The sequence below is a fragment of the Ruegeria sp. C12 genome (assembly GCF_056537745.1).
Window position 1 is genome coordinate 223454 of record NZ_JBQFSA010000007.1, and the last position, 85357, is coordinate 308810.

General features: G+C 58.8%; 84 protein-coding genes and 1 tRNA gene (1 of these 85 only partly in view). 38 read left to right on the forward strand and 47 right to left on the reverse strand.

Features of this window, described 5'->3' with window-relative positions:
• Window positions 1-478, forward strand: the 3' portion of a protein-coding gene (locus ACR0C9_RS15095; protein ID WP_170453209.1) for a glutathione S-transferase N-terminal domain-containing protein. It extends 221 nt beyond the left edge of the window; only the last 478 of its 699 coding nucleotides appear in the window; its start codon lies off the left edge, out of view; it ends in the stop codon at window positions 476-478.
• A gap of 51 nt (window positions 479-529) precedes the next feature.
• On the opposite strand, the gene ACR0C9_RS15100 is transcribed toward ACR0C9_RS15095, so the two are convergent.
• The 11 genes from ACR0C9_RS15100 to ACR0C9_RS15150 form a co-directional block, all read right to left on the reverse strand.
• Window positions 530-979, reverse strand: coding sequence for a YtoQ family protein (locus tag ACR0C9_RS15100; RefSeq protein WP_170453210.1), 450 nt, complete (start codon window positions 977-979; stop codon window positions 530-532).
• Window positions 980-1043: 64 nt separating this feature from the next.
• A complete protein-coding gene (locus ACR0C9_RS15105) occupies window positions 1044-2003 on the reverse strand; it encodes a hypothetical protein (RefSeq protein ID WP_480781375.1) in 960 nt (319 codons plus the stop codon).
• Between the two features lie 250 nt (window positions 2004-2253).
• A complete protein-coding gene (gene pheT / locus ACR0C9_RS15110) occupies window positions 2254-4650 on the reverse strand; it encodes a phenylalanine--tRNA ligase subunit beta (protein WP_480781376.1) in 2397 nt (798 codons plus the stop codon).
• Between the two features lie 78 nt (window positions 4651-4728).
• On the reverse strand, window positions 4729-5523 hold the full coding sequence (locus ACR0C9_RS15115; RefSeq protein WP_480781377.1) for a CE1 family esterase: 795 nt from the start codon (window positions 5521-5523) through the stop codon (window positions 4729-4731).
• A gap of 320 nt (window positions 5524-5843) precedes the next feature.
• Complete coding sequence (locus ACR0C9_RS15120) at window positions 5844-6239, reverse strand: hypothetical protein (RefSeq protein WP_480781378.1); 396 nt, start codon at window positions 6237-6239, stop codon at window positions 5844-5846.
• Window positions 6236-7309 (reverse strand): phenylalanine--tRNA ligase subunit alpha, encoded by a 1074-nt coding sequence (gene pheS, locus ACR0C9_RS15125; protein WP_170453215.1) that lies wholly within the window; start codon window positions 7307-7309, stop codon window positions 6236-6238. Before pheS ends, ACR0C9_RS15120 begins: the two co-directional genes overlap by 4 nt.
• Window positions 7310-7390: 81 nt before the next feature.
• A complete protein-coding gene (locus ACR0C9_RS15130) occupies window positions 7391-8467 on the reverse strand; it encodes a Hint domain-containing protein (protein ID WP_480781379.1) in 1077 nt (358 codons plus the stop codon).
• Between the two features lie 174 nt (window positions 8468-8641).
• On the reverse strand, window positions 8642-10012 hold the full coding sequence (locus ACR0C9_RS15135) for a glutamate--cysteine ligase (protein WP_480781380.1): 1371 nt from the start codon (window positions 10010-10012) through the stop codon (window positions 8642-8644).
• Window positions 10013-10077: 65 nt separating this feature from the next.
• The gene (locus ACR0C9_RS15140) at window positions 10078-10605 is read right to left on the reverse strand and encodes a hypothetical protein (protein WP_170633410.1); all 528 of its coding nucleotides are present in this window, start codon (window positions 10603-10605) and stop codon (window positions 10078-10080) included.
• A complete protein-coding gene (locus tag ACR0C9_RS15145; protein ID WP_170633412.1) occupies window positions 10602-11285 on the reverse strand; it encodes a hypothetical protein in 684 nt (227 codons plus the stop codon). The genes ACR0C9_RS15140 and ACR0C9_RS15145 overlap by 4 nt, the downstream gene beginning before the upstream one ends.
• A 122-nt stretch (window positions 11286-11407) precedes the next feature.
• Window positions 11408-12133: a 16S rRNA (uracil(1498)-N(3))-methyltransferase gene (locus ACR0C9_RS15150; protein WP_170522097.1), complete on the reverse strand. Its 726-nt coding sequence runs from the start codon at window positions 12131-12133 to the stop codon at window positions 11408-11410.
• 12 nt (window positions 12134-12145) lie between these two features.
• Between ACR0C9_RS15150 and ubiA the strand changes: the two genes are divergently transcribed.
• The 4 genes from ubiA (at window position 12146) to ACR0C9_RS15170 (ending at window position 16361) form a co-directional block, all read left to right on the forward strand.
• Window positions 12146-13108 (forward strand): 4-hydroxybenzoate octaprenyltransferase, encoded by a 963-nt coding sequence (gene ubiA, locus ACR0C9_RS15155; protein ID WP_170522095.1) that lies wholly within the window; start codon window positions 12146-12148, stop codon window positions 13106-13108.
• Window positions 13109-13172: 64 nt separating this feature from the next.
• Complete coding sequence (locus ACR0C9_RS15160; protein ID WP_480781381.1) at window positions 13173-15086, forward strand: OmpA family protein; 1914 nt, start codon at window positions 13173-13175, stop codon at window positions 15084-15086.
• Window position 15087: 1 nt separating this feature from the next.
• Window positions 15088-15408, forward strand: coding sequence for a prefoldin domain-containing protein (locus tag ACR0C9_RS15165; protein WP_170453223.1), 321 nt, complete (start codon window positions 15088-15090; stop codon window positions 15406-15408).
• Between the two features lie 479 nt (window positions 15409-15887).
• Complete coding sequence (locus ACR0C9_RS15170; protein WP_170453224.1) at window positions 15888-16361, forward strand: hypothetical protein; 474 nt, start codon at window positions 15888-15890, stop codon at window positions 16359-16361.
• 333 nt (window positions 16362-16694) lie between these two features.
• Here the strand turns inward: ACR0C9_RS15170 and ACR0C9_RS15175 are convergent, their stop codons facing one another.
• The 3 genes from ACR0C9_RS15175 to pgsA are packed head-to-tail and all read right to left on the reverse strand — an operon-like array spanning window position 16695 to window position 18084.
• The gene (locus ACR0C9_RS15175; protein ID WP_170453225.1) at window positions 16695-17165 is read right to left on the reverse strand and encodes a molybdopterin synthase catalytic subunit; all 471 of its coding nucleotides are present in this window, start codon (window positions 17163-17165) and stop codon (window positions 16695-16697) included.
• 1 nt (window position 17166) lies between these two features.
• Entirely contained in the window at window positions 17167-17412 is a 246-nt protein-coding gene (moaD, locus tag ACR0C9_RS15180; RefSeq protein ID WP_170453226.1) for a molybdopterin converting factor subunit 1, read from the reverse strand.
• Between the two features lie 3 nt (window positions 17413-17415).
• Window positions 17416-18084, reverse strand: a complete 669-nt coding sequence (gene pgsA, locus ACR0C9_RS15185) for a CDP-diacylglycerol--glycerol-3-phosphate 3-phosphatidyltransferase (protein ID WP_170453227.1) — start codon at window positions 18082-18084, stop codon at window positions 17416-17418.
• Between the two features lie 169 nt (window positions 18085-18253).
• Here pgsA and ACR0C9_RS15190 point away from each other — a divergent pair, with 169 nt between their 5' ends.
• On the forward strand, window positions 18254-19138 hold the full coding sequence (locus tag ACR0C9_RS15190; protein ID WP_480781382.1) for a DMT family transporter: 885 nt from the start codon (window positions 18254-18256) through the stop codon (window positions 19136-19138).
• Here the strand turns inward: ACR0C9_RS15190 and uvrC are convergent.
• The 7 genes from uvrC to ACR0C9_RS15225 form a co-directional block, all read right to left on the reverse strand.
• On the reverse strand, window positions 19135-21009 hold the full coding sequence (gene uvrC, locus ACR0C9_RS15195; RefSeq protein ID WP_480781383.1) for an excinuclease ABC subunit UvrC: 1875 nt from the start codon (window positions 21007-21009) through the stop codon (window positions 19135-19137). The two genes, ACR0C9_RS15190 and uvrC, sit on opposite strands and share 4 nt — an antisense overlap.
• Window positions 21010-21299: 290 nt before the next feature.
• Complete coding sequence (locus ACR0C9_RS15200; protein WP_480781384.1) at window positions 21300-22079, reverse strand: SDR family oxidoreductase; 780 nt, start codon at window positions 22077-22079, stop codon at window positions 21300-21302.
• Window positions 22080-22100: 21 nt separating this feature from the next.
• Window positions 22101-23072 carry a calcium/sodium antiporter gene (locus tag ACR0C9_RS15205; RefSeq protein ID WP_480781385.1) on the reverse strand — a complete coding sequence of 324 codons (972 nt, stop codon included), beginning with the start codon at window positions 23070-23072 and terminating at the stop codon, window positions 22101-22103.
• On the reverse strand, window positions 23069-23239 hold the full coding sequence (locus ACR0C9_RS15210) for a hypothetical protein (RefSeq protein WP_170522062.1): 171 nt from the start codon (window positions 23237-23239) through the stop codon (window positions 23069-23071). Before ACR0C9_RS15210 ends, ACR0C9_RS15205 begins: the two co-directional genes overlap by 4 nt.
• 1 nt (window position 23240) lies before the next feature.
• Window positions 23241-24038, reverse strand: a complete 798-nt coding sequence (locus ACR0C9_RS15215) for a S49 family peptidase (protein ID WP_170633508.1) — start codon at window positions 24036-24038, stop codon at window positions 23241-23243.
• A 114-nt stretch (window positions 24039-24152) separates the two neighbouring features.
• Complete coding sequence (locus tag ACR0C9_RS15220) at window positions 24153-24914, reverse strand: ABC transporter permease (RefSeq protein WP_170453233.1); 762 nt, start codon at window positions 24912-24914, stop codon at window positions 24153-24155.
• Entirely contained in the window at window positions 24911-25840 is a 930-nt protein-coding gene (locus tag ACR0C9_RS15225) for an ABC transporter ATP-binding protein (protein ID WP_170737341.1), read from the reverse strand. Before ACR0C9_RS15225 ends, ACR0C9_RS15220 begins: the two co-directional genes overlap by 4 nt.
• Before the next feature lie 204 nt (window positions 25841-26044).
• On the opposite strand from ACR0C9_RS15225, the gene ACR0C9_RS15230 reads away from it, so the two are divergent.
• A complete protein-coding gene (locus ACR0C9_RS15230; protein WP_480781386.1) occupies window positions 26045-27154 on the forward strand; it encodes a CaiB/BaiF CoA transferase family protein in 1110 nt (369 codons plus the stop codon).
• A gap of 58 nt (window positions 27155-27212) precedes the next feature.
• On the opposite strand, the gene hemE is transcribed toward ACR0C9_RS15230, so the two are convergent.
• Window positions 27213-28247, reverse strand: coding sequence for a uroporphyrinogen decarboxylase (gene hemE / locus ACR0C9_RS15235; protein ID WP_480781387.1), 1035 nt, complete (start codon window positions 28245-28247; stop codon window positions 27213-27215).
• A gap of 106 nt (window positions 28248-28353) precedes the next feature.
• Here hemE and hemC point away from each other — a divergent pair, with 106 nt between their 5' ends.
• Window positions 28354-29316: a hydroxymethylbilane synthase gene (hemC, locus tag ACR0C9_RS15240; protein ID WP_480781388.1), complete on the forward strand. Its 963-nt coding sequence runs from the start codon at window positions 28354-28356 to the stop codon at window positions 29314-29316.
• Window positions 29317-29528: 212 nt separating this feature from the next.
• Here the strand turns inward: hemC and ACR0C9_RS15245 are convergent, their stop codons facing one another.
• Genes ACR0C9_RS15245 through ACR0C9_RS15270 form a run of 6 tightly spaced genes read right to left on the reverse strand, consistent with a single transcriptional unit; the run spans window position 29529 to window position 34994 of the window.
• Window positions 29529-30815, reverse strand: coding sequence for an aminotransferase class III-fold pyridoxal phosphate-dependent enzyme (locus ACR0C9_RS15245; protein ID WP_170453238.1), 1287 nt, complete (start codon window positions 30813-30815; stop codon window positions 29529-29531).
• Window positions 30816-30849: 34 nt separating this feature from the next.
• The gene (locus tag ACR0C9_RS15250; RefSeq protein WP_170453239.1) at window positions 30850-31956 is read right to left on the reverse strand and encodes an enolase C-terminal domain-like protein; all 1107 of its coding nucleotides are present in this window, start codon (window positions 31954-31956) and stop codon (window positions 30850-30852) included.
• The gene (locus ACR0C9_RS15255) at window positions 31953-32237 is read right to left on the reverse strand and encodes a cupin domain-containing protein (RefSeq protein ID WP_480585471.1); all 285 of its coding nucleotides are present in this window, start codon (window positions 32235-32237) and stop codon (window positions 31953-31955) included. Before ACR0C9_RS15255 ends, ACR0C9_RS15250 begins: the two co-directional genes overlap by 4 nt.
• Window positions 32234-33340, reverse strand: coding sequence for a mandelate racemase/muconate lactonizing enzyme family protein (locus tag ACR0C9_RS15260; RefSeq protein ID WP_480781389.1), 1107 nt, complete (start codon window positions 33338-33340; stop codon window positions 32234-32236). Before ACR0C9_RS15260 ends, ACR0C9_RS15255 begins: the two co-directional genes overlap by 4 nt.
• Window positions 33337-33915 (reverse strand): dimethylsulfonioproprionate lyase family protein, encoded by a 579-nt coding sequence (locus tag ACR0C9_RS15265; protein ID WP_170453241.1) that lies wholly within the window; start codon window positions 33913-33915, stop codon window positions 33337-33339. The genes ACR0C9_RS15260 and ACR0C9_RS15265 overlap by 4 nt, the downstream gene beginning before the upstream one ends.
• Window positions 33912-34994 (reverse strand): alcohol dehydrogenase family protein, encoded by a 1083-nt coding sequence (locus tag ACR0C9_RS15270; protein ID WP_480781390.1) that lies wholly within the window; start codon window positions 34992-34994, stop codon window positions 33912-33914. Before ACR0C9_RS15270 ends, ACR0C9_RS15265 begins: the two co-directional genes overlap by 4 nt.
• Before the next feature lie 96 nt (window positions 34995-35090).
• On the opposite strand from ACR0C9_RS15270, the gene ACR0C9_RS15275 reads away from it, so the two are divergent.
• From ACR0C9_RS15275 to ACR0C9_RS15310, 8 genes are all read left to right on the forward strand, one after another.
• The gene (locus ACR0C9_RS15275; protein WP_170453242.1) at window positions 35091-35978 is read left to right on the forward strand and encodes a MurR/RpiR family transcriptional regulator; all 888 of its coding nucleotides are present in this window, start codon (window positions 35091-35093) and stop codon (window positions 35976-35978) included.
• 158 nt (window positions 35979-36136) lie between these two features.
• Window positions 36137-36835 (forward strand): hypothetical protein, encoded by a 699-nt coding sequence (locus ACR0C9_RS15280; RefSeq protein WP_170522044.1) that lies wholly within the window; start codon window positions 36137-36139, stop codon window positions 36833-36835.
• Window positions 36832-38142 carry a hypothetical protein gene (locus tag ACR0C9_RS15285; RefSeq protein ID WP_480781391.1) on the forward strand — a complete coding sequence of 437 codons (1311 nt, stop codon included), beginning with the start codon at window positions 36832-36834 and terminating at the stop codon, window positions 38140-38142. Before ACR0C9_RS15280 ends, ACR0C9_RS15285 begins: the two co-directional genes overlap by 4 nt.
• The gene (locus ACR0C9_RS15290; protein ID WP_170522040.1) at window positions 38132-39088 is read left to right on the forward strand and encodes an AAA family ATPase; all 957 of its coding nucleotides are present in this window, start codon (window positions 38132-38134) and stop codon (window positions 39086-39088) included. Before ACR0C9_RS15285 ends, ACR0C9_RS15290 begins: the two co-directional genes overlap by 11 nt.
• 17 nt (window positions 39089-39105) lie before the next feature.
• Window positions 39106-40368, forward strand: a complete 1263-nt coding sequence (locus ACR0C9_RS15295; RefSeq protein WP_480781392.1) for a DUF58 domain-containing protein — start codon at window positions 39106-39108, stop codon at window positions 40366-40368.
• Window positions 40368-41363, forward strand: coding sequence for a stage II sporulation protein M (locus tag ACR0C9_RS15300; RefSeq protein WP_480781393.1), 996 nt, complete (start codon window positions 40368-40370; stop codon window positions 41361-41363). The genes ACR0C9_RS15295 and ACR0C9_RS15300 overlap by 1 nt, the downstream gene beginning before the upstream one ends.
• A complete protein-coding gene (locus tag ACR0C9_RS15305) occupies window positions 41360-42253 on the forward strand; it encodes an RDD family protein (RefSeq protein WP_480781394.1) in 894 nt (297 codons plus the stop codon). Before ACR0C9_RS15300 ends, ACR0C9_RS15305 begins: the two co-directional genes overlap by 4 nt.
• Window positions 42254-42373: 120 nt before the next feature.
• Complete coding sequence (locus ACR0C9_RS15310) at window positions 42374-43150, forward strand: hypothetical protein (protein ID WP_480781395.1); 777 nt, start codon at window positions 42374-42376, stop codon at window positions 43148-43150.
• Window positions 43151-43224: 74 nt separating this feature from the next.
• On the opposite strand, the gene ACR0C9_RS15315 is transcribed toward ACR0C9_RS15310, so the two are convergent.
• A complete protein-coding gene (locus ACR0C9_RS15315) occupies window positions 43225-45447 on the reverse strand; it encodes a CHASE2 domain-containing protein (RefSeq protein WP_480781396.1) in 2223 nt (740 codons plus the stop codon).
• A 40-nt stretch (window positions 45448-45487) separates the two neighbouring features.
• Complete coding sequence (locus ACR0C9_RS15320; protein ID WP_480627070.1) at window positions 45488-46390, reverse strand: FecR family protein; 903 nt, start codon at window positions 46388-46390, stop codon at window positions 45488-45490.
• A 345-nt stretch (window positions 46391-46735) separates the two neighbouring features.
• Here ACR0C9_RS15320 and ACR0C9_RS15325 point away from each other — a divergent pair.
• Both ACR0C9_RS15325 and ACR0C9_RS15330 read left to right on the forward strand, forming a co-directional pair.
• Window positions 46736-46825 (forward strand) — tRNA-Ser (locus tag ACR0C9_RS15325).
• A 144-nt stretch (window positions 46826-46969) separates the two neighbouring features.
• Window positions 46970-47233 (forward strand): hypothetical protein, encoded by a 264-nt coding sequence (locus ACR0C9_RS15330; RefSeq protein ID WP_480781397.1) that lies wholly within the window; start codon window positions 46970-46972, stop codon window positions 47231-47233.
• Window positions 47234-47796: 563 nt separating this feature from the next.
• Here the strand turns inward: ACR0C9_RS15330 and ACR0C9_RS15335 are convergent.
• Together ACR0C9_RS15335 and ACR0C9_RS15340 are read right to left on the reverse strand one after the other, a co-directional pair.
• Window positions 47797-49932, reverse strand: a complete 2136-nt coding sequence (locus ACR0C9_RS15335) for an SGNH/GDSL hydrolase family protein (RefSeq protein ID WP_480781398.1) — start codon at window positions 49930-49932, stop codon at window positions 47797-47799.
• Window positions 49933-50492: 560 nt separating this feature from the next.
• Window positions 50493-51056, reverse strand: coding sequence for a TetR/AcrR family transcriptional regulator (locus ACR0C9_RS15340; RefSeq protein ID WP_480781399.1), 564 nt, complete (start codon window positions 51054-51056; stop codon window positions 50493-50495).
• Window positions 51057-51080: 24 nt separating this feature from the next.
• On the opposite strand from ACR0C9_RS15340, the gene ACR0C9_RS15345 reads away from it, so the two are divergent.
• The 5 genes from ACR0C9_RS15345 (at window position 51081) to ACR0C9_RS15365 (ending at window position 54547) form a co-directional block, all read left to right on the forward strand.
• A complete protein-coding gene (locus ACR0C9_RS15345) occupies window positions 51081-52016 on the forward strand; it encodes an oxidoreductase (RefSeq protein WP_480781400.1) in 936 nt (311 codons plus the stop codon).
• Between the two features lie 52 nt (window positions 52017-52068).
• Window positions 52069-52872, forward strand: a complete 804-nt coding sequence (locus ACR0C9_RS15350; RefSeq protein WP_480781401.1) for an SDR family NAD(P)-dependent oxidoreductase — start codon at window positions 52069-52071, stop codon at window positions 52870-52872.
• Between the two features lie 67 nt (window positions 52873-52939).
• Window positions 52940-53386, forward strand: coding sequence for a hypothetical protein (locus tag ACR0C9_RS15355; protein ID WP_480781402.1), 447 nt, complete (start codon window positions 52940-52942; stop codon window positions 53384-53386).
• 20 nt (window positions 53387-53406) lie between these two features.
• Window positions 53407-53886: an SRPBCC family protein gene (locus tag ACR0C9_RS15360; RefSeq protein WP_480781403.1), complete on the forward strand. Its 480-nt coding sequence runs from the start codon at window positions 53407-53409 to the stop codon at window positions 53884-53886.
• A complete protein-coding gene (locus tag ACR0C9_RS15365) occupies window positions 53876-54547 on the forward strand; it encodes an NAD-dependent epimerase/dehydratase family protein (protein ID WP_480781404.1) in 672 nt (223 codons plus the stop codon). The genes ACR0C9_RS15360 and ACR0C9_RS15365 overlap by 11 nt, the downstream gene beginning before the upstream one ends.
• 242 nt (window positions 54548-54789) lie before the next feature.
• Here the strand turns inward: ACR0C9_RS15365 and ACR0C9_RS15370 are convergent, their stop codons facing one another.
• On the reverse strand, window positions 54790-55239 hold the full coding sequence (locus tag ACR0C9_RS15370) for an NYN domain-containing protein (protein ID WP_480781405.1): 450 nt from the start codon (window positions 55237-55239) through the stop codon (window positions 54790-54792).
• Between the two features lie 442 nt (window positions 55240-55681).
• Window positions 55682-55771 (reverse strand): GDCCVxC domain-containing (seleno)protein, encoded by a 90-nt coding sequence (locus ACR0C9_RS15375; RefSeq protein ID WP_480781406.1) that lies wholly within the window; start codon window positions 55769-55771, stop codon window positions 55682-55684.
• Between the two features lie 40 nt (window positions 55772-55811).
• Here ACR0C9_RS15375 and ACR0C9_RS15380 point away from each other — a divergent pair, with 40 nt between their 5' ends.
• The 3 genes from ACR0C9_RS15380 to ACR0C9_RS15390 all read left to right on the forward strand — a co-directional run bounded on the left by ACR0C9_RS15380 (window position 55812) and on the right by ACR0C9_RS15390 (window position 58247).
• The gene (locus ACR0C9_RS15380) at window positions 55812-56096 is read left to right on the forward strand and encodes a MerR family DNA-binding protein (protein WP_480781407.1); all 285 of its coding nucleotides are present in this window, start codon (window positions 55812-55814) and stop codon (window positions 56094-56096) included.
• A 103-nt stretch (window positions 56097-56199) separates the two neighbouring features.
• On the forward strand, window positions 56200-57603 hold the full coding sequence (locus ACR0C9_RS15385; RefSeq protein ID WP_480781408.1) for a sensor histidine kinase: 1404 nt from the start codon (window positions 56200-56202) through the stop codon (window positions 57601-57603).
• The gene (locus tag ACR0C9_RS15390; RefSeq protein WP_170451099.1) at window positions 57600-58247 is read left to right on the forward strand and encodes a response regulator transcription factor; all 648 of its coding nucleotides are present in this window, start codon (window positions 57600-57602) and stop codon (window positions 58245-58247) included. Before ACR0C9_RS15385 ends, ACR0C9_RS15390 begins: the two co-directional genes overlap by 4 nt.
• 75 nt (window positions 58248-58322) lie before the next feature.
• Here ACR0C9_RS15390 and ACR0C9_RS15395 read toward each other — a convergent pair whose 3' ends face one another.
• From ACR0C9_RS15395 to ACR0C9_RS15410, 4 genes are all read right to left on the reverse strand, one after another.
• Complete coding sequence (locus ACR0C9_RS15395; RefSeq protein WP_480627428.1) at window positions 58323-59123, reverse strand: hypothetical protein; 801 nt, start codon at window positions 59121-59123, stop codon at window positions 58323-58325.
• Between the two features lie 158 nt (window positions 59124-59281).
• Complete coding sequence (locus ACR0C9_RS15400; RefSeq protein WP_480781409.1) at window positions 59282-60163, reverse strand: cation diffusion facilitator family transporter; 882 nt, start codon at window positions 60161-60163, stop codon at window positions 59282-59284.
• A gap of 165 nt (window positions 60164-60328) precedes the next feature.
• Window positions 60329-61156, reverse strand: a complete 828-nt coding sequence (locus ACR0C9_RS15405) for a cytochrome c (protein ID WP_480781410.1) — start codon at window positions 61154-61156, stop codon at window positions 60329-60331.
• A 94-nt stretch (window positions 61157-61250) separates the two neighbouring features.
• Window positions 61251-61718, reverse strand: a complete 468-nt coding sequence (locus ACR0C9_RS15410) for a c-type cytochrome (RefSeq protein ID WP_480781411.1) — start codon at window positions 61716-61718, stop codon at window positions 61251-61253.
• Window positions 61719-61804: 86 nt separating this feature from the next.
• Between ACR0C9_RS15410 and ACR0C9_RS15415 the strand changes: the two genes are divergently transcribed.
• Entirely contained in the window at window positions 61805-62650 is an 846-nt protein-coding gene (locus ACR0C9_RS15415; protein WP_480781412.1) for a LysR family transcriptional regulator, read from the forward strand.
• A gap of 628 nt (window positions 62651-63278) precedes the next feature.
• Here ACR0C9_RS15415 and ACR0C9_RS15420 read toward each other — a convergent pair.
• A complete protein-coding gene (locus ACR0C9_RS15420; RefSeq protein WP_480781413.1) occupies window positions 63279-64571 on the reverse strand; it encodes a tyrosine-type recombinase/integrase in 1293 nt (430 codons plus the stop codon).
• Between the two features lie 361 nt (window positions 64572-64932).
• On the opposite strand from ACR0C9_RS15420, the gene ACR0C9_RS15425 reads away from it, so the two are divergent.
• The 4 genes from ACR0C9_RS15425 (at window position 64933) to ACR0C9_RS15440 (ending at window position 69441) form a co-directional block, all read left to right on the forward strand.
• Window positions 64933-66342 carry a hypothetical protein gene (locus ACR0C9_RS15425; RefSeq protein WP_480781414.1) on the forward strand — a complete coding sequence of 470 codons (1410 nt, stop codon included), beginning with the start codon at window positions 64933-64935 and terminating at the stop codon, window positions 66340-66342.
• Complete coding sequence (locus ACR0C9_RS15430; protein ID WP_170453250.1) at window positions 66339-66809, forward strand: hypothetical protein; 471 nt, start codon at window positions 66339-66341, stop codon at window positions 66807-66809. The genes ACR0C9_RS15425 and ACR0C9_RS15430 overlap by 4 nt, the downstream gene beginning before the upstream one ends.
• Before the next feature lie 66 nt (window positions 66810-66875).
• A complete protein-coding gene (locus tag ACR0C9_RS15435; protein WP_480781415.1) occupies window positions 66876-68456 on the forward strand; it encodes a phage tail sheath family protein in 1581 nt (526 codons plus the stop codon).
• Window positions 68457-68682: 226 nt separating this feature from the next.
• A complete protein-coding gene (locus ACR0C9_RS15440; protein WP_480781416.1) occupies window positions 68683-69441 on the forward strand; it encodes an aspartate/glutamate racemase family protein in 759 nt (252 codons plus the stop codon).
• 91 nt (window positions 69442-69532) lie between these two features.
• Here ACR0C9_RS15440 and ACR0C9_RS15445 read toward each other — a convergent pair whose 3' ends face one another.
• The 7 genes from ACR0C9_RS15445 to ACR0C9_RS15475 form a co-directional block, all read right to left on the reverse strand.
• Window positions 69533-71266: a thiamine pyrophosphate-binding protein gene (locus tag ACR0C9_RS15445; protein WP_480781417.1), complete on the reverse strand. Its 1734-nt coding sequence runs from the start codon at window positions 71264-71266 to the stop codon at window positions 69533-69535.
• Between the two features lie 68 nt (window positions 71267-71334).
• Window positions 71335-72459 carry an enolase C-terminal domain-like protein gene (locus ACR0C9_RS15450; RefSeq protein ID WP_170624182.1) on the reverse strand — a complete coding sequence of 375 codons (1125 nt, stop codon included), beginning with the start codon at window positions 72457-72459 and terminating at the stop codon, window positions 71335-71337.
• 41 nt (window positions 72460-72500) lie between these two features.
• The gene (locus tag ACR0C9_RS15455) at window positions 72501-72935 is read right to left on the reverse strand and encodes a universal stress protein (protein WP_170453254.1); all 435 of its coding nucleotides are present in this window, start codon (window positions 72933-72935) and stop codon (window positions 72501-72503) included.
• A gap of 48 nt (window positions 72936-72983) precedes the next feature.
• Complete coding sequence (locus ACR0C9_RS15460; protein ID WP_170453255.1) at window positions 72984-74297, reverse strand: TRAP transporter large permease subunit; 1314 nt, start codon at window positions 74295-74297, stop codon at window positions 72984-72986.
• A gap of 5 nt (window positions 74298-74302) precedes the next feature.
• On the reverse strand, window positions 74303-74830 hold the full coding sequence (locus tag ACR0C9_RS15465) for a TRAP transporter small permease subunit (protein WP_170453256.1): 528 nt from the start codon (window positions 74828-74830) through the stop codon (window positions 74303-74305).
• Between the two features lie 101 nt (window positions 74831-74931).
• The gene (locus ACR0C9_RS15470; protein WP_170453257.1) at window positions 74932-75912 is read right to left on the reverse strand and encodes a TRAP transporter substrate-binding protein; all 981 of its coding nucleotides are present in this window, start codon (window positions 75910-75912) and stop codon (window positions 74932-74934) included.
• A gap of 56 nt (window positions 75913-75968) precedes the next feature.
• The gene (locus ACR0C9_RS15475) at window positions 75969-77219 is read right to left on the reverse strand and encodes an NAD(P)/FAD-dependent oxidoreductase (protein WP_170522015.1); all 1251 of its coding nucleotides are present in this window, start codon (window positions 77217-77219) and stop codon (window positions 75969-75971) included.
• 138 nt (window positions 77220-77357) lie between these two features.
• Between ACR0C9_RS15475 and ACR0C9_RS15480 the strand changes: the two genes are divergently transcribed.
• The 7 genes from ACR0C9_RS15480 (at window position 77358) to ACR0C9_RS15510 (ending at window position 84295) form a co-directional block, all read left to right on the forward strand.
• The gene (locus tag ACR0C9_RS15480; protein ID WP_170624190.1) at window positions 77358-78056 is read left to right on the forward strand and encodes a GntR family transcriptional regulator; all 699 of its coding nucleotides are present in this window, start codon (window positions 77358-77360) and stop codon (window positions 78054-78056) included.
• A gap of 69 nt (window positions 78057-78125) precedes the next feature.
• The gene (locus ACR0C9_RS15485) at window positions 78126-79244 is read left to right on the forward strand and encodes an acetoin utilization protein AcuC (RefSeq protein WP_480781418.1); all 1119 of its coding nucleotides are present in this window, start codon (window positions 78126-78128) and stop codon (window positions 79242-79244) included.
• Window positions 79245-79374: 130 nt separating this feature from the next.
• Window positions 79375-80334, forward strand: coding sequence for a dihydrodipicolinate synthase family protein (locus ACR0C9_RS15490; protein WP_480781419.1), 960 nt, complete (start codon window positions 79375-79377; stop codon window positions 80332-80334).
• Window positions 80325-81257 carry a 4-hydroxyproline epimerase gene (locus ACR0C9_RS15495; protein WP_170453262.1) on the forward strand — a complete coding sequence of 311 codons (933 nt, stop codon included), beginning with the start codon at window positions 80325-80327 and terminating at the stop codon, window positions 81255-81257. The genes ACR0C9_RS15490 and ACR0C9_RS15495 overlap by 10 nt, the downstream gene beginning before the upstream one ends.
• Before the next feature lie 23 nt (window positions 81258-81280).
• Window positions 81281-82531 (forward strand): NAD(P)/FAD-dependent oxidoreductase, encoded by a 1251-nt coding sequence (locus ACR0C9_RS15500; RefSeq protein WP_170453263.1) that lies wholly within the window; start codon window positions 81281-81283, stop codon window positions 82529-82531.
• A gap of 15 nt (window positions 82532-82546) precedes the next feature.
• The gene (locus tag ACR0C9_RS15505) at window positions 82547-83572 is read left to right on the forward strand and encodes a trans-3-hydroxy-L-proline dehydratase (RefSeq protein ID WP_480781420.1); all 1026 of its coding nucleotides are present in this window, start codon (window positions 82547-82549) and stop codon (window positions 83570-83572) included.
• A gap of 45 nt (window positions 83573-83617) precedes the next feature.
• Window positions 83618-84295, forward strand: coding sequence for a GntR family transcriptional regulator (locus ACR0C9_RS15510; protein ID WP_170624202.1), 678 nt, complete (start codon window positions 83618-83620; stop codon window positions 84293-84295).
• A gap of 24 nt (window positions 84296-84319) precedes the next feature.
• Here ACR0C9_RS15510 and ACR0C9_RS15515 read toward each other — a convergent pair whose 3' ends face one another.
• Window positions 84320-84832: a hypothetical protein gene (locus ACR0C9_RS15515; protein WP_170624204.1), complete on the reverse strand. Its 513-nt coding sequence runs from the start codon at window positions 84830-84832 to the stop codon at window positions 84320-84322.
• Between the last annotated feature and the right edge of the window lie 525 nt (window positions 84833-85357).

Below are 85357 nucleotides of genomic sequence, written 5' to 3' on the forward strand. Positions count from 1 at the left end.
CATCGACCCCAACGGCCCCGATGGCGAACCCTTAGGCCTGTTCGAAAGCGGTGCGATCCTGCTGTATCTGGCCGAGAAAACCGGCCAGTTCATAGGACAAACCGCAGCGGACAAGCATCGCGTCACCCAATGGCTGATGTTCCAGATGGGCGGCATCGGCCCGATGTTCGGGCAGCTTGGATATTTCTACAAATTTGCTGGCAGCGAGATCGAAGACCCCCGCCCGCGCGAGCGTTACGTGAACGAAGCCAAGCGCCTGCTGAACGTGCTGAACACCCAACTTGACGGGCAGGACTGGATTGCCGGTGAGTACTCGATTGCCGATATCGCCATCGCACCCTGGCTGCGCGGGTTGGACTTCTACGGCGCCAAAGACCTGCTGGGATGGGATGACCACGCCCATCTTGCGCCCTATCTGGAACGGTTTCTGGACCGACCTGCGGTGCAAAAAGGACTGGTTACACCTGCACGTGACTAAGTGAACGCAACTGGTGGATGCCCGTCACAGGCATCCACCGGATGTTTAACCTTAGCCCGGCAACTTGCCGGTCAGGACATAGCGCAGGATCTCCACCACCTGTCGGGGGTCTTCCGCAACCGCCAGGGCGGCGGCATCGACCTCTTTCAGGGCATGTTGGTGATCGGGGCCGTGCAGCACGATCAGTGACTTGCCCAGCGCGGCGGCATAGCCCGCGTCAAAGGCCGCGTTCCACTGTTTGTACTTGTCGCCAAACCGCACCACGACCACATCGGCATCCGCGATGCCCTTGCGGGTGCGGATGGCGTTGACCATTGCGCCCTTGTGGTCATGCCAATACTTGTTCGGCTCGGCCCCAAGAATGGCAACCCCGCAATCATCGCTGGCGGCATGATCTGTGACCGGGCTGTTGAACGTGACATCCAGCCCCTGCGCCCCTTCAATGATTTGCTCACGCCAATCGGTGTGGATTTCTCCGGAAAGATAGACATTCAGGCCCATGGGTGCCTCCTTTGATTTCTTGCTGCGACCCTAGTTCGAAAGGGCGCGCAACCCAAGGGGTCGCTCAGAACGACAAGCGCCAGAACACCGGCTGATCGTTCCGAGCCACCTTGCGGGCCGCACTGCGTTGCTTGCTGCCCAAAAAGGGCGGAGTTTCGCGCGTTGGTTCGAACCCAAAACTGCGGGGCAGTTTGGTGTAGATCGACCGCGGCGGCATCCGGCCCCAGGTGATCGCCTTCAGCTTTGCGCCCGGACCGGGCTGATGCATCCAGACGGTGCGCACGGCAAATTCCTCGCGCAGCAGCATCAGAACCGCCAGCACCATCACCTCGGCCCAGATTTTCGCGTATTTCCGCCGCAGCGCCTGCTCATATTCCGAGGTCAGCCGCAATTCGCGCGAGCGTGGCGCGCGGTTTTCCAACCGTTGCCGCGCACGGCCGACAAAGCGCAACCAGTCCGATTGAACCTCTTCAATCAGGCAATGGCCGCTGGTCAGATCGACGTCCAGACGGCACCAGGCAAGGGTCGGACGACCTTCGGTCCGGACCGGATGCCAGCAGCTTTGATATGCACCAACAGCACAGCGCTGTTCGTATTTCCAAAGCAGCGCGGCATGTTCGGTCGGGAACCCCAACTGCACGACAAGGTTATGCGCCTTGCGCGTAGTCTGCTCGCCAGACCAGCAGTCGAAGCTGAGGCAGAAATCCATCCACTGAGATTGATAGGCAACCTCCAGCCCCGACAGCGCAGCCGGGCTCAGCCCGTCAAACCGCATCGCACGGTCCGCATGGGCCACCGCCAGCACATCATGCCGCCGCAGGACACCACCGCACTGTGCAATCATCGGTGCCAACAGCGGGCGTGACAGCAAACGGGACAGTCCCGATTGCTTCAAGGTCGAGACCGGGGCCTCGGCATCCATGACCTGGCCAAGCAACCATGGGCTCTGCCGGTCGGGATAGTAAGGAAAGGGCATCTCTTTCGGCAGAATCTGCCGGATCATCGAGATGTCTTGGCGTTTCATGACAGCTCTCCAACGGGAAACACACCCGCCGAAGAACCGGCGGGCAATCAGATATGAGGTATCGCTTGCGCGGGGCTGGGATCTGGCATCTGGCAGACTCCGAAGTTTGATTGCGTCAGGGGGCCGGATGTAGGGGCCGAGGGTGATTCTGCTCAACCCTTTGTTTCGAGGCGCTTTCAGGTGTTGCCGTTTCGCCACAACAAAAAAGCGCGCCGGATGGCGCGCTTTTGTCGGGTCATGTCGGGGACGGTCAGCCGCGCAGAACGCCGCCTGTGGCCTTGGTGACCTTGGCGATGATCTTTTCAGCCACCGCTTCGATGTCTCTCTCCTTCAGCGTCGCATCCGTCGGCTGCAAACGCACGGTGATGGCCAGCGATTTCTTACCCTCACCCACACTGCCGCCAATGAACTCGTCAAAGACGCGCACATCCTCGATCAGCGCCTTGTCCGCACCTGCCGCTGCGTTCACCAGCGTCAGCGCCTCGACGCCCTCATCCACGACAAAGGCAAAGTCCCGCTCGACCGCTTGCAGGTCACGCAGTTCCAGCGCGGCCCGGGTGGCACCGGATTTGCGCGGCAAGGGCACCTCATCCGGCCAGATGGTAAACGCCATCGCCGGGCCCTTGATGTCCATCGCCTGCAACACGCGCGGGTGCAGTTCACCAAAGACGCCCAGCACCTTTTTCGGCCCCAGACAGATCCTGCCATGACGGCCCGGATGCCACCAGGCATCGCCATCGCGCAGAACCTGCACCTTGGCGGGCGCGCCAATGGCGGCCAGCACCGCCTCGGCATCCGCCTTGGCGTCGAATACGTCCACCGGGCGCGAGGCTCCGTGCACGTCCTTGGGGCCACTCCGACCGACCAGCAGGCCGGTGATCTGGGTCTTCTGATCGCCGGGTTCACCGTCATGGAAGACCGGGCCAACCTCGAACAGGGCCACATCTGCGTAACCACGTGCCTGATTGCGGGCGGCGGCCTGCAACAGACCGGGCAGCAGATCGGGGCGCATATGGCTCATCTCGGACGAGATCGGGTTTTCCAACTGCGTCGCATCATCGCCACCACCAAACAGCGCCGCAGAGGCCTGATCGATGAACGTGTACGAGACACATTCGTTATAGCCCAGCGCCGCACAGGTCCGCCGCGCCATCGATTGACGGCGCTGTGCCGGGGTCATCACCGGCTTGGGGATACCATCCGTCACGCGCGGCAGCGGTTTGCCCTGCAGTTTGGTCAGGGATGCAATCCGCGCGACCTCTTCCACCAGATCGGCCTCGCCCATGATGTCGGGCCGCCAGCTGGGCACATGCGCCATCTCGCCCTCAAGGCGGAAGCCCAGGCGGGTCAGGGTCTGGCGCTGCTCGCTCTCGGCGATGTCCATCCCGACCAGAGACTGCACCCGCGCCGCATCCAGCTTGTAGGCCCGCGCGTGGTTCTGCGCTTTGCCCGCCTGAACCACGTTCGACGCCTCGCCACCGCAGATATCCAGAATCATCTGCGTCGCGTGTTCCAACCCTTCCAGCGTGTAGTCCGGGTCAACACCACGTTCGAACCGATAGCGCGCATCCGAGTTGATCTTAAGCGCCCGCCCGGTCAGAGCGATCTGCACATGATCCCAGAACGCGCTTTCCAGAAAGACGTTCACAGTCTCTTCGGTACAGCCGGTTTCCTCACCGCCCATGATACCGGCGATGGACTCCGCGCCCTTGTCATCCGAGATCACCATCATGCCCGGCTGCAGCGTGTATTCTTTCTCATCCAGCGCCACCAGCTTTTCGCCGCCTTTGGCGCGATGCACCCGCAGGTTGCCCTGTACCTTGTCAGCGTCGAACACGTGCAGCGGGCGGTTGTGGTCGAAAGTCATATAGTTGGTGATATCCACCAGGGCCGAGATCGGACGCAGCCCGATCGCCTTCAACTGATCCTGCAACCACTGCGGGCTGGGGCCGTTCTTGACGCCACGGATCAAACGCCCGGTGAAATGCGGTGCTCCATCCAGCGTGTCGTCGTCAATCGTCACCTTGATCGGGCTTTCGAAATCGCCGGGCACCGGCGTGTAGTCCCGCTGTTTCAGCGTCCCTATCCCGCGCGCGGCCAGATCGCGGGCAATCCCCTCGACCCCCAGCGCATCGGGGCGGTTCGGCGTGATCGCGATCTCGATCATCGGATCGACCTTGGACGGCTCATTCTCGGCCAGCCAGTCGACGAACCGATCACCAACCGCGCCCGAGGGCAGTTCGATGATGCCGTCGTGCTCGTCCGACAGCTCCAGCTCACGTTCCGAGGCCATCATGCCAAAGCTTTCAACGCCACGGATCTTGCCGACGCTGATGGTCAGGTCCAGACCGGGGATATACATGCCCGGTTTGCAGACCACGACGGTGATGCCTTCGCGCGCGTTGGGGGCACCGCAGATGATCTGCAACTCACCCTCATCCGTGTCCACCTTGCAGACGCGCAGCTTGTCGGCGTCGGGGTGTTTCTCGGCATGTTTCACATAGCCCAGTGTAAAACCCGCCAGCCGATCCGCCGGGTTCACAATCTCTTCGACCTCAAGGCCAAGATCGGTCAGCGCCTCGGCGATCTCATCAACCGAAGCGTCAGTGTCGAGGTGGTCTTTCAGCCAGGACAGAGTGAATTTCATTGCTCAGGGCCTTTTTTGGCAGATATCCAGTCGGCACAGGCAATGGCAAAGAATGCGCCGGGGTGCAAGCGCTGCGCGTCACGGATAGCTGGGGGTGCGGCCCAAAAGCTCATCCAACTGCCGCCCGATCCAGCCATGCGGGATGAAATGCCCGCCGGGATGCGTGTCCAGCACCACATGGCCTTTCGCGCAATCGTTCCATTCCACCCGGCTGAGCGTCAGGATCGGCACCACGCTCCAATCCCCGGCCGGGGTGGCCGCGTCACAGCCGTATTTTTGCCGCCACAGCGCCACCGGATAGGTGGTGTCGCCGCCCGGCCCAAAGGGGAAATCCATCACCGTGTCGCCTGTTCCATGCACATGCCGCACCTGACGCGGGGCCTGCGGGCAATCCTCGGTCTGCCGGATGGTTCCGGCCACACCCAGCAGCGCCGCAATGTCGTCGCCCGACTGGCAGGCAAAACGCCACGCCATCGCGCCGCCAAAGGAATAGCCCGAGACATAGATGCGATCCGGGTCAATCGGATAGCGTTTGGCGACGTCCTCTAGCACCCGGTCGGCAAAGGGGACATCGCCGGTGTCCGAAGTCCAGAAATCCCAGCTTTTGCCCAATCCGTTCGGCGCGACCAGCAGCACGCCCCGCAGCTTCGTGGCCCCGGCGATCCGCTCATGGTTCACCACCACGGTCCCCTGCCGCGCCCAGCCGTGGAAATGCAGCAGCACCGGCAGCGGCGTTTTACCATCCCACCCGTCCGGTTCCAGCACATGATACGAGCGATCGCCGACCTGACAGGCAGTATCGCCATGGCAGGTATCCACGGCGACGGCTTGGGTGGCGGTCAGCAACAGAAGGCAGAGCAGTCGATACATCATGCGCCCGACCCTAACGAGACTTTCCGCGCTGTCACCTAACATATCGGTGTAGGAGGAGCGTAGGCCAAGCGTAGGCCGGGCTTCAGCCCGGCACTCATCCGTCGCATCTGGCGGGCTGAAGCCCGCCCTACATCCAACCAGACCCCCAAGCCGCGCCATCGCCAGACCGCAGGATGGCGACCCTCAGGCTGTGGTAGGCAATTTATGCTAGCCAAGTCCGTGTGCGGTTCAAACAGAGCGCTTGCGGAGATCAAATCGCCAGCCCGTGCGGGCGGTCTGGCGATGGCGCGGCGGCCTATCGGCCTTTGCTCCGCGCTTAGCTAAGAATCAAACCTTAGAAAGTTGGGCTCTACTTCGTGACTCTCCAGACCAAGTTCTTTTCGCAAATTGCGCCGAAGAATAATCAATAGCGGCAGCATATCTCCCGTTCCGTTAGCAACCGTAGTTGTCAACCGTCTCGCTTCATCTGCTGCTTCTTTTGAACCAAACAGAAAAATTGCACCCAACGAAGATTCTACGCGCCGCTTTTTTTCATCGGATAGCGGATTCCTACCTGCCGCGTCCTCAAGATTGCGGTAGGCTTCTATCAGATGTGAAACAATGCGCTCACGTCTGCGTTCTTCTTTATCGCGCCTAAGTGCAAAAAAGTACGCGCTCCATGCACCGACAAGCCCGGCAATCACCCCAGTAGCAAACGGGATGACCCACTCTGTCACCGCGACAAACCACCATGCAGGTTCGGCATATCCAGAGCCGCAAACCCATAGTGCCTCAACCAGCGCAGGTCGGAATCAAAAAACGCCCGCAAATCCGGGATGCCGTATTTCAGCATCGCCAGACGGTCGATCCCGATCCCAAACGCAAAGCCCTGATAGACCTCGGGATCAATCCCACCGGCGGCGATAACTTTGGGGTGGACCATGCCGGACCCCAGAATCTCCATCCAGTCGTCGCCCTCGCCGATCTTCAGCTGACCGTTATCCCAGGAACAGCGGATATCGACCTCGGCCGACGGTTCGGTGAAGGGGAAGTGCGAGGCGCGGAAGCGCAGTTCGACATCGTCGACCTCGAAGAAGGCCTTCACGAACTCTTCCAGAACCCATTTCAGGTTCGCCATCGAGATGTCCTTGTCGATGGCCAGCCCCTCGACCTGATGGAACATCGGCGTGTGGGTCTGGTCATAGTCGGCGCGGTAGACGCCGCCCGGACAGATGACGCGGATCGGCGCGCCCTGTTTCTCCATCGAGCGGATTTGCACCGGTGAGGTATGGGTGCGCAGCACATGCGGCGGGCGGTTGTCGCCCTCGGCACGGTGCATGTAGAACGTATCCATCTCGGCCCGCGCGGGGTGGTGGCCGGGAATGTTCAGGGCGTCGAAATTATACCAGTCGGTCTCGATCCGCGGCCCTTCGGCCACCGAGAAACCCAGTTCGGCAAAGATCGCGGTCAGTTCTTCGGTCGCCTGGCTGATCGGGTGGATCGAGCCCTGACGGCGCGCGCGGGTCGGCAGGGTGACGTCCAGCCATTCGGTGCGCAGACGTTCATCCAGCGCGGCATCGGCAAGTGCTGCTTTCTTGGCGGAGAGCGCCGAGTTGATCTCATCCTTCAACGCATTCAGCGCGGGGCCTGCGACCTGACGTTCTTCGGGGGTCATCTTGCCCAGTTCGCGCATCTTCAGCGCGACCTCGCCCTTTTTGCCGACGGCGGCGACGCGGATCGACTCGAGCGTGTTCTCGTCGCCTGCTTCGGCGATCTGACCCAGATATTTTGCCTTGAGATCGTCCATGACGCTTCCTGACCTTGGCCCCTGACTGCTGTTCAGGCTCTGCTATCACAGCGGACCGTGAAAGCAAGAGGGGCCGGGCAATCAGGCGCAGCGCAGCAAAGCGGTGGTTCTGTCCTGCCGCACCGGGCGCGCGGTCTCGCCATAAGTTTCGGGGCAGTCGCGCAGGTTGGGGAACAGGGTCAGGATCTCATCCGTGGCGTCACTGCCCAGACCATCCAGCCCCTCTTGCCCGGGAAAGAAGCTTTCGGACACCAGACCGCTGGTGATCACCAATTGGTGGCGGTCGAACATCATATGGATGTAGCGCACGATATCGCAGGGCACGGCGGTCACGGTCGCGCCGTTGACCTGTGCCTTGGCGGGAACCAGCACCTCATGCTCGCCAAACAGAAGCTGAGCTTGCCAGCCGGTGATCAGAACCTGGTGCTGGGGGGAAATCAGAACGTCATTCTTGGCACCCAGTGTTCCTGCGCTGATCCGGATCGGGGCAAAGCGGCCGCGCCCGGACACCGTGCTGCCCCAGATCCAGCTGATCGGAAGCGGGCCGTTATCAACGGTGTTCACCAAATCCCCCGTTTCAAGCGTTTCGATACGGCGGGGCCCGTGTGGCGTATCCACCAACGTGCCCGCCGTGAAACAGGCAGCGCCACTGTCACCGGGCGAAACATCGGCGTGAACCAGCGTGTTCGGGTTGGGCTGGTTGAACTGCAAGGATGTGGTGGTCGAGCCGGGACCCGTCAGAACAACCAGATTTTCGGACGTCGCCCCCGCAGCCAGCCCATCGATTGCGGTGATATTCTGCGTGCCGTTGCCGATGTCATAGAAGTCGATGACCTCATTGGTGCTTGTGTTGGTCAATGCGACCGCTTCGAAGATCGTATCGTTCACCGGAACAGGCGCATCGGGGTCGGTCAGCAGGAAGGTGAAGTTATCCGCCGAGATGACAAAGACCTGCTCATTGTTGTCCGGGTCGGTTGTCACTACGACGCCGGGATCGGTCAGCGCGATCTCTAACCCGACGGTGCCGTCGCTGTTGTAAAGCGAAACGGTGAAATCTGCCGGATCTTCCGACGCGCCCAGCGCAACTTCGACAAACTCATTCACGCCGGAGGAAACGACAAACGGGTCGGCGTAGTGCAATTCGCTGATGCGGGGCATTCAGGGCATCCTTTGGGGAAAGGTCGTCGCAATTACTAGGACGCTTGTATTCACGAACGATGAACGCCTTCAATCCACAGGCGATCACAATTTGCGTTACCACACGGCAGCTTACGACGCGCACGCCACCTCACCAAAGGGGTAAGGTGGGCTGCTCGGCGTGTTAGGTCGGTGTCAGTAGCTGTACTGCGGGAACACCCGCGTCAGATCGCCGTTCCAGTCGCCGTTATAGTGATCCAGCAATTCATCTGCCGGAACCTTGCCGGTTTCGATGCTGTCTTTCAGCGCATTCAGGAAATGGGTTTCGTCCGGCACCAGACCGCCTGCGCCGGGGAAGGCGCGGGATTTCAGCCCGGATTCCGAGATCGCCACGACCTCGCGCGCCAGATCGTGCATGTTGATGTTGCCGACCTGCGCCTGCAGACCGTCCTTGGCGGCCTCAACGCGCAGCGCTTCGCGGGTTTCGGCATCCCAGCCCTTGACCAGATCCCAGGCTGCATCCAGCGCGCCCTGATCGTAGGTCAGGCCAACCCAGAAGGCAGGCAGCGCACAAAGCCTGCGCCACGGGCCGCCATCAGCGCCGCGCATCTCCATGAATTTCTTGATCCGCGCTTCGGGGAAGGCGGTGGTCAGATGGTCGGCCCAATCGGACAGGGTCGGTGTTTCGCCTGGCAACGCGGGCAGCTTGCCTTGCAGGAAGTCACGGAAGGACATGCCCAGAGCATTCACATACTGACCGTCGCGATAGACAAAATACATCGGCACATCGAGCGCGTATTGCACGTAGCGCTCGAACCCGAACCCGTCTTCGAACACGAAGGGCAACATGCCCGTGCGCGCATCATCGAGATGCCGCCAGATATAGCTGCGCCAGCTTTTCTGGCCGTTGGGCTTGCCCTCGAAGAACGGAGAGTTGGCGAACAGCGCCGTTGCCACCGGCTGCAACGCCAGCGCCACGCGCAGTTTCTGCACCATGTCGGCCTCGGACCCGAAGTCGATATTGACCTGAACGGTGCAGGTGCGCCGCATCATGGCGCGGCCCATGGTGCCGACCTTCTCCATATAGTCGTTCATCAGCCGATAGCGGCCCTTGGGCATCAGCGGCATTTCATCATGGGTCCAGATCGGAGCCGCGCCCAGACCGATGAAACCCACGCCGATCTCGTCAGCGATGTCCTTTACCTCGCGCAGGTGGGTGTTCACCTCGTCGCAGGTCTCGTGGATCGTTTCCAGCGGTGCCCCCGACAGCTCCAGCGCGCCACCGGGTTCGAGGCTGACATTCGCCCCGTCTTTCTCCAAACCGATCAGCTTGCCGCCTTCGCGCACCTCGGCCCAGCCGTGCCGATCCCGCAGGCCTTCCAGTACCGCAACGATGGACCGGGTGCCTTCGAACGGCAGCGGTTTCAGGGTGTCCTTGCAATAGCCGAACTTTTCATGCTCGGTGCCGATGCGCCAATCCTGCTTGGGCTTGCAGCCCGATTCCAGGTATTCGGCCAATTGCTCATGACGTTCGATCGGTCCGCCGCCGGACTGGGGGATGGACATGAATCGCGCTCCGATCCTGATGTGTCTGTCTGGTTGGTCAGTCGTGGGGGCAAACCGCGCCGGTGTCAATGCAGCCTGAGATGCGCGGGCCGTAAGGGGGTGCGTTCCCAGATCACCACCGGATGGCTCGCGCCACCGTTCAACTCCGCCAGCATTTGTTCGGTTTTCAATCCCGGCAGGGCCGAGAAGACATCGAACAGCGCCTCGGCCCCTTCGGCATTCACAGGAATGTGAAGCAGAGGCTGGCCCGGTTGTTCCAGCACCCAATGCGCAGGGCTCGAGGTCGGATCGAGCGCCAGCCGCTCGATCTCGCGCGTGGCGACCATGCCGCCGTCCAGTGGTCCAAAATAGTTGATCTGACCTTCGTCGACGGTGACAACACCCTGCCCGCCCGACCCGGTCCGGAACCGCCCGCGCTGTACCCCGATCACCGCCAGCGCCACCGCGACGGCCACAAGCACCCAGCCGAGCCAGCCCAGCAATCCACCGGGCCCGCTGATCCAACTGAGGCCGAGGATCAGGACAAACCCGGCCACCAACACTTCGCGCCAGCGCCACAGGGCCTGTTTTGCTTCGGGTCGGATAAAGCTCATGACTGCACTCCTGTGGAAACACCCGGATAGGGTGCTTTGATGGCCTCGAACTGCATGGAGGAGAATTCATGTATCAGCCGGCGGTTTTCAAGCCTGCCAGTATGGCCAAGCCTCGCTTGCCAAAGCGAACCGTTTTCGGCCCATTGCAAGTCATCCCCCCAACAATCAGCCCATTCCCATGCTGGGCAATCCACCACCTTTTGACCACCCGAAGAAACGATCACATACCTGCCAGAGATGAGGGCGCGGTTTTTCTGTCCTAGCAGGAAGGTCTGGCTAAGGCTAAGTTCAGGCGACACATCACGCCTCAGATCCACTTGATATCTTTCACCATTGGCCACGTACCAGCCACGTGACTCGAGGCGTGAGACGACCAGGTCTCCCATGTGAAAGCCGTCGGTAGAATGTGGGAAGGCCCCAACATCGGCAGCTTTCAGGCCATCCGGCAGGTTTTCAGGTACAGAGGCCCCATTCAGCCAGAGCTTCCCGTCAGCGGTAAAAGCGCCTCCGCCCATCCAGCTGTCAGATTGCGGCCAATAGGCGACCGCCGTCAGCCAGGGCGCTTTGGACAACGCTGTCCAACAACGCCCACCCCGACAGGCGAAATACACCAAATGATTCCCCGACGGCGACAAATCACAGCGATGTTCATGGATACGCGCGTTGAGCCATTGACCCATCTCCACCGTTCCGCGGTTACGATCCCACAGCAAAACTGCAACCTGATCAGTAGGCCCCCTACGCAACACGACTGCGCGTTCCGAGGCAACACTGGTTAATACATGCAAGCGCGGAGGCGGGATCACGCCCAATCCCCCAACGCCTGCTGCCACATTGTCAACGCCGCAACCGCCGCTGTATCCGCGCGCAGGATACGGGGGCCAAGGCTGACCACATGCGCAAAGGGCAGCCCCGCCAGACGCGCGCGTTCCTTGTCCGAGAATCCGCCTTCGGGCCCCACCAGAATGGCCCAGGGCTGGCCCTTTTCGTTGGCCGCCAACCGCAGGGCCGAGCCCACCTCGGCCTCATTGCAGAACATCAACTGACGCCCCTCGGGCCACGCGTCCAGTACCCGATCCAGTCGCTGCAGATCAGCGACCTCGGGCACAAACGTACCGCCACACTGTTCGGCAGCCTCGACCGCATGGGCCTGCAAACGGTCCTGTCGGATGCGTTCGGAATTTGTGAACTCGGTCTGCACGGGCACAATCCGCGCCGCGCCCATTTCCGCTGCTTTTTCAACGATGAAGTCCGTGCGGGCCTTTTTGATCGGCGCAAACAGAAACCACAGGTCGGGCGGCAGTTGCAGCGGTTTGGTCTGGTCCAGACAGGTCAGAACACCACCGCGCTTTCCAGCCTCGGCAACCTCGGCCAGCCACTCACCATCCTTGCTGTTGAACAACGCCACAGGGCCGCCAACCGTCAGGCGCATGACGCCGAACAGGTAATGCGCCTGCTCGCGCGTCAATTCAACCGATTGCCCCTGACCCAGGGGCTGCTCTACATACAGTCTGATCTTCGCACTCATGAGACCTTACATATGCAAGGCAATGCCCCAACACCAGATGGTCAGGTCGCCGATGCCGTAACCGGCAACTGGGTCGACACCTATGCCCCCGCCTTCGCGCGCCCCTACCTGCGCCTCAGCCGTGCCGACCGGCCCATCGGAACATGGCTTTTGCTGATTCCCTGTTGGTGGGGTCTGACGCTGGCCATCCTGCATGACGGGCAAGCGCGGTTGGAGGATCTGTGGATCGCCATCGGATGCGCGCTGGGTGCGTTCCTGATGCGCGGGGCGGGGTGCACCTGGAACGACATCACCGACCGAGAGTTCGACGCGCAAGTCGAACGCACGCGGTCGCGCCCCCTGCCCGCAGGTCAAGTCACGGTGCGGCAGGCGATGGGCTGGATGATCCTGCAATGCCTGTTGGCGTTGGGCATCCTGCTCAGCTTCAATCAGGCGGCAATTGCGATGGGAGTGCTGTCGCTGCTGCCGGTGGCGATCTACCCGTTTGCCAAGCGCTTTACATGGTGGCCGCAGGTGTTTCTGGGGCTGGCCTTCAACTGGGGCGCGCTGCTGGCCTGGGCTGCGCATACCGGATCAGTGGGTTGGCCCGCGATCACCCTGTATCTGGCGGGCATCGCATGGACGTTGTTTTATGACACCATCTACGCCCATCAGGACGCCGAGGATGACGAACTGGTCGGCATTAAATCCACCGCGCGCCTGTTCGGGACCGATACGGCAAAATGGCTCAAGTATTTTCTGGCCGCCACCGTTTCGCTGATGGGGCTGGCGATCATCGACGCGCTGGTTCCCGGCGGGTCGATTCTGGTGCTGGTTATCGCCCTTGGTGGTCCATGGGCGATGGGCTGGCACATGATGTGGCAATTGCGCGGTCTGGATCTGGAAAACAATGCCAAGCTGCTGCAATTGTTCCAGTCGAACCGGGACACCGGCCTTATTCCGCTGATCTTCCTCTGCGTCGCGCTGCTGCTCTGATTGCACCTGCTGGCCGGGGTCTGTAAGAGTCCGCCCAAACGCCTGAGGAGTCACTAGCCCGCACATGCGTCTGCCGTATTTTCTGTCCGTGTCCCTGATCTTTCTTGTATCCGCAGGGGTGTCACTGCTGGCGGCCGGTTTTGCCGTCACCAAGATCGAGGAAAGCTCGGAATTTGCTGTGCGGCGAGCCCTGGACCTGAAGGGCCATGACTGGGCCGAAGTTCAGTCAGACGGGCTGCGCGTGGTGCTGACCGGCATCGCACCGGACGAGGCCACACGGTTCAATGCCCTGACCGCTGCGGGAACCGAGGTCGATACCTCGCGCGTCATCGACGAGATGGAGGTCACCGCCACCACCGCGCTGGCCGCGCCGCGCTTTTCGGTCGAGATTCTGCGCAATGACAGCGGCATCTCGGTCATTGGCCTGTTCCCGGCCAGCGAAAGCCGCGATGACCTTGTCGACAGGCTTAGCGATCTGGATCGCGCGGCCCCTGTTGCGGATCTGATGGAAACTGCCGACTACCCGAAACCCGATGGCTGGGATGAGGCGATTGCTTATGCGGTCAGCGCCCTGTCGCGCCTGCCGCGTGCAAAGATCTCGGCAAGTCCGGGACTGGTGAAAGTAACCGCCATCGCCGACAGTCAGGCCGAGAAGGAACAGCTGGAACAGGACCTGACCCGCGCCGCGCCGCCCAGCCTGCGCATCGGCCTGTCGATCTCGGCCCCGCGCCCGGTTATCACGCCTTTCACCCTGCGTTACCTGATCGGCGCGGATGGTGGCCAGTTTGACGCCTGCTCGGCCCAGGATGAAGAGGCGCGGGATCAGATCATTGCCGCCGCGCAGCAGGCCGGTCTGAGCACGACGTATACCTGCACCATCGGTCTGGGTGTGCCGTCGCCCCGTTGGGCAGACGCGGCAACCCTTGGCATCAAGGCGCTGGCCGAGATTGGGCAGGGATCGGTCACCCTGTCCGATGCAGATATCACCCTGATTGCCGCGCAAGGAACCAATCCCGCCCTGTTCGACCGTGTGGTGGGCGAACTGGAAAATGCCCTGCCCGAGGTCTTCGCCCTGCACGCCGTACTGCCCGAGCCCGAGGACGAAGAACCCGCAGGCCCGATTGAGTTTTCAGCCACGCGCAGCCCCGAAGGGCTGGTGCAATTGCGCGGTCGCGTGGGCGATGAAACCCTGCGGGACATGGCCGACAGCTATGCCCGAGCCGCCTTTGGGTCGGAACAGGTTTATACAGCCACCCGCGTCGTTCCTGATCTGCCCGCAGACTGGCCTGTCCGTGTTCTGGCGGGGCTTGAGGCGCTGTCGCTTCTGCAAAACGGCGCTTTGACCGTGACACCGGAATCAGTGGACCTGAGCGGCAACAGCCATGATGAAGACGCCAAGGCCCGCATCGCCGGAATGTTGTCCGAGAAATTGGGCGAAGCGCAGGATTTCACCCTGTCCATCACCTATGTACCGCCGCCGGAACCCGAGGACGCTCTGCCCGATCCCGAGCTGTGCGAGGAACGGATTGCCGAGGTACAGAAAGCCAGCAAAATCGCGTTCGAGCCCGGCTCGGCCACAATCGCGGCGGACTCGCGCGATGCGGTGAACCAGATCGCCGATATCCTGCGCGAATGCGGCCCGATCCGATTGGAAATCCAGGGCCATACTGACAGTCAGGGTCGCGAAGAAATGAACCAGCAACTCAGCCAGGCGCGCGCGCAATCCATCCTGAACGAATTGCGCGGGCGGCGGATTCCGACCTCAAGCTATACCGCCGTCGGGTATGGGGAAACGCAGCCCATCGCCGACAATGACAGCGAAGCGGGCCGCGAGGAAAACCGCCGGATCGAGTTCCGCCTGATCCGCCCGGAACCGGTCGAAAACACCGAAACCGGGCTTGAAGCGCTGGAAACCGGCGCGACCGAGCCGGACCAGACCGACACGACCGCACCGGATGCGGATGCAGAGGATCAATAGAGTGAACAGAACCGAATTCATCATCGCCACCGCCGTCATCCTGTTCGCGGCCTTCTGCATGGGCTGGTTCGCCAACTGGCTGGCCCACCGCCTGTCCCGCGTGCGTCAAAGCGACGTGGCCGATCTGGACCGGATGAGCCAGGAGCTGCACGAGGCCGAAGAAACCCGCGATCAGGCGATCACCTACCTGCAACAGCGCGAAGCCGAACTGACCAACCAGCTGACCCAGACCGAAGCGGAACTCGCCGCCGCCATGGACGGCCTGCGCGCCGCCCGGCAAGAGGCCGAAGAACTGCGCGGACGCATCAACAACGCGGATTAGGAGTTTCCTCAGAATTGAGACCTTCGCGCTTGCCAGCTGTTGACCGTCACACGAACCTGACTCAACCGTAATAGTTGGATCAATAGCAAGGCGAGCGCTCAACATCAGAGATGTGCGCCAGTCAAACATCCTTGGAGCAAAGAGATTAGGTACAGGAGTACTGATCTGTACGGCGCTCTTTAGGAAGTGTCGGCTATAAGCCCTAGGTGTCAGATGCTGCGGCAACAACGAACGTCGGTTTTTCGCGCTATGATCAAAAACCAGAGCTGGTCTCGAACAACATTGCACGCAGAAATACAGTAGCGCGACTTACTCACCTGTATCGAGTGGTTGATGACGGCCTCACTGGCTTAGGATAAAGTGAACCTATGAAATGTGGTCAATGTGAACGGCCAGCGCTCTACGAATACGATAACGGGCTGTATCTGTGCCTGTCCTGCAATGCGATCCTGCAAGAAAACAATTACCGTGGCTTCCTGATGAACGCTGCTATGATGAACCATGCCATGGATGAAATGGACATGGTGACGGGCATTCCTCTGGGAGGTGGTAGAATCCCGGTTAGCGCGCTATCCCAAGCAATGAGCCGCCCCATGACAAACAACCATATCACCATCTCAAATTCATCCGTGGGCGTTTTGAACACTGGTGACCTAGCGAAGATCAATGCAGTTATAACGATCACGGAAGGAAGTGACGCTGAGGAGCTGGGTCACACCATCAAAGACTTCGCGCAAGCTGTGGTCGATTCCGATGAGATCACAAAAGAGGAAAAGCACGAGGTAGGCGAACTGCTCGGGACCCTGTCGGAGCAGATCGCCGGAAAGCGTTCTAAACCTGTGATCGGAAGCGTTCTCAAAGGAATCGAGGAGCGGATAAAGTCCGTGAATGTGTTGTGGGGCTTCGCTGAGAAAATTGGTAAGCTACTAGCAGACCTTGGAATTACAGCTTGACGTTCTGGCACGTGGCGCAGGTCAAGACCCCTCTACCGTGCCTCTCGACGCTCCTGTTTGTCCTTCGCCCTAGCCAGTACCTCACCAATCGCGAGAAGCCCCGTCCGACGGCACTGGCGGCTTCTTCTGACGCTCGGCCACCACTCCCGCTCGTTGATCCGCAACACTGCTATTTCCGAGTGTTTCGTGACCAGCACATTCTTGAAGCTGACATTGGCGCGTGTGGGTTTAACGACAACTTGGTCCCGCACTGCCGACACTGGATCAGCAATACACGGTGTTCGGGCCAATGCTACGTGTCGGGTCACGCTGCATTGATTCAGAAATTTCGCATCAAGACTCAGAGAGTTGCGACGTTCCATCCCAACGGGTCAGCGCGTCTTCGTCCTCATCCTTGGCGGCGACCCATTCCGCGCCGGAGTCGGTGATTTCCTTCTTCCAGAACGGCGCGCGGGATTTGAGGTAGTCCATCAGAAACTCAGCCGCCTCGAACGCATCCTTGCGGTGCCGCGCGGCGGTTGCGACCATCATGATGCGATCGCCCGGAGCAAGCCGTCCGTGGCGGTGAATCACCAGCACATCGCCCAATGACCAGCGCGCGCGCGCCTCTTCCGCGATCTTGGTCAGGGCGCGTTCGGTCATGCCCGGATAATGCTCAATCTCCATCACATCCAGATCGCCCGAGGCCAGATCGCGCACCACCCCAGTAAAGGTCACAATGGCGCCGTTGGCGTCGTCACCGGCAGCAAAAGCATTGGCCTCGGCCCCCAGATCAAATGGCGCTTCTTGAACCGCGATCCGCATCTCAGCCACCGGTCATGGGTGGGAAAAATGCGACCTCGCGCACCCCGGCCAATGGGGCGTCGAAGTCGGACAATTCCTGATCCAGCGCCACGCGCAGGGCCGAGATGTCGGCAAAGGCGGCGGCATAGCGATCTTCGCGTGCGCTAAGTTCGGCGACCAGCTCGGACACGGTCGCAGCCTCGGTTTCGACCTTTTCTTTCGGCAGGCCGATGCGTTCGCGCACCCAGGCGAAATACAACACGTCCATCGCTTAGCTCTCCTTCAAATGGGGCATGGCTTTACGTAGATAGTCGTAGCCGGTGATCAATGTCAGAGTCGCGGCGATCCACAGCAGCCACAACCCGATCTGGCCTGACCAGTACATGCCCTCCAACGTCCAGGCGATGTTGTTTACATCCTCGATCTGGCCGGTCAAAACCTGATCGATGGTCGGCGCGTCCATGCCGAACGTAGCCATCACAAAGTAGTGTTCAAAGATCCCCTGAGAAAACAGAATTGCAATGGCGAACATCTGCGCCGTGGTCTTCCATTTCGCCAGCTTTGTTACCTTGAGCGTCCCGGCAACATCCCCCAGATATTCGCGCAGGCCCGAGACAAAGACCTCACGAAACAGGATCACGGTGGCGGGCAGCACCAGCCACGGAGTCCAGTGCTCGGTCGAGTATCCCACAAGGATCATCAGCGCGATCACCACCATGGCCTTGTCGGCAATCGGGTCCAGCATCGCTCCGATCTTGGTTTCCTGCTTCCACGCGCGGGCCAGATAGCCATCGAACCAGTCCGTAATCGCCGCCGACATGAACAGGATCAGGGCAAACCAGTCTGCGTAGGGGCGGGTGAAATACAGAAACATCACGGCCAGACCGGGTGCCGCCAGCAGGCGCAGCAGGGTCAGAATATTGGGCAAGTTCCACTTCATGCGCAGACCCTACATCGCCGGGTCAGGACAGAAAAGACGAACGCGCAAAAAACTGCACCAATCACAGGCGGTTGTTCAAAGCGCTGCGGGTTTGGTGCGGGACCGCATTGCCTCTTGGCCCCAGGTCGGAATGGCGTCAGATTGCGGGTGACTTGGCCAAGGGCGACATATGACCCCGAATATTCAAACCGATGCGCGTGCGAACCTGACGGGCAGCGCGTGGATGATCGGCGCGATGGCGTGTTTCGCGCTTGAGGACGCGCTGTTGAAGGCTGCCGCCCAGACGCTGCCGATCTGGCAGATCCTGGTCCTGTTCGGTGCGGGCGGTGCGGTGATCTTTGCCAGTGTCGCGTTTGCGCGTGGCACTCGGTTATGGCAGCCCGACGTGCTGTCGCCCGCGATGAAAATCCGCGCCTTGTTCGAGATATTGGGACGCCTGTTTTACATACTGGCCTTCACGCTGACCCCCTTGTCCTCGGCCACCGTGATCCTGCAGGCCACCCCGCTGGTCGTCGTCGCCTGCGCCGCGCTGTTGTTTGGCGAAACCGTCGGCTGGCGACGGTGGAGCGCCATTCTCGTCGGTTTGCTCGGCGTTGTGATCATCATCCAACCAACCGGCGAGAGTTTCACGCTGCTGTCTCTGCTGGCTTTGTTTGGCATGTTGGGATTTGCCGGGCGCGATCTGGCCAGCCGTGCGGCCCCGGCCAGTCTGGGCACCGAAGTTCTGGGCTTTTATGGCTTTGCCTGCGTGATCATCGCCGGGTTTGCCTATAGCTTTTGGGAACAGGCCCCGGTCGCCGCGCTGAATTTGAACACAAGCCTGCACGTTGCCGGAGCCGTGGGTTTCGGAACAATCGCCTATGCATCGCTGATGAAAGCCATGCGCACCGGAGAGGTCGCAGCCGTCACGCCGTTCCGCTATTCCCGCCTGCTGTTCGGTGTGGCGTTGGGTGTGGTGATGTTCGGAGAACGTCTGGACCAGACCATGTGGATCGGTTCCGCACTGATCGTCGCCTCGGGGCTGTATATCCTGTGGCGCGGGCGGCGGACTTAGCCCTTGTCGTGGAAGAAATCGTAAACCTTCTGCGCCAACCCGGCTGAGATCCCCTCGACCGCTTTCAGATCCGCCAGATTGGCCCGGCTGACCGCCTTGGCGCTGCCGAAATGCGCCAGCAGGGCGCGTTTGCGCGCCGCGCCCACGCCGGGGATTTCATCCAGCGGGGTCGCGCCCACGGCCTTGGCCCGTTTCGCACGGTGGGTGCCGATGGCGAACCGGTGCGCCTCATCCCGCAGGCGCTGGATGAAATACAGCACCGGGTCGTTGCGTTTCAGGGCAAAGGGGCGCTGGCCGGTGCGGTGAAACTCTTCCTTGCCGTGGTCACGGTCGACGCCTTTGGCGACGCCGACCATGGGGATGTCCTCGACGCCATATTCCACCATGATCTCATGCACCGCACTCACCTGCCCCGCGCCGCCGTCGATCAGCAACAGATCGGGCCATAACCCTTTGTCGCGGTCGGGGTCTTCCTTTTGCAGGCGGGTGAAACGGCGGGTCAGAACCTCTTTCATCATGCCAAAGTCATCGCCCGGCGTCAGGTCATCGCCCCGAATGTTGAACTTGCGATAGGCGTTTTTCATGAACCCCTCAGGGCCAGCCACGATCATGCCGCCGACCGCGTTGGTGCCCTGAATATGAGAGTTGTCGTAAACCTCGATCCGCGCAGGAGGCCCGTCCAGATCAAACGCCTCAGCCACGCCGCGCAACAGCTTGGCCTGCGTGGCGCTTTCCGACATGCGCCGGGCCAGAGATTCCCGCGCGTTGCGCAGGGCTCCCGCGACCAGTTCCTGCTTCTCACCGCGTTGGGGCACGAGGATTTCCACCTTGCGGCCTGCCTTCTCGGTCAGCGCCTGCTGCATCAGATCGGCGTTTTCGATCCCATCCGACAGGATCAACTGCCGGGGCGGTTCCTTGTTGTCGTAAAACTGGCCAAGGAAAGCCTCCATCACCTCGGCCGGGGACACATCGGCCCCCACGCGCGGATAGAAATCCTTGTTGCCCCAGTTCTGGTTGGCCCGGATGAAGAACACCTGCACACAGGCCTGCCCGCTGTCCATATAGAGGCCGATCACATCCGCCTCGGCCACGCCGCGCGGGTTGATGCCCTGAGACGTCTGCACCTGCGTCAGCGCCCGGATACGGTCGCGCAGACCGGCGGCGCGTTCGAACTCCATCGCCTCGGACGCGGCCATCATCTGTTCTGCCAGTTCCTCCTGCACCTTGGTCGAACGGCCCGACAGGAAGCGTTCCGCATCCCTGACGCTTTCGCGGTAATCGTCTTCGGAAATCAGCCCAACGCAAGGCCCCGAGCACCGCTTGATCTGATACAGCAGACAGGGCCGCGTGCGGCTGTCGAACATGGAATCCGAGCAGTTGCGCAGCAGGAATGCCTTTTGCAGCTGGTTCAGCGTCCGGTTCACTGCGCCTGCACTGGCAAACGGCCCGAAATAGGCACCCTTTTCCTTTTTTGCCCCGCGATGTTTCTTGATCTGCGGAAAGGCATGATCCTTGGCGACCAGAATATTCGGGAAACTTTTGTCATCCCGCAGCAGCACGTTGTACTTGGGCTTGAGCTGCTTGATCAGGTTCTGTTCCAGCAGCAGCGCCTCGGTCTCGGTCCGTGTGGTCAGGAACATCATCGAAGCCGTCGCGGCGATCATCTTCTCGATCCGCCCCGAATGCCCGGGGCGCGTGTAATTCGACACCCGCGCCCTGAGGTTCCGCGCCTTGCCCACATACAGAACCCGGCTGTCCCCATCCAGCATCCGATACACACCCGGAGAGCTGTCCAGCGTTTTCACATAACGCTGGATGCAGGCATAGCCGGTTGGCTGAGTGTCCGAAGTTGATTCGCTGTGGGAGGTCATGGCCCTGAGATATGATTCCCTGACAATGGCTGCAATCTTGCGCGTCTCAGTTCAAGAGAAAACAAATCCACGGTTTCTGTGGATAAGTGTGAAGATAAGTTTCCGTGAGGCTGGATTTTTCCTTGTTTCCTTGCTGTTTCGTCAAGTTGCACAAAAAATAGGCAATGCCATATCGTATTGTTTTCAAATGTTATTTTTTTGAACACTTAGCAAGTGCATGAAAAAAAAGACATTTTTGTAACGGGCAGGTAACACGAATGAGAGCGGTGCAAAACTTGCACGGGAATTGCTTATTCTACCCCCAGCACATCCGGCGTCTGCCACCCAAGATGCTGCCCGCCATCCACGCACAAAAGCTGTCCTGTGACCGCATGCGCATCCAGGAAATAGCCCAAGGCTGCCGTGATATCAGAAGGATTCGCCCCGCGTTCCAACACGGTGTTGGCGCGCTGCGCCTGAAAATGCGCCTCGGACTGGCGGTGGCCTTGCATGGTTGGCCCCGGCCCGATGGCATTGACGCGGATCGAGGGCGTCAGCGCCTGCGCCGCCGTCCGGGTCAGTGCCCACAGACCCATCTTGGCGATGGTGTAAGTCATGAACTCGGGCGTCAGCTTGCGCACCCGCATATCGACCATGTTGACGATTAGCCCAGTCGCCACAGGCTCACCCTGAGCATCTGTTTCGGGCTGCAAACCCTGTTCGGCCATGGCCTGCGTCAGCACAAACGGCGCGCGCAGGTTGCTGTCGAGGTGCCGGTCCCAGCTTTGGCGCGTGGCGGTTTTGATGTTGTCGTATTCAAAAATCGAGGCATTGTTCACCAGACAGGTGATCGGCCCGCCCAGCGCCTCGGCCGCGCGTGGCAGCAAAGCGGTGACCTGAGCCTCATCCAGCAGATCAGCCTGCAGGGCAACGGCTTTCCGGCCAAGGGCCTCAACCTGCGCAATAGTCTCTGACGCAGGTCCTTCGGACGTCGCGTAATGCACCGCCACATCATACCCGCGCCCGGCCAGATACAGCGCCATGGCGCGGCCCAGACGGATACCGGCTCCGGTCACTAACGCTCGGGTCATGGGCTACCTCTTTCTGTCAGATCACATCAGCAATGTGGTGACATAAAGCGCATAAAGGAAAGTCAAAACCAGACCCCAGATCCGGGAAATGTCCTGTTTGAAGAACACAAACGGGATCAACAGCAACGATGCGCCCAGCATGACCCACAGATCGAATTCCAGGAATTCCGGGTCGACAGGGATGTTGCCGAACCATGTGGCGATGCCGACGATGGCCAAAAGGTTGAACATGTTCGACCCGATCACATTGCCCAGCGCCACATCCGCCTGACGCCGCAGCGCCGCCATAACGGTTGTGGCCAGTTCGGGCAGGGACGTCCCAACCGCAACCAGAGTCAACCCGATCACCGTCTCGCTGATCCCGTACATCCGCGCGATGACGGTGGCGTTGTCCACAAGCAAATGCGCGCCCATGGGCAGGCCGATCAGACCCAGGATCAGGTAAATCGAGATCTTCCAGTACGGCATGTCCGGGTCGGCCTCTTCCAGACCGTCCAGTTCCTCATCCTCGGCACAAGCCCCTTCGGCATCGGCGCAGGCCTTACGATGCGCCTTTGCCTCGCGGAACGCATTCCACAGAACAAGGCCAAGCGCGGCCAGCAAAATGGCACCGCTGACCAGATTGAAGACCCCGCAAAACGCCAGACCGATGAACAACACACTGGCCAGCAGCATGAACACATAGTTCTTACGACTGTCACACTCGCTGGTGTGCAGGGTCGCCAGCAAGGCAGGGACACCCAGCACCAGCAGAATATTGGCGGTATTGGACCCGACCACGTTACCCAGCGCGATCCCCGGCGCGTTTTCCTTCAACGCGCTGATCGCAATCAGCAACTCGGGGGCCGAGGTGCCAAAGGCCACAATCGTCAGGCTGACAATCAACGCTGGTACACCCAGCCGCAAGCTCAGGTTCACCGCACCGCGCACCAACGCATCGCCGGCCAGCAGCAGGATCACCAACCCAAGGCCGGAGAGCAGCCATGCCGTCATGTCCGGCCTCCTTTTTCGCAGGCACAGGGGCCCTTGCCGATCCGAAACCGGCCACAGCGCGGGCATTTTGCGGAACTCAACCGCTTTTGCCCCGGAAAGCGCAGCTTGCCGAACATCGCCAAAACACCCATGGCGACCAGAAACAAAGTGACAATCTTGATGATCACGTCACAAACCGAAACGCGCGTAAGCCGCCCGCTCCTCTAACCCTGCAATGGCGTCCTGCGCCAGCGAGGCCCCAAAGCGCGACCAGATGGGTTTGCGCAGACCGTAGCGGCGGAATTTGACCTTTTCGCCGAACCGTTCCTGCATCTTGGGTTTCAGATGGGCGATGCCTTCGATCAGACCCAATTCCTGCGCGCGTTTTGCCAGCCAGACCTCGCCCGTGAAAAGATCGGCATTTTCGTCCAGCTTGTCGCCCCGGCGGGCTTTGACATGGGCAATGAAGTTTTCATGGATGTCGCCCAGCAGGCCTTGCAGACGCTTCACATCCTCTTTCTTTTCCGGCCGGAAAGGATCAAGCATCGATTTCGACTTGCCTGCCGTATGCACGCGCCGTTCAAACCCCTGCTTTGCCAGAAACTCATGCGCCCCGAACCCGGCCGAGATCACCCCGATTGATCCCAGGACCGAGCTGTCGTCGGCCCAGATTTCATCCGCCGCTGCGGCCAGCCAATACCCGCCCGAGGCAGCAACATCCTCGACAAAGGCAATCACGGGGATCTTCAGTTCGTCTGACAACCGCCGAATCCGCGCCCCGATCAGCGAGCTTTGCACCGGCGATCCACCGGGCGAATTGACCTCAAGCGCGACGGCAACCGGTTTGCCTTTGCGAAACGCCTTCTCCAGCACGGGCGCCAGAGAGGTGTCGTTCAACGCCCCGCGCCCGGCCATACCAATGGCTCCGGACAGGCGCACGACGGCCACAACGGGGTGCTTTTTGACAAACGGCAGGCTGAGTTTCATGCGTGCCGATGTAGAGTGCCCCCAACGTCTAAACAAGGGACTCTCAGATCGCAAAACGTGACGTGAGACAATTTCCTGACATCAATGGGCAAAAATGCAACGCCCGCCAGTGGCCTAGCTGCGGATGCGCCAACCGGTTTTGAAGATCCATCCGATGACGCCAAGACAGATCCCCGTGAAGGCCACAATCGCCAGCAGGCTGAACACAATCGGCACATCTGCAAGCCCGTAAAACGACCACCGGAAGCCCGAGATCAGGTACACAACCGGGTTGAACAGGGTGATGGTCTGCCACAGCGGCGGCAGCATCGAGATTGAATAGAACGTTCCGCCCAGAAAGATCAGCGGGGTCACGACAAGCTGCGGAACCAGCGACATCTGCTCGAAATTGCTGGCCCAGATGCCAATGATGAAGCCCAGTAGGGAAAAGCTGAGACAGGATAGGATCAGAAACGCCGCCATGGCAAAGGGGTGTTCGATGCGAATATCCACAAAAAAGGTTGCCGTGATCAGGATCACGATTCCCACAAACAACGCCTTGGTCGCCGCCGCGCCGACATAACCAATCACGATCTCGATAAAGTTCACGGGGGCGGAGAGCAGTTCGTAAATCGTACCCAGAAACTTGGGAAAATAGATACCGAAAGAGGCGTTCGAGATCGACAGCATCACCACCGACAACATGATCAGCCCCGGCACGATGAAGGCCCCGTAGGAGACGCCCTCGACCTCTTGAATCCGGCTGCCGATGGCAGTGCCGAAAACGACGAAATACAAAGACGTGGACAGGACAGGCGACAGAAAGCTTTGCGCCAGAGTGCGGAAAAACCGCGCCATTTCAAATCGATAAATGGCGGCAACGGCTGACCAGTTCATGCAGGCTCTCCCGACACCAGATTGACAAAAATCTCTTCCAGGCTGGATTGCCGCGTCTGAACGTCCCGCAAGACAAGCCCGGCCTGCGCCACATCATTCAACAGCGTGGTGATCCCGGTTCGGTCGGCATGAGTGTCATAGGTGTAAACCAGCGCGTCGCCATTGCCGTTCAGAACCAGATTATGCGCCGCCAGAGCGTCGGGAATGTCCGTTATTGGCTCGGTCAGCATGACCTCGATCTGCTTCTTGCCCATCTGCGCCATCAGCGTGTCCTTATCCTGTACCAGCAGCAACTCCCCCTTGTCGATGACCCCGACGCGATCGGCAATGGCTTCGGCCTCTTCGATGTAGTGGGTGGTCAGGATGATGGTGACACCGGCCCGTTTCAATTCGGCCACGATCTCCCACATATCCTTGCGCAGCTCGACATCGACCCCGGCGGTTGGCTCATCCAGAAACAACACACGCGGCTCATGCGCCAGCGCCTTGGCGATCAACACCCGGCGCTTCATCCCACCGGACAGCTCCTTGATCGCATTCTTGCGTTTGTCCCACAGAGACAGTTTGCGCAGAATTTCCTCGATCCGCGCACTGTCATGGCCGTGGCCAAACAAGCCGCGCGAAAACCGCACCGTGTTATAGACCTTCTCGAACGGCTCCAGCGCGATCTCCTGCGGCACAAGCCCGATCATCTTGCGGGCGGCGCGAAACTCGGTCTGAATGTCATGCCCGCCAACGGTGACCGACCCTGAACTGAGGGTGGTGATACCACAAACCGTCGAGATCAAGGTGGTCTTGCCCGCCCCGTTTGGCCCCAGCAGCGCCAGAATCTCACCCTCTTCGATATCCAGCGACACGCCTTTCAGCGCTTCAAACCCGTCAGCATAGGATTTGCGCAAATCCTTTATGGACAAAATGGCGGTCATGCACGGTCCCCGTTTTGGCCGACCATATCCCGCGATCCGCATGCGGAACAGGTCACTTCCGCACAGTGTTCTGAGCATTTTTGCCGAAAGGTCAATCAGAGTGCGACACACACCGCCCTGATCGCCCACTGCGCTGTGGCCAGAAACGCATTGATCCCCTGCCCGCCTGCCGATACCCCGAAGGCCGCACCATGGAGGAACCGAATGCTTAACGGAATACGTGTTATCGAAATCGAAGGGCTGGGGCCCGCGCCGTTTGCCGCCATGTTGCTGGCCGATCTGGGTGCCGATGTGATCACCATCCACCGCAAATCCGGCAACCCCACGCCCGGCATGCCGGACCAGTCGGTTCTGGACCGGGGCAAACGGTCAATCGCGCTGGACCTCAAGGACCCCGACGATCTTGAAACGGCCAAACGCCTGATCGACACCGCCGACGCCCTGATCGAAGGGTTTCGCCCCGGCGTGATGGAAAAGCTTGGCCTTGGGCCCGACGCCTGTTTTGCACGCAATCCCAGGCTGGTCTTCGGGCGGATGACCGGCTGGGGGCAGGACAGCCCGCTGGCGCAAACCGCCGGGCATGATCTGAACTACATCTCCCTGTCGGGCGCACTCTGGTACGGCTCGACACCCGACACGCCGCCCCAAACCCCCGCCACACTGGTCGGCGACATCGGCGGCGGCGCGCTCTATCTGGTGTCGGGCCTGCTGGCGGGTCTGATCAATGCGCAACGGACCGGGCAAGGCACCGTCGTCGACGCCGCCATCTATGATGGCTCGGCCCATATGATGAACCTGCTGATGACCATGCGGCAAACCGGCAACCTGTCCGATACCCGGGGCCAAAGCATGCTGGACGGCCCGCATTGGAGCCGCACCTACACCTGCGCAGACGGGCGCTATGTTACGGTGCAATGCCTCGAACCCAAGTTCTACGTCCAATTCCTGCACCTCATGGGCCTGACCGACGATCCCGACTTCACCCAACAATTCAACCCGGCCCTCTGGCCCGATCAAACCCGACGCCTCGCTGCGCTGTTCTGCAAACACCCGCGCGATCACTGGGCGGCGCTGTTTCAGGGCACCGATGCCTGCGTCGCCCCGGTACTCAGCCCGACCGAAGCCCTGACACACCCGATGAACAAAAGCCGCCAAACCTGGCAGACGGTGGATGGCACCCTGCAAGCCGCCGCCGCCCCGCGATTCCCGAACCACCCCTGGACTGCCAAACCCAGCCCAACCCGCGGCGAACACAGCGCGGGCATCAGAGCCGAGCTAGACAAGCAGCGCGGATCCGCCCCTTCATCTGGCTAAAAATATCTCGGGGGTTGAATTGGCCGCAGGCCAAGAAGGGGGCTGGCCCCCTTCCCCTTTACCGCCCCCGCACCGTGTCGATCATCAACTGAACATTCTCGGGATCCGCGTCCGGTGTAATCCCATGCCCAAGGTTGAAGATATGCGGCCCTTTCGAGAACGCCTCGACAATGCGCCGCGTCTCATCCACCATCGCCTGCCCGCCGGTCACCATATGGGACGAGGCCAGATTGCCCTGCACGCAACCATCCACCTGAACATGTTCTGCCGCCCAATCGGGCGCGACCGAGTTGTCCAGCGCCACGCAATCCACGCCGGTCTCCTGTGCAAACCCGATATAACCGTCACCTGCCTCACGCGGGAAGCCGATAACCGGGATGCCGGGATGCCGGTCCTTGATTGCCTGAGTGATCACCCGGCACGGCTCGACCGCATATTTCCGGAAGGCTTCACCTTTCAACGATCCGGCCCAACTGTCGAAGATCTTGACCACTTCGGCCCCGGCCTCGATCTGGGCCGAGAGGTATTCGATCGTCGCCAGCGTAATCCGCTCTAGCAATGCCTCGAACAATACGGTGTTCTCTTCCCGCAGCGCATGGGCAGGCCCCTGATCCGGCGTGCCGCGCCCGGCGATCATATATGTCGCCACCGTCCAGGGTGCCCCTGCGAATCCGATCAGCGTGGTCTCGGACGGCAGTTCCCGCGACAGGATGCGAACCGTCTCGTAGACCGGCGACAGGGTCTCGTGAATATCCTCAACCGGTCTCAGCGCATCAAATTCCGACTGCTGCATGATCGTCGACAGACGAGGCCCCTCGCCTGTCACAAACCACAAATCCGCACCCAGCGCCTGCGGCACCAAAAGAATATCGGCAAACAGGATCGCCGCGTCGAACCCATAGCGGCGAATGGGCTGCAAGGTGACCTCGGCCGCCAGATCCGGGTTATAGCAAAGCGACAGGAAATCCCCCGCCTGCGCCCGGGTCGCGCGGTATTCGGGCAAATACCGACCGGCCTGACGCATCATCCAGATCGGCGGCACATCCTGTACTTCACCCGCCAGTGCCCGCAGCAGTTTTTTCGTCTCGGCCATTGTCATCCCCAGAAATCAGGTTTTGGCAACGGGTCGGCGCTCAGTGGCAATTTGTCAAGCTCTGCCCCCATTGTCAGGGCAATGTGACGCGACTAAAGCTGTGCGTATGACTTTGACCCTGCCCACCCCCGCATCACCTCTCAGAATTGGGACCCGAGGCTCGCCGCTGGCTCTGGCTCAGGCCTACGAGACGCGCCAAAGGCTGCGTGACGCGTTTGATCTGACCGATGACGCGTTCGAAATCGTTGTGATCAAGACCACCGGTGACAACCGCGCGATGATTGATGCGGATCGCCCGCTGAAAGAGATCGGCAACAAGGGCCTGTTCACCAAGGAAATCGAAGAGGCGATGCTGCGCGAGGACATCGACATCGCCGTGCATTCCACCAAGGACATGCCGGTGGCACAGCCCGACGGGCTGGTGCTGGACACGTTCCTGCCGCGCGAGGATGTGCGGGATGCGTTCATCTCGCCGCATCTGCAATCGATTCACGACCTGCCCGAGGGCGCGGTGGTCGGCACCTCGTCCCTGCGCCGCCGGGCGCAGCTTTTGAACCGCCGCCCGGATCTGAACGTCGTCGAGTTTCGCGGTAACGTTCAGACCCGGCTGAAAAAGCTGGCTGATGGCGTGGCGGATTGCACCTTTCTGGCGATGGCGGGCATTCGGCGGCTGGATATGGATGAGGTTCCGGCAACCGCAATCTCGCCAGACGATATGCTGCCCGCGATTGCGCAAGGCACGATCGGGATCGAGCGGCGCAGCAATGACACCCGCGCGGCCGCTCTGCTGGAGGCCATTCACCACGCTGAAACCAGCCAGCGCCTCAGCGCTGAACGGTCCCTGCTGGCGGCGCTGGACGGATCCTGCGAAACCCCCATCGCCGGTCTGGCCGAGATTCAGGAGGGCCAACTCCGCCTGCGCGGTGAAGTCCTGCGCCCCGATGGATCAGAAGCGATTTCCGAGGATACCGTTGGGTCCATCGAGGATGGGGCCGAGATGGGACGCGCAATGGCCGAAATCCTGTTGAAAAACGCAGGCCCCGGTTTCTTCGATTGGAGAAACTCCTGATAATTTTAACCAATGTGAACTAATTCACTGTTCCACGTCTCAGATTGCGGCAAGACTGTGATCATACCGGCTGAAAAGTTGGATCAGTCTCGAAATGTATCGAAGAGTTTCAGATAGTTGGTGTTTTAATAAGTATTCGAGGGGGCGAGGCTGAGCCCGACATTCAGAAGGTGCAGGGTCGCTGTTGGAAACAACAGCGACCCGACTATTTTCTAGCCTTGCGTAGTCTCGCTGAGCGCTGCGACCGCGTGATGAATGGCGTTCTGCGTCTGCTCCAGATCGGCCTCGGTAATCGCCAGTGACGGGTATAGCTTGCCCGGTGATTTGAACACACCATGGGATCGCAGAACCTCGTTGAACACGACGTTGTGCTTGGGGTCATCATGTTTGGCGCTGCGATAGTCTCGGCAGGCATTGTCGGTGAAATAAACATCGAACAGGGTCACGTCCCCGCAAATCTGATGCGCGATGCCGGCCTGTTCCAAAGCGCCCGTCAGCATCTGCTGCAACCGGGTACCGATACCGCGCAAACGGTCATAGGTCCCCTCGCGGCGCAGAATCTCCATCGTTTTCAGACCGGCAACCGACGCGACGGGATTGCCGGACAGGGTTCCAAGCTGCATCAGCCATCCCTCCTGACCGACCTGCGCCTTGTCGAAATGCTTCATGATCTCGGCACTTGCGCCCAACGCTGCCAAAGGAAAGCCGCCGCCGGTGATTTTGCCCAGGGTGCAGATATCGGACGTAACCCCATACCGCTCCTGCGCCCCGCCATAGTCCAGCCTGAAGCCGGTGACGATTTCATCGAAGATCAGCAGCACGTTATGCTTGTCGCACAATTTGCGCAGCCCTTGCAGATAACCGGGCATCGGCGGGATGATCCGCTGCAACGGTTCGGCCATGACGGCGGCAATGTCGTCATGTTCATCCAGCAGCGCCGCCACCGCCTCAAGATCGTTGTAAGGCGCAATCAGCATCTGATCGGCCACGCCTTGCGGAATTCCGGCGCTGTCGGGCACGGCTTGCGGGAAATTGACCTGGCGGCTGGGGGCCAGGCTCATCTGCGCCTCGGCGCTCATGCCGTGATAGCCGCCTTCGAATTTCAGGATCTTGTCGCGCCCGGTATAGGCCCGCGCCAGCCGGATCGCATACATATCCGCCTCGCCGCCCGAAGCGACAAAGCGCACCTGTTCGCAGCAGGGCACCGCGTCGATGATGGCCTCGGCCAGTTCGATACCTTTGGTGTTGTTGGCAAAGAAGGTCATGCCTTTGGGCAATTGCTCCAGCACGGCCTCCATCACCTCGGGGTGGCCATGGCCCAGCAGCATCGGCCCCGATCCGATCAGGTAGTCGATATATTCGTTTCCATCTTCATCCCAGACGCGGCTGCCCTCGCCGTGCGAGATGATGATGCCCGGATCGAAATTCCCAAACCCGCCTGCGGGCAAAACAGCCTTCGCGCGGTCGATCCATTCGGATTGAGTGTTGATCTTCAGCATGTCACGCGATCTCCATATTCAATAAAATCAGTGTCTATTCGTAAACGGCAACCGGATCGCCCAGCGCGTCTTCATCCGGGTGTACGCCAAGGCCGGGGGTCTCGGGCAGGTGCAGGTGACCGTCGACATTGCGGGGGCCGCGACCGCCTGCAATGTCAACGGTCAGCATGTCCTGACAGGACCAGACGGCATGGCAATTGTCATCCGGGATGGTGGCTGCCAGATGCAGCGCTTCGGTATCAGCCAGCACGCTGCCACCCGTGGCCATCACGAACATGTCGATGCCATGGGCCAGCGCAATATCCCGCATCCGCGCGGCTTTGGTCAGGCCGCCGACGCGGTTCAGCTTGATCCCGAATATCTCGGCGATCCCGTCACGCGCGATGCGGGCAGCGTCCTGTAAGCTCACAAGGCTTTCATCCACCGACACGGGCGAGGCGTGCTGGCCCGAGAGTGCGGCGATATCGTCCAGCGTTTCGCCGGGTTGTTCGAACATCACATTCAGGTCTTCGCAGGCGCTCAGGACCCGCAGGGCCTGTTGCCGGGTCCAGCCGCGATTGACGTCATAGAGGACAATCTCACCCGGTCGCCGGATGCTTTCGACGTCGCGGACCCGCGCAATATCACGTTCGACATTGCCGCCAATCTTCACCGAATGGGCGATGTAGCCCCGGCTGCGATAGCGTTCCATCACTTCGCGGGTTTCTTCGACCGTTTTGGCCCCGACCGAGGACGCAATCGGGCGCGGTGTCCTGGACCCGCCACCCATCAGATCAGCAATCGGAAGCCCAGCCGCCTGTCCGGCAATATCCCAGCACGCCATGTCGATGGGGCTTTTGGCATAGAGATGCCCCGGCAAGGCCAGATCCATCGCCCGTTCCACATCCAGAACCTTGCGTGGATCAAGGCCCAGGATGAAAGGCGCCATCGTTTCAATCCCGGCGCGAATGCCCGGCCCGTGTGCAGGCACATAGGTGTGGCCCCACGGGGTACCCTCACCCCAGCCAGTCAGGCCGGCATCGGTTTCGATCTTCACCAGCGTCGCGTCCAGCATTTCGAACTTCAACCGCCCACCGGACAGCCAGTAGGGATGCTCCAAAGGCAGATCGACGTGATAGACCGAAAGTCGGGAGATCTTCATTTCAATTCCACTTCCACGAAGGACATCGGGGCATCCCCGGCATTGATGACATTATGTTCGACCCCTTCATCGCGGCGATAAGCGGTTCCGGCGGGCACGGTCACCTCGTTGACCGTTCCGTCCGGCAGATCCAAACGCATGTGGCAATCGGTAATCGCCGTGATGACGTAATCCATCGCATGGCGATGCCATCCGGTTTCCGCACCGGGCGCAAAGTCAAACCGCGTCACGCGCACGCGTGCGTCGTCGATCATCTGAGTGGCAACGGCCTGTGGTCTCATAACGCGTACTCCGCCAAAGGCGCGCCGAGGCTTTCGAAATCCGGTTTGACACCCAATCCGGGCGTGTCGGGCGCGTATAGCTTGCCGTCACGGGCAGTCGGGCCGCCGATGCCGGTGGATCGGGTGTTGTAGTTCATAAGGTCAGTTGTGTTCTGCAGGTACTCTGGCGGGGTTGAGGCGGCGAAATGGGCCACAACCGAGGATGTGATCTCGCCGCCCCATGTATCCTCGCTGACAACCGGGATGCGGTTGTCGACCAGATAATCCCGCACCCGCCGCGTCTTGCTGATCCCGCCGAGGTTCGAGATTTTCAGGCAACAGATCTCGGCCCCGCGATCCGCGACGATGCGCTGCGCCGCGTGGATACCGGTGACGCATTCGTCCAGCTTCATCGGCTGTTCGGCAACGCGGCGCACCTGTTGGCATTCCTCATAGGTGCGGCAGGGCTGTTCCAGAATGAAATCCAGATCGCGCGTGGCGCGGGCCACCCGGATCGCGTTGGCCACGCGCCAGCCCTGATTGGCATCGGCCATCGCCTTCTCGCCCGGTTTCAGCAAGGGAACCGTGGTGCGGATACGGTCAATGTCGGTGGCCCAGTCGCTGCCCACCTTGACCTGAAACTGCCGGTAACCCTGATCGCGGTAACGATCCATCTCGGCCACGGTCTCATCCACCGCCTTCTGCGGCGCAACCCGGTACATTGGCGCGCCGTCGGTCAGCTTGCCGCCCAGCAGCATCCAGACCGGCTGATCGCAGGCTTGCCCCAGAATATCCCAGCAGGCCGCATCGAAGGGGGCCTTGGCATAGCCGTGGCCCTGCACCAGATGATCCATAAACTGCTCGATCCGCGCCACCTGACGCGGGTCTTGGCCCAGAAGGTGCGGAGCCAACAGCCGCGCCAGCGCACCCACGCCTTCGGAATGGGCGACCATGTAGTTTTCACCGCAGGGCGTGAACTCGCCACAGCCTTGCAGGCCGGCATCGGTGTCGATGACCACGACCGAGGCGGTGGCGGTTTCGATGGCGTTGCCAGCCCCCCAGACATATGCCCCGCCGACATACGGAAGCCCGGTCTGATAGACGCGTATCCGAGTGATTTTCATGCCGCATCCATTCTGGGCAGATCGCCCATTCCCTCTCCGCGCCACAGCACAAAGGTCAGGATCGGTTGATCGGTTGTAACCATCGCGTGGCTTTGCCAACTGGTATGCAGGCGGGTCTGATCTGTCCCGACAACACCCGTATTCTCGGTGGTTTTGAATTCGGCACCGCCTGCAAGGGTCAGATAGATTTCCTCGGCCTGATGGCTGTGCCAGTCGTAATTCAGCCCCGGCCCCCAATAGGCGATGTAGCCGCGCAATTGGGTCGAGTGGAAATGACCCGTCGGCCCGAACAGCTCGTAATACCCATAGCGTCGCAGGAAATCCGCACCGACCTCGTCTTCGGTATAGGTCTGTTTCCACTGCGCCAGATGCGATGTGGCACAGATGGCGGAAATAAGCGGCTGGGTCAGATTGCTGCCCGCGATTTCAAAGTCCTTCACCAGATCAGCCGCCGGAATATGATTGGCCGTCAACGGGTAAGGCGACAAATCCGTGGGCCACGAACCAAACGCAGACAGGTCGGGATGCGCCTGATGCAAGCGCCGCGCGGCTTCGAGCACATCATCCAGTGTCATGGGATCACCACGATATTGCCGGTGTGTTGCTTGGCAATGAACGCGGCCTGCGCGTCCCGCAATTCCTCCAGCGGATAGGTCGCGGCGAGGGCCGGTTTGATCTCAGCCGCTTCGATGTATTTCACGAGGTTCTGCATGACCTGAGGGTCAATCACGGTCGAGCCTGTGAAGGTCAGATCGCGCAGGTAGAAGGTGCGCAGATCAAACTCGACCATCGGGCCAGCGATGGCCCCAGAGCAGGTATAGCGCCCGCCGCGTTCCAGAATGTCGATCAGCTGCGGCCAGTACGGCCCGCCCACCACATCGGCGACAACGGTAATTTTCTCGGCCCCAAGCGCCGCGCGCAGATTGTCAGGCGCGCGGGGCAGGATCATGTCGGGGCCCAGCTTGGCGACGTCCTCGTGCTTGGCCTCGGACGCCATCGCGATGACACGCGCGCCCCGGCGTTTGGCCAGTTGCACCAGCGCGCCGCCAACGCCGCCGGATGCACCCGGCACCAGAACCGTGTCTGCGCTGGTCACATTGGCCCGGGTCAGCATCCCTTCGGCCGTTGAGTACGAGCAAGAGAATGTGGCGAGTTCCGCATCCGACAGGTCCGACGTGATCGGCACCGCATTCATCGCAAGCGTTGTGGCATATTCGGCAAAGCCGCCATCCCGCTCGGACCCGTAGTATCCGGCCTTGTCCATGTTTTGCGGATCGTCGGGATCGCGCAACCAGCCGTCTGTTATCACCCGCTGTCCGATACGCGCGCTGTCCACACCCTCACCCACGGCAACGATATGACCGCAGATATCGGCCCCCTGAATGCGCGGGAAGGTGATGGGCGCGCCGCCCCAGGTGGGATCGTCTTCGCCGACTTCCTCGAACGCGCCGCCGGTTGTGGCATCAGTTACGGTCTTCGAGTACCAGCCGGATCGCGTGTTCACATCCGTATTGTTCAGCCCGCAGGCGGCGACGCGGATCAGCACTTCGCCCGCCGCGGGTTCGGGGCGCGGCCAATCCTTGTGCAGCACCATTTGCTCAAGACCGCCGTGACCCATGGTCACCATGGCTTTCATTGTGTCGGGCAGACTCATCCTTTAGTCTCCTGAGTTGGGCCACAGGTCGATGCGCGTTTCCCGGCCTGCGATTCTGCTCGACAGGCTAATTTCACAACTGTACCATCGTCAATCATGAATGACACAAATGTATCATCAATCGTCCTGGATCGCCTGACCGAGGAATGGGACGCCCTGACGCCCGAGGCCCAGAAAGCCGCGCGCTATGTGCTGGAAAACCCCACAGATGTGGGCGTGTCCACCGTGCGCGAGATTGCCGAGGCCGCCAACGTCAAACCCAACACTTTTGTCCGCATGGCACGGCAGGTCGGCTTCGAAGGCTACGAGGATTTTCGTGCCCCGTTCCGGCAGGCCATCCGGCAGGGGACGGTTTCGTTTCCCGACCGCGCCCGCTGGTTGCAGGAAATCGGCAAATCCGGTGAGATGGGTGGCCTTTACGCCGACATGATCGGTGCCACGATCCGCAATATTGAAGAGACATTTGCCGGTATCGATGCCGACCGGCTGCGCGCTGCAGCCGAAGATATTTGGAACTGCCGTCAGATTTTCACGCTGGGCGTCGGCGTCAACAATTCAAACGCGCGGAACTTTACCTATCTGGCCTCGACCGGGATGAAGCAGTTTCACGCCATTCCCCGCTCGGGCTCGACCCCGGTGGATGATCTGGCCTGGGCAGATGAACAGGACGTGCTGATTGCGATCACCTGCCATCCCTACCGGACCGAGGTGATCGATGCGATCAAACTTGCCCGCCAGCAGGGGCTGACGGTTGTCGGTATCTCGGACAGCCCTGCCAGCCCGGTGATCCTGAACGCGCAGCACGGATTTGTCGTGGCAGCCGACACGCCGCAATATTTCCCGTCCTCTGTGTCGACCATCGCCTTGCTGGAAACGCTTCTGTCCTTCGTGATCGCGGTATCCAGCGATGAAATCGTCGAACGGGTTGAGCGGTTTCATCAGCGCAGGCACCAGCTTGGGCTATACGCGGCGGAACCGGAATAAGATGCCCGGCACCCTGAACGCCTGAGCCATGCCACTCACCTGCGTTTCAGCGCCAAAAAGGCCGGGTAGACCGAGTTGATACGAGGTCATGAACAATCCATACGAGAATTCCGCACAGGTTGTTGCCTGCCTTGCGAGAGTGATCTATCGATACCGGAATGAGATCTGGTTTTGCCATTGTTTCAGCGTTTTTCTTATGCGCCTTTGCCCCTGCCCAAGCGCAGGAAACCACGCTTTCCCGACCGGATCTGAGCGCGTCGGGGCAAGACTATCTGAAAGCCGTTCGGTATCGCGGAATTGACATGGACGTTGTCTATTTCGACCCCACGCAACCCGCGCCGCCGCTGGACACAAATGCAACGCCGCAACCCGACCGGTCTGTCGAGCTGTCCGTTGACAACCGCTGGATCGTCGGCGGGCTGTCTGCGGTCATACTGATTTTCCTGACCTTATTCATTTACAACACTGCCGGGAACACTTCGGTCTCGTTCCGCAAATCCGTGGGCAATGCGCGGCGCAAACGCGGGCGGGACGACCCAGAGTTATCGGACACCGGGCAGAACATTCCCGATCTTGACGCGCTTCTGAAATTGAAAGATCGCGATCTGGCGGTCACCGGGTTGGCACAACTGGCGCTGAGCCATTGCCTGTCCAAAAACGAGGTGCTGTTCAAACGCAGCTGGACCCATCGCGAGGCCCTGCGCAGCATGCCGCAAACCCTTTGGTACATCCCCGACCTGCGCGCCCTGGTTCTGGCCAGTGAACGCGTCAATTTCGGCCATCACTCGATCACCGAGGGCGATTTTGAGGCCCTTCTGAACCGGATCAGGCCCGTCCTGCGCGAGGTCACCGCATGAGCGATACGACCAGCTTGCCCCCGACCGATCGCATCCGGCTGGATTGGATCATCGTGGGCGTTGTGGTCGCGGTTTGCGTCGGGATTTTTCTGTATGTCATGGCCGGGCGGCAATACGCCCTGCGCGAGTCGGCCAGCGGGTTTGATGGTCTGGATCGCTGGCTGAACAGCCAGTCCCACATAACGCAGAGCTTTACCGGTGGCTGGCCTCTGGACCGCAGCACCGTGGGTCTGCTGGTGCAGCCGGTCTATGACACGCGTCTGGACACAGATCGCAACGCGGCCAGAACCAAAGAAGAACTGCTGTTGCAGGCGGATGAGTTCGATCAGGAGACCGAGGTGATCCGCGACAAGGTGCAATCCGTGCCCAGCCTGGTGATCCTGCCCAAATGGCGCAGCGGAATGCGCCTGACCGGGTTCGGGCATCCGTTTCTGATGTCTCCGCGCGCTGAGATTCAGACCATCCTGCACCAGATTGCCGGTACTGATGTCGGGCCGATGGCTTTGGCGCGCCGTCCGTTTTCCGACTACGCACTGGCCGCTGACCCGCAACTGAAGGCCCGTATCTACGCCGCCCAAACCTTTGCCGGACGCGGATGTGACCCCATCGTCGGACGGGCCGGAGAGATGCTGCTGGGCGCGTGCCCTCTGCCAGGGTCCGAGGACGGCCAGAAGGTCTATATCCTGTCAGACCCTGATCTGCTGAACAATCACGGGCTGACGCTGGGCGATAATGCATGGATCGCGGCGCAAGTTCTGCCCGAAATCGCGGGCGATCAGCGCATCATCATTGATTACAGCGATCGGAATTGGCTGACCGCGCCAGAACTCGTTGAGGCCCGCGAACGCACGTGGGACGACCTCAAGCGTTTGTTTGAACCACCGTTCCGCTCGCTTTGGATCGGCGCAGGGCTGTTGCTGGCCTTAGCGATCTGGCGGGGCGGGGTGCGCAGTGGCCCGGTGATCGATATCGCCCCAACGCTGGGCACCGGCAAACGCATGGCCAACCGCGCAAGGGCACGGCTGATGCGTATGACAGACCAGGACGGTGCAATGCTGTCCGATTATGTTGATACCCGCCTGCGCGCCCGCGCGGCGGCGGTGTTCGGCAGCACTTACAAGATCATGGGCACACCGGAAGAGGCCTATCTGAAATATGTCCGAGCCCGAAAACCTGACCTCGCGGCCCGACTGGACGCGCTGATCCAAACCATTCGCGCCCTGCCCCCGCATCTGGCGGCGGCAGACGCCATTTCCCACATTGACCAATTCGAAATGATACTGGAGCACCTTGCCGATGAATCTTGAAGACCTGTTCGCCCGCGCCGAGGCCCTGCGGGCCGAGATCGGCAAAGTTGTGCAAGGCCAGCAAGAGGCCGTCGATCTGCTGTTGACGGCCTTGTTTGCACGCGGGCATGTGCTGCTCGAAGGTCCTCCGGGCACGGCCAAAACGCTGCTGGCGCGCAGCTTTGCAGGGGCGCTGAACCTGCAATTCGGGCGCATCCAGTTCACCCCCGATCTGATGCCGGGAGACGTGCTGGGCACCTCGATCTACAATTTCCAGACCAGCGAGTTTGTTCTGACCAAAGGCCCCGTCTTCAGCCAGATCCTGCTGGCGGACGAGATCAACCGCGCCCCGCCCAAAACGCAGGCCGCGCTGTTGCAGGCGATGAATGAGAGGATGGTGACGATTGACGGCACCGACCACCTTCTGGGTTCGGAATTCATCGTGGTCGCCACCCAGAACCCGATTGAACAGCAAGGCACCTATCCCCTGCCCGAGGCGCAGTTGGACCGGTTTCTGTTCAAGGTGAACCTGACCTTCCCGCCCGAGGATGTGGAACTGTCGATCCTGCGCCAGCACGCCAATGAGCCGCTGGATTTTCTAAGCGCGACGCAGACCGTACAGCCGCTGCTGGATGCGCCCACCATGGCGGCGGCGCGGCAGTTGATCGACGGGATCGTGCTGGATGACGACATTCTGGCCTATATCCTGCGGCTGGTCCGCGCAACGCGCGAAAGCGCAGATATCGCCTTTGGCGCCTCGACCCGCGCCGCTGATGCGATTGCCGGGGCGACGCGGGCCACGGCGGCCCTGAACGGGCGCGACTTTGCCATCCCCGACGACGTCAAAACCCTGATCATCCACGCGCTGCAACACCGGATCGTCCTGTCCCCTTCGGCCGAGATCGAAGGGCGCGGCGCGCGGCAGGTGCTGGAAAACATCCTCAACCAGATCGAGGCCCCACGCTGATCCGGCCATCCCGCATATTGCTGATCGCGGCCTGCGCAGCGCTGTGCCTGACGCTGCTGGCGATCGTCCTGGGCGACGCAACTCGTCCCATCGCCGGGTTGCCGTGGCTTGTGCTGTGCGGTCTGGCGATCCTCGACCTGTTGCTGTCCTGGCCCCGCCGCCGGTATGTCTCGGTCGAGCCGATATCGGATATCTTTGTGGGCGAAGAGGGGCAAATTGATCTGTCCGTCTCCCCCGCCGCGCCGGGGATGCGGGGAGAACTGGACTGGCCCGCCGGACTGGACGGACCGTCGGTGTTTGATCTGTCGGGCGGAACTGCCCAGATCCCGTTTCGCGCCAGCCAGCGGGGCACATGGGCGCTGTCCAACCTGTGGCTGTCCTGGCCATCCCGGCTGAAAATGTTCGAACTTGTTCCCAAGCTGGCCTTTGGCTTGTCGGTGGCTGTCGTTCCCAATATCCGCCGCGTCATGTCGGGTGAGATTTCGACCACCGTGCAATCGCGCCTTTACGGCGTAAAGGAAAACCGCGCCATCGGTGAAGGCACCGAGTTCCATCAGTTGCGTGACTTCGTGCGTGGTATGGATGCCAGTTCGATCGACTGGAAACGCTCGGCCCGGTATCGCTCGCTTGTGGCCAAAGAGGTGCGGGCCGAGCGCAACCACCATGTGATCATCGCGCTGGATAACGGCTATCAGATGCGAGAGCAGGTGGCAGGCCTGCCCAAGATCGACCACGCCATCACCGCCGCGCTGGCCACCGCCTGGGCCGCAGCCATCGGGGGCGATCTGGTCGGGCTGTATGCCTATGACGCCAAGCCGCGCATGTTCCTGCCGCCGGAACCGGGGCGCACCGCGTTCAACCGGCTGCGCAGCCGCACCGCCGAACTTAGCTATGAAAGCGTCGAGACCAACCACACCTTGGCGATGACCGAGTTGAACGGGCGCACCCCGAAACGCAGCCTGATCATCGTGTTTTCGGATTTCGTCGATACGACCACGGCCGAGTTGATGGTCGAAAACGTCAGCGTTCTGGCCAAGCGGCATCTGATCGTCTTTGTCACCTTGCGCGATCCCATCCTTGAAACGCAGGTCAATCAGGCCGCCGAGGATATGGATGGCGTGGCCGAGACGATCTCGACCGGGCAATTGCTACGCGAGCGCCGCCTTGTGCTGGAACGGTTGCACCAGTTGGGTGTGACGGTGATTGACGCGGAGCCGGGCGAGGTGTCGGCCCGTTTGATCTCGACCTATCTGGAAATCAAAGCGCGAGAGATGATCTGATGGCTGACAGCGACCTGATCCGCTCGGCCCGGTTTCGGCGGGAACGCGAAGGCGACTGGCTCAGATTGTCCGATCTGGTAGACAAGGCCGAAAATCAGGGCCTGCACCGCATGAGTTTCCAAGAGGCCCGCGATCTGGCCGATCTGTACCGTCAGGCGACCACGTCCCTGTCCATCGCGCGCGAGATTTCGCTGGATCGCGCCTTGCTGGAGTACCTCGAAGCCCTGACCAGCCGCGCTTACCTCAGCATTTATGCCCCGCAGCAACGGTTGGGTGGGACCATCCGCAGGTTCCTGACCAGTGGTGGCCCTCGGGCGATGCGCGCCTCGTGGCGGGTGACGCTGCTGGGGTTTTTGTGCATGGCGGCGGGGGCGCTTGCGGGGTATTTCTTCTATTTCGACAACCCCGAATGGTTCTATGTCTTCATGCCTTCCGAACTGGCCGGGGGACGCGGACCGGAAGCCACCACCGCCTATCTGCGGGCGGCCATTTACGGCGAGGATGAAGCCTCGGGCCTGGGGGCCTTTGCGACCTATCTGTTTTCACACAACACCCGGATCGCCATCTTTGTCTTCGGGCTCGGCGCGTTTCTGTGCGCCCCGACGGTCATGCTGGTGTTCTATAACGGCTTGATATTGGGCGTCTTCTACGCCCTGCATATCGACCGGGGGCTGGGCTGGGACATGTTCGGGTGGCTGTCCATCCATGGCGTGACCGAGCTGTCGGCGATCTGTATCGCAGCCGCAGGCGGGTTGAAGCTGGGCCTCGCCGTCCTGTTTCCCGGCCATCACACGCGGCGCGCAGCATTGCGCGCGGCAGGCCATGATGCGGTCAAACTGGCTGTGATCGCGGCCCTGATGTTGGTGGTTGCGGCGCTGCTGGAAGGGTTCGGGCGGCAGTTGGTTCAGGATCGATCAATCCGAATTGCAGTCGGCTGGGGCGTCGGTGCGCTGTGGCTTGCGTGGTTTGTGATGGGCGGAAGGAAGCGGTCATGACCCAACCCGCGCTGGACCGTCTGTTGCCGCCCGAAGGCGTGCCCCTGTTCTTCCGGGTCGCTGGCGTTGGCGTGCGAACCGCAGCGCAGCTTACCGATCTGCTGATCACCGTCGCTGCGGCGGTGGCCCTGTTCCTGCTTGTCGCCGCCTTCGATATGGTGACACCCAGCACTGCAATGGCCATTGGCGCGATGCTGTTCTTTATCACCCGCATCCCCTACTACGCCGCGTCCGAGCTGATCTGGAACGGCCAGACGCTGGGCAAGAGGCTGCTGAAAATCAAAGTGGTCGCGGCGGATGGCCAGGCCCTGACCACTCAGTCGCTGGTCGTGCGCAACCTGATGAAAGAGGCCGAGATCTTTCTGCCTGGCACGCTGGTTCTGACCCTGACGACCGAGGCGGTTGTGCCATCGCTTTTGTCGCTGGCCTGGGTGCTGGGCGTTCTGGCCGTGCCCCTGTTCAACAAACGCCGCCAGCGTCTTGGGGACATCATCGCCGGAACCTATGTCATCCACCTGCCGAAACCCATTCTGTTGCAGGACATGTCCAACGCCATGCGGCCCCGGACCAATGCGCAATCGTCCTACAGGTTCCTCTCGCATCAGTTGGAACATTACGGAGCCTTTGAATTGCAGACGCTGGAATCTGTTTTGCGCAATGCCAATCGCGCAAGCGGGCCCGAGGCTTACAGTCGTCAAAAGGAAACCCTGGCCGCGATTTTCGCGCAGGTGCGCCGCAAGATCGACTATGCCGATCCGGTGCCGGAACAGGATCATCAAGCCTTTCTTGAGGCCTTTTACAAAGCCCAGCGCGCGTTTCTGGAACAGCGCCAGTTGTTTGGTGACAAACGCAAGGACAAACACCACACCTTGAAAAACGAAGACGCCTAGGCGCCCCTGTTGCCGTTTTACCCAAGGGCGAAGCTTTAGTCGCGACTTCCTCTTGCGGATGACCGGTGGCGCGCGGCTTTATTGGCCCAGAACCCAAAGATCTTTGTTCAGGAATTGACGATGGCCGACACAACAAATCAGCACATTCACATCCCCTTTGGCGTTGGCACTGTGATCAGTGACACGTTTTCGATTTTCTTCCGCAAGATACATATCGTTCTGCTGCTGGGCTTCATTCCCGCGCTTGTCGACGTGATCCTCAGCCTGTGGCTGTTTGACAGCTCGTTCGAAACGACGCCCGCCGCCGAAATTGACTGGGCCGCGTTCTGGCCCGCCTTTGCCGGGCTGGTTCTGGTGTCCATGGTTGCCGTCGCTTTCACCTCGGCCATGGTGATCCAGTTTGCCTATGACACCAAGCTCAACCGCCCGGCCCAGATCGGGCGGTATTTCGCCTCGGCGTTCAACAACCTGCCCGCGATTGCAATCCTGTCGATTGTCACCGGTATCCTGACCATCATCGGCTGGGTGATGCTGGTGGTACCGGGCATTTGGCTCTACGCGGTTTTCTCGGTCGTGGTTCCCGCCATCGTCATTGATCGGGCCGGGTTTGGCGCCATCGGGCGCAGCGCGGAACTGACCAAAAACTACCGCTGGCCCATTGTCGGCGCATTGATCCTGATTGTCCTGTGCATCTTGCTGTTTGCCGCCGCCATCGGTTTCATCTTTGGCCTGGCGTTGCTGTCCTTCGACTCGCAAGGGGCAGAAATCATCTCGGAAAGCATCGGATCAGCAATTGGGTACGGGTGGACCGGTGTTGCCATCGCGATGATCTTCGCCCGCCTGAAGGAGATCAAAGAGGGCGTCAGCGTATCCGATCTGGCGGATGTCTTCCGGTAGTCGACGAAAATGGCCCGGTGGTCGCCAAGGCCACCGGGTGTCTTGATCCCCGACCGATCTTGCAAAAACAGCCGTCACTGCCCTGCGGCGCGGTGGCTGAACAACACCTGGTTTGACTGCACATCCGACCTGAAATCCGCCGCCCGACCGGGAAGCGCGTCATAGAATGCGCTTAGTCCCGGCTCGATGTCCGCTGCAAGGCTGGCACAGTCCTGACACCTCGCCCGGACCAGATCGTGCGATGCACCGTCCTGAATGGACGCGATCAGGGACTTGTGCGTCTCGGCCAAGGACTGAAACGCCGCGCTTTGAAGAACCGGTTTGTCACCGACCAGAATGTAAACCGGTTCCAGTTCGGCCTTGCCTTTCAGTTCCACAAACCCGGCCTCAAGCACCGCCAGCTCGGTTCGTGTGTCATCAACAACCGCGCGCGAGATCACGATGTCATAATTGACATGGCGGCAGCTTTGTTCCAGCCGGGCGGCGACATTCACCACATCCCCGATGACGGTATAGTTGAACCGCCGCCGCGAACCGATGTTGCCAACACAGGCCCGTCCCGTTGCGCATCCGGTTGCCAAGGCAATCGGGGGTCGCCCGCGCATGACCTCGGACCCGTTGAACCCCACCAGCGCCTGCCGCATCAATAACGCAGCCTGCGCCGCCCGTGTCGGATGATCCGCAACCGGAAGCGGCGCGTTCCAGAACGCCATCACGGCGTCGCCGATGAACTTGTCGATGGTGCCCTGCTGCGCCAGAATCTGATCCCCGGCCTGCGAAAACAGCTCGTTCAATATGGCCACAAGATCGGTCGCCGACACGGATTCCGACAGGGGCGTAAACCCGCGGATGTCCGAGAACATCACGGTGATGTCCTGCGTCTCACCCCCCAGTTGCAGCGCATGGCCCGAGCCTTCAAGCTCGTGCAGAATTTCCGGTGATACGTAACGCGAGAAGATGCGGCGGATCACCCGCTTCTCGCGTTCGGTCGAAACGAACAGATACCCGGCCAGAACTCCGAAATTGGCCATACCCCCAAGAAGCGGGAAGGTGACATCGAACAGCACCAGATGGTTTCGAAAGGCCAACCAGCTGATCCCCAGAACAACAGCCGCCGAGATCCCTCCGGCCACGAATGAGGCCACCGCGCCCCGGCGTGTCATGACAACGATGACGACAAGGCCTAGCAACGCGAAGGCCAGCAATTCCAGCGCGGCGTTCACGTCTGAGCGGCTGATCATCTCGTCGGTCAGTATCTGCTCAAGCAGTTGCGCGTGGATCGACACGCCCGGAACGGATTCACCCAGCGCCGTCAGGTGCATGTCGAACAGACCCGCCGCAGAGGTGCCCACCAGAATGATCCGACCTTCGATCTGGGCGCGCATTTCCGGGTCGTCCCCGGATTGCATGATCCTGTTTGCTGGCAGATAGAGCGCCGGGTTCTCGTGGCGGTATCTGACCCAGACCTCGCCGTTTTCGGTGGTGGGCAGGATAAATGCGCCAATCTCGACACCCAGCATGATACCAGTCTCGTCCTGTGCGCCTTCGGCCAGAATGACCGACTCATCCATCGCAACCCGCAGCGCCTCGATCCCCAGCGCAGGCAGCGCGCCGTCGGGGCCGCCCCACAGCACCGGCACCCGGCGCACGACGCCGGTATCACCCATGGGCGAAACATTGACGCCGCCGATACCTGTCGCGTCCTGATCCAGTGGCGGGGCCAGCGGGGTCCATTGCGGCACGGACACCAGCCCCTCGGTCGGTTGGTCCCCGATTTCGATGATCCCGGCCTTGGCAAAAACGGGTTGATCTTCGCCGGACAGCCGCGCAGCAACGCCAAGCACAACCGGCCAATTGGCCATTTCGGCCCCGAACAGAACATCATTGTCCAAATCCGCCGCCGTGCGATCCACGGACAGCACACCTGACAATGCCGGATCATTCAACAGGCGCGCGGGGGAGTACCGGTCCGGCTCGGCAAACAGCATGTCGAAGGCGATTGCGGCGGCGCCATATTCCCCCAGATGTTCGACCATCTGCGCCAGCAAAGTGCGTGGCCAGGGCCATTGACCCCATGTCTCAAGCGCGGCCTCGTCGATATCCACCACGCGCACGGGCAGATCAGGATTAAACGCGCGCGGCGACAGGCGTTGCAGAATATCGAAATACACCAGACGCGACATCCTAACGGGATACGGGTCCAGAACCCGGATGAAACAGCCAAACAGGATCAGCCCCAGCCCCACGATCCGAAAAACGCGCCACCGACCGTTCTTTTCCTGCGGTTTTTTGGTCACATCAACCTCGCTGGACAAGCGAAAGGGTCAAGGTCCGGCCCTATTCGGATTCGCGTTCTGGCTGACCGGTTGGGTTGCCCTGACCAGCCCCGGAAGGCGCGGCGGGCGAAGATTCACCGCCGCCGCCCTCTGGTCCGGGCGTTCCGGGGTCGCCTGTCGAAGGGGGATCGGGCGTTGGATCCGGTTCGGGCCGCGAGGGCCGCGATGGCTCGGGTTCGCGCGCCCGCGCTTCGCGCCTCTCCGGCCCATCAGGTTTCTCGGGCCGTACCGGAGCAGCCTCGCGCGCGCAGCCTTCGATATTGACCCGCAGCGGGACAAGCAGCCGTTCCTGCGCCTGTATGAACGGGAAGCCGCTTTGGATCGCTTTGTCATATTGCTCCTGATCGATCGGACGCCCGACACGGCCACGCTGACTGGTGGCATACAGGCTGCATTGCCGACCTGTAGACCGGCACCCGCCATTCAGACCACACATCTGAACCGTGCCCTGCAACACCAGCATCGAGCTTTGATTGCCCGGCGCGATCCATATGTCAAAAATCGTACCCCGCACGGCCATGGTCGCCGTCGGCGTGCGGACGGAATACGCCCGTTTCCGGCTTTTGCCGGATATGAACCTGAAACTGCCGCCCAGCGCCTGCACTGCAAAGCTTTTGGCCTTGCGATTTCCCCGCAGCATCTTGACGTCCAGCACCATGCTGGCATTGGGTCCGATGGCGATCTTCGTCTCGTCCACGAAAATCAGCTGCACCACACCGCTGCGATCCGTCGAGATCGCATCGCCCGAGGCGACCTCCATCCCCATCTTCAACGGCTGCCGGTTTCCGTCACGCGTGATCTCGGCCCCCGGTTTGACCGCCACGACCGTTCCGATATTCGCCAGCACCTGAGATGGAATGATCAGCAGGCAAACCGCAACACAAAACACTTTTAACCAGGCCAACAGTCTTTCCTTCCCCCAAAGGTAATGTCCGAGCGTTCAACGCCCGCTGCCCGGTTTTTTTGCCCCCTGCGTAAAGTCTTTGCGCTATCATTTATTTGTTAAATACAGACAAATATGCCGTAAACATCGCATTCTTTGCAAGTATTTCAAAAAAACACCCTTCCCAGACAGTGTTGTGCGGGCCTTGGTGCAAGGACTTCCGTGCCAACCAAACGCCCAACCAACATGTCAGACGCAGCGCCTTGGGATCGAGCGTTTCGGATTGGAGATTTGAGCTCAGAAAAATGACATGAGGCTAAGAATCGACCTTGTATCTCGGTGACATGCACGGATATACCCGTCGGCGGAGACGTGGCCGAGTGGTCGAAGGCGCTCCCCTGCTAAGGGAGTAGGCGGGAAACCGTCTCGAGGGTTCGAATCCCTTCGTCTCCGCCACTTCAATTCGGCAATGCATTGTTTTTTAAAGACAATCGTATGCTCTAGTGCATTGCACCCCACATAAAAGCCCACAACTTGTCGCTGGTTCGTCCGTTACGTTCATATTTCTAAACTTGGACACTTAAATGGAAAGGAAACGAGATGACGACCGATTCACCAAAAGAACTCTGCGACGAAATGCTGGGCTTAGCGATGGAAGCCGCAGGCCTGGCCGTCGCGCTGGACAACGCGATCTTCTACGACAACGGAGGCTTACAGGGCATGCACCCGCAAACACGAAGGGCTCTGGACGGCATCGTGAAGTCGCTTTGCAGATCCACCGATATGCTTGTCGATCAGATCGAGGCGCTCGATCTATCAGTCGACTGGCCCGCGTCAGCAAAGCCAAAGCTGGTGCAAAGCTAATCACCGATCAGGTCGGCCGGACATGTTGGACCGGCTGGCCTCGCCCATTGCTCAATTCGCCATACCCCCACCCCCTTCTCACACAACCACTTGACACCCCCGCCCCCAAAAATCGGCCCGCGTGCGTAGTTATCCATGCAACCGCTCACGACGTCGGTCAAATCGGTTCTAGATTTTTTGGGGGCCTCAATCGGTCTAGCTAAAGCCATTTCTCAACACTGATCCATTTGCAACTTTAAGGGCTCAACGCCAAGTCAGCCAGCAGGAGCGGTATAGAGAACTTCTACCTCATCGTCGGCGGTGAACAATTCTATTTTCGCTACACCCTGATATGCCAAGCTTAAGCCTGCTTCTCGTATATTCGCCTCGTAGTCAGGTGGGGCAACGATACTACCAATCTGTTAAACGAAGGAGAGCGCCCACGGAAAACGCCTGCAACAGCGAATGAAGGGATTCGCGGCCCGTTGGGCAGCCAACGCTCGACTACTCCAAGGAATCCAAGTCGAGCCGCGACGACGCATTAAACAGAGATACGTCCACAGTTCGGTTGATAAGCACTCAATTTACTTTGGCAATAACTTGAACATTTCCTCAGCAATCAAACGATGTCCGGTCAGGTTCGGATGTACAGCCCCCGTGACTTGTTTGTCCCCAGGCTGACTAAGTGCCGTGTCATTGCCAGTTCTTACGGCCCTTGTTGGGATTTCGAAAACGTATGGATCCCAATCTGTCAAAGCCCAAGCGGGGAACTCTTCACCATCCACGCCATTTGGGAGATTTCGCTTCGATCCCTGGTCGAAATCATACCCATAATAGACATCGCGGGTAGAGCATACAAAGTTGATCCCCAGGCTTTTTGCCGATTCCGCAAGCACTGGGCGAAGAACCTCAAACTCTCTCAATGCAAGAAAAGCGTCTTCATGCGTGAAGTTGAATTCCCAATTCTCAATGTTTTTTCGCGCAATCCCTGTCAGACTTTCCCTGATCAACCAGGGCGTGGCCGATTTCAGTCCGTTCCACGAGGAGGCAGGAGAGTATTCGCCGTATGGATCTCCGACCAACATTTCTTCACGAACCATATACTTGTCTGTACCCGGTATTCTTTTCAGGAAACTCTGCATGTCCAATGGATCACATGGCCCTACTGTTGCCTCTACCTTGCGAACAGAGTCCGGGTACTGGGGCATTAAAATCTGACCTGGCTTTACGCCCAACCTGTTTTCAATAATGTTTGTCAGAAGATTCAGACGATCTTTTATTCCCCCATTCTTTCCCTCGCCCACAATGTCTCCGGCGTGGTATCCGTTTTGTTTATCTTTCTTTTCACAGTGTCTGGTTAGCTGAGGGAACTGGGTCCGGCTGACCCGATTGGCACCGCTGGGGCACACGTCTGGAAACATAAAGCTGCCAAGTTTTTTCGATTTCCAACGTGAAGGAACGATCTGATATTTTACCACATCGGCAAAGCCAAAATCGTTGCCACCTATCGTCAGGAAGACGTGGTCCGGCACCCTTATCTGCCCGTCGGGGCACTCCAAAAAACCAGAATTTGGAAAGTTTCCGCCATTTTTCTTTCGGTGCAAGGACGTTCTTTTGCTGAATTTGTCGCCCGGAGCAAGATTGCTTGGTGCCTTCTTATTGTTGCCTTTTCCACCGCGCCGATGAAAATCGTTCAAGTTAATTTCACCCTTATCCTCGCGCCTGAGCCTGTCAGCCTGCGAAACGGAAACATAGCTCTCAGCATCAACATCTGATCGGCACAGCTCTTGAATGGCAAAATTCACCTGGGAATATGGGATGTATATACCCTTGCCCCACGCCTGATACTGAGGAACTAACAGCCCATCGAATATTTCGGCGCCAGTACAAGCATAATGAAGGAACGATACGAAAGTGTCTTTCTTTTCCGATGCCAGTTTCAGCGCAAGAAGGCTTTGGTGACTAAAGAAACTCCGATGGCAGTCGTCATCCACCCAGTGCTTAACGGTCTCCCCATGCTCTTCGAGCGTTGATTTCAGATTTTTTTGCTGTGCCAGCCAAACAAAGTCCTTTTCACTGCTAAACTCGACATCGTCTTTCCAATGACCGGGATAGTCTGGGTTGCCTTCGCCAGAGGCATAGCTATCCCCGAAACCGACTATGACGATATGCTTTGGGTTGACCTGCTCGCTTGCCGAATAGTCCCCAGAGGTTACCGCTACGGATGCTCCGCTCAATGGAATGCTCACCAGTGTTCCAGTCCGGCAATCCGATGGCGGCACAGTTGGCGCATCGTCAAGTGACACCGACCATTGGCATTGTCCGTCCTTGTCCAAACGCACGCGAACATCAACTAGCGTATCGGTACTTTCTTCTTCCTTCACGAATTTTAAAATAGCTTCGGCATGCCGATCAGTTTGCTGGTTCCAATGCATCATTCCTTTTGTTTTGGCGTCTGCATCTTCTGCCGCCAACGTCTCTAAATACGGAGAATGAAACTGGGGATCGGACAAGCGCTTATGCCATTGTTTAAAGCTTTCTCCATCTTTGATCTTGTATTTGTCAAAAAGACCGGCTCGCCCCTCTGCGGTCGGATGTTGAGTCACGAAAGGTCCAAATCTATTGGCAACTTCCCACTCAATCTCCAAGGACAGGGCTTCACCAGCAGTCAAAAGGCCGCCCCATAACGACACAACTGCTCTGAAAACAAATGAATTCAAATTACTTTCCTCCGGGATATTTCTTTAAACAAATCACACGCACGCTAGCACTTTTCCTTTCAAATGGAAGGCTTGAGACGGACCTACTTAGTATTTCTTCGCGAAACTGAACTGAAATCATGCACAATCATTTTGCTGAGTCTCAAAAGCTGGAATTGATGGAGCACCCCATTCTGACGGGCGACGTACCTGACAAATTTACACCTGCTGAACCGTTCAATTGGCTTGACCGTAAGTTCGCGCATAATAGTGCCAAGAGGGGTTGGAACACCTCCTAGCCTGCAAAGCTCAATTGCGAATGTCTGCTTCGGGGCTGCCTTCATCTGTCGTGAGAAGGCGAATGACTGCAAAGTCCGCTCACCCACCATTTGCCGTCCGGTTCTGAACGTCCGGGATGTGCGGTTTGCTACGTGCCGCAAACGCAAAAGGCCGAAGCTCGGTCAACGGCAACTTGGGGCTCAACTCGACCAATTCGGGCCCGTCGCAGAGTAAGTCTGGTGCGAGCCCATTTTGCCCGACGCTGCGGCGCGCATCGAAGTCCGCATTGGGTATTCTTTTAACTAATTCGCGTTGACTACCTTCAGCACGGAGACGCGGAGTGCTTCAAGCAATTGCACCAAGTGCTTTCTGTTTTTTGCCGCGTATTTTGCAGCCGTTGCAGTGCGTTGAATGAAGTCTGCATACTGGTCCACCGACAGATCCGCGGCCCTAAGGTCATTGGAAAATGGCTCTAGAATTCGGGCAATAATCTCAGTGTTCCGTTGAGCACCCGCTTCAAGCTCCTTCTGTGAAGAAGCGGTTACGCCCGCAATGATGTCTTCGGCATTCGGCGAGGATTGAAGGACATCGTAGTGCTCGATCACGGTGTGCTGGAAGATCACATCCAATTGCGCACTGAGTCCCGTCGTCTTCAACAGCCCGGCCTCAATGTCCACCACAACCTTGTCCGCCATGGATCGGATCGTGGCCTGTAACACTGCATCTTTATTTGCGAATGCTTTGTAGAGCGTCTGTCGCGATAACCCTGCTTCTTCCGCAATGTCGTTCATGCTTGTCCGTTTAACCCCGAACCGAAGAAAGAGGCGGACTGCTGCGTCGAGGATGTGGGCGTCGCGATTTTTCATAAAGAGCATATTGACATTAGGTGGATGACTGTCAATATTTACATTCAGTCACTATATGTAAACTTTGTGGACCTTTTCATGAACGCCACTTCCCAAAAGATTGCCATCGTCACCGGAGCCAATAATGGCATCGGATTTGAAACAACAATCGGCATGGCCGAAGCTGGGTTCCACGTAGTGATGGCCTGCCGCAGTCTCGAAAAGGCAAAAACCGCTCGGGACGACGTGCTGGCACGCGTGCCGTCAGCGTCGCTTGATGTGATGCCGCTAGACTTGGGCGATTTTGCCTCTGTCAGAAGCTTTGCCGAAGTGTTCCGTTCGCGCTATTCCAAGCTCGACGTGCTAATCAACAATGCGGGCATCCTGCTTTACACCGCTGAGACAAATAGCGATGGGATCGAACTGCAATTCGCGACCAATCACCTCGGTCATTTTCTTTTGACGGCGCTGCTGATCGACCTCGTGCCAGACGACCCGGCATCCCGGATCGTCGCGCTTTCAAGCCTCGGGCACAAGGGTGCCACCATCCAGTTTGATGATCTGACCTGTGGCCAGGATGGCGGCATTGCTTATGGTCAGTCGAAACTCGCGAACCTTTTGTTTGGGGACGAGCTGGACCGTCGCCTACGGGCTTCCGGGCGTAGGCTAAAAGCACTGTCCGTCCATCCCGGCGGTTCTGAGTCCGGTCTGTTCCATAACGTTGCCCCGGATCAGCTCGCGCAGATGAAGGCACAAGTTGAACAATTCCTACATTCTCCAGAAGAAGCCGCGAAACCCACCCTGTACGCCGCCCTGTCCGCGGAAGTCCAAGGAAGTGACTATTACGGCCCCACTGGCCCCCAGGAAATGAGCGGAGAGGTCGGTGTGGCCACCCGCGATCCGATAACCGCGAATATCGAGATTGCTACCCGGCTATGGACCCTGTCCGAAGAGCTGACCGGCCAATCCTTCAAAATCTGATCCCGCCATCCATTCCAGAAGCGACAGTGCTGACCTCCCAAAAGGAAAGATCATGCAAGATTTCGAAAGCAAGACCGTCGTCATCACCGGCTCCGCGACGGGGATCGGTAAAGAGCTCGCCCTCCAGACGGGGTTGGAAGGCGCAAAAGTCGTCATCTGCGGTCGCCGTATGGATCGCGTTCAAGAGACAGTGGCGGAACTGAAAGCCGAGGGGATCAAAGTGGCGGGAACTGCCTGCGATGTCGCGGATCGCGACCAGGTAAAAGCGCTGGCAGACTATGCCGAGGCAGAGTTTGGTCCGGTTGATGTACTCATCAACAACGCTGGCATCGGCCAGGACCCCACGCCGCTGATCGACATGGATCTGGATGTGTTCCGGCGTGTCTATGAGATCAATATTTTCGGAACGCTCCATGGAATTCAGGTCTTTGGGCGCAGAATGCTCGACCGCGGAACACCCTGCGCGATCTACAACCTCGGCTCCGAAAACAGTGTCTTCACGGCCGTACCTTCGTCACATGCCTACGTCTCGTCCAAGCATGCCCTTTTAGCCATCACGGAACTTCTGGCCGAAGAGACACCGGACTTCATGGACGTGGCCCTGATCATGCCCGGCTTGGTAGTTTCCGAGATGAGCCAGGGCCTTGGAATGCCGACGGACCAGTTTGTAAAGCGGGTGCTTAATCAGCTGAAAGCCGGTGAATTTTTCGCGGTCAGTCATGCCTACAACAAGGTTCGGATTGATGACCGCTATGGAAAACTCGCGCGCGCCTATTACACCTACGCCCCGCGATACGAAGGCGACATCGAATACGATATCCGCAATTTTCTAGAGACATCGGCGGCAGGGGCTTAGGCCCTGCTAGGCAGTCTTCTAAGCCATATCGATCATTTGGGAGCCGTATCTCTAGAGGCGGTAGATCATGCAAAAGAAACTTTCACATATTTTCAGTTTACTCTTGATCCTCGCTGCCCTGATCATGCTCATCTGGGGCCTTCTAGGCTTCCTGGAATACTTCTGGGGAATTGCCCCGCTGATGCCGCTACAAAACGAGGCATTTCCAATTGGCATGCAGACCCTCCATTGGATTTTGATCACTGTGTCGGGGGCCACGTTCCTTGCCGGTTACGCCTTGCGCTGGCGTTACACGCCCATCGCAATGCTTGTGATGTTCACAGCACTTGCCACGATGTGCGCGGTCCAAACCTTAGACATGCTGCAAAACCCAGATCGCTACCGCAACTTCGTGGTTGAGTGCATCAACTACACCCTCATTTCTGCCTACCTCTTCCGGTCGCAGCGCATGCGCGAGCGGTTTGGGCAGATCACCGTTGAGATGGCGTACCGCGCCGCGCCTCTAGAGGCTTGAACCGATCAAAAGGGAAGATCATGGAAACTGATAGAACTGAGAAGGTCGGCTTCTCTCATCATAAAATCCACACAGACATCATCATCAACACTGCGCCCGAAGCCGTTTGGGCGGTTCTGACCGATACTGCCAACTACAGCTCCTGGGCTGCGTTCCTTGTGGGAATCGAGGGTCAGATCGCGGACGGTGAAAGCATCAATGTTGCCTTCCAGCTGGACCCCAACAAGGACAAGCTCACACGGATTGATCACATGATCACTGTGGTAGACGGCCAGGAGTTCTACTGGGCTGAAAGAGGCCCCGGCGGCATCCGCGATAACCACCATTTCAGGGTCGAGGCTGCCGCAGATGGGAAGACCCGATTCGTGCAATCGGACGAGATCATCGGTGGCATGACTTTCCTGATGGGTGGACGGTTGGCGAAATTGTATCTGGAGGGCTACCAGGCATTTAATCGCGGCCTGAAGGCGGAAGCGGAGCGACGCCGTAGTGTCGGTTGAACCCACCGTACGAACTCTCGGGCGCGTTCTGCTTACAGGGGCAACCGGCATGGTCGGGTCATCCGTTCTGGCTGCATTGCTGGAGGAGGAGAGCGTAACAGAGGTTGTTTCCCTTGGGAGGAGATCATCGGGTCGCACTCACGCCAAGCTGACCGACGTCAACTTCACGGATTTCGGGAACTCAGCCTCATATACCCAGTATCTGATCGGTATCGACACGGTGTTTCATTGTCTGGCGACCTACTCAGCCCGCGTCAGTAGGGAGACTTATTCAGAGATCACCGTCAATTGGTTGATCAACCTTGTACGGGCTTGTGAGGAAACAGTGCCGGAAGCAACATTCTGCCTCTTCTCGGCCCAGGGTGCGCGAACTGACGGGGGTGGCATGTCATTTGCTTTGAAAGTCAAAGGTGAAGCCGAGACTGTTCTTTTTGCCTCCCGTATCAAACGCAAGTTTGCCTTTCGCCCCGGCTACATCGCCCCATCGGAACGAAGAAGATGGAAACCGGTAGACTATCTGTTTGCACCGCTTCAAAGCCTGGCTCCGTCTATCGGCGTGACATCCGATGAACTAGCACAAGCTATGGTCAGAACGGCCATCAACAACGCTAGGTCTTCCGCTCTCCTGAAAAACAGTGAAATGCGAGCTTTGCTGGGGTGAATGGCGAAATTCTGGACCCTTAGCGAGATCGGCCGAAGGCAAAGCGGTCATTGGTCAATTTGGAGCAACGTCCGCAAAGTCCCGCAGCCCTGACATCTGTGAAGCGCTACTGAACGTCCGCTTTGCGCGATTTGCGACCTGCCGCACGTGCGAAAGGTGGAAATGAGATCAAAGGCAGCTCAGGGCTCAAAGAAACGGTTACTTGTTGGAGATAGCAAAACTCTACACGCAATGTCTTAGCGTCAAAGCGATAACCAGAGCTTTCCGTCTTTGTATCCCCCTCGCACCGGGTCCTTCGATGTCAAGACATCGGGATAGTCGTTGACCCAATCACGAAATCGATCGTTTGAAACAATCGGTGCGCCATGGTCTCTGGCAACCTGTAAGATCATTGGGTCTGCTGGCATTCCTTTTGGGACCACCATGACCCTATCCTTGGGTAGTGCAAGGAGCCTCCCCAACTCTTTGTCGTGCAAATAGCGCCCCGAAATCTTGTATCCTGCATTGGCGTCGAACACTACGCCAGGTGTCAGACCAGCTTTAGCAAGAGTTGAAACCACTTCTTGAACAGTCTCTAATTTTGGAATGCCACCATTCCAGTGCAAGACATTTGATCCATCAATGACGATCCAGTTTCTGTCGACCTCAGCGCCTTGCCACCACCTTTTGAGTAACAGCATTGTGCTTGCCATCGCGCAAGGCGCCGCCAACAAAAGCCAATCTGACAAACTGGGGTTCAGTGCAGCGACTACGACGCCACAAATAGAAATAGTGCATATCGTAGAGAGTAAGCGCACAGCTGAAATCTCGAAGACTGAAAAACCAATGACAATGCACATATCACCGGAAGAAACATCGTTGAAGCCTAGACGACATTACCAACCGAGCGGATATCTGCTTCGAGAGCAATGGGACCTGCTGCACAGGCAAAACCCAGACTTTGCCGGACGTCCGGTTAGGGCTCAATTCACCAACTAAAACATGTTGCGGAGAAAGCCGGCAGAGAGCCCACTCTGACCGATGCTGCGCGATGCCCGAATGACAACAATGCGCAGAAACCAGACTTTGCAAACTTTGGCCTACGAGCCAATACGGACAATCAACACCTTTCTCAGATGTTGCTGGCGTGCCCGCTTATCCACAACAGCAATCACCTTCTAGCAGTTTCAAGACTGCCTTGCACGATTTGCATTCATAAAACCACAGACACGAGTCAGTTGGCATTTTCTCGGTCTAAACGTGCCCATACCGAGGGCAGGTCAAAGTGCTATTCAGCAAGCTATGTGGGAAGACTTCGATTTTGAAGAAATGCCGCGACCTGGGGTTTCCTCTCTCAGACGCAAAAGCGCTTTTGGAGCTGTCAGAAGGAAGTGCCGAAGACTGCCGATCTGTGAAAGAACTGGCCGAGGCACACATTGCCAGCGTTCGAAGCAAAATTGATGAGCTCAGACGCCTGGAGCACGCCCTGAGTGAGCCTACGGCCAATTGTGATAGCGGAAACGTTCACTGCCCGATGCTGCAAAGACTGAGAACGATGGATGATATCTGACTCTGGCCGCTGGGCGGAATCAAAAGGTCTGAGATTTGGCCAGATCGCGTCAGACCAAGGTCTGTGGTGCGGTAACAAATTGTAGTTCATATTCGATTTCACGATGAAAGCGAAAGTAACTGACCTGACGATTGGCAATTGGTCGTTGTCGCGAGTGTTTCTTGCGGCCAGCATCGTTGTGATGGGCACTGCTACCGCAATAGTCGGGATTTGGGTGTCAAATCGAATCCAGAACGCAGTCGTGCAAAACTCCGCCAACTCCGCAGCGTTGTATATGGAAAGCGTGGTATCCCCGCTCAGCCAGGAATTGGCACATGGCGACCGCCTTTCAGAGCAGGCGAGCATGGCGCTGGACGAGATTTTCATGACCCAGCCAATGCGTGACCGCATTGTCTCCTACAAATTCTGGAAGCAAGGTGGTGTGATTGCACATGCCTCGGATACAGACATCATTGGAAACCGTTTCAATCCAACGGATGACTTAAGGCGGGCGTGGAGCGGTGATATCTCCGGCTCTTTCGAAGAGCTTGATCATGCCGAGAGCGCCGCCGAGGCAGCATTGGGGATACCACTGCTTGAAGTTTACAGCCCCATCCGCGAACTCTGGTCCGGCGAAATCATCGCAGTTGCGGAGTTCTACGAAAGAGCTGATCAGCTTGAGTTAGACTTAGCCAAGGCCAGGCGAACAAGTTGGTTGGTCGTAGGTTCCGCATTTCTGGCAAGTACTATTGTTCTGTATTCCATCGTCGCAATTGGTGACAAAACAATTCGTCGACAGGGGGCTCTTCTTAAACAGCGCCTGACAGAAAGTGAGAGGATGGCCGAGCAGAACGCCCGGCTGCGCTCGCGTGTGGTCGAGGCGTCAGAAAGATATGCCACGCAAACAGATCGGTTCCTTAAGAAACTCGGTGCTGAGCTACATGACGGTCCTGCGCAGTACCTGTCGCTCGCGGCACTTAGACTGGAGGCGGCGTTTTTCAAAGAGGCCGAAAGGCCTAAAGAGGCAGAGGAAATTCAGCAGTCTTTGCAAAAATCTCTGGCTGAAATTCGTGCAATTTCGCGAGGGCTGTCCGCCCCGGACATCGACAGCCTGTCACTCGCCGATGTTGTGAAGAGAGCCGTAGAGGATCACGCCGAACACAGCCCGTTGCGACCGGATATTTCATTCCTGGGTAGCCAGGCCCCAGAGTTGTCATTGTCCGACAAGCTGTGCGTTTTTCGGTTCCTTCAGGAGACGCTTTCCAATGCCGCGAGATATGCTCCAGCTTCCAAGTGCACTGTTTTCTCCGAGGCACAGAGCGACAGAATAGTTGTGAAGGTCAAAGACGACGGACCTGGATTTGACAGGTCAGAAGAAACCGCGTTGCGAGACGATGGTGGCCAGGGGCTTATGGGCTTGCGAGATCGGGTCGAGAGTATTGGTGGTAGTTTCGAAGTCGCATCGAGACCGGGCGAAGGCACCACCATTGTTATGACACTGTTTTCCAGAAAGATGAGTGCATCATGACAACATCCGTCATTATAGCGGACGATCATCCAATTTTTAGGGATGGCTTGCAACGCACATTAGATGAAACTGATGTTTTTGAAGTTTTGGCCGCTGGGTCCAGCGCTGAAGAGGCAGTATCGCTGGTCGGTACGTATCAGCCGGACATAGCTATTCTTGACCTCTCGATGCCCGGTGGCGGGATAAGCGCGACACGTAAAATTGCGGCAATGGCAAATCCGCCTTTCATTGCAATCTTGACGGTATCAGAGAACAGCAGCGATGTCGCAGACGCCTTGGAGTCTGGCGCGATTGGTTACATTGTGAAAGGAGTAACCGCGAGCGAATTGACCGCTTCCCTGAAAAGCATCGCCGCAGGTGAAGGGTTCGTATCTCCGGGCTTGGCGTCGCGTGTGCTACTTCAAATCAACACTGACAGCGGCACCTCCAAGGACGGCGGCCTTCTCGATGACCTTACGCATCGTGAGGAAGAAATACTTCGACGTGTGGCCAAAGGTCTTAGTAATCGTGAAATCGCTGACGAGTTAGACCTTCAAGAAAAAACCGTGAAGCATTACATGACAGCAATCCTGTCAAAGCTTCATGCGCGCAATCGGGTAGAGGCAGCACTCATCGCCCATGATGTTTGGAACAAGGGAGACTAACTGCGGTTTCATTGACAGCTATGGCGGCCCCTCTCAATGAGAAGCCGCCAACGGATTATCGACTGGATTTGCTGTTCAGTTAGCAACCGCCTGTAGCCTCCGGCGATCAGAAGCCGTTGCGTTTCTCTCAACAACAGTCCGGTTGTACGGGTCTTTTAACTCGTAGCGCCCAAACTCGATTTCCTCTTTCCAACCATTGGCATAGTTCACTTCGATATTGTTGCCCTGGCGTTCGATTTTCGTGGGTCGACTTCTAGCAGCGCCGCCTTGCCCTGAAGAGCGCACGTTGTCGATTGAGATACCATTCGCCAATGACCGAAGCCTTGAGACGTCAGCACCGGTCGCAGGGCGCTCCTCAACAGTTCGGTTCTGCGCATTCTTTCTCTCATACCGCCCGTTTTCGATCTCCTCCTTGGTTCCGTCGGCGTAACGTACTTCAATGCCGCTGGCGTTTGTCTCGACCTTTGTTATCCCAGCCGAACCCGACGATTTGCCCCCCGCTTGAGACCGATCCTTCTTTCCGCTGCCTCTACTGGAGCGTTTGGAGTCATCATCATCATCGTCGCGACCACTTTTGCCTGATCCTGAACTGTCGTCACGATCATCATCTCTATCGTCATCACGATCATCGTCCCGGTCCCCACCACGGCCGCTACTCCCCGACCCCGAGTTGTCGTCCCGGTCATCATCTCTGTCGTCACGATCATCGTCACGACCATCCCCGTCTTTTCCCTTGCCGCTCTTGGCAAAGGCATATGACGGCTCAAAATGTAGGCGACCGTCGGCATCGAACACTGGTACATAAGGTGTCGCCGCGATCAACGAAGCCAGCGCCGCGGTACTAAGAAGTTGACCCAGCTTTCTTTGAATTTTCATTTTCGCCTCCAATTCTGATCATCACGCTTCTCGACGTTGGAGACAGGTTACTTCTGGCCCGGCTTTCCCACATCGGGCTTAGGTCTGACGATTTCAAGCCGAACGTCTTAGCCAGATCGGTCAAGTCGATAGTGTTTTTGCAGGGCTGAATAACAAGTTTAGTGGGAGTTAACCCCGACACCCAACAATTCGTCATCAGGTTCGAGGTGAATGACAAAGATCGAACCCGGATACAAACGATCCAATTCTTCCTCGATGTCATTGCATATATCGTGCGCTGCACTGACTGGCATTGTGCCATCCACAACAAGATGAAACTCCACAAAGATGACATTCGCGGATCTGCGCCCTTTGAGGTCGTGGTACTCCAAGGCTACGCCGAGATTTGCTTCGATTGCGTTGGAAACAGTCTGCAAGTCATGGTCCGAAAGCGTCACATCCATCAGGCCATCGACGGACGACCGAATAACTTTCCATCCCTCCCACAAGATGTTCAGTGCAACAAGAATTGCCAGGATCGGATCGAGGATCAGCCAGCCGGTGGCAAGCGCCAGTATCAGACCTGCGATGACACCAACTGAAGTCATGACATCCGTAAAAATGTGCCGGGAGCTCGCCTCCAATGCAGGCGAACCCTCCCGCCTCCCGATTTTGAGCAATAGGTAGGCCCATGCGCCATTCACACCCGTTGCAATGACATTGACGATGATGCCGAGCAGCGGCGCATCCTCCAGATGCGGGTTTGGGAGCGCCAGCACAGCTTCTCTGATGATCAAGAACGCCGCCAGCACAATCAGCACGCCCTCGACGACAGCGGAAAGATACTCGGCCTTTTTGTGACCAAACGGGTGGTTTTCATCAGGGGGTTTATTGGCAACCCGAACCGCAAAGTATGCCAGCAACGCCGCAACGACATTCACGGTGGATTCCATTGCGTCCGACAACAACGCGACCGAGCCTGTCAGCCACCAAGCCAACAGTTTTAGGGCCAGTACCGCAATGGATATCGGAATGGACCAAAGAGCGATCTTTTGTGTCATTTGGCCGCGACCCTCAGTCAATCATGAACAGAAACTCGGGTGATTGGTGAGCTCCGATTTTCAAAACGTAAAGCAGGTGTTTGGTGAAAAGGGAATAGGCCTCACAGCCTCCTACTGGCGACCGGCAACAGCATTTGGTCCCCGCAGCATGGCGCCGAACGACTGTTACTCGGATGGAAGCCCTGTCGACGAAACAGGAACAGCTTTGAGATAGGCGGCAATCGCCAAACGGTCTTCATCCGTGAGGCGCGATGTGTTCTCGATGACGTCCACCATCTCACCACCTGCGCTGTCATAATCCGGCGTGAAACCGGATTTCAGGTACTCGGCGATGTCAGCCTCGGACCAATCAAGCTGGTCTGAGGTCAGGCCGGGGATACGTCCCTTTCCGCTGGGGTTTGGCGCTCCCGTCAACCAAAGGTTGCGCTTCATACCCCCTAAGCCGTTGCGTGGCGTATGGCATTCGGCGCAGTGACCCAACGCCTCCACCAGATACCGGCCTTGCCTTTGTTGGTTGGTCAGATCACCTTCGACCACCCAATCTGGCGAGGTGAACAAGAGCTTCCATACCCCCAATCCGCGCCGAACGTTGAAGGGAAAACCTACCTCATGCGCCGCATTTTCGGCTGAATCCTCTGGCAGAGTGCCGAGGAAGGCATGGAGCGAAACAACGTCCTCGTCCGACATGTTGGCGTAAGATGTATAAGGAAAAGCTGGAAAATAGTGCTGCCCTTCGGGTCCGGTTCCATGGATCAGGGCATTGGCCAGATCCAGGGCAGACCAGGACCCGATTCCATTGTTTGGGTCACTGGATATGTTGGGAGCAATGAATGTGCCGAAATCCGTCTCAAACCGACGACCACCAGCGAGTATGAGCTTGTCTTCACCGACCGCATCCGGCGCCGAATGACACGATGCGCATCCGGCGGCGTGGAACACGATTTCACCTCTGGCGATATCTGGGTTCAAACCGTCGAGTTGAGACTGATCCATTCTTTGCGGTCGGGTCAGCACTAAACCGGCCAACCCGACCACAAGTGCAACGAAAGCGGTGAAAAAGAAAAACCGCTTCACGGCTGTCTGCCATTTATTCTTTCGGTGCTCTGTAAGCTTTGTGACATGCCGAACAGCTTCCACCAAGATCGCCCATAGCCGCTTTCAGGGCTTCAACATCTTGCCCTGCTGCAGCCTGCATCGCAACAGCGGCGTCTGCCATGGCCTGCCCTTTCGCACCAACGTCAGAGAAGTTTTCCCAGATCGCAGGTAGCGCTCGGGAGGACGGATCGGACACATTGTCAGATCCCTGGGGCCACATCGAGGATTGGTCGATCTGCGTTAGCACAACAAGGTTGTTTGCGGCCCGTGTTGCTGCCTCGGCATCATATTCCACCTCGCCTTTGGCCATGCCGCCAAGTGTACCAAGATTGAAGGCGTAGAGTTGCATGATTGAGGTTCGAGCTTTCACAGCAGGGTTTTCACTTTCGTGGGCGATGGCTGTGCCAATTGCGGCCAACGACAAAAGACCCGCCGCGAAGATTGAGAACTGCTTCATCATGATGTGTCTCCCTGTTCAATGCTCCGAATGTTATCCTGTACGAATTTTCTTGTAATTGTTTGTTATTGATCGTCACTTGTTAATTAATGAACAACGATAACTGGGATGATATTCGATACGCGCTAGCCGTAAGCAAATACGGTTCGTTGAACGCGGCGGCGACGGCCATGGGCGTCACGCATGCTACAGTCTTGCGCAGGGTGGCCGCATTCGAAGAGCGCAATGGCTGCCGGATTTTTCAGAAAAGCCCGTCAGGGTATTCGGTTCTGCCCGAAGCCAGTGCAATCTTTTTGGCCATGGAAAGCGTTGAAGAAGCGGTGCTTTCGGTGGAGCGGGCGGTTGTCGGAGCCAATCGTTCCCCAATGGGTCAGGTGCGCATTACATCGACCGATAGTCTTTGTCAGGTTGTTCTCCCTCGCATCATAAACGAGATCTCAGTCCTTTACCCGGGTTTGAAACTGACTCTGCTAAGCCAGAACAGCCACCATGATCTTTCCCGACTGACAGCAGACATTGCTGTGCGCCCATCGATAAAGCTAGGGGAAGGGCTGATCGGGCAGCGCGCGGGAACGCTGTCATTTGGCGTCTTTGACGATGGTTGCCCCAATCGCAAGTGGATGAGGCTTGACGGAGCGTTGAGCCGTTCACTCCCAGCTAAATGGCTAGCGGAGAATGTGGACTCAGACGAAATGACCAACGGAGCAGACAGTTTTCTGGTGCTACAGCAGATGGCCGCCTCAGGAGCGGGCAAAACCTTTCTGCCGTCATTTTTTGGCGACGTGGATACTCGCCTTAAACGGTCGAAGGACGTGAATCCTAAGATCGAGGTTCCACTGTGGGTCGCGACGCTAGAAGAAATCGCCCAAACTCCAAGGTTTGCCGTTGTTCAGAAGGCGTTGGTTGAACGCATTTCAGAAGCGCTAGCTAAGTGATTTCATGCAACAGAAACATTCGAGTTCTTACATTTTTGACTTTCCAAATTTGCAAATCCCAGTCGGAAATGTCCGCTTTGGGTTGAACTGCGGTCCTTTGGAGAAAAATGCGGATGGCAGCAATGTCCCGCTCACCAGTCATTTGCCGCTTGGTGAAGGGCTCCTGGAACGCGCGACACTCGACCAGTTACGTGAGCTCAGACTGAATTGTGAACGAAGCCAGCTCGCAACTCATCGTTCCAGACATCGATGCCAACCGCCCATCATTGGACAGGGCAACTGGGCGGCGCTTAAACGTACTCAGCCTTTTAGAGGGCAATAAGATTTAAGATTCTGGTGGTGCGCCACGGTACTTGGCTTTGTTAGCGATCACCTCGTCCTGGGCCTGGCGCAAACGTAGATGAAGGACTTCTTTATACCAGTAAGGTGTTCGACTTCTGGGCGGCGCAGTATGCGGTCATTAATGGTCATAGGGTTACTCCGTTCTGTCTGCGACCATCGAAGTCCATAGAGGCGCATTCTCGCAATGCACTGTTGGAGATGTCCGCCAAAAGCAATGCTGACGGAGCCTTTTTACAAATTAAAAACAGTTTTTTAACCCAAATCGTGTGGGCTGTTGTGGGGTCGTTTAGCGAGTAATCCTGTTCTGAGGAAACGGCAGGATATCCGCGAAAAGGCTAGCGCCAGCAAGAAAGCTAGCCCAGTCTTCCATCATATGGCGTCGCCGTTCGATCAACTCTGCTCGCTGATATGAGCGCTCGACTTCTGTTCCTACTCGATGCGCCAGCGCCATTTCCGCCATTTCGCGATCATAACCTTTTTCGGCCGCCCAAGAACGCGCAGTTGATCTTAGGCCATGAGGTACCGCAGGCCGAAAGCTGGTTCGATCAAGGTAGGTGGCACCTACATTTGGTCCGGTGTTTTGCTGAACCTCAGTCGCACGTTTCTGAGCCCTCTCGTGCATTCGTCGCATTACCGCCGAAAGGCTCATATCGGACAGCATGCCACCTCTCGGAGCAAAGAATACGAACGGCGAACCTTCAAGGCGTGGTAACTCAGATAGCAATTCGATGGCCACTTTGCTCAAAGGTACAATATGCTCTTGCCGGGCTTTCATTCGCGCAGCCGGGATCCTCCAAATCTCTTTCTCAAAGTAAATTTCATCCCAAGTGGCACCTCTGACTTCACCTGATCGTGCCCAGGTCAGAGCCAAAAACCTCAGTGCTTGTGCCGACATTCCTTCTCTGACGCGCAAGTCCTGCCACCATTCGTGAGCTTCGGACAATTGCAATGCAGGTTGATTTGTTACTTCCGCGACGCTTGAAATCTTCGGCATCAACATGCTGAGATTTCCAGCCCACGTTGCAGGATTTGGACCGCTTCTCCACTTGCGAACGGTCGCCAGAGCTAGGACAGCCTCAATGCGGCCGCGCAATCGGCTGGCAGTTTCTGTTTTGACTTCCCAGATAGGTTCAAGAACGGAGAGGATGTCTTCGACCCCAATTTCGTCGACTCTCATATTTCCAAGCTTAGGAAAGGCATATTGCGTTAGTGTGTTCTCCCATTGCTGAATGTGCTTGGCGTTGCTCAGCTCAGCTCGCTTCTTCTGAATGGTCAGATCTGCCACATACGCAAACGTTGGGATCGCTTTGGAGGCGCGCTTCTCTTCAATTGGATCCCTACCTTCTCTGGCGATCCGCCTGTTTTCCGATGCCTTCAATCTGGCTTCGGACAAAGAAACCAGAGGATAAGAACCCAAGCCGAGGTCGCGGCGCTTACCTCTGATGACGATCCGTTGACCCCAGCGCTTGTTTCCATTTCCGGCAACAACGAGCATCAGTCCTTCACCGTCGTTATATTTCCCAGCTTCTTTGACACTCGAGCAAAAAGCTGCGGTTAGTCCCTTGGCACGCTTAGGCAAGACAATCACCTCTCATTTATGTGGGCTTCGCCATAAAACCCCACATCAACCACAGGAATAATCTAGACGTCACTGGACAAACATGGAATACTTTTCATTGTAAAATAAGGACTAACGGATCAACAAGGAAAGCTGTGGAACATAGTATGGCGGTCTTCGTCTCCGCCACTACATCAAGCCCATTGTCTTGGTTTGGCTGAACCGCCGGTAGTACGACCTTACCCAATATCCAAAAACACCTGAAACGTTGACAGGGGTCGCGTTCGATCGTCATTTAGGGAAGCATGGCACCAAGCTTCGACCAATCGACTTAACCCTCAACGCTTCGCGGTGCGAAAGGGTCGCGAGAAGGGAGAACGTTATGCGACTTCCGAACGTTGACGTCATTCTGGATGATATCGGCCCGATCCCGGAGGCACATGCGCGTTACCTTGCGTGGATCACGGCCAATCTCGGTCAGAACCGGGCCGAGAACAGCCATATGTCGCCATTCCCAACCGGCCGGGCGACCGTTCACGCGTGCGAATGCGACTACCTGATTGCGTATCAGAACGGCTCGGCTTTGGCGTTGCAACGTCTGCGGGAGCGCCTGCCCGAAGTTATGCACAAACTCTATGGCCAAAGCATCGAACTGCCTGAAGTTTTCGTCTTTGTAGGCGAGGCGCGCAATGGGTTTTCCGTGCTTGAACGCAATGGCTGCCATGCGGTGAAGATTGATTTTCGCACGGCTATGACCCTGACTCTGACCCAATTTCTGCTTGGTGTTTCCGGGGGTAACCCTCAGCTCAGGCAACTGGCGACATGGCTGATCCTGTCGGTCGTTCTATCGAAGAACCGTGTGTTTGACCCGGTCCTGATGCAGCTTGCTCATGAGGCCCGGGCGATGGACCAGCGCGTTTTTGAGGACCTGGTGGGCAGCGTCGCCAATCTGATCCTTCTGCACGAGATCGGCCATGTGCTGTTCGACCAACTGCCAAAGGGTTTTGCGCAGGTGATCTATCAATTCGTCGACATTCCCGGTGCGGATCAAGGCCAAAGAATTGGTGCGGCGTCAGCAGCAATTGGGGCACCACCCACTGAAAGAACGCAGCCGGTGGACGCGCACGCGCGTTTGATCCTGCTCCCGGAACTGGCGCGCTGGAACCCGGAAATCACCGCCGATTGCTTCAGCGTTTTCGGGCATTTCGCATGTCTGCTTGAGGTCTATAACGGTCAGCCTCGGATTGCCATCGAGGCTATCTGCGATTCATTCCTGGGCTGGAACCTGACCTTCTTTGGCCTTTGGTCGATGCAGCAAGTACAATCCGAGGCGATGGGGCTTGGACCGGGGACAACCCCCGAAACGGCCAGCCATCCGGATGGGCTGACCCGCTGCGATATCATGCTGTTCTACATCAATCATATTATGGCGCGGGTTGTTCCCGACTATCGCAGCCCGGCTTTGGGGCGGTCCGTGCGCGCCTATCAAAACCTTTGGTCCGCCGATATGCATCAATCGCTAAGGGCCCTGCGCACCTATCTGCTGGTCACACCCGAGGCGTTTGAAACCTTCCGGGACGGTCTGTTGCGAACCGTTTTATCCGGGTGCCTCTATGATGAATTCAAGCAGGTCGGCAGCGCCCAGCGATTGACCAACAACCTACGTGAAATCGAAGGGAAATGGACCGCCTTTCACACGGCCAACCACCTGAACGGGCAGCCGGTCTTTCTTGACCTCGCGCAGCAGTTTGGCGCGCTTGACCTGAAATTCATTTCGGAGGACCGCGTATGAGTTACGATCCAACACTTGTATCAGCAATTGCCCAAGCGGATCAGGGCGGAGATCTGGACGATGTCAGGGCCTTGCTTGATCCTGACCGCCCCAATGAAGAAGAGAACTTTCTGGGCGGGCTCACGCCGGATCTGGCCGCGATCCTTGCGTTTTGTGTCGCCGTCGGGACCATCAGCGGTGCCGCCAAAAGTATTGCCGACATGATCGGGCTGGCCAACAAGGCCGCAAAATGGGCAAAATCCTTGCGCGGCGAGAAACCGGTAAAGGCCGAACTGACGCTTCGGGAACGCACGCTTGCATTGCTGTTTGAGGCCACAACAAACCGGCGCGAGGGGCTGTCTGCCAAAACACTGCAAACCATTCTTGGATGCTCACACGCGGATCTGGACGAAGCCCTGACCGCGCTTGAACACAGCGGCGTTGCCCGCAAGTCCCTGCAAGGCAACTGGAAGTTTTCGTCCCGCTGATGTCCCGGACCGGCGGCGCCGGACAACGCCGCCGTCAGAACCCCGCGAACCGATTGGATCTCTGTCATGCCAGAATATCTTGCCCCCGGTGTTTTCGTTGAAGAAGTCAGCCGGGGCCCAAGGCCCGTCGAAGGTGTTGAAACCAGTACCACGGCCATGATCGGTGAAACCGAACGCGGACCGCTGAGGCCGCCCCTGATCACGTCGTACCGGGAGTACCTGCGTGTGTTTGGCGATGTGTTCGCCGAAGACCGCTTTGTACCATTCAGCGTCAAAGCGTTTTTCGACAATGGCGGGCAGCGTTGCGTGGTCTGCCGGGTCGTCGGAGATGGCGCGGAAACGGCCCATATCGACGCGGCCGGATACCGTCTGAGCGCAAGCGGCCCCGGTCAATTCGGCAACGCCATCTGGGTCCGCATCCTGCCGTCGAGCGCACAGAAGCGCGGTGCAGACGGGCCAGTGCCCATCGGATTTCGGCTGCAGGTCGCATATTTCGGACACGGGTTTTCCGGCGACCTATTCGATCCTTTCGACGACTCCAAACGCAAACCCCGGCCCGTTCTGGTCGAAGACTTCGATGACCTGTCGCTGGATACGAACAGCGATGATTTCTGGCGCAAGAAACTCTCGGAAAACCCATCTGCGCTGATCACGCTCGATCTGTCCGATCAGGCTGAAACACCTGCCGGTCTGGTGTTCAGCGGCGCTTTGAAAGGGGGGCAGGAGGGTAAAAGACCTACCGCCGCCCAGTTCGCAGGCAGGACCGACGCGGCAGGGGCGGTGATCACAGACCCGACCAACTATCGCGGCCTCGCGGCGCTGGAGCGTGATGCATATCAGTCTGTCGCGATTGTCCATGCGCCGGGTATCGGAAACGACACGCTGCCCGAGATTACGATACAGGATGAAGTCATCGCACATTGCGAACGCAATCGTTTTCGGTTTGCAGTGCTCGATACGCCGCGCGGCGTGAAAGATTTGCGGTCCGACGCGCTGTCTCCGCGCAATCGGCGCGCGTCTGACTGTGCGGCGATCTATTACCCTTGGATTGTCGCGGCGCATCCGCAGACAGGTGACAAAGTTCTTGTTCCTCCGGGTGGTGCCGTATGTGGCATCTATGCCCGCATGGATGCCACGCGTGGCGTCTGGAAAGCACCGGCTGGTGTAGCCATCAACAGGGCCTTGGATGTCGAATTCGATCTGAACGCCAACCAACTGGACGTGCTGAACCGGGCCGGCGTCAACTGCATTCGCCAGTTTCCAGACCGCGGGATTTGCGTCTGGGGCGCACGCACGCTGTCCTCGGATCCGGAATGGCGATACGTGCCTGTCCGCCGGTTCTTTATCTTTCTGGAAGCCTCCATTTCCCGCTCGCTCCAATGGGCGGTGTTCGAACCAAATGACGAAAAGCTCTGGTCCAGTGTCGCGCAGGTTGTCGGGAATTTCCTGGGCACCCAATGGCGCGCAGGCGCTTTGCTAGGCACTAGAGAATCCGAGGCTTATTTCGTATCGTTGGGTCGGGACACGATGACCGAGGCAGATATCTCAAACGGTCGGTTGGTGATGCAGATCGGGGTCGCGCCGCTGCGGCCAGCCGAGTTTGTGATCATCCGGATATCGCAGAAAACCAGTGACGCACGAGAATAGGCGAAATACGGGCTGACAGACGGCACGACCCAATGCCGGAGTTCAAGTTTCGAGTGGTGTTCTCGGAAACCAGCAAAGCATAGAAGTCCGGCTACATGGCACTCAGACGCGGAAATCTGGACGACGACTGTCGCAGCACATGACAAACACGCCATTCAAGGTTGACTTAATGATGCGCTGTATACAGAACGGTGTTCAACATTGTTTGACGTTTGGCGAGGCGAAAATGCACAACTTGCGCGGTGGCAAAACGGTGTTCGGAGCCAATCTGGGAATCCTGATGCTGGAAACTCAGTTTCCGCGCATTCCGGGGGATATTGGCAACGCGACCACATGGCCCTTTCCCGTGCAATACCGCGTGGTCCGCAGTGCGACGCCTGACAAGGTTGTGCGCAACGACGCCCGCGAGCTGGTTGATCTGTTCATCGACGCCGCAAAAGAGTTGGTTGCAACAGGCTGCGACGGCATCACCACCAATTGCGGGTTTCTGTCCATCGTACAGGATCAATTGGCCGAGGCGGTTCCAGTTCCGGTCGCCACCTCGTCGCTGATGCAAATACCTATGGTTCAGGCGATGCTGCCGCCCGGAAAACGACCGGGCATTCTGACGATCTCGAAGGAAACCCTGACACCCGCGCATTTGCAGGCCGCGAATGTCCCGCTGGATACGCCGATTGTCGGAACCGAAGGCGGTCGGGTCTTTACCCGCGATATTCTGGGTGACGCGCCCGAGATCGACTTTGCCGCCTGCCGCGAAGACATGCGCGATGCTGCGCGGCAATTGGTGACCGAGCATGAGGATATCGGCGCGATCATTCTGGAATGCACGAACATGACACCCTACGCGGCGGATGTGCGCAAACTGACCGGCCTGCCGGTGTTTTCGATCTATACTTTTCTTCGCTGGTTCCATCAGGCGCTTGTACCTGATCGCTTTCCCGTTGATCTGGATGATCCGCTGCTTGGTTTGGCGGGCCGGTCCTGATCCGCTCCAGCAAAGAAAAATCCCTGGGCTGCGAACAAAGCCGGGGGGTTCTTTGTTGAAGAGGTCGGGCACAATGACCCAACGGGCTAGATCAATAGAAATGCGGCAGGTTCTTCGCCCGCGCAGCGCGCACCCAGTTCGGGACAAACGGGATGATTTTATCCTGTGAGGGAACCATCATCTCGATGAAGTTTGCACCGGAGTTGGCGATGGCCTCGGACAAGATCGGCTCGATATCGTCTTCGGACTTGATCTGAGCGGTCTTAAAGCCAAAACCCTCGGCCACTTTGCAATAGTCGACACGCCCGAAATCCGTCGACCACGGCTCATTCACGTCATCCAGCAGGATGGCCTCGCCCCGGATCCAGCCGAAGCTGTCGTTGCGGGTCAGGATGACGGTGATGTTCTTGCCGCTGCGCTTCAACGTTTCCATGTCACCGATGACAAATCCAAAAGACCCGTCGCCGGTGAACGAAATAACCGGCCCGTCATTGGCATAGATCGCACCGAGCCCCGCAGGCACCGAATAGCCCAGCGCCCCCATCGAATAGTTGGTGATATAGCGCCGCCCCGGCTTACGGAAGGTCAGCAGAGCCGATGGGTAGATCGCGCTGACACCCGGCTCGGAGGTGACAACCGCGTTGTCCGGCATGATCCGATCAAGTGCCTGAGACAGTTTGACAGGCGAGATTGTACCTTCGGGCATCGGGATGTTCGAATTAAACACCTTGTCCAGCGCCGTCTTCTTGATCGGGTTCAGATCGATCTTCGGGCGGTTCAGGTTGGGGTGATCGGCTTTGATCAGCACATTCATGTATTCCAGCGTCGCGCGGGCATCCCCGACCAGACCGACTTTGACGGGGAAGTTGTTGCCGACATGCGCCTCGGCAATATCCAGATGCAGGAAGGTCTTGGTCTTGGGATCGCCATACAGCTTCCAGTGATCGGTCGCGGCGCTGTCCGTGTTCGAGCCGATGAAGAAGATCGTATCGGCGTCGTGCACATATTGGTTGGAATACTCCATGCCGCCACGCCCGCCGATCACGCGCAGGGCAAGCGGGTGATCCTCGGGGATGGTACCCTTGCCGGGTGTGGTGGTCCCGACCGGGATTTGCAGCAGTTCAGCCAGTTCCAGGATCGCCTCGGACGCCTTTGAAATCAGCCCGCCCTGCCCCACAACAATCGCCGGTTTCTCGGCTGCCAGCAGCACATCGATCGCCGCGCGGATTTTCGAGTGATCGGCCACCGGGCGATGCGCCGGATAGGTGCTGTATTCGGGTTCGGCATAAAGATCGTTGATCTCGGCCTCTTCCCCGAAGATGTTGATCGGAACGCGGATATGCACCGGCGCCGGACGCCCCGAGGTTGCCACGCGGAAGGCCCGGCGCATCAGGAACGGGATTTCCCTGGCATTGGTCAGCACAAAGCTTTCCTTGCAGATGCTGTCATACAGCTTGGTCTGATCGACCCCGGTCAGCCCGTGCTTTTTGTCCTGATTGATCGGGATGTCCGAGCTGAAATAGATCACCGGAACCGAGCTCAGATACGCCTCGGTAATACCCGGCGTACAGTGAGTTACACCGGGGCTTGGCGCTTCCAGCACGCAAGGACGTCCGGTGATCTTGGCATAGGACTCGGCCGCGTAGGATGCGGTACGTTCGTCGCGGGTCAGCACAAACTCGATATTCGAGTGTTCGCGCCACTCTTTGTACCACCCGATTGTGGTTTCCCCGGGCAGGCCGAATACGTGGCTTACACCGTGCAGTTCGAGCATCTTGAGAATGATCTGAGCGCCGTTCATGCGCTGGGTGTCAGCATCGGTCATTGGTTTGAACCTTTCTCAGCCGGATTTTTGCGCACAGATCTGTATACAATAAATCCGCAGGTTTTTAGTTACGTCAGTGTTTCGGCGACGGCGTATTTCGCCAGTTTGTCAGGATCGACCGCAACGCCCAGCCCCGGCCCGTCCGGTACGTGAACGCGCCCGTTCTTGACGGGGAACGGCTGGGTCAGGATGTCGTCAGCGGCATAGTAGGTGGCCATGTAGAATTCACATTGCAGCACCAGATCAGGCACAGCCGCCATCAGATGCGCACCGGCGGCATGGGCCAGACCGGTTTCGAACATGCAGCCGCCATAGATTTCAATCCCGGCGGCACGGGCAATTGCGGCCACCTCAAGCGCGCGGCGAATGCCGCCCGATTTCATGATCTTCAGCGAGAAAATATCGGCAATCCGGTTCTGCGCGCCATAGAGCGCACCTTTGGGATCAAACACGCTTTCATCGGCCATGATCGGCGTGTCGATGGCATGAGTGATATGGGCCAGCGCCTCACGCTCGTGCATTTTGACCGGCTGTTCGACAAAGGTCGGGCGGAAGGCTTCCAGATCGCGGATGCAACGCACCGCGTCATAGGCCAGCAGACCCTGATTGTAGTCGATGCGGATATCGACTTCATCGCCGTAAATCTCGCGAAGTTTCTCGACACGCATTACATCGAACTTGTGATCGGCAAAGCCGGTCTTGAACTTGAAGATGCGCACGCCGTCGTCCCACATGGCGGCAATGTCATCCAGATCGGCGTCGAAATCCGGGTTGGCGACCGAAAAGCTCATCCCCATACTGTCGCGCATCTTGCCGCCGACCAGTTCGCAAACGGACAGGCCTGTGATCTGCCCGGTGATGTCCAGCAGCGCCATTTCCAACGCCGCCTTGGCCTCGGGATGGCCGACCAGCACCTTTTCGGCCATGTTCATGTGTTTCTCGACCTGCACCGGGTCCTGACCGATCAGATGCGGGCGCAGATGCACGTGCAGCGCGGCGGCGTTGCCTTCGGCTGTGCCGGTAAACACGGGCCAGGGCGAGGCTTCACCCCATCCGGTGATCCCGGTGTCCGTGACAAGTTCCAGAATGGCCACGTTGATACCTGCAACATCGCCCGAACCGTGGGAATGCACGGCCTTGGCAGGGATCAGAATGCGGTGAACCCGCAGGGCTTCGATTTTGTGATCGCTCACGGTCGTCTCCGTGTGAGAGTTTTTTTCGGGTTATTCGTGTCTTAGCGCGGGCGCACGACCATCACGCTGCACCCGGCATAGCGGGCGACGCGGGCCGCATTCGGACCGATCAGCAGATCAGTGACCGACGGTTTGCTGGCACCGATCACCACAAAACCGGCGGACAGCGTGTCGGCATGTTCGATCAGTTTTTCATAGACAACACCGCGCAGCACCTGACTGTCATGGACCACGCCCTGCCAGTCAAAACCGGCGGCATAGGCCTGAAGATCGCGCACGGCGTCATCGACAACCTGTTGATGCATATCCGCCGGGATATAGTTCTGCGCGTAAGAGTTTTCCTGATCCGGGATCACGAAAACAACCTCGACCGCATGATCGTGGGCCTTGGCCAGCAGGATCGCCTCGTGGATCACTGCGGCGTCGCTGTCCTTGTGGACAAGGTCCACGGCTGCCAGAATTTTCGGTTTCGTCATGGTTTGGCACCTCTTGGGTGGCTATCGGTAAATCGGGGGGCGGGCCGGTTATCGGCCCGCTGAACTCACCATGCTGTCCGGCAGATAGGTCGCCAGTTCCGGGAAGCCGATCATGATGAAGACCATCACGACCATGATCAGGAACAGCGGCAACGCGGTCTTGGCGATATAGCCCATCTCGTGCCGGGTGATCCCCTGCATCACGAACAGGTTGAAGCCAATCGGCGGCGTGATCTGCGCCATTTCGACGACAATCACGATGAAGATGCCGAACCAGATCAGATCGATGCCTGCGCCTTCGACCATCGGCTGCACAATCGCCATGGTCAGCACCACCGAAGAGATACCGTCCAGGAACATACCCAACACGATGTAGAACAGCATCAGGGCGATCAGCAGTGAGAACCGCGACAACTCAAGCCCTTCGATGAATTCGGCCAGGGCGCGCGGCAGGCCGGTGAACCCCATGGCCAGCGTCAGGGCGATGGCGCCCATCAGGATGAAGGCAATCATGGCCGAGGTGCGCGTGGCCCCCAGTAGGCTTTCGATAAAGGCCTGTTTGGTCAGGGATCCCTGCATCGCGGCCAGTGCAAATGCGCCTAGCACACCGATGGCCGCAGCCTCGGTCGCGGTGGCAAAACCGCCATACATCGACCCGATGACCACCAGGATCAGCAGGATGATCGGGATCAGGAACCGGCTTTCATTCAGCTTCTGCCCAAATGTCATGCGGTCGGCAATCTCGGGCACTTCGGACCGGCGCACAAAGGACCAGCCGGCGACATAGGCCATGAACAGACCGGCCAGAACGATGCCCGGCAGGATACCCGCCATGAACAGCTTCGAAATCGACTGTTCGACCGCCACGCCATAAACGATCAGCGTCAGCGAGGGCGGGATCATCAGGCCCAGCGTGGCCGCACCGGTCAGCGTGCCGATGATCATGTATTCGGGATAGCCGCGTTTGCGCAGTTCCGGGATCGACATTTTACCAACTGTGGTCAGCGTCGCAGCGGACGACCCCGACACGGCGGCGAAGATGGTGCAGCCGACGATGTTCACATGGACCAGACCGCCCGGCATCCGCTGCATCCAGGGGCTGAGGCCGCGGAACATGTCCTGCGACAATCGACTTCGGAACAGGATTTCACCCATCCAGATGAACAGCGGCAGCGCGGTCAGGGTCCAGCTGGACGAGCCGGTCCAGATCCGCGTCAGCATCGCATCGCCAGCCGGGCGCGAGGTGAACATTTCAAGCCCCAGATAGGCCACGCCAAACAGCGCCAGCGCCACCCAAACCCCGGTTCCCAGCAACAGGAACAGGGCGAACAGGAAAATGGTAACGAGATAGACTTCTTCCATCAGGCTTACTCCGCGTGTGCGTCGACCGCAGAGGATCGCATGTTGTCTTCCCCGGTCACGAGGATGGTGATCAGGTTGTCGATCGCGCAGATCGCCAGCAGAACGGTTCCAATGACCATGGACATCTGCGGAATCCAGATGGGCCAGGCGTCCTGCCCCTGGCTGATGTCATTGAAGCGGTAGCTTTCGTACGTCAGCTTGATTGCGTAACGGGCGAACAGGAAGGTCAGATAGCTGGCAATGGCCCAGCACCAGATCTCGCCTAACCTTCGGAACCGGCCCAGCGCATTCAGCAACAGGCTGACACGAATATGGGCCCCGCCGTTCAGCGCATACGGCAGCGCCAAGAATGAGGCCGCAGCCATGCAATAGCCAGTGAAGTCCGGTGCACCCGTGATGATTTCACCACCCCAGCGCGACACCATCTGCAGGGTCACGAAGAATAGGATCAGTATCAGAAAGCACGCGGCAAGATAGCCTGCAAAGCGATAGATCACATCCAGCGTTTTGCGCAGTGTTGAGAAGATCGCCATAGCGGGTCCCCCGTTAGGCAGGCATGGCGATCAGGTCGACCATGCCGGTCGTAAGATACCCCCGGCGGCCACGGCCGCCGGGAAAGAACGCACGGTTGTTTTTATTGTGCAGCTTTAAAATCGTTGACGATTTTCTGACCAGGCTCACCAGCAGCTTCCAGCCATTCTGCGGTCATGGTTTCACCAATCGCACGCAGTTCGGCGGCCAGTTCTTCGCTTGCCGGGCCTGTGGTCATGCCGTTTTTGCCCAGCTCGTTCACCGTGAATTCGGTGTACTGGATCGAGCGCCAGTCGCCCGCGTACTCGGCCGCCACGGCGCAGCCGTTCATAACAGCCTTGGTAGCGTCATCCAAACCGTTCCAGGCGTCCAGATTGACCAGCATGTAGTTGCGGGGCATCCAGGCGTCGACGCCATAATAGTGCGACAGGCTTTCCCAGACCTTGCGGTCGTAGCCGGTCGAACCAGACGATACCATCCCCTGCGCCACACCGGTGGCAAAGGCCTGGCTGATTTCAGCCGCCTCGATCTGCACCGGCAGCATACCGGCCAATTCCGCCATACGGGCCGAAGCCGAGTTATAGGCGCGGAACTTCAGACCTTCCGCATCTGCCAGAGTGTTGACCTCACGGTCGAAATACAGGCCCTGCCCCGGCCACGGTACCGAATACAGCAGGTGCAGATTCTGTTCTGCCAGCAACTCGGACAGCGGTTCTTTGGCGAACTCCCACAGCTTCTCCGAGTCCTCGAAAGACGTCGCCAGGAAGGGTACCGAGTCAAAGCCAAACAGCGCGTTTTCGTTCTGGTGGCCGGACAGCAGACGCTCACCAATATTGACCTGACCGGTCTGGATCGCGCGCTTGATTTCGGCCCCCGCATACAGCGAACCGCCCGGATGGGTCTGGATCGTCAGCGCACCGCTTGTCCCTTCGGTCACGCATTCCGCGAAAACGGCACCCGTTACCGAATGGAAGTTCGTGGCCGAATAGGCCATCGGCAGGTCCCAGGTTTCCGCCGACACTGCCGCCGCAGAGGCCGTGATCACGCCGATGCTGGCAGCCAGTTTGGTAAGTGTTTTTGACATGTTTGTCTCCCTTGTTGACTTTTGTGCCCCTTCAGGGGGCGTCGTTGAAGTTTGGTTCAGAACCGCATTGGATCGTACACGCCCAAATCGATATTGGTACGGTCTTTTGTAATCAGCCCCGCAAGTATCCGCCCGGTCTTGGGCCCGGCGGTGAGGCCGATGTGATGATGCCCAAACCCGGCCAGCACGCCGGTTTTGCCGATCTCACCAATCAGCGGCAGGCTGTCTGATGGCGCGGGCCGGTGGCCCAGCCAGGTCTTTTCGCTTTCGAATGTGAGGTTCGGAAAGCTTTCCTGAACCTTGCGTTTCAGCAGGGCGATGGGGGCATCGGACGGCCCGGCCTCAAGCCCGCCAAACTCGACAATACCGGCACAGCGCAACCGGCCTTCCATCGGGGTCGCGACAAACTTGCCGGTTGTCACCATCAGCGGGGTCGACGGGCCGTTTTCCGGCAGTACGAATTCCATATGATAGCCGCGCTCGGTTTCCAGCGGCACGGACAGGCCCAGTTTGCGGGCCAGAGGCTTTGACCAGACGCCCGTCGCCAGAACCACCTTGCTGCAGGGCAATGTGCCGTCCTTGGTGACGACCGCCGACACGGACCCATCGGTCAGTTCGAAATCGACAACTTCGGCCTGACGGAAAACAGCGCCCAGCTTTTCCGCCTCGGCCGCCAGCGCGGCGATATAGGCACCGGGATCGCGGCTGTAGCCATGGTCGCGCATGACGGCCAGCAGGTTCAGATCTTTGGACAGGTTCGGCTCGAACTCGTGAACCGCGCCGCCTTCCAGCACCTCGGGCTCGAACCCGGCCACCTTGCGCAGCGCCCAGGTATAGCTGTCGGCCTCGAACGCCGCACGGGTCGGATAGACAAAGCTGTAATCCGAGGTTTGCACCCAATCCGCCGCACCGGTGTCACTGGTCAGCGCCTGATGCTGCTCCACCGAGTCGCTGGTCAATGGTGTCAGGCCAGCCGCGATCCGCCGGGTGTCGCTGTCATTGGCATGCGACATGTATTTCAGCAGCCACGGCATCAGCTTGGGCAGATAGGACCAGCGCAGAAACAGGGGAAAGTTCGGGTCCAGCGCCATCTTGGGGCCCTTGCGCATCAGCCCCGGTGCGGTCACCGGTGCCACGGAACACGCGGCCAGCACCCCGGCATTCCCATAAGATGTCGCGTTTGGGTCACCCGGCGGGTTGCGATCAACAACCGTCACCTCAACACCTTTGCGTCGCAGCCAGATCGCGGTCGAGACACCAACAATGCCCGCCCCAACAACTACAACCTGTTCTTCCTTGGTCGTCATGTGCCCTCAACTTGCCGGGAATCGCTTGAAATGGGCGATATGCCGATCTGTATACAGGATTGTAGATTTCTGTGAAGTCTAATGTTTATTATGGGGCAGTCTTTGGTAAAAGACGTCCAACCGTATGGCAGGAGATCCATGTCCAAATCCGAAGGCAATGTCGAACGCGCCTACCAGGCCCTGCGCCGGATGGCAGTCAACTTCGAGTTCAAGCCGGGTGAACGGCTGAACGAAACGTCGCTGACCAAGCGGCTGGACATCAGCCGGACGCCCTTGCGCGAGGCGCTCAACAGGCTGGTGGCCGAAGGGTTTCTGACCTTTTCGCTGGGCAAGGGGTTTTTCTGCCGCCCGCTGACACCAGAGAAAGTACTGGAACTGTACCAACTGCGCTGCGCGCTTGAGACCGAGGCGCTGCTGCGCACCATCGGCGGGGCCGAGGATCAGCAGATCGACGCGGTCATTGCCTATCTGGACGAGGTCGAAAAATCCTATTCCGTCTGCCACGATCTGGATGAGCTTCTGCGCATGGATGAAGAGTTCCACATCAAGCTGGCAGCGCTTTCCGGCAACCAAGAGTTGCTGAAGCTGCTGCACAACGTCAATGAGCGCATCCGCTATGTCCGCATCGTCAACCTGCGGCTGCTGCGGGACCGGCGCGAGAACGCCGAGACGGACCAGACCTCGATGTCGGCGCATCGGATTATTCTGGATGCGGTAAAGGCGCGCGACGTGGATCGGGCGGTGTCTGCCCTGCGCGGCCATATCGAGCGGCGCAGTGAACAAACGGTCGAACTGGTGCGGGTCGCCTATTCCCAACTCTACGTGCCGGATTTCTGATCGCGTGGGGTGTTGTGGCGATAACCCGATAGCCTTTTCGAGGAGACCCGCCGCGCTAACTACGCCGTCATGACAGCGCGTTTCATCGGCTCGGAAATCTATCGCCACTCAACTTATGGCACATGGCATCCGCTCAGGATCCCTCGGGTCTCGACCGTCATGGACCTGTCGCGTGCCCTGGGCTGGTTGCCGGACGCGCAGTATATCCGCTCGCCCCGGGCTAAACCCTGGGCGCTTACGGCGTGGCATGACCCGGACTATATCGAGGCCCTGCAACAGGCTGAGCATCTGCAAGCCGTCACCCCGGACCAAAAAACCCGGTTCAACATCGGGACAATCTCGAACCCGATATTCACCGAGATGTTCCGCCGTCCTGCCACAGCCGCCGGAGGCTCGATCCTGGCTGGCGAACTGTTGGCAAACGGTGGCGTGATCTACAATCCCGCGGGTGGAACCCATCACGGGATGCCGGATCGGGCCAATGGGTTCTGCTATCTCAACGATCCGGTGCTTGCGATGCTCAGCCTGCGCGCGCATGGGGTGCGGCGGCTGGCCTATGTCGATATCGACGCACATCATCCCGATGGGGTCGAGGTCGGCTTTGGCGGCGATCCCGATTGCCTGATGATCTCGGTCCACGAACAGAACCTGTGGCCCAAGACCGGCAAGTTGGAGGATGACGCAGGCGGCAACGCCCTGAATCTTCCCGTGCCGCGCGGCTTCCATGATGACGAAATGGCACTGGTGCGCGCCCGGTTGATCCTGCCTGCTGTTGCCGCGTTCCGCCCCGATGCGATCATCCTGCAATGCGGCGCGGACGCGGTCGAGGATGACCCGCTGGCGCATCTGTCGCTGTCCAACAACGCCCATTGGGATGTTCTGCGCGGCCTTACCGGGCTGGCACCACGCCTGTTGGTGCTGGGCGGAGGCGGCTACAACCCGTGGACCGTCGGCCGCCTTTGGACAGGTGTATGGGGCATTCTGGCCGGGCACGACATACCCGATCATCTGCCTGACGCAGCCCAGGCCGTGCTGCGTCAGCTCAGCTTTCGCGGCAGGACACGCAAGCAGGTCCCCAAGGCAGAATGGCTTACGACCTTGCAAGACGCACCGCGCAACGGAGTGATCTCGGATACCGTCCGAGAAAGGGTCGATTTTCTGGCAAGTCGTTTGCGGGCTTGGGTGTAAGTCGGCGGCCATTTGCCCAAACCCCTTGGGCCTTTCGCAGGAAAACAACAGATTTCTAGATTCTGGATCCAATATCCAGTATGAATGCCGGGAATCCAACTGACCCACCGCCATTGAAAGATACCCTGCGATGACCAAATCCATCTTCTCGGGCACCATGCCCGCCCTGATGACCCCCTGCACAGCGGACCGGACACCCGACTACGACGCCCTTGTGCGCAAGGGGAAAGAGATGATCTCGGCAGGCATGTCCGCCGTGGTCTATTGCGGCTCGATGGGCGATTGGCCCCTGCTGACCGATGCCGAGCGTATGGAAGGGGTCGAACGGCTGGCCTCTGCCGATATCCCGGTTGTTGTGGGCACCGGCGCGATCAATTCGAAATCCGCGGTTGCCCACGCCGCCCACGCGCAGAAAGTGGGGGCCGTTGGCCTGATGGTGATCCCGCGTGTGCTGTCGCGGGGGTCCTCCATGGCTGCGCAGAAAAACCACTTCAAGGCGATCCTCAGGGCCGCGCCGGATGTGCCCGCGATCATCTACAACAGCCCGGTCTACGGTTTTGCCACCAAGGCTGATCTGTTCTTTGCCCTACGCGCCGAACACCCCAACCTCGTCGGGTTCAAAGAGTTCGGAGGCAAGGACGATCTGCGCTATGCCGCCGAGCACATCACCTCACAAGACGATCAGGTGACCCTGATGGTGGGCGTCGATACCGAGGTCTATCATGGTTTCGTCAACTGCGGTGCGACCGGGGCCATCACCGGCATCGGTACCGCCCTGCCGAAAGAGGCGTTGCTGCTGGCGGCCCTGGCTCAGAAAGCCGCCGAAGGTCATGCCGAAGCCCGGATGCGCGCGCGTGAGTTGGAAGAGGCATTTGGCGTTCTGGCCAGCTTTGATGAGGGCACCGATCTGGTGCTCTATTACAAGCACCTGTTGGTGTTAAACGGTGAAGAGGAATACCGCCTGCATTTCAATGAAACTGACGCGCTGACGGACGCACAGCGAAACTATTGCGAACAGCAATATGACCTGTTCCGCAACTGGTTCGCCGATTGGTCCAAACAGGGCGGGGTTATCGCTGAATGCATGTGATCGACAGCCATACCGGCGGAATGCCCACGCGGGTGATCCTCGACAACGCGCCGGATCTGGGCACCGGCCCGCTGGCCGAGCGCGCGCAGCGGCTGGCGACCGAGCATGAGGCGTTCTACAAATCCGTCCTGCTGGAACCGCGTGGACAGCCCGGCATGGTTGCAGCCCTTCTGGTGCCGCCGGTCAATCCCGACTGCGTCACCGGCGTCATCTATTTCGATGCCGACGCGGTGTTGGGCATGTGCGGGCACGGCACCATCGGGCTGGGCGTCACGCTGGCCCATCTGGGCCGGATCACACCTGGCACAAGCAAGATCGAGACCCCTGCGGGCGTCATTACAATCGACCTCCACGACGCGAACACCGTGAGCGTGACCAATGTCGAAAGCCGTAGGGTGCGCAAATCGGTCACCGTGAAGACCGCCCAATACAGACCAGTCACCGGCGATGTCGCCTATGGCGGCAATTGGTTCTTCATCGTCGACCCAAGCCCGATCCCCGTCGCCCCCGAAAATATCCGCGCGCTGACAGATATGACGATCGCCATTCGCGAGGCCTGCATCGCGCAATCCGTGGGCGGTGAGGGCGGAGAGCCCGTGGATCATGTCATCTTTCAGGATGCCGCAGCTACGCCCGGCGTTCACAGCCGGAATTTCGTTCTGTGCCCCGATGACAACTATGACCGTTCGCCCTGTGGCACCGGCAGTTCCGCGCGTCTGGCCTGTCTTGCGGCAGATGGTCTGCTGGCCCCTGGTGCCGAGATTGTGCAGCACAGCGTCATCGGCAGCCCCTACCGCCTGTCCTATCAGCCCGGCCCAAATGGCGGCGTCATCCCTACTCTGACCGGGCAGGCCCATATCATGGCAGACAGCACGCTCGTCTTCGCCGAGAATGACCCCTTCAAACTGGGTATCCCGATCTGACACGCCTGAAACGGACAGCACAAATGCCGCCTGAAGACCCAATTGACATCGTCATCGTCGGAGCCGGGATCATCGGCATCAGCATCGCGCTGGAACTGCAACGGCGCGGGCGCGATGTTCTGGTGCTGGACCGTGAAGGGGTCGCCGCAGGCGCATCGCAAGGCAATGCCGGGGCCTTCGCCTTTGCCGAGATCGAGCCGCTGGCCAAGCCGGGCATCATGCGCGAGGCACCGAAATGGCTGCTCGATCCCCTTGGGCCGCTTTCGGTGCCCCCGTCCTACGCGCCGCAGATCGCGCCCTGGATGCTGCGCTTTTGGCGATCTAGCTGGAAGGATCGCTATCGCGCGTCGCTGGCGGCGCAGGGGGCGCTGATGAAGCACTGCCGCCTGGCGACCGAACGCCAAATCGCCGAGGTCGATGGCGAAGCGATGATACAGCGCGACGGTCAGTTGCAACTTTATGAAGGGGTCGCGCAATTCCGCGCCAGTCAATCCGCCTGGACCCTGCGGCGCGATCATGGGGTGGATTTCGATCTGCTCCACAGCCCCGAGGCGATTGCCGAGATACAACCCGGTCTGAGCCGCCGCTTCACCCATGCCGGATTCACGCCGCATTGGATGAACACAAGGGACCCGAAAGCCTGGACCGAACATCTCGCCACACAATTTCAGGCACGCGGCGGGCGAATTGATGTGCAGCCCGTGTCATCGGTAACGCAGCAAGGGGAACGGGTTGTTCTGGAAACCCCGTCGGGGCAAGTTCACGCCCGACATCTGGTGATTTCAGCTGGCGCGTGGTCTCATATTCTGGCCCGGCAGCTGGGGGACATAATCCCCCTGGAAACCGAGCGGGGGTATAACACGACCCTACCACAGGGTGCGTTCGATCTGCGCACGCATCTGACCTTCAGCGGCCATGGGTTTGTGGCGACGCGCATAAATGGCGGCGTGCGCGTGGGCGGCGCGGTCGAGCTTGGCGGATTGTCCCTGAAACCGAATTTCAAACGGGCCGACACCCTGTTGGCAAAAGCGGGCCAGTTCCTGCCCGACCTCGATATCAGTGGCGGCACGCAATGGATGGGGTTCCGCCCCTCATTGCCAGACAGCCTGCCGGTCATCGACCGCGCGCCCAAGGCCCCGCGGGTTCACTATGCATTTGGCCATGGCCATCTCGGGCTGACCCAATCCGCCGGAACGGCCGAGCTTGTGGCGGATCTGGTGATGGATGCCAAACCCGCAATCGACCTGTCCCCCTTTTCTGCAACGCGGTTCTGACCCCGGAGGCCCAAGATGCGCAGCACAAAAACGATCCATGTGATCTCTGCCCATGCCGAGGGTGAGGTTGGCGACGTCATTGTCGGCGGCGTCGCACCTCCGCCCAGAGATACGCTTTGGGACCAACGCACATTCATCGCGCAGGATCAGACGCTCAGGAATTTTGTCCTGAACGAACCGCGCGGCGGAGTGTTTCGTCACGTGAACCTGCTGGTGCCCCCGAAACACCCCGACGCCGATGCCGCCTTTATCATCATGGAGCCCGAGGACACGCCCCCCATGTCCGGGTCGAACTCGATCTGCGTGGCAACGGTTTTGCTGGATTCGGGTATCCTGCCGATGCAGGAACCGGAAACCCACCTGACGCTCGAAGCGCCGGGCGGTCTGGTGCAGGTTCGGGCGGAATGCCGGGATGGGAAAACACAGCGCATCTTCGTGCAGAACCTGCCCAGCTTTGCCGATCAGATCGCGGTTTCGCTGGATGTTCCGGGGGTTGGCACGATAACGGTCGATACAGCCTATGGCGGTGACAGTTTTGTCGTCGTTGACGCGAAGGATCTTGGATTTGAAATCATCGAAAGCAAAGCCAAGGAACTTGCCCAATTGGGCGTCAGGATCACCAACGCAGCCAATGAACAGCTTGGGTTCAACCATCCTGATAACCCGGATTGGACCCATATATCCTTTTGCGCCTTCTGTGGCCCGTTAAGCGAAACGGAAACCGGTTTGGCGGGCAAATCCGCCGTCGCCATCCAACCGGGCAAGATCGACCGGTCCCCCACAGGCACGGCGGTCTCGGCCCGCATGGCCCTGATGCTGGCGAAAGGTCAGATGAAACCGGGCCAGACATTCGACGCGCAATCCATCATCGGGTCGCGCTTTACCGGCAGAATTCTTGGCACCACCAAGGTCGCAGGGCGCAATGCAATTCTCCCCGAGATCAGCGGGCGCGGCTGGATCACCGGGGTTCATCAACACATGCTCGACCCCGAGGACCCCTGGCCGGGTGGCTATCGACTGTCAGATACGTGGGGCGCGTGACGATGCCGTCGATTGCCACCAACGCCAATCAAAAAAGGACCTGACATGCCTGGGACCCGCGCAATCACCAAGAAAAGCCTGCCGGACATCATCACAGATGACCTGCGGGAACGCATTCTGAACGGCGAACTGGCCGAGGGCGAAACCATCCGGCAAGAGGCTTTGGCCGAAGAATACGACGTTTCACGCATGCCCATCCGCGAGGCCCTGAAACGGCTGAACGCCGAGGGGTTGGTGAAATGGTCCACCAATCGCGGTGGTTCGGTCATCAAGCATTCTCTGACGGAAATTGGCGAGATATTCGACCTGCGCACCCTGATCGAAGTGGACCTGTTCCGCCGCTCCATTCCAAATATGACCCAAATGGATTTCGCGCGCTGCGCCGAGATATTGGACCGGATGGACGCCTCCTTCGATCAGAATGACGTCGGCAAATGGGGTATTCTGAACCACCAATACCACTCGGCCCTTTATGCAGGCGCCGACAGGCAACTGACGCGCGACATGCTCGACCGGATCAACACGCAAGCGGACCGATACATCCGCATGCATCTGAGCGTGATGAAGCAAAGGGAACCCGCAAAAATCGAGCATCACCAGCTTCTGTCTTTGGCCCGGTCCGGCGATGTAGACGCGGCTTGTGAGCTGTTGAAAACCCATATTCAGCGAACCAGGGACCAAATTCTGGAACTCATTGCTTCAAAGCGGAAGCGTTCCCTCTGACCTTTCAGACAGACGGTTTGCGGATTACCGCCTTGCGGCCTTCAAACCGTCCAGATAGGCGCGCTTTGCCGCCGCCACGTCTTCGTCGGTCATGGTTGATCGGTTCAGTTCCAGAAAATACTCTGCCGCTCCGTCAGGCTGAACATTCAGGTTGTTGACGGGCAACAGATCATCGGACCTGACATTCAGCATCGACAGCGCCTTGGTTACGGGGAACAGGCGATCATCAAGCCCGGACACGTTGAGGCGCACGACGTCCGCACGGGGTGATACAGCCCCCTCTACCCGGTTTACCACACCGTCAAGATCCGCAGCTTGTCGCAGACGCTCGCTATATTCCACAAGGTCTTGCCGGATCCTGTCCGCGCGGATGTTCTGCCAATAGACACTGCGCACCCAGTCGCTGGCGTTTCTGGTCGTGAAGAACAGGGTGATACGCGCAGTACCATTCGAAAACCGGTCGATTTCATCGACCAGAGTTTCTGCCAGGACATGAGTCTGAGAATAAGTCCACACATCCTTGCGCCCCGGAATCATCCCGGCAAACTCCTCGCTGCTGATAAGCAGAGGTGTGTCTGACCGCCCGTCGAAAGGCTCAAGAGCATGCCGAACCCTTTGGCGGAATTTCCTGAGGACTTGGTCCTTTTGAACAAGGGAATAACGCCGCGCAGAAAACCCTGCTTCCTTCAGATCGCAGGGAATTAGAACGTTCAGTCGATCCTCCAACAGGGACCGGTTCCTGAACAACATCGTTTGCAGGGTTCTGGTGCCTGTTTTGTGAAACCCCTGATGGATCACGACCTTCAAAATGCGACTTTCAGCTTGCTTCGGTTACGCGTGCAATATTCCGCGAACAAAGCTGATTTGTCGAATGCAATGCGCGTCGATATGGAACCGTGCGTTTCTTGGAAAGCGCGGGTGCGCCGGAACAACACAGCCTTCATTGGCATTAGATTCTGGTGCTAGGGGATTTTCGATCGTAAGAGAGATATGGGCTTTTACTAGGTTTGGCGGTGACCTACTCTCCCGGGGCTTAAGCCCAAGTACCATTGGCGCGGCAGT

Bases quoted from the DNA above. Each gene is read 5' to 3' on its own strand.
- ACR0C9_RS15100 (WP_170453210.1), bottom strand. From the start codon at position 979: ATGGGCCTGAATGTCTATCTTTCCGGAGAAATCCACACCGATTGGCGT.
- ACR0C9_RS15105 (WP_480781375.1), bottom strand. From the start codon at position 2,003: ATGAAACGCCAAGACATCTCGATGATCCGGCAGATTCTGCCGAAAGAG.
- pheT (WP_480781376.1), bottom strand. From the start codon at position 4,650: ATGAAATTCACTCTGTCCTGGCTGAAAGACCACCTCGACACTGACGCT.
- ACR0C9_RS15115 (WP_480781377.1), bottom strand. From the start codon at position 5,523: ATGATGTATCGACTGCTCTGCCTTCTGTTGCTGACCGCCACCCAAGCC.
- pheS (WP_170453215.1), bottom strand. From the start codon at position 7,309: ATGGACGATCTCAAGGCAAAATATCTGGGTCAGATCGCCGAAGCAGGC.
- ACR0C9_RS15130 (WP_480781379.1), bottom strand. From the start codon at position 8,467: ATGCCCCGCATCAGCGAATTGCACTACGCCGACCCGTTTGTCGTTTCC.
- ACR0C9_RS15135 (WP_480781380.1), bottom strand. From the start codon at position 10,012: ATGTCCATCCCCCAGTCCGGCGGCGGACCGATCGAACGTCATGAGCAA.
- ACR0C9_RS15140 (WP_170633410.1), bottom strand. From the start codon at position 10,605: ATGAGCTTTATCCGACCCGAAGCAAAACAGGCCCTGTGGCGCTGGCGC.
- ACR0C9_RS15145 (WP_170633412.1), bottom strand. From the start codon at position 11,285: ATGGGTCAATGGCTCAACGCGCGTATCCATGAACATCGCTGTGATTTG.
- ACR0C9_RS15150 (WP_170522097.1), bottom strand. From the start codon at position 12,133: ATGAGTGCGAAGATCAGACTGTATGTAGAGCAGCCCCTGGGTCAGGGG.
- ubiA (WP_170522095.1), top strand. From the start codon at position 12,146: ATGCAAGGCAATGCCCCAACACCAGATGGTCAGGTCGCCGATGCCGTA.
- ACR0C9_RS15160 (WP_480781381.1), top strand. From the start codon at position 13,173: ATGCGTCTGCCGTATTTTCTGTCCGTGTCCCTGATCTTTCTTGTATCC.
- ACR0C9_RS15170 (WP_170453224.1), top strand. From the start codon at position 15,888: ATGAACGCTGCTATGATGAACCATGCCATGGATGAAATGGACATGGTG.
- ACR0C9_RS15175 (WP_170453225.1), bottom strand. From the start codon at position 17,165: ATGCGGATCGCGGTTCAAGAAGCGCCATTTGATCTGGGGGCCGAGGCC.
- moaD (WP_170453226.1), bottom strand. From the start codon at position 17,412: ATGGACGTGTTGTATTTCGCCTGGGTGCGCGAACGCATCGGCCTGCCG.
- pgsA (WP_170453227.1), bottom strand. From the start codon at position 18,084: ATGAAGTGGAACTTGCCCAATATTCTGACCCTGCTGCGCCTGCTGGCG.
- ACR0C9_RS15190 (WP_480781382.1), top strand. From the start codon at position 18,254: ATGACCCCGAATATTCAAACCGATGCGCGTGCGAACCTGACGGGCAGC.
- uvrC (WP_480781383.1), bottom strand. From the start codon at position 21,009: ATGACCTCCCACAGCGAATCAACTTCGGACACTCAGCCAACCGGCTAT.
- ACR0C9_RS15200 (WP_480781384.1), bottom strand. From the start codon at position 22,079: ATGACCCGAGCGTTAGTGACCGGAGCCGGTATCCGTCTGGGCCGCGCC.
- ACR0C9_RS15205 (WP_480781385.1), bottom strand. From the start codon at position 23,072: ATGACGGCATGGCTGCTCTCCGGCCTTGGGTTGGTGATCCTGCTGCTG.
- ACR0C9_RS15215 (WP_170633508.1), bottom strand. From the start codon at position 24,038: ATGAAACTCAGCCTGCCGTTTGTCAAAAAGCACCCCGTTGTGGCCGTC.
- ACR0C9_RS15220 (WP_170453233.1), bottom strand. From the start codon at position 24,914: ATGAACTGGTCAGCCGTTGCCGCCATTTATCGATTTGAAATGGCGCGG.
- ACR0C9_RS15225 (WP_170737341.1), bottom strand. From the start codon at position 25,840: ATGACCGCCATTTTGTCCATAAAGGATTTGCGCAAATCCTATGCTGAC.
- ACR0C9_RS15230 (WP_480781386.1), top strand. From the start codon at position 26,045: ATGCTTAACGGAATACGTGTTATCGAAATCGAAGGGCTGGGGCCCGCG.
- hemE (WP_480781387.1), bottom strand. From the start codon at position 28,247: ATGGCCGAGACGAAAAAACTGCTGCGGGCACTGGCGGGTGAAGTACAG.
- hemC (WP_480781388.1), top strand. From the start codon at position 28,354: ATGACTTTGACCCTGCCCACCCCCGCATCACCTCTCAGAATTGGGACC.
- ACR0C9_RS15245 (WP_170453238.1), bottom strand. From the start codon at position 30,815: ATGCTGAAGATCAACACTCAATCCGAATGGATCGACCGCGCGAAGGCT.
- ACR0C9_RS15250 (WP_170453239.1), bottom strand. From the start codon at position 31,956: ATGAAGATCTCCCGACTTTCGGTCTATCACGTCGATCTGCCTTTGGAG.
- ACR0C9_RS15255 (WP_480585471.1), bottom strand. From the start codon at position 32,237: ATGAGACCACAGGCCGTTGCCACTCAGATGATCGACGACGCACGCGTG.
- ACR0C9_RS15260 (WP_480781389.1), bottom strand. From the start codon at position 33,340: ATGAAAATCACTCGGATACGCGTCTATCAGACCGGGCTTCCGTATGTC.
- ACR0C9_RS15265 (WP_170453241.1), bottom strand. From the start codon at position 33,915: ATGACACTGGATGATGTGCTCGAAGCCGCGCGGCGCTTGCATCAGGCG.
- ACR0C9_RS15270 (WP_480781390.1), bottom strand. From the start codon at position 34,994: ATGAGTCTGCCCGACACAATGAAAGCCATGGTGACCATGGGTCACGGC.
- ACR0C9_RS15275 (WP_170453242.1), top strand. From the start codon at position 35,091: ATGAATGACACAAATGTATCATCAATCGTCCTGGATCGCCTGACCGAG.
- ACR0C9_RS15280 (WP_170522044.1), top strand. From the start codon at position 36,137: ATGAGATCTGGTTTTGCCATTGTTTCAGCGTTTTTCTTATGCGCCTTT.
- ACR0C9_RS15285 (WP_480781391.1), top strand. From the start codon at position 36,832: ATGAGCGATACGACCAGCTTGCCCCCGACCGATCGCATCCGGCTGGAT.
- ACR0C9_RS15290 (WP_170522040.1), top strand. From the start codon at position 38,132: ATGAATCTTGAAGACCTGTTCGCCCGCGCCGAGGCCCTGCGGGCCGAG.
- ACR0C9_RS15300 (WP_480781393.1), top strand. From the start codon at position 40,368: ATGGCTGACAGCGACCTGATCCGCTCGGCCCGGTTTCGGCGGGAACGC.
- ACR0C9_RS15305 (WP_480781394.1), top strand. From the start codon at position 41,360: ATGACCCAACCCGCGCTGGACCGTCTGTTGCCGCCCGAAGGCGTGCCC.
- ACR0C9_RS15310 (WP_480781395.1), top strand. From the start codon at position 42,374: ATGGCCGACACAACAAATCAGCACATTCACATCCCCTTTGGCGTTGGC.
- ACR0C9_RS15330 (WP_480781397.1), top strand. From the start codon at position 46,970: ATGACGACCGATTCACCAAAAGAACTCTGCGACGAAATGCTGGGCTTA.
- ACR0C9_RS15340 (WP_480781399.1), bottom strand. From the start codon at position 51,056: ATGAAAAATCGCGACGCCCACATCCTCGACGCAGCAGTCCGCCTCTTT.
- ACR0C9_RS15345 (WP_480781400.1), top strand. From the start codon at position 51,081: ATGACTGTCAATATTTACATTCAGTCACTATATGTAAACTTTGTGGAC.
- ACR0C9_RS15350 (WP_480781401.1), top strand. From the start codon at position 52,069: ATGCAAGATTTCGAAAGCAAGACCGTCGTCATCACCGGCTCCGCGACG.
- ACR0C9_RS15355 (WP_480781402.1), top strand. From the start codon at position 52,940: ATGCAAAAGAAACTTTCACATATTTTCAGTTTACTCTTGATCCTCGCT.
- ACR0C9_RS15360 (WP_480781403.1), top strand. From the start codon at position 53,407: ATGGAAACTGATAGAACTGAGAAGGTCGGCTTCTCTCATCATAAAATC.
- ACR0C9_RS15370 (WP_480781405.1), bottom strand. From the start codon at position 55,239: ATGGCAAGCACAATGCTGTTACTCAAAAGGTGGTGGCAAGGCGCTGAG.
- ACR0C9_RS15375 (WP_480781406.1), bottom strand. From the start codon at position 55,771: ATGCCAACTGACTCGTGTCTGTGGTTTTATGAATGCAAATCGTGCAAG.
- ACR0C9_RS15385 (WP_480781408.1), top strand. From the start codon at position 56,200: ATGAAAGCGAAAGTAACTGACCTGACGATTGGCAATTGGTCGTTGTCG.
- ACR0C9_RS15390 (WP_170451099.1), top strand. From the start codon at position 57,600: ATGACAACATCCGTCATTATAGCGGACGATCATCCAATTTTTAGGGAT.
- ACR0C9_RS15395 (WP_480627428.1), bottom strand. From the start codon at position 59,123: ATGAAAATTCAAAGAAAGCTGGGTCAACTTCTTAGTACCGCGGCGCTG.
- ACR0C9_RS15400 (WP_480781409.1), bottom strand. From the start codon at position 60,163: ATGACACAAAAGATCGCTCTTTGGTCCATTCCGATATCCATTGCGGTA.
- ACR0C9_RS15405 (WP_480781410.1), bottom strand. From the start codon at position 61,156: ATGGATCAGTCTCAACTCGACGGTTTGAACCCAGATATCGCCAGAGGT.
- ACR0C9_RS15410 (WP_480781411.1), bottom strand. From the start codon at position 61,718: ATGATGAAGCAGTTCTCAATCTTCGCGGCGGGTCTTTTGTCGTTGGCC.
- ACR0C9_RS15415 (WP_480781412.1), top strand. From the start codon at position 61,805: ATGAACAACGATAACTGGGATGATATTCGATACGCGCTAGCCGTAAGC.
- ACR0C9_RS15425 (WP_480781414.1), top strand. From the start codon at position 64,933: ATGCGACTTCCGAACGTTGACGTCATTCTGGATGATATCGGCCCGATC.
- ACR0C9_RS15430 (WP_170453250.1), top strand. From the start codon at position 66,339: ATGAGTTACGATCCAACACTTGTATCAGCAATTGCCCAAGCGGATCAG.
- ACR0C9_RS15435 (WP_480781415.1), top strand. From the start codon at position 66,876: ATGCCAGAATATCTTGCCCCCGGTGTTTTCGTTGAAGAAGTCAGCCGG.
- ACR0C9_RS15440 (WP_480781416.1), top strand. From the start codon at position 68,683: ATGCACAACTTGCGCGGTGGCAAAACGGTGTTCGGAGCCAATCTGGGA.
- ACR0C9_RS15445 (WP_480781417.1), bottom strand. From the start codon at position 71,266: ATGACCGATGCTGACACCCAGCGCATGAACGGCGCTCAGATCATTCTC.
- ACR0C9_RS15455 (WP_170453254.1), bottom strand. From the start codon at position 72,935: ATGACGAAACCGAAAATTCTGGCAGCCGTGGACCTTGTCCACAAGGAC.
- ACR0C9_RS15460 (WP_170453255.1), bottom strand. From the start codon at position 74,297: ATGGAAGAAGTCTATCTCGTTACCATTTTCCTGTTCGCCCTGTTCCTG.
- ACR0C9_RS15465 (WP_170453256.1), bottom strand. From the start codon at position 74,830: ATGGCGATCTTCTCAACACTGCGCAAAACGCTGGATGTGATCTATCGC.
- ACR0C9_RS15470 (WP_170453257.1), bottom strand. From the start codon at position 75,912: ATGTCAAAAACACTTACCAAACTGGCTGCCAGCATCGGCGTGATCACG.
- ACR0C9_RS15475 (WP_170522015.1), bottom strand. From the start codon at position 77,219: ATGACGACCAAGGAAGAACAGGTTGTAGTTGTTGGGGCGGGCATTGTT.
- ACR0C9_RS15480 (WP_170624190.1), top strand. From the start codon at position 77,358: ATGTCCAAATCCGAAGGCAATGTCGAACGCGCCTACCAGGCCCTGCGC.
- ACR0C9_RS15485 (WP_480781418.1), top strand. From the start codon at position 78,126: ATGACAGCGCGTTTCATCGGCTCGGAAATCTATCGCCACTCAACTTAT.
- ACR0C9_RS15490 (WP_480781419.1), top strand. From the start codon at position 79,375: ATGACCAAATCCATCTTCTCGGGCACCATGCCCGCCCTGATGACCCCC.
- ACR0C9_RS15495 (WP_170453262.1), top strand. From the start codon at position 80,325: ATGCATGTGATCGACAGCCATACCGGCGGAATGCCCACGCGGGTGATC.
- ACR0C9_RS15500 (WP_170453263.1), top strand. From the start codon at position 81,281: ATGCCGCCTGAAGACCCAATTGACATCGTCATCGTCGGAGCCGGGATC.
- ACR0C9_RS15505 (WP_480781420.1), top strand. From the start codon at position 82,547: ATGCGCAGCACAAAAACGATCCATGTGATCTCTGCCCATGCCGAGGGT.
- ACR0C9_RS15510 (WP_170624202.1), top strand. From the start codon at position 83,618: ATGCCTGGGACCCGCGCAATCACCAAGAAAAGCCTGCCGGACATCATC.
- ACR0C9_RS15515 (WP_170624204.1), bottom strand. From the start codon at position 84,832: ATGATTCCGGGGCGCAAGGATGTGTGGACTTATTCTCAGACTCATGTC.